Here is a 111,712-nt window from a genome sequence, read left to right as displayed (position 1 = left end):
ACAGCAGCAATTACGAGGAGAATGTGGATGATCCCTCCTGCAATCTTAAAAATGAAGCCAAGCAGCCACAGCACCAAAAGTGCCCCTATGATAAATTTCAGCATCATTATCTTCCTTTCTATTCATGGTAGCATTCAAATACCCTTTGATACTTTAGCATAAACACACGTGTTATCAGCTTGGATCCGCTTCATCCAGAACTAATGCAGTCACATTGGTATATTCGCCTTTCTGCCTTTCCTGTGCGGAAGCATCCTGGTTCAGTTCGTCACTGTCATCAATGCCCGGCGCCATAGTCGGTTCTTTTTTATCCTCAGGCAAATTAATCACTCCCTTTTTAATGTTACTATCTCCTTTCAGAGAAATCATATTCCCGGTTTAGCAGGGTGCGGAAAGGGAAAAAAACCATTAAGAAAGTGAAAGGAGTTTTTTATATGATTAAAGAATATGCAGTTGTACCAAATAAGGATGAAAACCTCTGGCTGGTCAAGCTGGAAGATGCAGCACCTGCAGCACAATTCGGCAGCAGAACGGCAGCAGTGGAAGAAGCTGAAAAGATGGCTAAAGAAAATAAGCCGAGCAAGGTGACCGTAATGGACGATAATCATGAGGTCATCGACGAAAAATTATTTCAATAAAGTAAAAGCCCGGCCTATTATGGCGGGGCTTATTTTTTGCTGTTTAAATCCTCTTCAATCAGCGACTTTAGAAGTATCCTGTAAGAGCTGCAAAGTTCTTCCCCTTCTGTGTCCCCAGCTGCCCAGCAGTATTCCCTGAAAGTGTCCATTTCCGTAAAGATCAAGTATAGCAGCCCTTCGTCAAGCTTTAGATTCATTTTCAGACCAGATGCATCTTTCCACGGCAGCTGCATCAAAAGCTGCTGATAAAGATCATGAAAAATGCTGTACTCCCTTTTCAGCTGCTCCCTCTCACCTATTAGAATATCATCCCTGGTTTGAATCACTTCCCCCCTCCAGTGGATATTGAAGGTGCAAAATGCCAGCCAAAAAGATCTTTCTTCAGGCGCAATCATGATGGTTCCTGCAATGTCAGCCTGACTGCCTTCATCAAATGAAAATATTTCCATATCCGCCTCCCGATCTGTTCTTCCCTGAATGGGTCACCTGCCTATTATTTGCAGCTTTTCTGCAATCATTACATAGGATAACCTAAAATCAGAAAGGAGCTGTGCCCTATCAGCAACCATGCTAATTCAGGAATTTCGCCCATCATATTTACTGAGAATTTGGAAGTGTCTGCCCGCGGGAATCAGGTGATCTACAAAAACAGTCTATTCAGAGAGGCTGTCTCACGGTCAATCGAATCTTTTAAGGCCGATTTGCTTGCTGCAGCAGACCGGCATTCTGAGGACCTGGCCGGGCTGGAGGAAGTTTATTTAAAACAGCTGAAAGAATGTATGCTAAAGCAGGAAGAAGCTGGCTTGAGAATCCTTCAGCGGCTCGAAATGATGGAAAGTCACCACCTGCAGCTTACAGAAAGCGTGGAGCAGAAAAGTGCCCGGCAGGAGAAATGGAATGACCAGCAAATTATCCAGGAAGCGATGATGCTGGAACTCTCCCGAAAGATGGATAATCTGCTTCCGCCTGACGGCCTTTTAGAAGAACACGAAGAATTGAAGAATAAAGTGGATTCTCTCGGAGATCTGCATGAAATGACCCATCTGACCATTATGGAACGTCTGGATAAACAGGAGGATCTGCTTCAGAAACTGGGCAGGCACTACGAAGATCTGCGTTCTGGCATGCATGATCGATTTGCTGCTGTCAGCAATTTTCTTGAAGACCGCTTTTATCAGCTGACACAGCCTGTGCAGCGTTTCGTGATTAAAGATAAACAAACGCAAAAAGAGGAAGATGAAAGAACAATAGTATAAAAAAGAAAGAGGCCGAATGGTGTCTCCGGCCTCTTTCTTACATTACATATATCAATCAAGTATCCTGACCGTCAATGTCTGTCTGCCAAACTTGATTGCTTCTTCTTTAGTCGGGATAAATACATCAATTTTATTGCCTTTAATGCTGCCCCCTGTATCTCCGGCAATCGCATTGCCATATCCTTCGACATATACCTTGGAACCTAAAGGAATGACATTGGGATCTACCGATATGACTTTCTGATCTGGATTTGCATTTAAATCAATTCCAGTAGATGTTACGCCGGAACAGCCTTCACAGCTGGCAGTATAGGCGGTTGCAGTAACGGTGATTTCCTTGCCGACCTCTTCCTGCGCTACTGGTGCACTGGCTTCAGGAGCAGGCTGGGTGCTTACAGTACCTTCGCTTTCAGCAGGCTTAGACTCAGCAGGGGCTGTTTTTTCAGGAGCAGGAGACTTTTCAGCAGCTTGTACGGCCTGCTGTTTTTCAGTCTGTTCCTGCCCTTTAGGCGCTGGTGCTGCCGGTTTTTCCTTTATGCTTCCTTTCGGATGGATGACAAGGGCCTGTTCAGGGTAGATCAAGTCTGACGACAGATTGTTCCAGTGCATTAAATCACTGACGGAAACGCCATGATTCCTGCTTATAGCCCATAGCGTATCCCCGGATTTAATTATGTATTTTTTTTCTGGAAAAATAGAAAGAGTGGTTTCTGCTCTGATCATGTCTGAAGACAAATCATTCCACTGCTTAATATCATTTACTGTTACTTCATATTTTTGGGAAAGCCCCCAAAGGGTATCTCCCTTTTCTACGGAAATTTCATCTGCTTGTACATTGGCTCCGGCTGCTCCGGCCACGGCTGCTGCAGCCACTAATGATAAAATTTGTTTTTTCATCTGATTACCTCCTGATAGCTATTTCTCGCTAACGGAATCTATCATAGCATGAAATATTCTGAGAAAAAGAACAGGCAGATAATAAATCCTTTACGTTCATGACAAGCATTTAACAGCCATATTTCGCTTCTCGAATTTTTACCTAAATTTTGTATCGGGTGGAAAAATCTAAAAAAATTGCAGTTTATCCTTCACAAATAAATCAACTGAAGGTATACTGTACTATAACAGAAACAATATAAATTAGTTGTATTATAAAAGGAGGGATTATCATGATTAAGAACCCAGTTGAATTTTTCAGGAACCTTCCGAAGAAGGAATGCCCGGAATGCGGCGAACATATGGAAGAACAGGCAGAAGCCTATTTGCTGGAATGCGACAGATGCCTGGCTAAAAAACATGAGTAGTAATCGGAAACGGGCTTAGCCCGTTTTTTTATGTACAAAGATTAAAAATATTTAGATAAAGGATAGGAAAATGCCTTCCGATGAAGTATAATTTCTTTAGGGTTTCGAAACATCTTCCCGTTTTATATAAAGGAGGCTTTTTATAAATGACTGAAAAAACACTTGTCAAAAGACTAGCACGCTCAGAGGTCCCTGAGGCTATTACATGGAATTTAAATGATTTGTTCTCTTCGGAAGAAAACTGGAAGAGTGAGCTTGAAAGCCTGGAGGCTGACCTGTCCCGGTTTGATTCATATAAAGGCAGGCTTGCCAGCGGCTCTGCTGTCCTGAAGGAATGCCTGCTGGCACAGGAAGCTTACTCCATCAGGATGGTCCAGGCCGGAACCTATGCTTCCCTGCGCCAATCTGAAGATGGATCAGATCCTGACAATCAGTCCAACGCATCGCTGGCAGCGTCACTCCGGGCAAAAGTGAACTCCGCCCTTTCTTTCATTGAGTCCGAGATCCTGGCTTTTGAAGATGGGCTGCTTGAGAGATACATAAAAGAACAGCCAGAGCTGGAAGCCTTCAGAAAAAATCTTGAAGAGCTTCTTGAAACAAAAAAACATAAGCTCAGCCCAGAGACTGAAGAAGTCCTTGCCTCACTTGGCGAGGTACATGCCTCTCCATATCAGGTTTATCAAAACAGCAAGCTGGCAGATATGCAGTTCGCTTCATTTAAGGACAAGGAGGGCAATGTACTGCCAAACTCTTTTGCCCTGTTTGAAGACCGTTATGAATTTTCGCCTGATACACATACAAGAAGAGCTGCTTATGAATCTTTCACTGATACACTGAAGCAGTATAAAAACACGTTTGCTGCCGCTTATTCAGCAGAAGTGAAACGGCAGGTCGTTCTGTCCCGGGCGAGAAAGTATGAATCTGCAACAGAAATGCTGCTGGAGCCTCAGCAGGTTACAGAGGAAATGTACCACAATCAGCTTGATATCATCGGAGAAGAATTGGCCCCTATTATGCGCAAGTATGCTGAACTGAAGAAGACGGTACTCGGATTTGATAGGATGACATTTGCTGACCTTAAGGCGCCGCTTGACCCGGAATTCAACCCGGCCACCACCTATGAGTCTGCCAGTGAAGTCATCCTGGAAGCTCTTCAGGTGATGGGGCCAGAATATACAGAAATCATGAAAAAAGGCCTTGAAGACAGATGGGTGGACCTTGCAGATAATATCGGCAAATCGACAGGTGCGTTCTGTTCAAGCCCGTACGGCTCGCACCCGTATATTCTGATCACATGGACAGATACAATGCGCGGTGCATTCGTGCTTGCCCATGAATTGGGCCATGCCGGCCATTTCTACCTGGCAAATAAAAATCAGCGTATTATGAATACCCGTCCTTCCACTTATTTTGTAGAAGCGCCATCGACGATCAATGAGCTTCTGCTGGGGCAGCATCTACTGGAAGGCACCGAAGATCCGCGGATGAAGCGCTGGGTCATCCTTCAGCTACTTGGAACCTATTATCATAACTTTGTTACACATCTCCTGGAAGGCAGATACCAGAGAAGAGTCTACGCTTTGGCGGAGCAAGGGGTTCCCCTGACGGCTGCTTTATTATCCAGGGAGAAGAAACAGGTGCTTGAAGACTTCTGGGGCAGTTCAGTTGAAATCGATGAAGGGGCAAGCCTGACATGGATGAGGCAGCCTCATTACTACATGGGTCTGTACCCGTATACTTACTCTGCGGGATTGACTGTATCAACTGCTGTTGCACAAAGGATCAAGGAAGAAGGACAGCCTGCCGTTGAACAGTGGATCGATGTACTGAAAGCCGGAGGAACGAAAAAGCCGCTGGAGCTTATCAAGGACGCGGGCGTTGATATGAGCAAGCCGGATTCGATCAGGAAAGCTGTTTCTTTTGTCGGTTCTCTTGTTGATGAACTGGCGGACAGCTATCAATAATGTAACAAAGGGTGAGCCTGATTCAGGCTCACCCTCTTTAGTCAAGAGATCTTAAAGCAGAAGTGCGGTCAATGAAAAGAAAACCATCGTACCGGTCGGAAATCTGTGAAGGAACGTAATTTCCATTGAGTTCAAATTCCGGATTATATACGACTCCCACCGCTCTGTGTCCAATCGTTTCTTGAAAAAGGCTGCGATTTTCGCTGCTGAAGAGAATCAGCTTATTATGTGCACCAGCCCGGTGCAGCAAATCCTCCCAGCTACCTTCTGCTGCAGGAGGCAGAAGCATCACTTCCCTTCTCTCTCCCCAGCTGCGTCCGGCAATCACAGTCCCGTCGTATGTTCCCAGACCGAGCGCAAATACTTTGCCGGCATACCTCTCCCTGAGAATCTGGCCGACATTCGTCATCCCATGCATTTCCATATCAGTTGCTCTTGCATCACCGATATGCGTATTATGCTCCCAGATGACGATCTTTGTAGCTTCACCATAGTATCTAATGATTTCCTCAATTGCGCTGACCATATGTCTGTCCCTAATGTTCCAGTCCTCAGCGCCGCCTTTTACCATTGACCGGTAATAACTTTCTGCATGAAGGGCAACAAGGCTGTTGACTGAAAGGTTAAGCGCCGTTTCATTTTGGGGAGGGTATTTTGCCAAGTCTCTCCGGATATTTAGCAGCAGCTCCATTACTTCTTCCTCGCACGATTCTCCATAAAAGCCCGATGACACCGCATAGTCCTCAGGATTCCTGTAATAAGGCTCAAAGCATGAAAAAGCTTTTTTGGCAGCTTCTGCATCATTGGAGCTGTCTTTTTCAAGATGCTGGATGATTTCCTCCATGGACTCCCATAAACTGTAGACATCCAAACCGTAAAAGCCAATCATATCTTTTTTTGCCTGCTCATTATAATCCCTGAGCCATACGATAAAGTCCTGGATCTCACGATTGGCCCACATCCACTCCGGCCATCTGTTAAATGCTGCTTTCAGTACATCCTGTGGCAGGCGCTGATTATACGACTTAATATAGCTGTTAACCTCAAAACATGAGGGCCAGTCCCCTTCAACACAAACGGCCTTGAAGCCATATTGTCCGATAAGCTTCTTCGTCAGCTCTGCCCTCCAGGTATAAAATTCAGATGTTCCATGGGACGCTTCCCCAAGGAGGACGAACTGGGAGCTGCCGGCAGCTTCTGCTGCTGCATCCAAGTCATTAAAATCATCAATCCTAATGCTGTGATTCTGGATATCTGAGATTATTCTTTCTGCATTATTTTTAAACATTCCCTGCCTCCTTTTTTTCTATCTGTTATGCGTATTCCCGGCTGCTCAGATCCTAAAGCCTCTGCTTTAATTTGGTCTTAATGCATAGTGGAGATACATCAGGAAAAACTTTTAAATAGATGGTTCGAAAAAAGGAGGGGATATACTTGCAGGAGAAAGAAACAGAAGACCCTAAGAATTTTGCACCTTCTGAGCCTGAAATGACAATAGACACTGATGCTCGCGGGATAAACGAAAGAAATACGCCCGGAGACTCTGTCAATGAGCATGAATCACTGGAAACAGCCAATAGCATCATAGCTGCAGGCGAAATTGGACAGCAAAACGAGAACTTATAAAGGAGAATGCCAATATGGATATGATCAATCCTAAAGAAGTAAAAGCCGGGGACGAGGTATTTGTTATATATAACAACCCCCATACCCCTACCGTCTCAAATATCCGGGCAGCAGAAATCGTCCAGCATCCCAAAGATCCCAACGCGTATGCCCTGTTCCTAAACGAAACCTTTCACGTAATCGAGGACGACGACGCCCTGTTCACCTCACAAGCCGCCGCAGAAAAAGCATTTGAAGAACATTATGAATAGAAAAGCGGAGGCGGCTTGCCCAGAGCCGACAAGCATAAGACGCGCAAGGATAAAAGGCGTTCTTTGCCTTTAATCCTTGCGTGGCTTATGACTCGAGGCTCTAGCCGCCGGAGCTGGACAAATAGAAAAGCGGAAGCGGCTGTTCGGATTAAGGAACGCAGGCTAAAGACGCCACGTCCTGTGGCAACGCCTGCATGACCCGCGTCCTGCGGGCCCAGCATAAGACGCTTTGGAATTGGAGGCGTTCTTTGCCTTCGGTTCCAAAGTAGCTTATGACTCGAGGCTCTAGCCGGCGGAGCTGGACAATAGAAAAGCGGAAATGCCTTGTTCCAGGAACACGGCATAAATACTCTGCGTTATGCCAACAAAAAGAAGCCTGACAAAGGTTCAGGCTTCTTCCCATTAATCGTGCAGCATCAAATCTTTGGAAGCTCTCTTATTTCAGCAGTCATACCTGTTCCGCAAAGGGGGCATAATAAGTCATCGGATGCGAAATCTTTCCTCATCCACCCATTGCAGGATTCACCGGCGCAGGAGTATACTTCAGTATCCATTAAGATATCTTCTGGCTTTTCTTCTTGTGCTCTCTTGTTGAAAAAAATAGGAACCGCCTCCTTTTTTTCTAGTATGTGCAGGTTCTGCCTTTTTAACCTGTTAAATAAAAAGAACTGGAGGGAATATGCTTGGAGTCTAATAAAAGGTATACTGCTGCAGGAACTGATATTGAAGAAGTAAAGAAAAAAAATGCAGCTTCGGGACTGTCGTACAACGAAGTCAAAAGGCAGCTGGCAGAAATGCATCAGAACAGGAAAAAATAACAGCCGCATTTGACGGCTGTTATTTTTTAATCCAGCATCCATGGCCATATGAAGGCGGTCTGGCTCTTGGAATAATGGAAGATAGGTGTTTCTGCGGCTGCACCTTCAAGCTCCGGCGGTAAAAAGGAATTCTCTGCTGCCCTGCCCTCCGCCTGCATCAATCTCCACTTTTTATGATGGATATCCGTCCTTAAATATCGCCCCCCTATTCTATTGAATAAACAATATCTCTCAGTCAGCCACTCATCAAGTGACCCTTTTTCAGCTGTGTATGTTTGTCCGCAGGTGCTTAAGCTGCATTTGTATTTACGATGGCTGCTTTTCCTGGCAGCTTTTATGGTTAAGCTTTCATTATTTCTTTCTTTTTTCAAATCAGCCCAAAAATATGGGAGGAAATAAGCAAGTCTCGGACCAACTGTATTGAGCAGGGAATTCGTATCAAGGCTGAAAAAATAGACTCCCTGTTTTCCATTTCTCTTCACATAGGTACGGACGTTCATTTCATGGACTTTTTCTTTTAGCGAAAATCTCGGGGTGATTATCAAGCCTGCTTCCTTCAGAGAAAAAAAAACTACACTGATCCATGCCTGGCCTCCGTAAATATCTATTTCCATACCATCAGGCACAGAGCTTCTGATGGAAGAAGCCTCCACTGGCCAATGGACAAACACCACATCAGTCCAAGTCTGCGTCATTAGCCAGGGTAACTTTGGAAGAGGGTAGGGTCTATGGCTGATTACATTGAATACGCTCATTTTGATCCTCCTGCTGCTTTTTCATATTTTTCCCGGCTGCAGGAAAAAACCCGGAGCTGGATACCCCGGGCCATGACTCTTTCTTTATTGATTTTTTAAGTCTTCCGGCAGCGTATTATGAAGGCTTTTAGGAGCCGGGTTCAGAAATGGCTTCTCGGCATTCGGTTTAGGATCAGCAACATATTCATATTCTCCCTGGCCATCAAGTGCAGGTCCGCTTGCCCACCGTCCTGCGCCGCTTTCCTGGCCTTCAGAAAGATTATATAGTTTATAAGCAATATCCTTTTTCTCAAGTTCGCGAGGGAATGTGCTTGGTGTAATGATGCCTTCTTTTTCCTCAAGTTCAGCGATTGCTGCCATCCATTGATTCTGATGGTAAGAATCGCGGGCAATGAGGGTAGAAAGCAAATCTTTAACTCCAGCATCATCAGACATTTCATACAGGCGTACGGCCTGCAGGCGCCCCTGGGATTCTGCATTCAGGTTGGCCCTGAAGTCAGCCAGAAGGTTGCCGCTTGCAATGGTATAGCTGCCCATCCAAGGGTTGCCGACACTGTCGCTCGGGCGGGCACCAAGTCCGCTTACAATCGCGTGCTGCGGATTCATCCCGCCGAGGACTGCACCAATGACAGGATCTTTTGCTGCATCTTCCTGGTCCTTGACAGGTGCGTTATCTAGCAGGCGGGCAACCATGGTAGCAAGCATTTCAACATGTCCGATTTCTTCTGTACCTATATCCAAAAGCAGGTCCCGGTACTTTTCGTTGCCGCGTGTAGCCCATCCCTGAAACATATATTGCATGGCAACGGTCATTTCTCCATACTGCCCGCCGATCAGCTCTTGCAGCTTCTTGGCAAACAAGGGATCCGGACGTTCCGGCCTTGCTTCGAATTGCAGTTCTTTTACATGATAAAACATAAAATTCCTCCTCGACAGGTGTTTTTTAGTCTGGCTGGATAAGCCTTCCTAGAATAAGTACCCCTGGTGGAAAAACGTAAACTATAGAGGAAACAGGGAAAGATTTTACCGGTAAAGTTAAATTATTCCAGTGTTAATAATGATTTTGTCATGTGACATAAGTCCTTCAATAGGTCTATGTTCTTAATCGAGAAGGTCCCACCTTTTACCCTTTTTATGCCAAATGTATTGTTTTTTGAGAAGCGAAAGCATACAATCCATTGCGGCAACGAAAAAGGAAAAAGGAGATTAAGAATTGAAATATACACAAAATGAAAAGCTGAGCATCTATAATGGCCTGGCTTCTACTATTTCTACGAATGCGGTCAACGGCTACATCCCCCTACTGGCCATCAGTGTTCTTGAGGCAACAAATCAGCAGATGGGACTGATAAGTTCCCTTCCTTCTATCATCGGCCTTCTGGCCATCATTCCTGGAGCAGTTTGGATCAATCGTTCACGGAGCAAAAAAAGGGTGGCTGTTGCTTCTACATTTGCGACAAGATTTCTTTTTATGCTGATTTTATTTGTACCTTTCCTGCCAAAGGAATATGCGCCATGGTTTCTTGTTGGGCTTATTGGTCTGCTCAATTTCCCGGGAGCTGTTTCCGGACTGTCCTGGCAGTCCATGATCGGAGATCTGGTCCCTGAAAAAAGACGCGGTGAATTCTTTAGCACACGCAACCGCCTTAATACAATTGCTGCCATGTTTATAACTTTCGGGACAGGATTTTTCCTGCAGCAGTATGACCAAGGTTCCCCTTTTCCGTATCAATTTCTCTTTGTGCTCGGCTTCCTCTTTGCGCTGCTTGAAGTTTATTACCTTTTTAAGCATAAAGAAAGCCCGGTGATAAAAGAAAAGCCGGAAGAGGGCATCAAGACAAAGAAACTATCATTAGCTGTTTTCAGGCACAAGCCATTCCTTACATTTGTTGTCTGCGGACTTTTATTTAATTTTGGTGCCCAGATGGCATGGTCCATTTTCAGCATATATCAAATAAAGGAAGCAGGAGCTACTGCCCTGTGGCTTTCCCTGTTTTCTGTAACCAACCAGCTGGCCCAGATTGTCAGCATTAAATGGTGGGCTAAAGCGGCGGACAGGAAAGGCAACAGCTTTATCCTATTCATTGCAGCAGCTGGCATGGCAACGGCCCCGCTCCTTACAGTCGCTTCATCCAATCTTGTTTACCTGACGCTAATCAATCTATGGATCGGCCTTTTTGTTTCGGGGACTAATCTGCTGCTGTTCAATCAGCTTCTTAATGCTTCGCCGGAAAAAAACCGGACCAGCTATATAGCCAACTATAACTTTTTGTCATCCCTTGTCGGTTTTATCGCCCCGCAATTCGGAGTGTTCCTGCTTGATCATTTCGGTATGTTATCGGCTATGAGCATAACTTCTGCTGTTCGTTTTGCAGCAGCGCTTTCCTTCCTGTTTGCGGCTCTAACATTAGAAAGAAAAAAGATGGCTGCGGCGATTTAAGAGCAGGATATCCTGCTCTGTTTATCTTTAGACGGTTTTTGTGTCATTGCTGCTAATGATTAGATCATTTTTGTGAAACCAAGTTTTACAGACCTGTAAACACACTATTAGTCACGAGGATTATCCAGCTAAATGGTCCCATCACAATATGAAGCAGTAAAGCCATAGGAAAGTCGTTTTATTTCCGCCTATTAAAGGGATTGACATTTCCTGTGTTGAATAAATATTGATAACGCTTACAAACCGGGGTGGTATTGTTGCTTGAAACCGAAATAAAAGCAGATGAGATTAAGGAGGAAACCTCTCTCCTTCCCTCTTACAGGAGGGATATGCGCGAGTATACGGAAAAGCAGGCCGGCAGATTCATTAAGATGAACACTGTAAAGGATTGGTCCTTGCTCTCGTGGAAAGACATCGGGAAGCCGTACGAAGTGACATCATTTGCAAAAGAAAAGCATGACTGGGAAAGGGAGCATGAAAAGGAACTTCCCGTCCATACATCCTGGGAAATGTTCAACCGTTCCTTTCATCAGTGGTTTGTTAAGGATGTCCCAGCCGAAATGGACAGGTCTAAGAAGGAATTCTTGAAAAATGCAGCTATGATGAAGCCCCGTGCAGCGAAATCAGCTTTGGGCGAGCTGGTAAGGCTGTCACTATGGAATTATGTTCACAGGATTCAGGATGGGATTTGGGATCCGCGCGGAAAAAGAGGCCTATTTGCCAACTTGGACCTTGAAAAACCCCGTATCCTGTTTTTAGGTGCTGCAGAAGGATATGAAGCAATGCAGCTGTCTGCCATGTATCCAGGCGGAGAAGCAGTACTGGTGGATTATGATCCGTTTTGCAGGGATGCACGCTTTGAAGAATTTCCGGAATCATATCCCTTCCTTGGCCAAAATAAACAAACAGGGGGCAGAAAAGCTTTTTACAAAAATGATTTCCAAATTGACTATGTAGTGGAGGATATCAGGAATCTGCCTTATGGGAAGGAATTTGATATTGTCTTGAGCGTGGGGCTGCTGGAGCATTTCCCTGACAAATTAAAGCCCGAGGTGGTCGATTGGCACAGAAGTTTTGTGAAACCATCAGGGTATATCATTATGACGACTCCAAGAGCACAGCTCAGGTCCAAGCTTTATTATGAAATAATGGCCGATGTTATGAACCACACGTACCGGGAGCTTATGACAGTCGAACAGATGGGGCTTTATATGTATGAAAACGGACTGGAAATTCTTCAGCACGGAATTATAAAAGTGCACAATGGCATTGTAGCAAGAGCAAGATAAAGTGACAGAATCAAGCTGCATAGCGCAGCTTGATTCAAGTCAATTCTTATAGTCTGCCCTTTTGCCCACTTCAGGTTCTCCGCCGGTTTGATTGCCTGTTGTAGCGGTATAGCCGACTTGGTAGGATGAATTGCGCTGTTTCTTTAACGCATCCGGCATTTTGTATTGTGACATGTCATCCTGTGCTTCTTTTGGCATGATGAATCCCTCCTTGAGGCTGTCATTATATTGTTTTCTTTTTCAGGATTTTAATTCAGGGAGATCATCCATGCGAGCAAGAATGGTTTAGGGGGAAAACGCAAAAAGGAATCTGCCTGAAAACAGATTCCTTTTGCTCAAATGCAGAAAGGATTAGAAGCCTCCCCCAACATAAGCAGCGCCAACAATAATCAAAAGGATGAAAAGCACGACGATAAGGGCAAACCCGCCGCCGTAGCCGTATCCAGCTCCACCGCTCATTCATTGCACCCCCTTTATGCACGACCTAGGGTATTGTATGAGAAGGATGACTGTTTTGAATGGGCTAATAGTATCTTTGTGCTTAATTGAGCTCTTACCATAGAAATGGGACAAAAGCTAAAGCAGCAATTGCTCCGAACGCAATGCCGATGCCAAAGCCTCCCCAGCCCCAGCCCCAGCCGTAAGGATACGCAAATCCATCAAACTCTCCATAGCCGTGGCCGCCGTAATTCCTGCCGCCTGCAGGTCTGATAAAAACCTTTGAAGGTGTAACACGTTCAATAACTCCCACATGCTCTCTTCCATGCACAGTCCGGATCCGCACCATTCGGCCCATGCCGCCTCTGCACTGATTGTAATAGCTTCTTGACATTTCAATCACCTCCGATATGTTGTCCGCTAACATCATATGCAGGAGGGCCTGTCAGCTAATGGACAAACGTCCGGGGACAAGTGCGGATATTCCTAAAGCTGGACCAGTATATGTTGCGAAAAAAAGTGCGGAGCAATTTCTGCCCCGCATTTTTATACGGCATTCCTATCCAAATATTTTTTTGTCAAAAGCAGGCTGGCAATTAAGATTAGCTCAAACAGATTCGTAACTGCAGCACTGCCTGGATCAAATGGTACAGCACTTCCTGCAGCCATAATAGCAATTCCGGCAAACATCCAGAACCAGCCTGTTTTTTTCCAGACAATAACTCCGGATATCAAGAGAAAGACCGATACACCGATCACCATTATTGGAGGACCGTGAGCATGCAATGGTGCATATTTCAGCACCCCGTATTCAGTTACTGCCTCAAGCTGAAGATTCCTGATGGCAAAGAATTCTATAGACATTAATACAATGGTTATGATCCAGGCAATCCCCAGGCTTTTCTTTTGATCAAGCACCCTTGCACCCGATTCTTTTGCAGCATACCAGGCAAAGAGAACGAGGAGAGGTGTTGCGGCGGCATGTAAAATAAATCGCATTCTATTGAGAGACAGAAGCATGTCAGATTCTCCGGCTATCCGTCCTGCTGCAAGGATGCTATTATCATAGATCAGGCCGGCAATCACAACTAGCAGCACATCTCCGTATGTGGGCCTTCCCTTTTTAAATAAAAGAAAAATTCCCCAAACCAGCAGCAGAGTGTAAATGATAGCATAAATACCGAAAAAATAAGGATCCATCCAATCCCCCCTTTGTTTTTTCTTCTGTTTCCCTGAACCTGCTCAGACTAACCATATTTAATTTTCCGCAAAAGCGAATATGGAAAATAGAATCCATGTATTAATTTTCTAAACAATTTTATTAAACAAAATACTGGACTGTAAACGGATTCATGTTAAAATGAAACAGGTAAATTAGTTGGATGTCTGACGTCTGTTCTCATACAACATTTGGAAGACGTTTATGAAGATTTTTATAAGCTAGAGATTACTATTAGTTGTTAAGGGGTGGAACTGATGAATTTACTTTGGGGACTATTTGGGATTGCAGTCGTTCTTGGAATCGCACTTCTCTTCTCTTCAAACAGAAAAGCGATCAATCTAAGGACGATAGCTGGCGGACTTGCCATACAGCTTATCTTTGCTTTTGCTGTTTTAAAATGGAATGCGGGGAAAAAAGCACTAGAGATGCTCACTGAAACGGTGAACAATATCGTAGGCTATGCGAACGAAGGAATCAACTTCCTGTTTGGCGGCCTGTTTGCCGATGGAACGAATATTGGGATGGTATTTGCCTTTCAGGTTCTGCCGACTGTCATATTCTTCTCATCTTTAATCTCTGTTCTTTATTACATTGGTGTCATGCAGTGGGTTATCAAGATTATCGGCGGAGGACTTTCAAAACTGCTGGGGACAAGCAAGGCAGAATCCATTTCTGCAGCAGCAAATATTTTTGTGGGCCAGACAGAAGCTCCTCTCATCGTCCGTCCATTCATCAGTAAGATGACCCGGTCGGAATTATTCGCTGTCATGACGGGCGGACTTGCTTCAGTTGCAGGTTCAGTCCTTATCGGTTACTCCCTGCTGGGGGTGCCGCTGGAATATCTCCTTGCTGCCAGCTTCATGGCTGCTCCTGCAGGCCTGGTATTAGCAAAGATCATGATTCCGGAAACAGAACAATCACAGACAGATAAAGAGATTACTATTGAGAAAGATACAGAATCTGTCAATGTAGTAGATGCAGCCGCAAAAGGCGCCAGTGTCGGCCTTCAGCTTGCATTGAATATCGGTGCCATGCTTTTGGCGTTCATAGCGCTTGTTGCTATGATTAACGGATTGATCGGCTTTGCCGGCGGGCTATTCGGTGCAGACAATCTGTCTCTTGAAATGATTCTCGGCTATGTATTCTCGCCAATTGCATTTGCGGTGGGTGTTCCGTGGTCAGAAGCGGTTCAGGCTGGGGGATATATCGGTCAAAAGCTTGTTCTGAATGAATTTGTGGCCTATTCTTCCTTTGCCCCTGAAATCGGGAATCTGTCTGAAAAAACTTCAGCCATCATCAGCTTCGCTCTATGCGGATTTGCCAATATTTCATCCATGGCCATCCTTCTTGGCGGTCTTGGAAACCTGGCTCCCGACCGGAGAGGCGATATCGCTAAACTCGGATTCAAAGCAGTCGTAGCGGGTGCGCTGGCTTCATTGCTGAGCGCAGCAATTGCAGGAATGCTTTTGTAAGTATGCAAAAAGGAAAGAAGCCTTCGCTTCTTTCCTTTCTTTTTATATGTTAATCATCAGCATCTGCACTTAAACCTTTTACATGCTTCTTACCCATCTGCTTCAGAACTTTCCGATTCTCTTTTGTATCAAATATGATGGAAAAATCATATTCTTCCGGATATAGCTCCTCTGCCTTAATATACAGCTTGAGTCTTTTAGAGTTGATCTCCTTTTTCTCTCCTTTAATTTGCACAATATATTGATCCCGGCTGTCAGGTCCTTTATAGATAATCCCCAGTTCACCTGTACTTGTATAGAGTACATTGTCACCTGTTTTAAAGGCGGCAGGCTTTTCTATTTTTGCTGTCTTCTCTCTTTTCTTTTCGTGCTTCTGAACAAATATTTGCCTCTCCATCTTTTTCTTTGCTGTATCATCTGAAAGTTCCTGTGGATAGCTCTTCTCTATCCCGTATGAATAGTAATGGGCCCTTTCAATCAGCTTCGGATGGATTCCAAGCTTTAAAGCGATGGCAAATGCCTGGCTTTCTCCTGACTCTCCTATTTTCAGCCTGTATGTTGGCTTTAAGGTGGCAAGATCAAATTCCATGCTTCCATTTATAAAGCCTTCATGATGCTCTGCAAAAGATTTGATCTCTTTATAGTGCGTTGTTGCCAGGATAGCAGCTCCTTTCCTGTGCAGCTGCTCCAGAATAGCTGCTGCCAGCCCCATTCCCTCCCCCGGGTCAGTGCCTGAGCCAAGTTCATCCAGAAGCACCAGGGAGTCAGCAGTGGATTCTTCTAAGATTTCGCCTATATTTTTTATCCGGGAGCTGAAGGTGCTTAAGTTTTCTTCAATGCTTTGGCCGTCCCCTATATCAACCAGGATCTTCTGGAATATGCCCATTGAGCTTCCCTGGGAAACCGGGAGAAGCAGACCGCATTGAGCCATCAGGACGAGCAGGCCGACCGTTTTGATGGCAACTGTTTTGCCTCCTGTATTCGGTCCCGTTATCACAAGGGCTGTAGTTCCGCTCTGTCCAAGCTCTATAGTTAGAGGGACTGCTGAGCTCCCCAGCGAAGGATGTCTGGCATCAAGGAGGCGGAAAGACTGATCATCCTGAAAACAAACTGGGATGCCCTCAATCGCCAGCCCGTATTTTCCCTTTGCAAAAACGATATCATAATGGATCATTGTCTCGGCCGCCAGCTTGATTTCTTCATGCTTATCTTCCGCCAGCCCTGTCAAGTACAAGAGAATGTTCAGGATTTCCGACTCTTCATCTGAATGCAGCCAATTCAGCTGGTCCTGGTGTGCTCCGATTTCTTCAGGTTCAATAAAAAGGGTTGAACCTGAAGCACTTCTGTCCAGTACTGACCCTTTGATCTTATACCTGTATTCCTTCTTTACCGGCACCACATACCGGCCATTCCTCTGGCTGACTACCCCCTCCTGCAAAACCTCTTTATATTTAGCTGATTTCAGGATCTGGTTCAATTTTTCCTTAAGCCTTTCTTCCTGGATAGCAATCTGTTTGCGGATCTTCAGGAGGTCCTTGCTGGCATGGTCATCTATCCCCCCATTCCGGATGCAGCGCATTAGTTCTTCTGCAAGGAAAGGCAGATCGTCAACAGAGAGTATATAGGAAGATATTCTTGGAGCAAGGTTAGACTTGTCTTTCATATACTTCTTAAGCTTCTTGCAGGATTGCAGAAATTCATATAGCCTGCTAAGCTGTTCTACCCGCAGCACAATTCCTTTGTGGAATGATGACAGCAGGGCTTCAACCCCTTTCATACTGCCGATGGGGACACTGCTTCCGGTTTTAAGAATTGCAGCTGCCTCAGCAGTTTCGTCTGCCAGTGCTTCGATCTGGCCTTTTAGAAAGGATGGCTCCATGCTGAGTATCTTTTTTCTTCCTCCTTCCGTCAAAGCGAATTGAGCCGCATTTTCTTTTACCACATGGAAATCTAAAGACTCATAAGTGTGTGAATTCAATTTTTTTCCTCCTTTTTATCAATACAAAAAGCCGCAATGAACTATATCATTGCGGCTCCCAAAAATAGGATTCAGCATATATCAGTATTCAAAAAAGCTGTGCTCAAAGAACACAGCTTTCCACTGATAGAAAATGCTGCAGGCTATGACCGAGTTCTTAACTCTATTCCATGGGCACACTTAAATAAAAGTTCCCTTCCTTAATCTTTTAAGAAAGAGCCCCGGAATGACCGTATTTGATTAACGGTTTAGTTAAGAACGGCACCTAACATACAACATACCCCTTTTGCTGAACAAATTATTTAATACAATATAATCATATACAAGGGAGGCCACAGAAGTAAATAGAATTTTTCTTTTTATCAGAAATTTGAAGGGATAGACAAAAAGCGCAGAAGAATATTGTCGAAAACTATCTGAAAATTTGTTCTCTTTTTATTTGAATAATAGAATCTGTAAATGCTAACATAGTTTATGGAAGCGCTATCAAAATAGGCTTTTGGCTACATAAATTAATTTCAGGGAGGAATTGCAATGACCCAATTAACAATTAATTTGAAGGAAAAAGTAGAAAAGTTCCTGGCCGGAAAGAAAAAGCTTTTCATTAATGGAGAATTCGTGGAAAGCGCCTCTCAGAAAACATTTGAAAGCTATAACCCTGCTACCGGTGAAGTTCTGGCGACCCTGTATGAAGCAGGTCCTGAAGACATTGATAGAGCCGTGCTCGCTGCAAGGAAGGCATTTGATGAAGGAAAATGGTCCAAGATGGGCAGCGCTAAAAGAAGCAGATTAATGTATAAACTCGCAGATTTAATGGAAGAACACAAAGAAGAGCTGGCACAGCTTGAAACCCTGGACAACGGTAAGCCAATCAGGGAAACCTCTGCAGCTGATATCCCGCTTGCTGTTGAGCATATGCGCTACTATGCGGGCTGGACGACAAAAATCGTCGGACAGACAATTCCGGTAAACGGCCCATTCTTTAACTATACACGCCACGAGGCTGTTGGAGTGGTCGGCCAGATCATCCCTTGGAACTTCCCTCTCCTCATGGCAATGTGGAAGCTTGGGGCGGCACTCGCCACAGGATGTACGGTTGTTCTCAAGCCGGCGGAGCAGACACCTCTCTCCGCTCTGTATCTGGCAGAATTAATCCAGGAAGCGGGCTTCCCTGAAGGAGTCGTGAATATCGTCCCCGGCTTTGGTGAAACAGCAGGCCAGCCGCTTGTGGATCATCCTCTGGTCGATAAGATCGCGTTCACCGGTTCTACAGAGGTCGGAAAAATGATCATGCAAAGGGCTTCCAAGACACTGAAACGTGTCACGCTGGAACTTGGCGGGAAGTCGCCGAATATCATCCTTCCTGATGCCGACATGACAAAGGCCATCCCAGGCGCATTGAACGGAGTCATGTTCAACCAGGGCCAGGTATGCTGTGCAGGATCGCGTGTGTTCATCCAGAAAAAGCAGTTTGATAATGTAGTGTCCGATATGGTCGATCATGCCAAGAAGATCAAGCAGGGTGCCGGCCTGCATGCTGATACGCAGATAGGCCCTCTCGTTTCAACAGAACAGCAGAACAGGGTCCTTGGATATATTGAAAAAGGCGTCAGCGAAGGAGCGGAACTGCTTGTCGGCGGAAATAAGCCATATGAAGAAGGTTATTTTGTCTCCCCTACTATCTTTGCCGATGTACGTGATGAGATGACGATTGCCAAAGAAGAAATCTTTGGTCCTGTCATCTCGGCGATGCCGTATGAAGATCTTGATGAACTGATTGCCAGGGCAAATAACAGCGAATACGGCCTGGCGGCGGGCGTCTGGACGAAGGACGTCTCCAAAGCCCATTATATCGCCAGTCAGCTCAGGGCAGGAACTGTTTGGGTCAACTGCTATAATGCCTTTGACGCAGCCTCCCCATTCGGCGGCTATAAACAGTCTGGCATGGGCCGGGAAATGGGATCCTACGCTTTGAATAATTATACAGAAGTGAAGAGCGTCTGGATCGGAATGAACTGATCCAATCATTAAAAGAGGGGCCCGCGGGCTCCTTTTTTTCTTTTATAACTCTACTTGAGAAATTATCGAATCACCCAGATAGTGCTGTCCATATGCCACGGAGCCGGATGAATATTTTTTTGCTCCTGCTTTTAAAATTTCACATAATATCCATGTCATTTTTTCCTTCTCTTCCCTATTCTTAAGTGGGAGGGAACGAAATGAAGAAACTTTATTGGATCAGCTCTATCCTTATTATTGCCGGGATTTCTGCAGGGATTGCTTTTTTTGTCATCAGGGATCATTCAGCAGAAATTCCTGAAGATCTATCATTGATTAATGAAAATGGTGAAACCTATGATTTCAGCGAGCGTGGACAGACCTTAACATTAGTTGAATTTATCTATACCCATTGTCCTGATATCTGTCCCACAACAACACAAAAAATGAATATGCTCAGAAGCGATCTGGAGAAAGATCATGTTTTTGGCAATAAAGTAAAATTCATGACAGTAACCATTGACCCTTATCGCGACACACCTGAAGTGCTGAGTAAGTATATGGACACTTTTGAAATTAATAAAGACGGGAACTGGGTGTTCCTGACTGGAGATCGAGACAGCATGAAAGAAGACCAGCAGGAAATACAGGAGCTCGCCAATGCCTTCCAGTTTCAGTACCGTGATCCCGGGGATGGCTTCTATGTGCACAGCACCTATGTTTATCTCCTGGATAAAGACAATAAATATATTAAAAAGTTCCCAATGGGTGAAAGTTTTGATAGAAAAGAAGTATATAAGAAGATTTTGAAGGAGCTGTAAATCCAGGGTTCCCACGGCCTGGATTTTTTCTTAAGCACGAAAAAGGCTGACTGCCGGAGAGGCAGGTCAGCCTTTTGTATGTATATTCATTCGTATGTTTCTTATGTTCTTCAGGCTGCACAACAGGAGACAGCTGTATATGTGCTTGTCTCCTGTACCTCTCTAGTCTCAGTTCGTGGAGGAAGATATCTTTCCGGCCTGGTTAATGTGCAGCAGGTAGTCAGATTTTGGCTTAGTGAAGCTTATCTTTATGCCGGATTTTTTCAAACGGTTAACTAAATCGACGAGCTGCTTTTTAGCCATGTCAAAAAACTCCTTTGTTTTGCCTGTATGTTTTCATTTTACATGAAAAATATGAAAAAACTATGACATTCGGCAAATTAAATGTGAATAATTTTTGATAATTTTATTTATAAAAAATTGGCACGCATTCTGAGTCAGCTGATTTACTCTATCTATTTCCCATTTCTTCTCAGCTGAAACTTTTTCTCTTGCCTTTCTTCTTATTCTGCCTTTTTCTTTTCATAGGCACCTGTTGGAAAGATTCGCTCTTGGACGCTGAAAGTGTTATAATTCTTACGATATTGTTTTTTTTGGAGGAATCAAACCTATATGATAACTGTCAGCAACGTAGGTCTTCGTTATGGCGACAGGAAGCTGTTCGAAGATGTTAATATTAAATTCAATCCCGGTAACTGCTATGGCCTTATCGGCGCCAATGGTGCCGGGAAGTCGACATTCCTGAAAATCCTCTCTGGAGAAATCGAGTCCCAGACGGGTAATGTATCACTTGGCCCAGGAGAACGTCTTGCAGTATTAAAGCAGAACCACTATGAGTATGAGGAGCATGAGGTACTTACGACGGTCATCATGGGCCATGCCCGCCTATACCAGGTTATGCAGGAAAAAGACGCCATCTATATGAAAGCTGATTTCTCTGATGAAGATGGAATGAAGGCAGCTGAGCTGGAAGGTGAATTTGCTGAACTGAACGGCTGGGAAGCTGAATCTGAAGCGGCCATCCTGCTTAAAGGCCTTGGAATTGGCGAAGAGCTCCATAATAAAAAGATGGAAGATCTTACAGGATCAGATAAAGTAAAAGTCCTGCTTGCACAGGCTCTATTTGGCAAGCCTGATGTTCTTCTGCTAGATGAGCCTACAAACCACTTGGATATCAAAGCAATCCGCTGGCTTGAGGAGTTCCTGATCAACTTCGAAAACACAGTCATTGTCGTTTCCCATGACAGGCACTTCCTTAATAAAGTTTGTACGCATATTGCCGATCTTGATTTCGGAAAAATCCAGGTTTATGTCGGGAACTATGATTTCTGGTATGAATCAAGCCAGCTGGCTTCCAGGATGGCATCTGATGCAAATAAGAAAAAAGAAGAAAAAATCAAAGAGCTGCAAAGCTTTATTGCCCGTTTTAGTGCAAATGCATCAAAATCCAAGCAGGCAACTTCCCGGAAAAAGCTGCTCGATAAGATCTCCCTTGATGATATCAAGCCTTCTTCCCGCCGTTATCCTTATGTTGGATTCACGCCGGAGCGCGAGATCGGAAATGATCTTTTAAGGGTAGACAGTATCAGCAAGACGATCGACGGTGTCAAGGTGCTCGACAATGTCAGCTTCATTATGAATAAAGACGATAAAATTGCACTTGTCGGTACAGATGAAATTGCAAAAACGGCATTGTTCAAAATCCTTACCGGAGAAATGGAACCGGACAGCGGTTCATTTAAATGGGGCATCACGACTTCACAGGCGTATTTCCCTAAAGACAACTCGCAGTATTTTGAAAACAGCGAACTTAACCTTGTTGACTGGCTGCGCCAATTCTCCCCTCAGGATGAGAGTGAAAGCTTCCTGCGCGGATTCCTTGGCAGAATGCTGTTCTCAGGCGAAGAAGTGCTGAAAAAAGCCAGCGTGCTTTCTGGTGGAGAAAAAGTCCGCTGCATGCTTTCAAAGATGATGCTGAGCGGTGCGAATGTGCTTCTTCTTGATGAGCCGACAAACCATTTGGATCTTGAATCTATCACAGCATTGAATAACGGATTGACCAGCTACAAAGGTTCCATGATCTTCGCTTCTCATGACCATCAGTTCATCCAGACCATTGCAAACCGGATCATTGAAATCACTCCGAACGGCACTGTTGATAAGCAAATGACTTATGATGAATACTTGGAAAACACAGACCTGCAAAAACAGGTAGCTGAAATGTATAAATAAAAGTGAACCAGGAAAGCACTGCTTTCCTGGTTTTTCTTATTCCTGATCAAGTTCCGGTTTAGTATCAGGCTAAGATTTTCAGGGGTCAGACATCTTGTTTTTTTGTCTTTTTTCTTGCTGAATCAGTTTTGAACCTGCCTGTTTCATTATTGGTCGTGCCCTGTCCCTCAACTTCAGGCGAGCTTAAGCCGGTTTTGGAAGGATCTTTTTTATGTTTGGCCATCTTAAACACCTCCGTTTATTACTTTTAACTCCCAAGCCACATCTCATTCATGGGAATAAGACCACGCTCTTTCAGGCATCATAACATTCAGAGGAGGTGTAAGTTATGGCGAAACGTATTGCGGTAGAACAATCTCTTACCAATATCCAGGAGGCACTCCGTGCGAAAGGTTATGATGTAATTGACATGAAAACTCAGGAGGATGCCCAGAATTGCTCCTGCTGTGTAGTGACAGGACTGGACTCCAATGTTATGGGGATGCAGGATACTTTCACACAATCTTCAGTCATCGAGGCAAACGGGTTATCGGCAGATGAAGTTTGCCAGCAGGTTGAATCAAGGCTTCAATAAATGGCGCAGAAGACTAAAGGTTACTCTTTAGTCTTTTCTTTTATAAAAAGGCATTGAATCAGCTGATTCAATGCCTTTGTTTGATTCTGCGGTATAGTTTCCGTGACATAATGTAAAGAGAAGCCAGTAAAAGCACAAATACCATGTAAAAGACCCCTGACTTAACCGGTGTCTCCTCCATTTCCTGTGCCTGGACCGCTTCAGAAGGACCTGCAGCTTTTACGGCCTCCGGCTCGAGGGGGAAGATTTGAATCAGTTTTCCGCTTCCATCAACGATTTTCAAAAGGCCTTCTTCTGTGACGATTTTTTCAAAATGATTCAGCGGTAATGTGACAAAGCGGTCTTTTCCGCTAAAATAAATCTGGTCCCCTTTTTGAAAGGAAGTTTCTTTGCTGATCACAGAAGACTTGAAACGGCTGAAGCCGTAGTCAAATAAGGTTTTTGTATCATTATAGATATCCCTCTTGAAATCTGCTTTCATGACGATGGCAGTCAGCTGGATTTTTCCGTTTTCTCCGGAAGTGGCCAGCGTCTGCTTGCTTTCGTTCACAAACCCTGTCTTTCCGCCGGTTATCCCGGTATATGGCACTTCCCCTTTTAGCATCCGATGGTGGGTAAATATCGTTGTATCCCAGCTTTCTCCATCCCATGCGAGCTCTTTTGTCCCGTAAATCGTTCTGAAGGTATTGTTTTTCAAGGCATAGCTGGTAATAAGAGCCATGTCTTCAGCTGTCGTATAATGCCTTTCATCAAACAAGCCGTGCGGATTTGTAAAATGGGTATTATGGACATGCACTTCTTTTTCCAGGAATGTGTTCAAATTTCTCTCATACTCTTCTATATTTCCGTCAATATGCTCGGCAATAGCTGCAGCAGCATCATTCCCTGAGTTTATCAGCATCCCCTCGATCAGATGCCTGAGCGTTGTCTTCTCGCCTTCTTCTAAATAAACCTTAGTCCCTTCTGTTTCAACAGCACTCCTGCTGACAGTCACCATGTCATCCAGATTTCCTTTTTTTATAGCATAAATAGCGGTGGCAATCTTTGTCAGGCTGGCTGGATACATCCGGTCAGATCCATTTTTGCTGTATAAAATAGCATTTGATTGCGAATCAATTAAAACCGCAGCCTCACTCACTATGGCAGGTTCTTTTTCTTCTTTTGCGACAGCGCTCTGTCCGGCGTGTACAGTAAGCATGAAAACCATTAAAGCGGATAAAAATTTCTTCATCTGTCAATCTCCATTTGCTGATTTTGATAGTGCTAAATTCCCTAATTTTGATTGTACCAAAATATTTTGCGGCAAATGGGCTTGTTTATGAATTGTTACAAAAATGAAAAATAACAGGTTTGGTGAATGTTGAGGCTGGGTATATAGCCGGCCAAATTGAAAAGCCATCTATTAAGATGGCTTCAAACAGTGTGCTTTTTTAAAAGCTGCATATTTAGTTTAAAAACACTTTTTATCCAGGGCTGCAAAGGTCTAGCTTCCCCCGCAGCCGCCTCCTCCTCCGCAGCTTGAGCAGTTGGATCCGCCCGAACAGTTCGCCCCCCCTGAACAGCTGCCGGAATCTGAATCATGATCAGTGCTGCAGGCAAAACCGGAACAAGAGGTCGCACCCGCATACCCGCTCTTCATCATTTCTACAGGAAGCACCTCTTCAATATGTGATGAATAATCATCATGCTCATATATCGAGAAAAATACGGCTGCCGGAAGAAGCATGCTCATATCATGTGAAGAAGAAATCCGCGTGAATGGCTTTTTTTCATTTTTGCTGAAAGTCATTTCTGCTTCCCTGATATCATTTTTGAGCTGCCGGATCAGATAAAGCTGAATTTCTCTTGCAGCTTCTCCATTCCTGAAATACTTTGCTAGAAGCTCTCCTTCAGATTTGGTTCTGAAATCATGCAAAATGCCCTGCTCAATCGGTGTTCTCAAAAATTCTCCCCAAATCAAGCGGCTGTTTCTTGCCGGAGAAAAGACCTGAAGGTAGACCCAGTCGAAAAAGGCTCTTTCCCCTGGGATGGGAACTATCTCCATATTGGGTGTGTGGTGCAAAAAGCTGTTGTAGAACTTTTTCGAGAAATCTTCATAATCTCTTGTGAACATAAGCATCTCATGCCAGACTGCATCCACTTTCCCGCTGAACATCGGCACCGATTTTAAGATGCTGCTTAGCACAAAGAATCTTTTAAGCTCAAAGAATACCCAGTCAAAATGCTTTTCCGACCAGGAAGGATGCTCTTTCAGCATTCTATTTTTTATATTGGACTGAAATCCGTCAGACATTGCTTTTTCTAAATGCTGTGCAAGCGGTTTGGCCGCATCTTTTTCGATGCCAAGCCCTTCAGGCAATTCATCCGCATACAGCCTCGGACGCCTTTTTCCTTTATTGCCGCTGATGATAGAAACCGCCATACCAAAGATGAATACGAAAACGATGATAAATACAATGAAACCTGCCATTCTCCCCCTCCTTATGACTGATACTACCATTATATTCTGTCATGCATGTTTTTTACAGGAAAAAACCGCCATATTATCAATGGCGGTTTCCCTTGCTGGAATTCAGTTTTGCTTCAAGGAAGAAATCTTTTAAATAATCGATGAAATTTTCGTCTCTGGCCAGCCAGGCGGAATGGTTCCTTTTGAGGTCATGTTCCGCAGCCGTAAAGCTGTCATATTCTTCCCCTGCTGTTCGGCCATTCACATCAATTTTCCATGAGTCGTTGTCCTTGAAGATGAGGAAATGATCTCCCTTTCTGTTCTCATAAAGAGAGCCTGAGCCGGATTCTTTGTGATTATGTTCATTTTTATAGGCGTCACCCTTAATGGGGTCTTCTGAAAAAACGTCTTTCACAAAAAGGGAAAATGCCTCTTCAGTCATGCTGCTGCCTGATGCTTTGGCATGCCCGCCGCCTCCGAACCTTCCTGCTATTTCTGAAACATCGATATGATCATGGATGGTCCTGTAGCTTATCCTTTTTCCGCCTATGCTGAGCAGGGCAATATAGTCCAGGTGAGGGAATTCCTTTCCAAGCTCATTGCCAAGCTCGGAGTGGTAAGACTCTGCGTGGACAATTCCCGCACAATGCTCCCCTATAAAAGCCTGGACGATTTCCCGCTTTTTTCTTCTCATATAACGTTCAATCTTGTCTTCTTCCATTTCGAGAAGTTTTTTCTCAAATTCATCAAACTCGAATGACGCGCTATCTTTCAGCCGGTCGAGCATCTTCTCTTCAAATTCTTCAATGGAAAGAAGGAAAAAGAGATCATTCAGCTGTTTTGCCTTCATGTTCCCGTTCTGGTCCCATTCCCATGTATCATATTGCCTGACGAGCTCTACAAATTCTTTAAGCGCTTCTGTTGGGGTTATGTGGTCTTTCTTGATCAGATAATCGAAAAACAGGGACGTTGCAGAAGCAAGCCGTCCGTCATCATATTCCACGGTTACACTCGCCCAGCTGCTGCTGTTCAGATGCAGAGCGGATTTATGGTGATCGATCAGCTGCACGGAGCCTCCCTCCTTCTGCAGCTGGCTTAGCCGCTGTTCATTTTCTTCATTAACAGATAAATCTGTGATCAGCAGTATATCCTGTTTCTTTTCTTTGTTTTTCAGCCGGTCCAAATGACGGCTTATCTGTATATCCAATCCGGAGACCGAATTATAGCGGACCTCTGCCTTGTCACCATATGCAAGCTTTGCTAATATTCCGCAGCCTATCCCATCAAGATCATTATGTGTAAATAATCGGTACATACTACACCTCGCCAAAAATGTTGTCCTGAATAGTGTGGTGAAACTTTCCTGTTTTATGCCTTTTACCCAGCTGGAACAAAAATTAAAAATATTTTGTGGAATAAGACAAGTTCCCCCGCCCCCCTGGCATATCTTTAATATAGATCAATTCAAAGGGGGATCTGTATATGCCATTTTTAGTTTTAAAAAGAAGTACCGTTATTTTCGCACTGGTTCTGCTGGCAGCTGTCGTGTCGGCAACAGGCTGGTTTTTGCTGGGCAAGGACAGCATAAGTGTATTCAGCCAGGATAAAGCAGCGGCGGCTCCAAGAGAAATACACATGGTCACAGGCGAATTCAAGGCTACGCTGCCTGATGGAAAGGAACTTGAAGCATACCGCTGGGATCCTGGAACGATTTTCATCAAGGAAGGCGAAGAAGTCGTTTTAAAGATTTCCGGCATCAACGGCATGGAACATCCGTTCATCATTGAAGGAACTGATATAAAAGGGATCGTGAAAAAAGGCGGTGAAACATCAGTGCCGGTCAAGATTGATAAAGAAGGCATTTACCGCCTGGTCTGCCTTACCCATCCTGATAGAGACAGCAACGGGCCGATGATCGGGTATATTGTTGTGGATTGAAAGGAACCACCGCACCTTTTGATGGCGGGTGGACAGATTCGGGAATAGAATACGCCGGCATTGTGTTTTTTCTGCTTGAAAGGAAGAATAAAGAAGTGCCTATTAGATTAAACAAAACGGCGTTTTTTGAGGAGACTAGTGTGGAATAAAGAATCTAAGACCGGAGGGCTTCACGGATTCTTTCTGAGACCTTCTGGCAAGCATTTTACGTTACAGAGTGCTTCATATCATCCAGATGAGACACTTTGGCAAGTATTATACAAATTAGCGAGATCCAGTACAGTCGACTAAGACCCTCTGGCAAGCAATTTTCAAATCAGAGGGTACTAGTTCACCCGACTAAGACCCTCTGGCTAGCATTTTACAAATCAGAGGGCACTAGTACAGCCGACTAAGACCCCCTGGCAAGCATTTTTCAAATCAGAAGGTACTAGTTCAGCCGACTAAGACCCTCTGGCTAGCAATTTTCAAATCAGAGGGCACTAGTACAGCCGACTAAGACCCTCTGGCTAACATTTTTCAAATCAGAGAGTACTAGTTCAGCCGACTAAGACCCCCTGGCTAGCAATTCTCAAATCAGAGGTTACTAGTTCAGCCGACTAAGACCCTCAGGCTAGCAATTCTCAAATCAGAGGGCACTAGTACAGCCGACTAAGACCCTCAGGCTAGCAATTTTCAAATCAGAGGGTACTAGTTCACCCGACTAAGACCCCCCGCAAACACTCCACAATTCAGAGGGCTTTTGATCAGCCGACTGAGACACTCGCCCTATACAGTCCAGTTTGCCCGAGCAAAATTTCAACTCAATGAATAAACCTCTGTTCTGTTCCCCGATTAAATAAAAAGAGGATTCCAGCGCATCAGGCTGGAACCCTCTTTTTCCAAGATACATTTGCTGTTCAGTATAGCCAATGCCTTCCTATCGCCCAATAAACATCTGTGTCCAGTAATGCCCGTAGCTGCCTCCTTTGGCATATCCGACGCCGATTTCGGTGAAGCTGCTGCTGAGGATGTTTTTGCGGTGGCCTTCACTGTTCATCCAGGCGGTGACTGCAGCCTGTGGTGTGGATTGTCCGGCAGCGATATTTTCCCCTGCTGTCCTGTAGGAAATTCCAAAGCTCTTCATCATATCAAATGGTGTACCATAGGTTGGAGAGTTGTGATCAAAATAGTTTTTGTTGATCATATCCTGGGATTTGTACCTTGCAGTCCTTGAGAGCTCCCAGTTGGACTTAAGTGGCTTCAGGCCGTATTTCGCCCTTTCTTTGTTTACCAGCTGGACTACCTGTTCTTCGGCAGATTGTTCGGCTGCTGCTGAAGGAATGGTGATCCTCTGGCCCGGATAAATGAAATGAGGGTTTGTGATATGGGAATTCAGATTGATGATTTCTGTAATGCCCGCCTGATACTGCTGGGCTATTTTCCACATCGTATCCCCTTTTTGTACTGTATGTACGGTTGAAGCGTCCGCTGTTAAGCGCGTTCCAAAGACAAAGGTGACGGAAAGCAATAAAATGATAGAATATTTCAGTAATGTTTTCATACTGCTATTTAACCAGATAGATAGTCTCAGAGCCAGCGGTAATTCCTGGCCATTTTTGCGGGATTTGCCCTCTCTGATGAAACCTGGAAGTGGAGTCAAATATTCATAAATGTTTCACAAAGCTGCACTCAAAGGCCTTCTTGCACTCCATCAATTCCTATATAATGGAAATGAGGTGAGAACTATGTTGTTGTCCATTAAAAGGTATGATAAAGCTACTTTTGCAGTACTTGCAGGCATGGTAATCGCAGCAAATTGCCTGCTTTATCGGACATCTTATTTAGCTCCTGTCCCTAAGGGAGTTTATTGGGGCACTTTGGCGGATTTGTATATTGTCCTGCCGGCTTTGGTTTATTTTCTCCTTTTAAGGAGAAAACACTCTATTCTATATTTAAGCCCCGTCCTTTTTGCCGCTTATGTACTCTCACAAGTGATTATCCCTGACGGGCACCTGCAATCAGCCAATATGCTGCAGTTTATGCTTATTCTCGGGGAGATCTTTATCTTCTCGGCTGCAATACTGGGAAACAAACAAAAAATATGGCAATTTTATAAAGAACTTAATAGGCGGAACACCCATGATTCTTTTCTGAAATACAATTTGGACAAAGCAGCCGGAAAGTATTTTTCTGATTCAGCGGCTCTCAGGCTTTTAATGTCTGAAATCGCCCTTTTCCACTATTCCTTATTTTCTTGGAAAAGAAAGCCTCTGACAGACACTGGCACTGTATTTACCTATCATAAAAAGAAAAGCTCAACGGCCGTTTACATCATGCTGATTCATGCAACAGTTCTTGAATCGGTTGGACTGCACTTCTTTCTGCATCAATGGAATGCGGTTATTTCTTATATTCTTCTTATATTGAATGTGTATGCAGTTTTATATTTCATCGGAGAGCTGCATGCAATGCGGCTGACCCCTTATCTATTGACACAAGAAGTCCTTTTGCTGCAAACAGGGCTTTCCAAAAGCATGGAAGTGAAGCTCAGCAATATTGAAAGCATATCTTTCTACGAAGGTCCCGAAAAGTTTACAAAAAAAGAACTGCAAACTCTCTATGATGCAAGGGCCATCGACTTTATGCAGGAAAAGCCTCAGATTGAAATCAGGCTTAAAGAGCCGGGAAAAGTACTGATGCCTTTCGGAATAGTCCAGCAGGCTGACCGGATTGTTCTGGACGCTGATGAACCGCAGGCATTCGCTGAAGAACTTAAATCCAGACTTCCAAAGTAAGAAAAGCCGTCCACTGATTGGACGGCTTTTCTTAGTATTTACTGGCTCTGTCCGGCGTTTCTGCCATAGGTCCGTTTTTTATTTTTTCCACCAGCTGTCAAACATGGAAGCAGGCAGCTGTCTTTTATGTTCGGTGATCAGGTATCTCTTTTCGATCTTTTCGGCAGATTCAGGTGAAACCTCTTTTCCTTCCAGGTAATCATCCAGCTCATCATAGCTGATCCCCAGCTCAGTCTCATCCGCCTGTCCCGGCTTATTATCTAGAAGGTCGGCGGTAGGGGTCTTGAGATAGAGGCGTTCTTCTGCACCCATTTCCTTCAGGAGCGCCTTACCCTGGCGTTTCGTGAGACCTGTTAGAGGAAGTATGTCTGCTCCGCCGTCGCCATATTTCGTAAAGAAGCCGGTAACTGCCTCTGCTGCATGGTCTGTGCCGATGACAAGAAGTCCTTCCTGGCCGCCAATAGCATACTGGGCAATCATGCGCATCCTGGCTTTTACATTACCCTTATGATAATCAGACAAAGGCTCGCCTTTTGTGATGGTGTCAAATTCTTCTTTAACGGCATCTACAGCATTTTTTACATTAAAAGAGTATTCAGTGTCGGCTTTGATGAATGAAAGAGCAAGCTGTGCGTCATCCTCATCCTGCTGCACTCCATACGGAAGGCGGACGGCTATGAAGCGCACTTCATGCCCTTCACTCCTCAATTCCTCCACTGCCATCTGGGCCAGCCTGCCGGCAAGGGTTGAATCCTGTCCGCCGCTGATTCCGAGCACATAGCCTTTTGCCTGAGAGGCCACCAGGTAATCTTTCAAAAATTGGACTCTATTTCTGATTTCTTCAGAAGGATTAATTTCTGGCTTTATATTTAACTCTTCCATAATTCTTTTTTGCAGATTCATTTTGTTTCTCCTCCTCTATTGATTCCGTTTCACCTTTTCTCTAACTTGCTCAATATTGCGCATTTTGTTTTCCCAGCATAATGTGCTCAAATCAACCGGATATTCCTCAGGATTGAGGGAGCGCTTGTATTCATCCCAGAGCACATGCAGATTGCTCTTTGCAAAAGCTTGTATCTTGTTGAGCTCAGGGGTTTCATATACAAGCTTCCCATCACGGAAAATATCATGATGCAGCTCCTGTGCCTTAAAGCTGGTGATGAATTTGCTGATAAAGGTATGGACCGGATGGAACATTTTCAGCCTTTCTTCTTCTTCGGGCCGTTCATTCTCCATAGCAATATAGTCGCCCTCTGATTTTTGATTAGCCGTATTGATGATCCTGTAAACCTTTTTCAGGCCAGGGGTTGTGACCTTTTCAGGATTGCCGCTGATTTTGATGGTGTCTTTCATGTTACCTTCTTCATCCTCAATGGACACAAGCTTATAAACGGCACCCAGGGCTGGCTGCTCATAAGCCGTGATAAGCTTTGTCCCGATGCCCCATGTGTCTATTTTTGCACCCTGGGCTTTCAGGTTCATGATGGTGTATTCATCAAGGTCATTTGATGCTACTATCTTTGCATTCGGGAACCCGGCTTCATCCAGCATCCTTCTGGCTTCTTTTGAAAGATAGGCAAGGTCGCCGCTGTCCAGCCTTATCCCTATAAAGTTGATTTTATCGCCAAGTTCCTTCGCTACCTTAATGGCGTTTGGAACCCCGGATTTCAGGGTGTCATAAGTATCTACCAGGAATACACAGTCTTTATGCCGGCGTGCATATTTGTGAAATGCAGTATATTCATCCCGGTAAGCCTGTACAAGCGCATGTGCATGTGTACCGGAAACAGGAATGCCGAACAGCTTCCCGGCCCGCACATTGGAGGTTGCGTTGAAGCCTCCTATATAGGCCGCTCTTGTTCCCCAGATGGCAGCATCCATTTCCTGTGCTCTTCTCGTTCCGAATTCCATCGCAGTTTCCTCGCCGACCACCTGCTTGATGCGGGAAGCCTTGGTTGCAATAAGGGTCTGGTAATTAATAATATTCAAAAGCGCCGTTTCGACCAATTGCGCCTGGGCAAGCGGAGCTTCAATCCTCATGATCGGCTCGTTTCCGAAAACAAGTTCACCTTCTGCCATTGAACGGACAGATCCGGTGAATCGCAGTTCTGCCAGATACTCAAGGAAATCTTCTTTATAGTGAAGCTCATCCCTTAAATAATCGATATCTGTTTCAGTAAAACGGAAATTTTCGAGATAGCCTATTACCCGTTCAAGGCCGGCAAAAATACCATAGCCGTTTCCAAACGGTAGCTTCCGGAAAAATAGCTCAAACACCGCTTTACGGTTATGAACGCCATCCTCCCAGTATGTTTCGGCCATATTGATTTGATATAAGTCAGTATGAAGAGTCAAACTGTCGTCCAGATACTTTCCTTTCATGTCCTACCTCCAATGATTACTCTATTACCAAAGCATTCAGGCTGCCTTTGAAATGCTCCAGTGCCCAGCTGTGTCCTGCCTGGTTAAAGCTTGCGACCGCCTTCTCATGCACGATGATTTTATACCCTTTATTATAAGCATCCACAGCTGTATGAAGAACACAGATATCGGTACAGACCCCTGCCAGATGGAGCTCTTCAATCCCCCGCTCCCTCAGCTTAAGTTCAAGATCAGTTCCTGCAAAGGCACTATAGCGCGTTTTGTCCATCCAGTGGACATTTTCCTTACTCTGGTGCTGCATAAACACATTTTTCAGGCTGCCATATAAATCCCGCCCTTTAGTACCTTCTATGTTATGGGGCGGATAAAGCTCTGTTTCAGGATGAAAAGGATCATTTTCTTTGTGGAGATCAATGGCAAAAACGGTATAATGCCCTTCCTTTATGAAAGTCTCAGTAAGGTTTGTTATGTATTCTTCGATTTCCTGGGCAGGCTTGCCGCACGGCAGGGCTCCGATTACAAAATCATAAGTGTAATCAATATTGATTAATGCTTTTTTCATACAGAATTCCTCCCTTGCTCTTTAAGAATAAATCTATTATAAGCCAATTCATGGAAGGAATCATCCCGGAGCTTTCTCCAAAATGGTTCATCTTTTACGATGATACCCCAACTTCAAGCTATTTACTCTTATAAAGCCCTGCAACCGGCTCAGAATCTTTGACAGCCCAAGCACACTCCCGGGCCTGAGAATATCATGTAACGATGAAAGGAGTGTGACAGATGATTAATTGGAAGCAGTTCTTTGCTGTATTGATCCCGGTCCTTCTGATAGCGGCCATTCCTTTTATTATTTTCCACTGGGGTCCTTCAAAGGGAGATGACAGCGGCGGAAATGAGACCGATCCCGAATCGGTGGTGTGGGGAGTCGATTCCGCCAGCCTGACGACAGAGGAACTATTTTCCTGTGTTAGAGATAACTTTGGGAACCCTCAGATCTGGGGAAGATATCTGGGAACTAAAGAAGGAGTTTCACAAGGACTGACAAAAGAGGAAGCGGCCTTTCTGCAATCCAATAATGCCGGAATCCTGCTGATCAATAACCAATTCACAGATGCTACAGGCATGGAAAATGGAACAGAAATAGGGAATCTGGGGATTCAGCTTGCCAGTGAGCTGGGGGTTCCGGATGGTACAGCCATTTTTGCTGATATAGAACCTGACTATCCGGTTGACTCTGACTTTATTAGAGGCTATTACGGCGCTATGAGTGAATCTCCATATGAGGCAGGGATTTATGGTGTTTTTTCCAGCAACAGCACTCTGTATGCCGCTTATAATAATGCTGCCGCAGACTCAGCGGGATTGAAGGAGAATGTAATTATTTGGACAGCTTATCCTCAAGCTGGGATTTCCACTGAAAGCGAGGCACCTGCCTACAGTCCGGAAGCACCGGAAGGGTCAGCTGTGTTGGGCTGGCAATATGGACTAGATGCCGAAGCCTGCAATATTGATACCAATCTATTTAAGGGGCGTATGATTGAATATATATGGAAGTAGAACCGTCAGTCCGGCTTCATGAAGCCGGACTTTACTTTTAAGTAAACTTATATATTTTTTGGTTGACATTAAATTCTGAAAGGTTTACATTTTAATTGTTAACATACATAAGATTATAGTTTACTGAAAAGGAGAATCATGATGACGAAAGATCAACTTAAACTTAGGTCAATGATTGTGACTGCATTATTTGCAGCGATCATCGGGGTGCTGGCACAGATTACTGTCCCGCTGCCTCTCGTGCCAATTACCGGCCAGACGCTGGCAGTCGGACTGGCAGCTACCATACTTGGCTCCCGTTACGGAACTTTATCGGTTATTCTTTATCTGATTATCGGCGCTGCCGGTGTTCCTGTTTTTGCTGAATTTTCAGGAGGCATTTCAAAGCTGGCCGGTCCAACGGGAGGGTATCTTGTCGGCTTTATTCCTGCCGCTTTTATCACCGGGCTGTATATTGAAAAAACGGGTTTTACCTTCAAGCATGCTTTAGTGGCCAACATAATCGGGATGTTCGTTACCCTCATTTTTGGAACTGCCTGGCTTAAGATTGCAGCAGGGCTTGGATGGGGTGCTGCAATAGCAGGAGGATTTACGCCTTTCCTTGCTGTAGGAGTCATAAAAGCGGCCCTGGCAGCCTGGGCCGGGATCATTGTAAGGCGAAGGCTTGTGAGTGCAAGGCTCCTCTTCACGTCAGGACCCGCAGTAAAAGAGTCTGCATAATATAATAAAAATTGAGGGCTGTCCATTATGAGGGCAGCCATTTTATTTTCCCAGTATTTTCTTTACAATAAACGGTGTTCCTAGAAGGACTGGGAATAGATAATAGCTGAGCCTGTACAAAAACAGGATGAGCATGGCAGCTTCACCTGCAACCCCCTCCCTCTGCATCATTAAGAGGAAGATCAGATCAAAAGATCCTGCTCCGCCCGGAATCATGCTGATAATTCCAGTACACAGCGCGATGATGACAATTGGGAACAGCTGAAAAAAGGATATGTTCACCCCGATTGTATGGGATATCCCCCATATGCATAGGACGATGAACAGCCATTCAAAGATTGAAATGGCAACCAGCTCAGATACAAAGCCTTTCCGGTTTCCGGGAATATCCCAAAAAGGCTTCCGGTGCCAGTAAAGTGCCAAAAAAAGCGGGTTATAAAGTGCAATCGCCCATAAGGGCACACTCTCCCAGCCATCCAGGGGCCCTGCAGAATTGGTTAGGACAGCAATTGCAAAAAGAGAAAGACCGGTTAAAAAGAAGAACGAGAGCTTGGCAGCCGTCAAGACCAGCGGACTGTCCTTCGGCAGATATTTCTTATAGAAATATGTCCTGAGGGTGGCACCCGCTATGCCTCCCAGACCCACGATATTGGAATACGCGTTAGCTGAAAGTGAATAAAAGAATAATTTTGTTTTCGGTATATGGACAGAAAACATCTGAAGCAGTACAACATCGTAAAAGTACATTGGAGAAAGGGCGGCGATTCCAAGAGCAAATATATAGAGCAAATCCAGGAATGAAAGACTGCGGGCCAATCCGGCAGAAGCATCCCAGTCCAATTTGGAGAGCATGCCTTTAGCCTCATATCCTAAGACAATGAAAAATAATGCTGGCAGGGCAAGTTTCAGTAGAAAGATATATTTATTTTTTATTGCCACCCTTTTCCTCCTCTCTGTTAATCTGCTATAACTTATCCTATTCATTCTTTCGTTTAAAAAGAATCTGCAGCCTGCTGAATCAGTTGGGCCGCCGCCGGGCAACATTGCCTTTAGTGCTGAAATAGCATATAATGACAGTATTGGCCTACTAATGTATGGGGTGAATGAATGTTTGATTTTTTAATGGATTTTACAAATATTCCGGCTGAATATACTTTGTATGCGAGCTTCATGCTTGGCCTTACAGTAAAGTTCTTATGGGCATGGAATATTGAATACTCTTTCATGGAATCTACCTGCAAGCCAGCCGAGCTGGGCGCCGGTTCTGGAAGCCTTAAGCTTTACGAAGCATGCGGCAGGCCCTTCAGCCCGCTTCTCCGCTGGATTGCCAAATATATACGCGCCAAGGAAGGATCGGGCAGCGACTCCGAGGATGCAGACTCCTCCATTTTGCTTAAATTTGCTATCTAAAATTTAAACTAATGGAGGAATTAAATTGAAATTGAAAAAAAATCCTGCTGCATTTCTTGTTCTATCTTTGACAGCTATCCTTCTTTCCGCATGCCAGGCATCACAGCCCGGCCAGCAGAGTGGTGGCTTTTTCAACACCTATCTGGTCCAGCCTTTTGCAAGTGCCATCCATATGGTCGCTGAATTATTTAATGGCAATTTCGGTTTATCCATCATCCTTATTACGCTGATCATCCGCCTGGCCCTTATGCCGCTTATGCTTAAGCAGTACAAAAGGCAGCAGGATATGAAAGGCAAAATGGATGTGCTGAAGCCGGAAATGGACAAGATCCAGGCCCAGTTGAAAAAGACGAAAGATCAAAAAGAACAGCAAAAGCTGCAGCAGGAAATGTTTGCCCTTTACCGCAAGCATGGAGTCAACCCGCTCAATATGGGCTGTCTTCCTATCCTGATTCAAATGCCTATTCTGATGGGCTTTTACTATGCCATCAGAAGTTCTCATGAAATTGCTACCCATTCTTTTCTATGGTTCAACCTTGGACAGCCTGATCTGCTCATAACAGCTGCAGCAGGCATAGTCTACTATCTGCAGTTTAAAGTGACTCAGGCCAATATGCCGGTCCAGCAGCAGAACCAGATGAAGTTCATGGGACTGCTCTCGCCGGTCATGATTGTGGTCTTCTCCTTCAGCGCTCCAGCAGCCCTGCCATTATACTGGACTGTAGGAGGAACATTCCTTATCGTGCAGACCCTTATCGGACGCAGGCTTTATCAGACGGCTCCTGCAGCCAAAGAAGCGGAAATATCTAAGTAATATTGAAAGAAGCATGAGGGAAACCTTCATGCTTCTTTTTTGTATAAATGGCATGGAACTCTGAAATAATGAAGAATAGAAAGGATGTGGGATTTTGATCAGCAAAAGACTATTTCTAACGGGATTTGCAGCCCTCTCTGTTCTCCCCGGCTGCGGAATTAATGAAAAAGATACATATGATGATACTGCTATCAGGGATATGGGAAGCAAGCAGACTGAAAATCTCATCAGCAGCCCGAAGGAAGACAGTGAAACAAACACAAAGCTGACAGATCCAACAAGGACATCTTATGAAGGGAAAAATGAAGCGCCCAGGCTGATCCTGGATGAAAATGCTTCTAATAGGATCAGCAGTATGGACATGGTTAATGATGCTGTCGTGATTAAAACGAATAACCGCACGTTTGTTGCGGTAAAGCCAGGTAATGATTACCAGCTTGCCGAAAACTCCAGACAGGAAATCAAACAGGCAATGCAGGGAGAAAACTCTGCAAGAACGGTTTATTTAACAGAGGATGCAGAGTTTTATAAGCACGTAAAATCCTATCAGGATGCAATCATTGCCGGAAAACCGGTTGATCAGCTATACCAGGAGTTTATAATGCTTGCAGAAAAAACATTTCCAAGTCTTAAATAGGATAGATATGCACCATTTTCTGTATGAGCCTTTCTTTTACTTCCGGCCATTCTTCTTTTAAGATGCTGTAAAATACAGTATTCCTGGCGTATCCATTTGCTATGATCCTGTCTTTCCGAAGAATGCCCTCTTTAACTGCACCGAGCCTTTCAATTGCCTTCTGGGATCTGACATTCCTGCTGTCCGTTTTTAGCTGGACCCTGTTCATATCCCATTGTTCAAAAGCGTGCCTAAGAAGGAGAAACTTGCATTCCGTATTCACAGATGTCCTCCAGACATCTGGCGTATACCATGTTGAGCCGATTTCAAGCGTTTTATTTTCCGGCAGGATGTCCAGAAACCTGGTGCTGCCCACAAGCCTGCCGGATTCCCTCAGGGCCACCGAAAAAGCCAGGTGTTTCCCTTCCTTCTCCAAATCCGCCGCTTTCTGGATATCTGCCTCCATTTCATCAAGGCTAAAGATTTTTGACGCCGTATATTCCCAGATCTCCTTATAATCAGCAGCCTCCCACAGCAAACTGCTTTGTTCTTCATGCATTGGGCTCAGCCTGACGGTCTTTCCTTCAAGGATGGGCGGTTCTATCCATAATGCCATAAAAGTTCTCCTCCTGTTCTGCTAAGAAAAACTATATTCGACAATGGTTGAGAAAAATCCTTTTTCAAAAATAAAAAGCCCCAGGCATATGCCTGGAGCTCTCTTCTTAAGCTTCCTGAAAGTAATCTTTATAAAAACCGCTCACTTTTCCGGAATTGTCTACGACAAAATAAAACTCTTCTGTCTCATTTTTTACTTCATACTCTTTGCCCTCAGTAAGCGCCCTGTTCACAATATACTTGGCTGCATTCGTATGGACGCATTTTACTGTTTTTAATGTTGGCCGTTCATGCCAGTCTAAATGGATCATCTTTTGCCACTCCTTCAGCTTTTTCACCTTTTAGTATAAAGAATCGGGAGCCTATATAGCAACTGGATTTTCCTCTTCATCCGGTTTTGGCTGGATATTAGTAATGATGTTATCAATATATTCTTCATCGAAAGTGTACATTTCACCTGTCACTATATTCTTGCATGTTACATATGTTTTTTGGCAAATATTATCTAGCCGGATGAATTCTAAGTATTGATAAAGCTTTTTCTTATAGATTACTTCAATCAGCAAGCCATTATCCATAATCATATTCATATGCTGACCCTCTTTCTGAGATGATGGCAAAGGTTATTTACCACCTTGGGAGCCAGTATTAAACCTATGGATAGGCTTTAGCAGAAATTTTTATTCCTTTTGGCCAGCTAAAGGGCTTTGGGAACGGAGCGCAGCGATCTTTCCTTCTAGCTTCTTGAAATATTCCCCGCTTAGCCTCCCCTTTGCACCCCGAAGGATCTCTGCAGCATAATGGTCAGGAGGTGCAAGCTCATCCCGTTTATTATAAACATGAAAGGAAAGGACATTTTTATGCAAAATGCCTTCTGATTTGATATCAACGAAAACGGGCCTGTACAGTCCTCCATGAAAACCTTCACGGATGAACAGGTATTCGACTGCATCATATGGCAATCGGTAAAGGATCCCCTCAGTCAATCCGCCATCCTCAATGATATCTCCCCTGCCCCCGTCCGGCCTCTCCAGAAGATATTTCATTGAGTAGCCTTCTAAGGTGCCTGATCCAATAATCTGCTGAAAAAAATGATCCACCTTTGCCAGTCTGAAGCGTTCATCGTCCATACAGGAGCCGTAAGCAAAATATAATACGTCTGCAGGGCGTTCTTCCATAAATCTGTAAAGTTTCCAATCGCCATGAAGGATAGGTTTCGCCAAAAGATCATCTCTGTTGGATATATAAACAAAACCGCTGAGGGAGCCGGCATCCGTATGGATGTCCTGCTCCACCCTGTCATAGAGATTATCCTTCCGGCCAGGAATATAATCCTCCAATTCATCAAGGTCCTTGAATTGATCCAAGTGCACTTCATATAATTCCCCGTATACTTTCTGATTGGCTGAAGCCTTCATGGAAGGATAGCCCAGCCCTGTGTCATACAGTTCCCCGTAAACCCATGCCTGCTCTGCCAGGCACCTGCCGGTTTCCAGCAGATAGTGATTCTCTTCATGCTTTCTCAATGTACCGTACACAAACAGCTTTACGTAAGACAATGTCAAACCTCCATATTGATATAAAATGAAATGTTGATTCCCGTCATTCCTGCCTTACGCCTATTATACAGAATATAGAAAGCAGGGGCTAATGAAGACCCTGCTTTACCTGGCTACAGATTAAGCTGGCTGCAATGGCATGCCGGCCTATTCTTAAATAGTGAAAAGTGGCAGTAAAAAGGATATTTTTCCTTTTTTTCCTTTTCTAAAAACACTATACTTGCCAATTCCTTTCCCCTGTATTGACTGAGCTTCTCAATTACATAAGTATCTTCATACATCATGCTGCGCCTCCCGCTTTTTGATATTCTCATTATAATCTGCAGAGCATTCTGCAGCATTGGCGGGAAGGAGGAACAGTATTCAGACTTTTGATTGAAAAAGGAAGTATCTTATTTATGCCGTAACAGGGCTCCTTGTTCTTTTTCTGCAATCTCTCTTGCTTTTTCCCTTAATTTAAACTTTTGGATTTTCCCGGAGGCTGTCATCGGATATTCTTTGACAAACTCAAAATACCGGGGAATTTTGTGCCTGGATATTTTTCCCCGGCAGAATGACCTGAGTTCCTCTTTCCCGGCGGTTTCCCCTTCCTTCAGGATGATCCATGCCATCAGCTCTTCCCCGAAAACCGGGTCAGGAACCCCGGTGACCTGCACGTCCAGTACCTTGGGATGGGTATATAGGAATTCTTCAATTTCACGGGGATATATATTTTCTCCTCCCCTGATCACCATATCCTTCAGGCGGCCGGTGATGCTGCAATAGCCGTTCTCATCCATAACAGCAAGGTCCCCTGTATGAAGCCACCCTTCACTGTCAATGGCCTCTTTTGTTGCATCAGGGTTGTTGTAGTAGCCTTTCATGACATGATAGCCCCTTGTACATAGTTCCCCTTGGGTCCCCCGGGGAACTTCATGTGAAGTCCCGGGAGTTACAATCTTGACTTCGACATGCGGCAGCGCCTTCCCAACTGACTCTACACGAAGTTCTATGGGGTCGTCTGTCCTTGTCTGTGTGATGACTGGGGATGATTCTGTCTGTCCGTAAGCAATCGTAATTTCAGCCGCTCCCATTTTCTCAATGACAGCTTTCATCACCTCAATCGGGCAGTTGGAGCCGGCCATGATCCCTGTCCTCAGTGAAGAAAGATCATATCCGCCAAAGGATGGGTCGTTAAGCTCGGCAATGAACATCGTCGGTACACCATGAAGGCCGGTGCACTTTTCGTTTTGGACAGTCAGCAGCACCTCTTTCGGGCTGAATTCCCGGACAGGGAGCATAGTAGCTCCGACAGAGACACAGGCGAGGGTGCCAAGCACACATCCAAAGCAGTGGAAAAAAGGGACAGGAATGCATAGACGGTCCTCTTTTCCCAGTTCCATGCAGCCTGCGATATGGTAGGCGTTATTGATGATGTTAGCATGTGTCAGCATTACGCCTTTAGGGAAACCGGTTGTCCCTGAAGTATATTGCATGTTAATGACATCATCTGGGTCCAGTAATTCCATCCGGCGGTCGAGATCTCTGTCTTTTACTTCTTCTGATAATTGAAGGATATCTTCCCAGCAGTAGGCTCCAGGATATCTGTTTTTACTCATGACTATAATATTCTTCAAAAAGGGAAGCTTCTTGCTCTTCAGCTTGCCGGGCTCAGATTTCCTCAGCTCAGGTACAATTTCATAAAGCATGTCTATGTAAGAAGAACCCCGGTAATTCTCCTGAAGGATCAAAGTGGAAGACTCTGACTGCTTAAGCAGATACTCCAGCTCTGAAGCCTGGTAATTCGTGTTCACTGTGACAAGGACAGCACCCATCTTGCCTGTGGCAAATTGGCAGGCAAGCCATTCTGGTGTATTTGCCGCCCAAACAGCAAGGTTTTCTCCTTTTTCAATGCCCAGTTTCATTAAGCCTTTTGCAGCCTTCCGGCAATATTGGTCAAACTCATGGTATGTCATCCGCAGCCCTTCTGTATGATAAACTACAGCTTCATGCCCCGGATGCAGCCGTGATTTCTCTTCCAATAATTTTCCGACTGTTGTATTAAGCAATCCCTGCATATTCCCCACTCCTTCTAATGTGTTGAAAAGGCTTACAAATATGTTATCATATTTTACAGAATATTCAATTATTAAGAGAGGGAAATAACCCTGCATCCCCGGCAGGGCTTATCAATAATTATGGCTTGCTGCAGGAAAACAGCAGGAATAATGGTATCCTTCTTCTTCGTTCATACTCCGATTTATCCATAAATAATCCTTCCTGAGGAACTGCTTCTTTCAAGCTTTCAACAGTCAGTCCTGCCTGCTGGAGGAGTCCAAAATAGTTCTCAACCGTTCTGTGGTATTTTACTACTAAGCTCCCCATCCATGGCTCCTCCCTTTTTCCAGTCAGAAAATAGTCGTCAACGATCCATTCCTTTCTTTTTCCATCACTGCCCGTGCTTTTGAATGAAGAAGTCAAAAGGGGGTGCTGCAGGCTGATGACTAGCCTGCCCCCAGGCTTCAGGGCTGAGCGGATGTGGGATAAAACCGGGCCAAGGTCTTCTATGTAATGAAGGACCAGCCTGGATAAGACCAAATCATATTTTTCCTGCTCCCACTCATAATCTTCTATCCTGCTATGAATCACTGTTCCATTGGAGTTCCCCAGCCGCTTTTGTGCAAGTCTGGCCATATTTTGCGACCCTTCGATTCCAGTATAAGAAGCACATCCCGCTTCCAGCAGGCTGGCAGCATATGAGCCATCACCGCACCCAATTTCGAGTATTTCCTTGCCTGAGGGGCTGCCGGCCAAAGAATAAAAGGCAGGCTCTTCCATTGTATGATTCGGACTCTCTGCCCGATATCTCCTGGAAAGATAGCTGCTGAAAAACCCTTCCTCATCATAAGCTTCCGGTCCCTTAAATGGCATCATTCCACCTCTTTCTTCATAAATTCAAATCTTTTGAATTTTATCACAAAAAACCAAAACAAAAAAGGCGCCTTAGCGCCTGCCTACTCTTTTGCACGATTATGAATGGCCTTAAGGTAAAATGTTCTTTCCCGGGGACCATCGAATTCACAGAAATAGATGCCCTGCCATACACCAAGCAGCAGACTGCCGCCGGTAACGATGACATGCTGTGAAGCTCCCATGCAGGAAGCTTTCAGATGGGCGGCCGTATTCCCTTCCTCATGCCGGTCCTTTAAATGATTCCATGGAAAGGTTTCATCGAGACGGTTGATCATATCAATTTTTACATCTGGATCTGCATTTTCATTAATTGTCAGTCCTGCCGTTGTATGAGGGCAATATATAAGGATTGCTCCTTCAGTGAGTTCCTGATCTGAGGCAAATTCCCTTACAGTATCAGTAATTTCTGCTAATTCATCCCGCATCGAGGTAGTTATCGAGTATTTTTTCAGCACAAGCATCCTCCTTTGTTTTTATTGATAGATACCGCCATAAATATGGATCCGGTTCTCTTTCAGGGACGGGCTGTAAGTGACTTGCCAAATCGTTTCCCCAAACTCTGAGAAGATGTTTTCGGTTTCTTCGCTGTATGGTTCACTAAAATCTATCCGGCACCCTCCTGCCTGAACAATTAACGATTCACCCGCAGTCTTTTGCTTAACTGGGGAGGTGCCTCCCAAAAGCTTCGCCCAGGATTCTGCTGTTTCGCTCTTATTCTCAGTCAATATCTTAATGGTCTTAACCGCATGTGACTCCTGGCTGGGCAATAAGATGCCCGTATTTCTTAAATCATTAAACCTTTCTTTATCCTTCTGTTCCCACTCGATGAAAAAAGGATATGGAAGGCGGCCTCCCCCTTCAGCAAAAAGCATTTTCCATTTAATCAATTTACCATCTTTCCTTGTTCTTCTTCCTTTATGGATGACTGTTTTGATGCCATTACTGGCCATTTGCTCCTGCAGCTTGCCGATATGTTCGGTCCTGAAGCAAAGCTGGCCGATTCTTTCTCCTCTTTTTACCCCTTTTATGAGCTGCTGAATCAATGGATTATCAGAAGAAGCAGCAATCTCCACCTCCTCCACTGCCAGGAATTCTATGTATGAAGAATTGAAGTAAATGACACTGTTATAGGTTCCCCAGAGCGGATGCCGGCCGCCCATATATCCCTTCAGTCCCTCTTGGTTCAATTTATCAATCGCTTCAGCGGGGTGCCTGTCAATAAAGTGCACAATATGATCAAGCTTCAAATTCATTTATTTGGCCTCCTTTTTCTTTTTGCAGCCATTTTACTGTAAAGTCAACAATATCCCTTTGACTCATCATCAGACAGTCTGCCTGCCCCAGCTTCCCTTTCATGACAGAATGCTCTTTTTCAAAAGCCCGTCCTATTTCAGGGAAGCGGTCTGAATCAACCTCTGCCTCTGTATAAGTCTTCCAGATCCTTTTCCCGCCCTCCATCATGGCAGAACTTTGCTTATAGGTTTTCAGGCCGCCTGCTCTGTACTCTCCCAAATGCATGCTTGTGCTGTTGTCGTAACCCACTCCGATCAGGAGTACCATGCTGCCGGAATCATAAAGCTTAGCCAGCGGAGATTCTTCCCCGAATGGTAAATCGGTGGAATGAGTCTGTGTCATTTCCTCTGCCAGGCGGCCGATGGCTGAAAATGAAACGGTAGGATGTCCGCTCCTTCTAGCGTCCGGAAAAGTCCTGAACAGCTCAGCGACCCTGCCCATTCCTCTTGTAGGAGTAGTCGTGGGATCATAAGCCGGCATGCCTTTCCTGATACCATCCCACCATTCTTCAGGTACAGCAGGATTCTGCCAATATTTTGGATCACTGTTTCCCAGTGACTGAGACGGCATCACAATTGTGCCTTGTTCGCCGACGGCGCTAAGTAATGCCTGAATGACTGCCTGTTCTGCACCGCATACCCAGCCGATTGAACTGAGGCTTGAATGTACAATTAAAGTCATTCCTTCACGCACACCGAGACTTTCAAGATCTTTCCTGAGCGTCTCTGCTGTTATCAGGCTTGTGCTTCTGCTTACTGCTTTTTCTTCACTCATTATGCTTTCACTACTTTCCTGTCATTGTATGTCTCTCACAGTCTATTTTACTTTTTTTTAATAACCAGAGTCTATCTTCCGCCAGCTGTAAATTTCTATTCATACCCTAAATCGACAGAAATAATCGATTTGAGGTAGGTTGCTTAAAATAGGTACTTTAGGACCGATTGTAAATTTTTTTACCTTATTGCTTTTCAAAATGAGCACAATCATTTACAATAAATGAATAGTAAGAATATTCAATTCTTTTTCTGGGAGGAATGCAAAATGAAAATTATGAGTAATGAACAACTTGTCGTCTCGTATCGTGATGCATTGAAAACTGGTATGGAAAAAGAATGGATCAACATACTTAAAGGTGAAATTCAGCGAAGAGGACTAAGGCCATTTAAAAATTAATGAAGCATTTTACCCGTTTAGAATATTCTAAACGGGTTTTTTAGTATTAACCCTTATGAATTTTTTTAACTGTGCAAGGACTCATGTTCAGCTGCTGCTTCTTTTTCCGCCGCAGCAACCCTCAATTATCTTTTGATATTCTTCTTCACTGATAATCCCCGCTTTTTTCATTAAAGCTGAATAGCAGTATATTTTCTTCTGAATTCGTCCCACTTTTCTCACTCCTGCTTTTTATATAGCTTATTCAAAAACGAGAAAAGGTTTCCTTCGGGAAACTTTTTTAGACGCACAAAAAAGCAGAGCCTGTTAAGGCTCTGCTTCCTATCTATTAAGCTTCAAAAAGCAATGATTCCGGATCTTCGATCAGCTCTTTTACGCGCTTCAGGAAGGTAACTGCTTCTTTTCCGTCAACGATGCGGTGGTCGTATGATAATGCTATATACATCATTGGGCGGTTTTCCATCTTCTCGGCATCAATGGCAACCGGGCGCAGCTGGATGCTGTGCATTCCCAGGATGCCTACCTGAGGGCCATTCAGGATCGGTGTTGACAGCAGTGAACCGAATACTCCGCCATTTGTGATTGTGAATGTTCCTCCCTGCAGGTCATTCAGTGAGAGTTTATTGTTTCTTGCTTTGTCAGCAAGATCCATGATGTCGCCTTCTATTTCAGCAAAGTTCTTCCGGTCCGCGTCACGTACGACAGGAACGACGAGGCCTTCTTTTGCAGAAACAGCGATGCCGATATCATAGAATTTCTTGAGTACCAGCTCGTCACCCTGTATTTCCGCATTCAACAAAGGATTCTTCTTCAGGGCAGCAACAACTGCTTTTGTGAAGAATGACATAAAGCCCAGCTTAACGTCATTTTCTTCAAAGAACTTGTCTTTGCGGCGCTTGCGCAGGTTCATTACATTGGTCATATCAACTTCATTGAACGTTGTCAGCATGGCAGCATTCTGCTGAACCTCAACAAGGCGATTGGCAATCGTCTGTCTGCGGCGGGACATGCGGACGCGTTCGACAGGCTTGCTGTCCTGTGCCGGCTGTGCAGCAGGTCCTGGTGATGCAGCTGCTGGCTTTGATTCTTGCTTTGCTGCCTGTGGATTGTATCCGGAAACATCCTGTGCCCTTACGCGGCCAAGAGGATCGGCTGTCGGCACCTGGCTGAGATCAATGCCTTTTTCCCGGGCCATCTTGCGTGCTGCAGGAGATGCGATCGGACGCTGCTTCTTTTCCTGTTCTTCTTCTGTCTGCGGCTTAGCTTCGTTTGTTACAGGCTCTTTCGGAGCAGCCGGCGGCTCAGATGCCTGAGGCGCTTTCTCAGCTGGTGCTTCTTCAGCAGGAGCACTGCCTTCTGTCGCTTCCGTATCAACTGTCGCAATCGTTTCGCCAACCTGGACAGTGTCACCTTCTTGTGCGCCGAGATCCTTGATGACTCCGCTGTATTCAGAGATGATTTCAACATTGACCTTGTCGGTTTCCAGCTCTACGACATAATCCCCTTTATTGACAAAGTCGCCCGGCTGTTTCAGCCATTGAGCCACCGTACCTTCTGTAATTGATTCCGCCAATTCTGGAACTTTAATTTCTGCCACTTTAAAATCCTCCCTCTTCCGTACGTGTTAAGACTTCATTAATGATGCGCGCTTGTTCTTTTTTGTGGACGTTCGGGTCACCCTCTGCCGGGCTTGAACGGCGGCGTCTTCCGGTATAGGAAACTTTTGCACCGGCTGGAGCCAATTCGGAAAGGCGCGGTTCTACAAAATTCCATGCTCCCATATTCTTCGGCTCTTCCTGAACCCATACGATTTCCTCAACGTTTGGATACTGTTCAAGGATGCTTCTGATTTTCTTCATCGGGAACGGGTAAATTTCTTCGACCCTTAAAATATGAAGCCAGTCAAGGTTAGCTGCATCCTCAATATTCTCATGAAGGTCGATCATGATCTTTCCTGTACCAAATACAATCCTTTTCACCTGATCTTTTGCCTGTCCCAATCCAGGCTGTTCAATGATCGGCTGGAAGGCTCCTTCGCTGAGCTCCAGCCCGTTGGAAGCAACATTCGGGTTGCGCAGCAGGCTCTTAGGCGACATGAGGACAAGAGGCCTTACTTCTTCCCTGTTCAGGATGGCAGCCTGTCTCCTCAGAATATGGAAGTACTGTGCAGATGAAGTCAGGTTGGCAACTGTCCAGTTGTTTTCAGCTGCTAAAGTCAGGAATCTTTCAACCCTGCCGCTCGAGTGCTCTGGCCCCTGGCCTTCATAACCATGAGGCAGAAGCATGACAAGACCGGATTTCTGTCCCCATTTCGCTCTTCCAGCTGATATGAATTGGTCGAACATGACTTGTGCAGCATTGGAGAAGTCACCGTATTGTGCTTCCCACAGCACTAAAGTTTCAGGTGCGAATACATTGTAGCCGTATTCAAAGCCGACAACAGCCATTTCTGACAGCGGGCTGTTATGGACTGCAAATGAAGCTTTAGAAGAAGAAAGCATATGCAATGGTGAATAAGCTTTTCCTGAACTGCTGTCATGAAGGACAACATTTCTCTGGGCAAAGGTTCCGCGTTCTGAATCCTGCCCGGACAGGCGGATTGGCGTACCATCCTTCAGGATGGAGGCGAATGCCAATGTTTCTGCAAGGCCCCAGTCAATTTTTCCGTTGCCTTCGAGCGCTTCAGTCCTGCGCTTCAGGATTTTGTCCAGTTTATTGAAGACCTTGAAATCTTCAGGCCATGTCAGAAGCTCTTCATTGATTTGCTTTAATGTCTTCAGTTCAACAGCTGTGGCTAATTCAGGAATACCTTTTTCAACCGTTTCAGGCGGATTGGTTTCCTCAACTTCCTTTTTCTTATCTGGAACTTTATTATAGGCCTCTTTCAGCTTATCAAGAACCTCAGCATCCATTCCTTCCAGGCTTTCCCTGGAAAGAGTGCCGTTTGCAACCAGCTGTTCACTGTATAGTGATTTAATGGTTGGGCGCTTATGTATAACATTGTACATAAGCGGATTTGTCGTCATCGGCTCATCCATTTCGTTGTGTCCGAAACGTCGGTAGCCGATCAGATCAATCAGAAAATCTTTATTGAATTTCGCCCTGTATTCACAGGCGAGCTGGGCGGCAGCTACCACAGCTTCAGGATCGTCAGCATTTACATGCAGGATCGGAATTTCATAGCCCTTGGCAAGATCGCTTGCATACCGGGTAGATCTGGAATCCTGGGATTCTGTTGTAAATCCGATCGTATTATTTGCAATGATATGAATGGTTCCGCCAGTACGGTAACCAGTAAGCTGGCTGAGATTCAATGTTTCTGCCACAGTTCCCTGTCCCGGGAAAGCTGCGTCACCATGAATAAGGATTGCCATAGCCGAGCTTGGATCTTCCTTCGGATAGCCGGAAGCGCTTCTGTCATCCTGGGCTGCCCGTGTGAAGCCTTCAACTACCGCGCCGACGAATTCAAGGTGGCTCGGGTTATTAGCAAGCGTCAGTCTTGCTTTAGTCGTGTTTTCCTTCTTGATCTGCCTGTCCAATCCCAGGTGATATTTTACGTCGCCTGTCCAGCCGTAGTTAATGCCGATAGAACCTTCAGAAGGCACAAGCTCTTTATTCGGCGCATGCTGGAATTCAGCGAAGATCATTTCATACGGCTTACCAAGCACATGGGCAAGCACGTTCAGGCGGCCCCGGTGAGCCATTCCGATATTGATCGTCTTCGCGCCGTCGACAACAGATTCTGCAACCAGCTCGTCCAATAGCGGCACAAGCGTATCAAGTCCTTCGATTGAAAAGCGTTTTTGCCCGACAAATGTGCGATGAAGGAATTTTTCAAACTCCTCAACCTCCATCAGCCTTTTCAGGACTCCCACCTTCTTTTCATTTGAAGGTTCGGCAAGCAGTGTGCCTGTTTCCACCTTGTTCCGAAGCCAATTCTTTTCGTTCACATCGTATACATGATGAAACTCATAAGCTATTGTTTGGGTATATACATTCTTAAGATGCTCTATTGCTTCAAATCCATTGCGTACATGTGAAGGGGCATCTGAACAAATGATCGATGCCGGCACCTGCTCCAGATCATTCCGGGTCAATCCATATTGCTCCAGCGCAAGGATGTCTTTCTCCGGCTTATTGTTTTTTAATGGGTAGATATCAGCCGAGATATGGCCGTACGCCCTGATATTATCCGCAAGGCGGATAGCTGCCAGCGTTTTTTCCAGCTGTCCGGGAGCAGCAGCCTGGACAGGCTTATCATTTTCAAAGGTGTCAATCTGAGTTTGTTCAGGAGATCCCCACTTTTCAAAGTACTCTCTCATTTCAGCGTCTACTGATTGAGGGTCCTCCAGGAATCTTTCATATAATTCAATAACATAGCCAAGGTTTGGTCCATGAAACCCCTGTAAAGGTCCCTCGCCGTTGGATGGCGTTTTCATGAAAATTACCTCCGAGTGTTTTTTTAAGAAAACATTTAGTTTCCGGCATTTTATCCCGTAAATTTTTACCCTAATATATGAAATAGTAACGCAAAATTGTATGAATAATAATTTTATTCAGAGGATAAAACGTTTTCAATGACATTTTACCACGCAAATCCCTATCGTACAAAGGATTTAAACTGAAAATTAGAAGAAAAATGTAATTTTTTTTCATCACCTTAAAATCTATATTAAAAAAATGATTTTTCTATTTTTTTTCGCTCCATTATGAATATAGTAATGTTATAATAGGTAGATATCTAACTTTAGGACTGTAAAGGATTAAGGGATTCTTGTGAATAAACAGCGATTATTATTCTAATAGTAAAAAATAAAACCGGGAAAGATTCCCGGTTTTATTTTTTTCCTATGTTTCAACTTAGTAATCTAATACAATGCCTGACCCGGCGTTTTTATGTGCAGTCCCCCATTATATTCTTTCTATATTAATGCCCAGCTGTTTTGTTTTCCTGCTCTTTATGCTGTGCAGACATTCTTGTCTTCTGTCCAAAGGAAAGTCATAAGGACCCTTGACCAGGGTGTCCGCATGCTGGAATGGAATATGGCCTGCCTCTTCGATCAGCTCTCCGTCTTGAATGCATTCATACAATAAGCAGCGATTTTTCATATGTTTTTGCATGGACTCACCTTCACTTTCCTTTTCTTGCTTCTATTCTAAAGCAAAAGAGCTGAATTTTCACAAAAATAAATTCCCATTTTTTCTTTTCTTCCGCATAAATTTCTCCCGGCTGTACAAAAAATATAACGATACTTTCCAAGGAGGAATGAAAATGAATATTGGCAGGGCAAAAGAAATTCTTATGTCTGCTGATCCTATTAAAGTCAGCTATGAAGGTGAATCTGTAATCATACAGCATGTGGATGAAAGGACAAGGACAGCGAGGATATATTCCAGGGCTGAACCTGAAAAGGAATTGGATGTATCTGTCCTGAATCTGATCGAGGGTTGAGATCATATTTTTAAAATATTATGAAAGTTCATTGACTTTTACTGGTTTAATATTGTAAAGTATAGAAAATTCAATAACTGTATTTCTTATCAAGAGAGGCAGAGGGTATGGCCCTGTGAAGCCTCAGCAACCTTCAATGGATAATATTGAAAAGGTGCTAATTCCTGCAGGTCCTTTATGGGCTTGAAAGATAAGAAGAATGACAAGTGCTGCATCCAAAAAGTCTTCTTCTTATAGAAGACTTTTTTTATTTTCCATGGAGCATGAAAGCATTGTGCAAAAAAGGAGTGAACATATTGGTGAAAACAGAAACATTATTGGCGCAGCTTGGCAATCGAAGCGATCAGCATACAGGAACCGTCAACCCTCCGGTTTATTTTTCTACAGCTTACCGACATGAAGGAATCGGCAAGTCCAACGGCTATGATTATGTCCGGACGGGAAATCCAACTAGGGAAATACTTGAGCAGGCAATTGCCAGCCTTGAAGGAGCTGATCAGGGTTATGCCTGCAGTTCGGGCATGAGCGCCATCTCCGTTGTTTTATCTCTATTCCGTTCAGGTGATGAGCTGGTGGTGTCAAAGGATCTTTATGGAGGCACCTACAGGCTGCTTGAGCAGGGTTTTGCCAAATGGGGGCTGGTTACAAAATACGCAGATACCTCTGATATCCATGCGGTAAGCAGGCAAATCTCGCCTCATACGAAAGCAATATTCCTGGAAACGCCGACCAACCCGCTCATGCAGCAGGCTGATATTGAGGCTATGGCTGCAATCGCCCGCCAGCATGGAATTCTACTGATCGTCGATAATACCTTTTTTACGCCGGTCCTTCAGCAGCCAATCAGACTGGGGGCCGATATCGTCATACACAGTGCTACAAAATATCTGGGCGGCCATAACGATGTGCTCGCAGGCCTTATTGCGGCACGAGGAGAGAAGTTATGTGCCTCCCTTGCCCATCACCATAATGCTGCAGGAGCAGTGTTAAGCCCATTTGATTCCTGGCTCCTGATGAGAGGGATGAAGACCCTTGCCCTCCGGATGAAGAAGCATGAAAGCAATGCTCGTAAACTGGCTGAATACTTGAACAGCCATGAATATGTAGAGGAAGTGCTGTATCCCGGAAAAGGCGGAATGCTCTCCTTCAGAATCCTTGAAGAAAATTGGGCAGATCTATTCCTGCAGAAGCTGAACCTTATTACTTTCGCCGAAAGTCTTGGCGGAACTGAAAGCTTTATTACTTATCCTGCCACACAGACACATGCTGACATCCCGGGAGAGACCCGATTAGCCAATGGAATCTGCGGCAAGCTCCTTAGATTTTCTGTTGGCATCGAAGATCCGGAAGATTTGATGAAAGATTTGGAACAGGCCTTCAGTGGCTGTGTGGAAGGGGAGAATGCAAAATGAACGAAGACTGTTATAGATTCGAAACAAAGCTATTGCACAATAAACATAAAACAGACCCGGTTACAGGGGCTGTAAGCGTCCCGATTCATCATGCCTCCACCTTTCATCAAAAGGATCTTGAGTCTTTTGGCAAATATGACTACTCAAGAAGCCTAAACCCGACAAGAGAGGCGCTTGAAGAAGTAATTGCAGGACTTGAAGGCGGAACCAGAGGATTTGCGTTTTCTTCCGGTATGGCGGCCATCTCCACTTGCTTTCTTCTTCTTTCCCAGGGAGACCATGTCGTCATTTCAGAGGATGTATACGGAGGCACCTACAGGATGGTCACAGAGGTCCTCTCGCGCTACGGAATTGATTACACCTTCGCAGATATGACTAATTTAGAAGAAGTAAAAGAGGCTGCCCTTCCACATACAAAACTATTCTATGTTGAAACACCTTCCAATCCCCTCTTGAAGGTTGCCGATATTAAAAGCATTGCTGAGATTGCCAGGGAAAAAGATGCTTATACGTTCGTTGACAATACTTTCATGACCCCCCAACTGCAAAAGCCGCTGGACCTTGGGGCAGATATTGTCCTTCACAGTGCGACGAAATTTATCTCCGGACACAGTGATGTCGTTGCCGGCCTTTGTGCAGTAAAAGATCCAGTGCTGGCTGAGAAAGTGGCCTTTCTGCAGAATTCCTTTGGTGCTGTCCTTGGTGTGCAGGATTGCTGGCTGGTGCTGAGGGGTTTGAAAACCCTTCATGTCAGACTGCAGCAGTCCATGATAACAGCAGAGAAAATTGCTCTTTTCCTTGAGAATCACCCACTTGTGAAAAAAGTGCATTACCCTGGGCTTGAGAGCCATCCGCAGTTTAAGCTGCAGAGAGAACAGGCTGCCGGGCCGGGAGCTGTGCTGTCTTTTGAGCTTGAAGACGAAGATGCGCTGCGGAAATTCTCTGATGCTCTGGAAATCCCGGTTTTTGCAGTAAGCCTGGGCGCTGTCGAGTCGATACTCTCCTGGCCAGCCCGGATGTCTCATGCCTCCATGCCTGCACCCGAAAGAAGCAGGCGCGGAATATCCGACTCCCTTCTCCGCCTTTCTGCAGGCCTCGAAAATCCGGATGATTTAATACACGATTTCAGCAGAGCACTTTCTGCCGCAGAGAGAACATGCCATACAGCGAGGGTAAAACTATGAGTCTGCTGGATAAAATGGAAAAAGAGATCATCATAGCAGATGGAGCGATGGGCACTCTCCTCTATTCCTATGGTACAGATTTCTGCTTTGAAGAACTTAATGTATCACAGCCAGGCCATATTCAAAATATCCACCAAGCTTATATAGATGCAGGTGCAACTTTGATCCAGACCAATACCTATGCAGCCAATTATCTCAAGCTGCAGCGCTACGGACTGGAGGACCATGTAAAGGAAATAAACAGTGCCGCTGTCACTGTTGCGAGGAAGGCTGCGGGAAATCATGCCTTTGTGGCCGGAACAATTGGCGGAAACCGCGGGATCAAACCCCACTCAATATCTATAGAAGAAATAAAAAGGAGCTTCAGGGAGCAGCTCTACTGCTTGCTGATGGAAGGGGTGGATGCGATCCTTCTTGAGACCTATTATGATCTCAAAGAACTGGAAACTGTCCTTTCGATCGCGAGGAAAGAAACAGCCCTCCCTCTCATTGCCCAAGTGTCACTGCAGGAGACGGGTATTATGCAGGATCACACTCCCATAAGCGAAGCGCTGTCCAGGCTGGATGCGCTCGGCGCGGATATCGTCGGGCTCAATTGCCGGCTTGGCCCCCATCATATGCTGCTGACGCTTGAGGAGGTGCCCCTGCCACAGAAGGCTTACCTGTCCGCATATCCGAATGCCAGCCTGCCTGCATACACGGATGGAAAATTCCATTACGAAGGCGATGCAGAATATTTCAGGCAGTCTGCCAAAGCTTTCAGGAACCAGGGAGTAAGGCTGCTTGGAGGATGCTGCGGCACCACTCCTGCTCACATCCGTGCATTTTCAGATGAATTAAAAGGATCTCCTCCTTTAGAGAAAAAGGAAGTCAGGGAACCAAAGGCTAAAATTCGGATTATGCCAAAAGAGGCCCAAAGGGATCTTCCCCCGCTCCAGGATCTTGTGAAAAAGAGACAGTCAGTCATCGTTGAATTGGATCCGCCAAGGAAATTGGAAACGGATAAATTTTTTGCCGGGGCCAAGGCTCTTCAAGACGCAGGCATTGACGCAATTACACTTGCCGATAATTCGCTTGCATCCCCCCGGATCTCAAATGAAGCACTCGGCTATTTGGCAAAGAACAGGCTGGGGCTTCGACCGCTCATTCACCTGACGTGCAGGGACAGGAATATCATTGGGCTGCAATCCCATTTAATGGGCCTTCATACACTGGGACTCCATGACATTCTTGCCATTACCGGAGATCCTGCAAGGGTCGGCGATTTTCCCGGCGCTTCTTCCGTATATGATATGTCCTCCTTCGAGCTGATTCAGATGATCAAGCAGCTGAATGAAGGCCGCTCGATTTCAGGCAAGGATCTTGGACAAAAAGCTGCATTTTCTGTTGCTGCTGCCTTTAACCCAAATGTCCGTTCTCTTGAGAAGGCAGTTCAGAGGCTCGAAAAAAAGGCGGAGTGCGGAGCGGATTATTTTATTACCCAGCCTGTATTTTCGGAAGAGAAGCTTATGGAAATATATGAGGCTACCAAACATATGGAACAGCCGATCTATATCGGCCTCATGCCTCTGACGAGCAGCAGGAATGCTGATTTCCTTCATAATGAGGTGCCGGGCATCAAAATATCTGACAAAATCAGGGAACGTATGAACAGCCTGAAAGATGACCCCCTCCAGTCAGTCCGCGAAGGGATCAGCATAAGCAAAGAGCTGATTGATGCAGCAGCAGAGCTGTTCAATGGCATCTATTTAATCACCCCGTTTATGAAGTATGAACTGACAGCGGAGCTTGCCGCATATGCGCGCAGCGAGAAGCTGAAAACAGCCAGGAGGAGCAGGAATGCCAAAGATTTCTCTATCTGAAAGAATGAATAATAAAATCCTGATCATGGATGGCGCCATGGGAACGATGCTGCAGAGAGCTGATCTTTCTGCTGAAGATTTTGGCGGCGAACAGTATGATGGCTGCAATGAATACTTGAATCTTACAGCACCGGGGGTTATTAAAGAAATCCACCTTGCCTATCTTAAGGCCGGTGCCGATATAATTGAAACCAATACTTTCGGGGCCACAAGCATTGTCCTTGATGAATACAGCCTTAAAGAAAAAGCCTATGAAATCAACAGAACTGCTTCTTTGATTGCAAGGAAAGCGGCTGATCAGATCAGCACTCCTTCATGGCCGCGTTTTGTTGCCGGATCTATGGGACCTACTACAAAAACACTTAGTGTCACAGGAGGAACGACATTTGAAGAGCTGGCATTGTCATATGAGGAACAAGCCTGCGGATTAATTGATGGCAAAGCGGACCTCCTCCTTCTTGAGACCAGCCAGGATATGCTCAACGTGAAAGCAGGATATATCGGGATACAAAATGCCTTCAAAAAAACCGGCATCACTCTCCCCCTTATTGTTTCAGGTACAATTGAACCTATGGGGACGACACTCGCGGGCCAGCCAATTGAAGCTTTTTATATTTCCCTAGAGCATATGAAACCGCTGGCTGTCGGCCTTAATTGCGCTACAGGACCTGAATTTATGCAGGAGCATATCAGGTCATTATCTTCGCTTGCAGATGCTGCTGTCAGCTGTTATCCAAACGCCGGGCTGCCTGATGAAGAAGGGCGCTACCACGAAACACCTGAATCGCTCGCAGAAAAGCTTGCAGGGTTTGCCTCACAGGGCTGGCTGAACATCGTCGGCGGGTGCTGCGGAACTACACCGGAGCATATCAAGGCAATTGCAGATAAAATGGAACATTTTGCACCGCGGAAAATCTCTGCAGCATCTGCCCATAAAGTATCAGGCATTGAGCCGCTCATCTATGATGACCCAACCCTCCGCCCCATCATGGTCGGCGAGCGGACAAATGTCATAGGATCCAGGAAGTTCAAAAGACTGATTGCCGAGGGAAAGTTTGAAGAAGCGTCAGAAGTCGCGAGGGCACAGGTCAAGAATGGCGCCCATGTTATTGATATATGCCTTGCCGACCCTGATCGGGATGAACTGGAAGATATGGAAAATTTCATTAAAGAAGTAACTAAAAAAGTAAAAGCACCGATTGTAATAGATTCTACAGATGAGAAAGTTATAGAAAAAGCCCTTATTTACCTGCAGGGAAAATCCGTGATCAACTCTATCAATCTGGAGGATGGCGAAGAAAGATTTGAGGCTATTGCCCCTCTTATACGCCTGTACGGGGCAGCAGTGGTAGTCGGAACCATAGATGAGAAAGGCATGGGAGTGAGTGCAGATAGAAAGCTTGAAATTGCTTCCCGCTCCTATACCCTTCTGGTTGAAAAATATGGGATTCCTCCTGAGGACATCATTTTTGACCCGCTCGTCTTCCCGGTTGGGACAGGTGATGAACAATACATCGGTTCGGCAGAAGCGACTGTTGAGGGTATCCGCCTGATAAAAGAACGCTTTCCAAAGACACAAACGATTCTTGGCATCAGCAATGTTTCTTTTGGCCTGCCTCCGGTTGGAAGGGAGATTCTTAATTCCGTCTTCCTCTATCACTGTACCCAGGCGGGATTGGACTATGCAATTGTGAATACAGAAAAACTTGAGCGGTTTGCCAGTATAGCAAGTGAAGAAATTGCTTTGGCAGAAAAGCTGTTATTTGAAACTACGGATGAAACACTCGCACAGTTCACAGAATTTTACCGGGGCAAGAAAAAGGAAGAAAAAAGCCTTCTTCCTGATATGAGCCTGGCTGAACGCCTTGCCTATTATATAAAAGAAGGTACAAAAGAAGGCCTCTTGGAAGACCTTAAAGCAGCCTTACTGGAGTACAGTTCCCCTCTTGAAATCATAAATGGACCCTTGATGGATGGGATGAAAGAGGTCGGCCGACTGTTCAACGACAACCAGCTGATTGTCGCCGAAGTGCTGCAGAGTGCAGAAGTGATGAAGGCCTCTGTTTCCTATCTTGAGCCATTTATGGAGAAAGGAACTTCATCAGGCAAAGGGAAAATCATTCTTGCCACTGTAAAAGGAGATGTTCATGATATAGGCAAAAACCTTGTTGATATCATTCTCAGTAATAATGGGTACGAAGTAATCGACCTTGGCATCAAAGTATCACCTTCTGAGCTAGTTGAAGCAGTAAAAAAGGAAAAGCCCAATATGGTCGGACTCTCTGGCCTGCTTGTTAAATCCGCACAGCAGATGGTCATCACCGCTTCTGATATGAAACAGGCAGGCATTGATATCCCTATTCTCGTCGGCGGTGCCGCACTATCAAGGAAATTCACAGATACGAAAATATCGAGAGAATACAATGGCCTCGTGATGTATGCCAAAGATGCGATGAATGGATTATCAATAGCCGATCAGCTCCGTGATGAGCCGGAATACAACAGGCTCCTTGCCGAGCAAGAGGCAAAGCGGTCCCTCCCCCTCCCTTCTGCTTTAACAGAAAGAAAAACAGGAGCTCTTGCTGCACTTAAGGTGAGGCCTTCAGTCCGGTCTGATGTACCGGTTTTTGTTCCGCAGGATTTGGAGCGGCATGTCCTAAGATCCTATACACTTGGGCATATTGAGCCTTATATTAACCGGCAGATGCTTTTAGGGCATCATTTGGGGCTTAAGGGCAATATCAGCCGTCTCATTGAGTCAGGTGATGAGAAGGCATTGAAATTGAATGATACTGTAGATTCCCTTATCGTGCAGGCGAAAACTGAGGGCTGGATCATGCCTAGTGCTGTCTATCAATTTTTTCCTGCTCTATCTGACGGGAACAAGGTCATCATCTATGATAAGGACGACCACAGCAGGATATTAGAGGTATTTGATTTTCCAAGACAGCAGACTGAGCCATTTTTGTGCCTTGCCGATTATTTGAAGCCTGCTGGTGGCGGGGAAATGGATTATGTCGCCTTTTTCTCTGTTACTGCAGGCAATGCTGTAAGGGAGACTGCCGAAATACTTAAAAAGGAAGGCCGCTTTCTTGAAAATCATGCCCTGCAGGCTTTGGCGCTTGAAACGGCAGAAGGTTTTGCTGAACTTGTCCACAGGCAAATACGTGATCGCTGGGGCTTCCCTGATCCTGTAGACTTTACTATGAAAGAGAGGTTTTCAGCAAAATATCAGGGACAGCGCTTTTCATTCGGCTATCCCGCCTGCCCGGAGCTTGAAGATCAGCGCAAGCTTTTTGATCTGATCAAGCCGGAGGAAATTTGCATAGACCTGACAGAAGGATTTATGATGGAGCCGGAAGCTTCGGTTTCAGCCATGGTTTTTGCCCATCCGGAAGCACGCTATTTTAATGTATTGAAAAACTGATATGGAGGCCTGCCAGTAACGGCAGGCTTTTTCGCTGTGCAGGCATTTAAAATTTTTAATCTTGTGTAATTAATGTTTGATTGACATACAGGAGCTGCGATGCTGTATTTTTTGTAAGGCTCTATTCGCATTGATTGTTGCTTTTTCGCAATCGTTATTTAAGATCAATCCCCGCCCATCCATTAAAGAACGGAGCCTTCCCGGACCTGAATGGTAGATTCAGTGACAGGCTGAAATATAAGCGGAGAAATTCCCCCTGAGCTTGAAAAGCCTTTAAAAACAGTTTAAAAAGAGGGAGAAATTCCGACTAACGACTCCAAAAACAGGAAAATGGGCTACTTTGCTCTTCTTGAACGGAATTTCTCCGCTTATTTCAAGGTTTGCTGTTCCCTCAATCATTAAAATAGACAATCTTTACGAAAAGAGCTCTAACGGGGGTGTATTTTTTACAAAAAAAGTAAATTATATAATGACTTCTTCTATTGAGGTGCAGAAAATGAATATTACTTTATCCATTATCCTGGCTGTTTGCGCCGGCTATTTGAAAGCATGGAAAAACTGGCGTGTCTTTCACCCTACCATGCTTTATACCTCTGTATTGGTGTTATTGTATAATTTTATCTGCAAAGATCATCTTTTGTGGAAGCACAGAAGCATTCCATTAGAATCACATTTTGCTGGCGAGCTGTTTCATGCATTCGCCATACTTCCGACCATAACAGTATTATACTTGACATTCTATCCGGAGAAGCATGGCCGGCTTCGGTATATTATCCTTTGGAGTGTCCTTTCCTTTGCAGCTGAATTCCCCTTTGCTGCAACAGGGATGATTGTTTTTGAGAATGGCTATCAATATTGGATGGAGCTTCTTTTTTACCCGGTGATGTACATCATGATCAGGCTTCATCATATTCGGCCATTAGTGTCCTACGGCCTGTCAGCTGTGATCATCCTTTTGATGGTCTGGCTTTTTAAAGTGCCGGTCCAGCTTGCCTTTTAAATCAGGTGGCTATCTTGTACAATAGTCAGTATACTCATTTGTTTCTGACTACTTAGAGAAAGCTGGTGCAAATATGCATTATCATACATATGCTGCAGGCGACAGCTGCATCATCCTTGAATTTGGCAGCAGCATCGAACCGGGAAGCAATCAAAAGGTCAGGAAAGCGGCTTCCCTTTTATCCAAAAAACCTTTCAGGGGCATGATTGAATGCGTTCCTGCCTTTCATACACTGGCTGTTCATTATGATCCTTGTGCCGTCGGAACTTTATCTCCCTTTGAAGCAGCCTCATCCTTGATTGCTGAAATGCTTGCAGAGAAAATACAATTGGATGTCCACTCTCCGCGGCTCTTGGATATCCCCGTCTGCTATGAAGGAGCCCACGCCCCGGACCTGCCTTTTGTAGCCCGTTCAAATGGATTATCGGAGAAAGAAGTTATAGAGATACATAGTAAAAGAGACTATGAGATTTACTTTCTTGGCTTCTCACCCGGCTTCCCTTTCCTGGGCGGGATGGATCCGCGCATAGCGGCTCCGCGCAAAACTTCCCCAAGATTGAAGATTCCCTCCGGCTCGGTGGGCATTGCCGGCGGGCAGACAGGGATATATCCTTCGGAAACCCCTGGAGGCTGGCAGATTATCGGAAGAACACCGATAGCGTTATTCGATCCAAAAAGGGAAGAACCCAGCTATCTAAAGCCCGGAGACCGTTTGCGTTTCATTCCGATCAAAGAAGCAGAATTTCAGTCAGGGGGCGGCAGCCTATGGGAATAAAAGTTCTGAAGCCGGGACTGATGACAACTGTCCAGGATGCAGGGAGGAAAGGATACCAAAATCTCGGCGTATCGCCTTCAGGTGCGATGGATCTTTTCTCTTACACGCTTGCCAATCTGGCAGCAGGCAATTTCAATGATGAAGCAGCTCTTGAAATTACCTTGATTGGCCCCCGGCTGCTTTTCGAAAAAGATATCATCTTCAGCTTCTTTGGCGCTGAAACAGAAGCAAAGCTGAGCGGCAGCAATATTCAAGGCGGAAAGCCGATCGCTGCGAAAAAAGGAGATGTTCTTTCTTTTGGCAGGATGAAGGCAGGGTGCCGTACATATCTGGCCTTCCATGGCGGCATCTTGGTGCCTCGCCAGATGGGAAGCAGGAGCACATATCTGAAAGCAGGATTCGGCGGCCTGGATGGCAGGATTTTAGAAAAGAACGATGTCCTCCCCATCAGACAAACCTCCTGCAGATTCAGCAGAAGCTGGAGCTTCTCCCCCTCGCTCGCCTCTTATCTTCATCAGGATCAGATCAGGGTGATGCCCGGCAGGCAGTCTGAATGGTTTTCTTCTGATGCTATAAACCAATTTTCAGAACAGGAATTTACGATTTCTCCAGATTCTGACAGGATGGGATACAGGCTGAAGGGCCCTTCACTAGCAAAGGCAAGGGAAATTGAAATGATAACTGAACCAGTATCATTTGGAACAGTGCAGGTGCCTGCTGACGGCAATCCGATCATTCTGATGGCTGAAAGGCAGACAACAGGCGGGTACCCGAAAATCGCTCAAGTCCTGTCGGCAGACCTTCCTATCCTGGCACAGAAAAAACCGGGAGATAAGATCAGGTTTGCGCCTGCCTCCTTGGCTGAGGCACAACTGGCATATTTGGAACATGTAAAAACAATAGGATCCCTTACAAAAACCGTCAATGAAAAATGGCAGAAAGAGGTGCACATTGTTGAAGAAAATTGACTTGAACTGTGATCTTGGCGAAAGCTTTGGAAGCTTCAAGATCGGATCTGATGAGGAAATCATGGCTTATATCACATCCGCGAATATTGCCTGCGGGTTCCATGCCGGAGATCCAGGGACAATGCGCAGAACAGTGAAGCTTGCCCTTCAGCATGGGACTGCCATTGGTGCACACCCGGGTTTGCCTGACCTCCAGGGGTTTGGCCGCAGAAAAATGGAAATTAGTCCGGAAGAAGCCTTCGACCTTGTCCTGTATCAAATTGGCGCACTCTCAGCTTTTGTGAAAGCAGAAGGCGGAAGGCTCAGCCATGTAAAGCCACATGGGGCGCTCTATAATATGTGTGCGGGAGATAAACGGCTTGCAGAGGCGGTAGCAAGGGCTGTCCAGAGTGCGGATGAGGAACTCGTGCTCTTTGGGCTCCATAACAGTGAAAGCACCTCGGCAGCGGAAAGGATTGGAATCAGAGCTGCGCAGGAGGTGTTTGCGGACAGAAGATATGAAGATGACGGTACGCTTGTTTCGAGATCAAGCAGTGATGCCCTGATCACTACTGCGGAAGAAGCAGTCGGCCAGGTACTGAGAATGGTTCTTGAAAACAAAACTGTCAGCCGGAACGGAAAAGAGATCATGATTAAAGCAGACACCATATGCCTCCACGGCGATGGTCTCCAAGCGCTCGAGTTTGCGGCGACGCTTGATGCCGCCTTAAAGGACAGAGGCGTTGAGGTTGCTTCATTCACATAAAAAGGGGGTCTCCCCCCTTTTTTCACCCTTCAGCATTGTGCTCTTCCCTGGATCTTTCTTCTTCTTCATCAACAAGAATATATGCAATCTGTTCTTCCATTACATGATGGAGGGCATCAAGCTCTTCCTCGCTCATCAGCTTCTTTTCATCCTTCATCTTTCTTCCTCCTTTTCGATAGGCATATGACAGGGCGCAGCCCTATTGTACTTTCTCCTTATTTTTCCCTAATTAAACTTAAGCTGAAACTCTCATCCTCTTCTTATTCTTCCAGATAACGAAGCTCCGTTATTAAAAATGTCCCTTTTTCCCCCTCCTATGCAATAAGAGGTTTTCTTCGCTCCGTCATGTGCTATGTAGTAAGTAAGCTCGAAAACGTTATCCAGCAGAGAGCCAGTAAAAAAAAATCGGGGAAGTGTTAAGATGCAAAGCGTCTATAAATGCAAAAATTTTACTAAGACCGGAAAAGTCCTTCTTCCAAGTCCCTGGAGAAAAAAATTCGACCTTCTTCCAGGCCGGCTTGCCGACCTGGAGTTTGAAGATGAAGACAAGAAGATCTTAATCAGAAAAGCAGATCCGAAGAGTACTGAAAATAAAAGGCTTGTTTCTGATAATGGTTCCATCCATATACCAATGGAGCTGAGAAATCTGCTCGACCTAAAGGATCAGGAGGAATACTGCCTCTTCATTGATGAACAGGCCAAGCAATTCATTTTGCAGATCATGCCGGGCAAGACGGGTTAGCCCCCTTTTCTCCCGAAAAACAATGTAGGCAGCACCTGCATCAGGTCTGAAGCAATCTGTTTTTCTATTTTCCACCGCTTTCCTGGATAGCGCATTCCTGCCGGCAGCAACCTAAGATCAGGAGGTGGAAGCATGGACCCCATTAAGCCGGGAAGTGAAAAAATGCCAGATTTCAGGGAGCTGGATGACAGGCTCATTGCAGAGCATTCTTCGGTGCCTTTCCTCGTCATCAAGACCAATCTGGATCCTGAGAACTCAACAATAGAAAATCCATATTACAAAAATGAAAAACTGACAGACCGGATTGCCTTTGAGAGTTATTTTGATGAAGAGCAGCAGTAAGAAAAGCCCTGGATAACCAGGGCTTTTCTGCTTTTACAGCTTCAAAAGCCTGTCAGTAATATTCATAGCCGCAGCTGCCATGGTCCCCATACAGCATTGAGATCATCTTTTCTGAATCCTCTTCTGATACCTGCCGGTAATCATGGGCAAAAGCCTTGAATGTGTCGCAGAATCCTACATTATTTTCGCCTACACTCTCAGCCCAGCTGGAAAAATTACGGTAATCTTCAAGCGGATCATAAGATTCGAATTCGGCCACTTTATCATTGGATCCCAGTGTGGTGACTTCAATCCCTTTATAAGAATTAGGATCATGTTCTTCATACTTCACGCATGCATAGAAAATCATGCAGTCCAGCCCCTTTTTAATCTCTAGTTTGGGCCGGACAGGACATTTTATGCATTCCCGTCGACATATTTGCCATGGTCCGGTACAGCCAGATCGCCAAAATGATCGGCAAGCTTCTGCAGACCCTCTGCCAATTCCGGGCCGGACATCGGACGGCCATGCCCTGTTCCAGCGGCCGAAGGGTTCAAAGCAGCCAGCTTGATGACAGATTCTTCTGCGGCTTTCCAGTCGGTAGTCAGGTAACGGGGCGGCCCGTTCACTTCTTCTTCCTGGACAAGAACTTTATAAAGGGAATCCTGCCTCACCGTCACAAAAGCATCCCCTGCAATGAGCAGGCTGTCATCTTCTCTGAACAGGGATACATGGCCAGGAGAATGTCCTGGTGTATGGATCCATTTCCAGCCCGGCAATGGAGGAACAAAACCATTAGAAGGAAGCGGATGGATATATTCACTAATATCAATCCCTTCATGCGGAAAGAGCGGTGACATCTTGGCAATCATCCCGCCCTCGACACTGGCATCAGGCTTAGGATAATCTTTCTCCCCTGTCAGATATGGAAGTTCAAGCTCATGTGCATAAACTGGCACTTTCCAGGTTTTAAGCAGTCCGATTATCCCTCCAATATGATCAAAATGCCCATGGGTCAGGACGATTGCTTTCGGTGCGGCTCCCACGCCATAGAGATCTTCTGCTGCTTCAATAATTTTATCAGCTGATTTTGGCATGCCTGCATCTATCAGCACCCAGTCACCTGAGCCATCGCTTAGCTCAGCATAAAAGACATTAACAATTTGAATCGGCAGGCAATGGACATCAGGGGTGATATTTTTCATATCTCCGCTTGTTGCAGAAGCAACCGGGAGAAAACGGTTGGATGATGAACTTTCTTTCATGAAATCAGCTCCTCTGCTAGTCTGTCTATCTTTACCCTTCTGAAGCCGAATTAGTCGCTCATACGCACTGTTTCAGGCGAAAAAAAAAGCACCCTGCCAGGATGCTCAGCCAGCCTGATTAATAGGCCTTGCCCGCAGCAATGCGGTATTGCCTGATGAAGTCCTCAGGGCTGATATAAACTTTATAGGGATAAAGGCCATGGTTTGTATGCAAGTATAAAAACCCGAAAGAAGACTGTTCCCGGTAGGAGACATCATAGATATCAGCCAGCCGGAACTCGCGGTCTTCTGCAACGACCCGGTCATCATAAAGGTGGAGGTGATATTCCGTTTCAATCACTTTTTGTACATTCCACTCCACTTTTCTGCTGTATATTCGATAAGGATGCGAACAGCGGTGTGCCAAATCGGTCAGTTTCCCTCCTTTATTAATATAGAGACAGGATTGCCTGGAACCCGGTTATGTATCATGGTAAATGAAGCTGCCCCGCTATTTCAACTAAAATGCGGCCCGGCTCAATGCCGGGCCTTGCCCTGCTAACGCCTGCTCTTGCTTTTTCGGTAGACGAGAAAGGCGACCACAATTGCCGCAATAATAATCAGCGGCAAGAATGAAAGCACAGTCTGCCAAAACGGATGTGTAGAGTCCATAAAATAATTCCTCCCTGTCCTTTTTATAGGTTTTACCCTATCCTGATAAGAAAATTCCATTACCGCCAAAACTTTATGATTGTGATTTTAAATAAATAGGATTATCATTTTCACTATAACTAAAACGTTCTGCTGGGGAGGCGATGAGTTTGGGGCAGAGAAACTGAAAATCGGAGAGATTGCAAAAAGGGCGAATGTAACGAAGCGGACGGTAGATTATTACACACAAATCGGCCTTATTAAAGCAAGACGGTCTGCTTCCAACTACCGCTACTATGATGCAGAAGCTCTTGACACCCTTAAATATATCGAACAGTGCAAAAGGAACAGCTTTTCACTGGAAGAAATAAAGAACAGGCTAAAGGAAAAAGAATCAGATCTTATCGATTATGAAACACTTAAAGTAAAGATATCCGGTTTGGATAAGGAGCTTTCCGAGCTGCTCCAAAATCTGGAGGATAAAGGACTGAAGAAGGAAGCTCTTAAAAAGCACCTTTCTGCTGAAAGCATATCCCTCATGCAGACCATTCTCCTGTTATTGATGTAGCCCTCCTGCCGGAACTTACAGTAGACTTTTTTACTCATCCAGGAGGTGTAAGCCTTACTCTGTAAGGCGATTCGTTGGACATATTTATCAATTTGGTATTAGTTGCACTTTTAATTGCTTTAACCGCTTTTTTTGTGTCAGCAGAATTTGCAATTGTCAAAGTCAGAAGTTCGAGGATTGACCAGCTGATTGAAGAAAATAAACCTGGGGCCCAGGCGGCCAGGCATGTGATTACCCATATGGATGAATATCTTTCTGCCTGCCAGCTGGGTATCACCATCACAGCGCTGGGTCTTGGCTGGCTTGGAGAGCCCACTGTCGAGAAGCTGCTTCATCCCCTTTTTGAAAGTTTGGAGCTTAATCCATCGCTAACCCATCTTTTATCTTTCGGAATTGCCTTTGCTTCCATTACTTTTCTGCATGTAGTGGTCGGCGAATTGGCTCCAAAGACCATGGCCATTCAGCTATCAGAAAGAATTACCCTGTTGTTTGCAAAGCCGCTGATTTTGTTTTATAAGCTGATGTTCCCTTTCATTTGGGCGCTCAATGGTTCAGCCAGGATCCTTACCGGCCTGTTCGGGCTTAAGCCTGCATCAGAAAATGAACTGGCCCATTCAGAAGAAGAGCTCCGGATCATTCTTTCCGAAAGCTATGAGAGCGGAGAAATCAATAAATCAGAGCTGACCTATGTAAATAACATCTTTGAATTTGATAACAGGCTTGCCAAGGAAATCATGGTGCCGCGGACTGAAATCGTCAGCCTTTCCATCGATGACAGCGTGGAGGATATCCTCGGTACCATCCGCGAGGAAAAGTACACACGCTATCCGGTCATAAATGGAGATAAAGATAATATTGAAGGAATCGTCAACATCAAGGACATCCTGACTGCCACTGTAAAAAGGGAAACGCTGACAGGTTCACCCATCACAGCTTTCATGAAGCCTGCCATCAGGGTCATTGAGACAATACCGATTCATGATCTTCTCCTTAAAATGCAAAAGGAGCGCACCCATATGGCCCTGCTGCTGGATGAATATGGAGGGACAGCGGGGCTTGTGACAGTAGAAGATATCATAGAAGAAATTGTCGGTGAAATCCGTGATGAATTTGATGCAGATGAAATCTCCGACATCCGCAAATTGGCTGAGGGGCATTATATCATCAGCGGAAAGGTTCTTATTGAAGATGTCAATGATCTCCTTGGCACAAACCTGCCTGAAGAGGATGTTGACACATTTGGCGGCTGGTTCCTTTCCCAGCGGTATGATGTCGTTCAGGGGGAAGAAATCATCGAGGAAAACTATTCCTTTACAGTCAAAGAACTGGAAGGCCATCATATTGTTTTTATAGAGGTCAGGAAACTGGCTGAAGAAGAAAGCCCTGAGTAAGGGCTTTTTTTTTTGACTCCAACACTGCCCTCCTTACTCTTTTGCTGCCCGATAGGTGCATAAGCTTGTGACCAGCCCTACTGTCAGGACCGTGATAAGGGACAGCATGAAAGTATCGCCTGAAACCAGCAGGCCTCCGATTGATATGACAAGGCAATCAATCAATAAAATCACTATTCCCACATTTATTCCTGAAAGGTCTGCGATAAATTGCGCCAGCAGGTCTGTTCCCCCGGTGCTGGTGCCATAGCGGAGCATTAAGCCTATGCCGAGGCCGACCAGCGCCCCGCCGGCTATAGAGCCGATTGCAGGGTCGATATATGGAAGTGACCGGCTGACCGGGTTCATGATATCGATTAAAATGGAAGACAACAGCAAACCGTGCAGGCTGTTGAAAAAATAACCTCTATCCTTGAACCAGGCAAGAGCAAATATCGGAATGCTCATCAGCAGGATGGACAATCCTGCTTCAAATCCCCATAAGTAGTTGCAGATCAAACCCAGCCCGATGACACCGCCGTCGAGAACCTTGTTAGGGATTAGAAAACCGTTTATTCCCAAAGATAGAAGTAGGCATCCAGTAAGGACGATAGCCGTTTTTTTAAAAATCATGATTGAACACTCCTGGCTGCTGCATGTCCTCTAGTATATGAAGCCAGTCCCCGGGATAGTATGAGCTTTTTTCATAACTGTCCTGGTTTAGGTGAATAGTAAGGAAAGTAACCTAATCTTAGGAGGATATTATGGTAAAGCAAACGCCAGATATGCCGGCATATGTTGGAAGCGAATATGACCGGCTGAAAAAAGTGGTTCTATGTGAACCGGAGCATATGACAATCAAAGATGTGATCAACGAGACCCAGCGCCATTTTCTGAAAGAAGGCATTGATATTGACAAGGCATTGGAGCAGCACCGCAATTTTGTCAAAACACTAGAGCAATACGGTGTGGAAGTTTCCCTCCTCCCGGCCAGGGGCAAATATCCTGAACAGGTATTCACGAGGGATATCGGTTTTACGCTTGGCCAAACGGTGTTTGTGGCCGAAATGGCAAGCAGGATCAGGCAGGGAGAAGAGGATGTGTTCAAGGAATGGCTGGAGAAGGAGAGAATTTCCTATTTCAACCTGATAGGAGAAAAAATTGAAGGCGGAGATATCGTCATAGACCGCGACACTGTTTATGTTGGCTTGAGTGACAGGACAAATGAGAAAGCCGCTGCCCATTTGAAATCACTTCTGCCTGATCATGAGGTAATTACGGTCCCTTTTACAGATAAATTCCTTCATCTGGATTGTGTCTTCAATGTCATATCTGAAGACGAAGCCTTGATTTTCCCAGGAGAAATTGAGCCGAAAGCACTGGAATACATCAAATCCAGGTATCACCTGATAGAAGTAACCAAAGAAGAACAATTTTCCCTGGGCACGAATGTATTATGCATCGGGGACAAAAAGATCTTCAGTCTGACGGTAAATGAAAATGTCAACAGCCAGCTGAAAGAAAGAGGCTTCGAGGTGATCGAAGTGGATATAACGGAAATCATTAAGTCCGGGGGAGCCTTCCGCTGCTGCACCCTTCCTGTGTTGAGAGAAAGTCCCGGAATCTGAGGATAAAAATGATCATCAAGCCTCCCTTCCTTTCATAAGATTTATATATGACTGGTTGGGAGGCATAATCTGTGATAAATCTTTTACCTGCAATCATCCCTATACTATTATTGCTTATGATCATTGAAGAGGGATCCATATTTGGAATTTGCCGCTATATGAATGGACCAGGTAAATTCGAGAAATCATTGGCCGCCGGACTGAAACAGGCAAAGCAGAAGTTTTCAGAAAAAAATTAGCTCCGCGGACCAGGAACCCATTGTTTGAGTGACCTGGATATTATAAAATAAATACATTCCATAAAGACAGGAGTGTAGATTAAATGGCTAAATCCAAAGCGAAGAAGCTGCGCGCTAAAATGGTGCGTGAAGGAAAAAGAAATCCGGAAAGCAAAAGAAGCCCTTATGCATTGATTGATATGTCTGAGAGAAGGACAAAAACAAAGAAAGATCTTTTATACAAATCCAAACATAAGGGCCAATCTGGGTCTTTTTATTTTGCACTTCGAATGGTGATGTCCGCCTAAAATACATAGCCTGGCAATTATCAGGAAAATTATCCTAACTTCTGTTATACTTTTTACAGGAAGAAAGCGAAAGCGAAAGGTGAATTCTGTGACAAAAAAAAATATCCAATTCTGGTCCCTTCAGATCCTTCTGATTGTGGCCATCATTTACGTATCATCCAAAATCTCCTTTTTATTTGAACCAATCGGAATCTTTGTGTCTACCTTGTTTTTCCCGATTATCATCTCAGGCTTCCTTTATTTTCTGCTTAACCCGGTCGTCAATTTCCTCCAGGCAAGAAAACTGCCGAGGACCCTTGCCATCATAATCATCTACCTGATTATCATCGGGCTTATCGTCCTGGTGATCGGCAGCCTTGTTCCTATCATTTCAAAGCAGGTTACAGCATTATTCAATGATCTGCCGACATATGCACAAAGAACAAGAATCTACATAGAAAATCTTTCAAGCTCGCAGCAGTTCAAATGGGTTATGAACCAGGACTATGTCCCGATTGAAAATCTGGAAAGGTCATTGATGGAGTTTGCCAACACAATCCCTGACAGGGTGACAAATGGAATTTCCAATGTATTCAGCCTTGTCGCCAATATTACAGTCACGATTGTAACGGTTCCCTTCCTGCTCTTTTATATGTTCAAGGATGGCGGAAGATTTCCGGCTGCCATATCCAAATTCCTCCCTCTTTCTTATCGGAGTGAAGGTTTAAAGACACTGAAGGAGACAGGTGAAACCCTGGCAGCTTACATACAGGGACAGGTGACCGTGGCTTTATTCGTCGGGACTCTGGCCTTCATCGGCTATATGATCATTGACCTGCCATATGCCCTCGTTCTGGCGCTGATTGTCGCTGTTACGAATATCATTCCTTACGTCGGTCCATTTCTCGGCGGGGCGCCTGCTGTATTGATCGCACTGTTCGATTCCCCGGCCAAGGCCATCCTGGCGATTATCGTCATTGCCGTTGCCCAGCAGGTTGAAGGGAATATCCTATCTCCTCTGATACTCGGCAAAAGACTTGATACACATCCTGCTACCATTATCATTCTGCTGCTTGTGGCAGGAAACCTTGCAGGAATTCTGGGCATGATCCTTGCAATTCCTACGTATGCGGTTGTAAAAACAATTGTCATGAACTTTGTCCGGTTCCTTCGGGCAAAAAGAGAAAGTGTTGTCTCGGGCTCAGATACTGCCCTATAAAAAAGGAAGCAAACTCAGTTGAGTTTGCTTCCTTTTTATGGTGTTCTTAGCTATTTTCCTTTTTTACAAGTCTATCCCGCTTTTTTTGTCATATTCCATCAGCCAGGCATCTCTCCATTCACCTTCATGGTATTCGTTTTTCGGGAGAAGCTTTCTTTTTTGCAATCCGCAGCTCTCATAACAGGCAATGGCCCTTTCATTCCATGTCTGGGGATCCATGACTACCAGGTCTGCTCCCTTTTCTTTTATTAAATAGCTGATCATTGACTGAACGAGCAGCTTCCCGATTCCTTTTCCCCAGCATTTTGATTCCCCGATGAACTGGTCTGTACCATAGACAGAAATACCCGGAAGGTATCCGTATTTCTCCCTTTCTTCTTCTTCCAGCGGATAAAACTGAATATATCCCAGTTCTGTTTCTTCCCATTCAAAAATACAGGCTGCCACATGCCGGTCCCGATTATAGAAATGCTCATCTACCATTTGCAGTGAATGAGGATTGTCTCTGCCTTCGTAATATTCCAGTACTGACGGATCCTGCAGCCAGCGTACAAGGTGGAATTTATCCCTTTCTTCCAGTTCTCTTACTTTCAGGCTGCCATTTTCAAATAATACACTCATTATAAGCCTCCACATTAATATTCACTCTATTATAAGAATTCTATAATCTTCTGTTCTTTCCTGTATGAACTCAGTTTTTTCTGTCAATAGTGGTAGAAAACACAGGAACGGGGTTCATAGATGAAGAAAGGCATTTATTTTATCAATGAAAAACTGGCAGCCGGAGATTATGCGCCTGAAATTGTACAGGAAATCCAAAAGAAGGCAGCGCAAAATTATATGAAATTAAACGGGATATCTCCTGTCAAGCTGAACCGCTGGCAGATTAATGAGCATTATGAAAACCTGCATGCCCTTTATTATGACTTAAAGGAAGGCAGAACGATGCTGGACTGCCTCGTATGTTATAATGAACGATCTGCTTCTGACTTCGCTGCTGCCTATCCAGCCAGATGGCTGCTGCTGAAAAGTTTTTTCCATGAAATATGCTTTTCAGAGGATCGGCTGCTGCCTGCAGCAGAGTAGATCAGAACAGAAAACCTCACATATGCGTTTTTAATATAGCGAAATAGGAAATATACATATTATAAAAACGAAATAGGAGGTCTGTCATGAAAAAATCGAAGTTATTGAAACCAATAGCAGCCGCCCTTCTGATGCTGCCGCTTGCTGCCTGCGGGAATGATGAGAATGAAGTCCAGGATCCGCCCCCTAGTGCACCTAGCCAGGAAGATGATTTGAATACAGATAATAAACAGCCGGTTGAGGATTTCTCCCGCATCAATTTTACAGATTTTGAGCTTGATGCTGAGTATCCGGATATGAAATCGTATGAAGTTGATTACGAATATGATCGAAATAATACGATGGAAGCTGAGATCAAAGATGGTTTAAATGATGAAGAATTAAACGGAGATGAAGCGCTGGACAAGCTGCTGGAAGCATTCAAGCAATTTACTTTTGATGAAGAGTCTTCTGAGGATGAGGTACTGGTACAGGTAATACAAGGCCTTGATCTTAACGAAGACTATGAAAATATTGAAGTTGAAGTAACTTTTACGGATGGTACAGAAAAAACTTATTCAAAATAAACGAAATCTGAAGGGACAGCTGGACTTAGCCCTTCAGATTTTTTACTGTGTTCCTGAATGGGAAATAAAAGGCTCTGCTGCTGAAAGCGGTATTTGCGGTCCTCCTTCTATAATCTGAACAGTTATCCTCCGCTTAACTTTCTGGCATGATTCTTTGTGTTTAAGGCACAATAACAGAATCACGGGAAGGCGGTGAGCCATGTTGAAAAAAGAATCCATTTTTATTACCGTGTTTGTTTTATTAACCATGCTCCTCTGTGTTCCTTCAGGCTCAGCTGTATTCAGCGAACACCATCCCAACATGCAGCTCAGGATCATGGAGACGACGGACCTTCACTCTTACATATTGAATTACGAATATAAAAGCGGAAAAAAAGTGAAGAGCTTCGGATTTGTAAAAACCGTTAGCTTAATCAAAAAAGCGCGCCTGGAGAGACATAATACCCTTCTTTTTGACAATGGCGATCTAATCCAGGGAAGTGCTCTGGGAGATTATATTCATGAGCATCCCGGCCTGCCTCACCCTATTATCAGCATTATGAACGAGCTGCAGTATGATGCCGCGGCACCCGGCAATCATGAATTCAATTACGGGCTGGGCTATCTTAATAAAAAGCTGAAAGAGGCAGCCTTTCCTTATGTTAACAGCAATCTCTTTATCCAGGGTACAGAATCATTCCAGGAAGAGCTTCCCTATTTCTCCCCTTATGTGATTCTTCATCGGAACTTTACGGCAAATGATGGCAGAAAATATCCTGTCAAAATTGGTGTGATTGGTTTCATTACACCTGTTGTCCTGAAATGGGATGAAGAACATTTAAAAGGAAAGCTCAGCAATAAATCAATGGTCGAGTCAGCTGAGCATTATATTCCGATTATGAGGGAAAAAGGCGCAGATGTCATAATAGCACTGGCACATGCTGGTCTCGAAGCTGATGAACAGGTTAAGGATAAAAGCAGGAATTCAGTGCTCGGGCTGAGCAAGGTGCCTGGAATTGATGCCATTATGTTCGGCCATACCCACCAGGTCTTTCCGTCTCCTAAACTCAGGGACAGCAGCGGTCTGATCGATTCGGAAGCAGGCACAATCAATGGAATTCCGGCTGTACAGGCAGGTTCTTGGGGAAGCCATTTAGGGATTATAGATTTCAGCCTGGCTCTTGATGAAGGAAAGTGGAAAGTTGTATCAGCAGATTCCGAAGTCCGCCCCGTCTTTCTGCCTGATACACCGGGCCTTTCAGGCGGCATTGAAAACGATCAGAGAGCAGAACAGCTCGCAGAGGAGATTCATACTAAAACGAAAAAGCATAAATGAGTGAACTGCAGGTAATTTTACTTTACTTCCAATCTCTGCTATTTTATACTAAAATGTATGAAATTAGACCTATTTCGATAGTAGGGGTGACTATTTATGCTGAAAGACAGCGAATATTTGCTTTTTATTAGGGAAATTGGCAGATTGATCACTGACTTTGAAAAATGCAAAGAGCCTGATATCCAGCAGAAAATCCTCCAGGATATAAAACTGCTGGGGTTTGCTCTCCAATAGTATAAGGTTAAAGATCTGCATTAGACTTTAAGACAACTAATGAAATTAGAAATCCCCTTCAGGCAAACAGAAGTTGTGATTGGGGGGAAACCCTCTGCTTCTGTTTTTCAATGAGCAAGTGGGCTTTGGCGGCCCTGACTAAGACCGTCTGATTCACTTTTCTGTAGCTAGATGGTGTTAGTCGCTCTGACTAAGACCCTCTGATTTGCTTTTCTGTGGACAAGAGGGTATTAGTCGCTCTGACTAAGACCTTCTGATTCACTTTTCTGTGGCTAGATGGTGTTATTTGCTCTGACTAAGACCGTCTGATTCGCTTTTCTGTGGACAGACGGTTTTAGTCGCTCTGACTAAGACCCTCTGATTCGCTTTTCTGTGGACAAGAGGGTATTAGTCGCTCTGACTAAGACCCTCTGATTTACTTTTCTGTGGCTAGATGGTGTTAGTCGCTCTAACTAAGACCGTCTGATTCGCTTTTCTGCGGCTAGAGGGTATTAGTCGCTCTGACTAAGACCTCTGAATCGCTTTTCTGCAGCCAGAGGGTGTTAGTCGCTCTGACTAAGACCGTCTGATTCACTTTTCTGTGGCTAGATGGTGTTATTTGCTCTGACTAAGACCGTCTGATTCGCTTTTCTGTGGACAGACGGTTTTAGTCGCTCTGACTAAGACCCTCTGATTCGCTTTTCTGTGGACAAGAGGGTATTAGTCGCTCTGACTAACACCCTCTGATTTACTTTTCTGTGGCTAGATGGTGTTAGTCGCTCTAACTAAGACCGTCTGATTCGCTTTTCTGCGGCTAGAGGATATTAGTCGCTCTGACTAAGACCTCTGAATCGCTTTTCTGCAGCCAGAGGGTGTTAGTCGCTCTGACTAACACCCTCTGATTACTTGTCTCCGGACTGTTTTGAGTTTACCCCCTCTCTTTTTGTTCTTCCCTCCTCTTTTCATATACCTGCAGATTCATATAGATGGTATTCAGAACTGGCACTGGTAAACGGTGTTCAGCCGCTGCATCCAGGAGATATTTAAAGAAGTGGGCTGACTCGGTCTGCAAGCCTTTTTCCATGTCTCGCTGCATGGAAGATTTCATATGATATCCGACTGCATTTATTTTCTTAATGATATTTTCTTTTGCATCATCCGGAAGATTCGCTCCCAAGCTTTTCATGACAGGAAGGATTTCCAGAGCAAGCCCCTCTATGATGCTTCTCCCCTCTGCTGTATCCCTTATAGGACCGACTGGCGAACGTGTCAGCGTTGTAAGCCCGGACATCATGCTGATAAAAAGATACTTGCTCCACATTTCACTCACGATCTCACTGCTGTACCGGAAAGAAGCCTTTGTTCCGGCAAGTGCTTCACGTATTCGGGAAATCCGCCCGGTCTCCCTCCCGTCAATTTCGCCAAAAACAACCTCCTGTATATCGCTTTTCTGAACAATTTCTCCTTTTTCATCCAATGTTGATTCTATGAAGCAAAGACCTCCAAGGAGCCTCTCCTTTCCAAAGGCCCTTTCAAGCGTGTCGATATGTGCAATGCCATTCAGCAGCGGAAGGATGCATGTACCTTCTCCAGCAAAAGGCTTAATATTTCCGATGGCTTCCTCAAGGTGATAGGCTTTCACAGAAAGCAAGATCAAATCAAAGTTTTCTTCTGAAGGAAGCCCTGTTCTCAGAAGCTTTGGTTTCAACATCGCATCTCCATGTACGCTGTTGATGACCAGGCCGTTCTGCTGAAGCTGATCGTATTTCTTTTCCCTTACTAGAAAGGTAACATCTTCTCCTTTTTCAAGGAGCCTGCCTCCGAAATACCCTCCTACTGCTCCTGCCCCTGCAATCAATATACGCATATTCTTACCTTCCTTTCTCAGAAAACGGCTGCAAAACTAAATCCTGCATCATTCCGTTTATTTCCAGCATTATTTTTAATTTTAGCACAGCATCTAAGCAGAAGAGCCCGGAAATGCTCATCCAGGCTCTTACGCATAATTGATCTTAAGCAACTCTTCCTGTGATATCTTCTTCGAGTGCGATATTGTTCTTTCTTGCCCTTCCTGCAGCGTTATAGAAAAGAACAGTGATAATAACCGTAGCAATCGCAGCCCCTAAATACGATATATTCATTGAAAGGCCAAATCCGATTTTTGCGTTCAGGATATAAGTGACGGTGGCCATTGTCATGAAGATGCCCGGTATCATGGCAATCCAATAATTTTTTCTGGCAATGAAAAGGTACATGCTTGCTACCCAAAGGGCGATGACAGCAGTAGACTGGTTTGCCCAGGAGAAGTATCTCCAAAGAATCTCAAAGTCAATCTTTGTCAGTGCAAATGATATTACAAACAGCGGCAGGGCGATAACCAGGCGGTTGCCCAGCTTCTGCTGGCCGAAGCGGATATAGTCGGCAATGATCATCCTTGCACTCCGGAAAGCAGTGTCGCCTGATGTGATCGGCAGGACTATCACTCCGAGCACAGCAAGTGTTCCGCCGACAGCACCAAGAGTCAGTTTTGAAGCTTCACTTACTACTGCGGCAGGCCCGCCTGCTGCAAGCAGTTCATTCAAGCCTGCAGAGCCATTGAAAAGGCTCATTGCAGCTGCAGCCCAAATCATGGCAATAACGCCTTCTGCAATCATCATGCCATAGAAAATCTTTCTGCCTTGGTCCTCATTTTCTGTTGTCCTCGAAATGATTGGGGTCTGGGTCGCATGGAATCCGGATAAAGCCCCGCAGGAAATTGTCAGGAACAGAAGCGGGAAGATCGGTGCATTATCAGGATGCATGTTTGTCAGATTGATTTCAGGGATAGGCGCACCGCTGATGATGAGCGAAGCCCCTACTCCAAGCGCACTGATCAAAAGCAATGCTCCAAAGATGGGATAAAAGCGTCCAATGATTTTGTCAATCGGCAATAGTGTCGCCAGTATATAGTAGATAAAGATGGCACCAAGAATCAGGCCCATGCTCATCCACCCGTTCATCAAATTGTGAAGAAGCCCTGCCGGGGAAGTAACAAATACAGTTCCCACAAGAAGCAGCAGCAGAATGGCAAATGCATTCACAACATGCTTCATAAAGCTGCCGAGAAATTTTCCGGCCAGTTCCGGCAAGTGTGCACCCCTGTTGCGGATGGAAATCATACCTGTCAGATAATCATGGACAGCACCGGCGAAAATGCAGCCGAGCACAATCCACAGGAAAGCAATTGGTCCATATAATGCACCCATGATAGGTCCAAAGATCGGACCAACACCTGCTATATTCAGCAGCTGGATGAGAGAGTTTTTTTTCGTATTCATCGGCAGATAATCAACGCCGTCTTTGTGCGTATAAGCTGGAGTCTGCCTCTCCTTTTTAACGCCGAATACTTTTTCTACAAATTTTCCATAAGTGAAATACCCTGCTATAAGTAAAATGATGCCTGCTATAAAAGAATACAATTGAAATGCCTCCTTTTGTAATCGCTTACAGAAAGTATAAGGCACCTGGAGGAAAATGTGGCGGAATTGTGGCCAACATGTCAATAATCTGTCTTAAGATGCTGAAATAGAGAGGTGAAATGCAGGCACAATACTCCTGCCTGCATCACTAAATTTCCAGCCTGCTCCTTAATCCTTTGGCATAATTCCGGCTGACAGATAATATTTCTTCAGACCCCTCCACTTCAAGCTGGTAAGCGCCGTTAAACCATGGAGTCAACCTTGATACATAGGGCAGATGGACGATTGTGCTTTTATGTATGCGGAAAAAAGGAAATTGCTGCAGCCTGCTTTCAAGCTCCTTTAAAGGAGTTTTAACAGAATAGCTTCCGTTTTTCGCAACAATCCTTGAAACTTTATCATCACGAGAAATATATAGGATGGACAATGGGTCTATATAAGAGATATTGCCATCTTCCTCCACTGCCAGTTTCCCCGGGTTCACGGCTGCGGCTGTGCTGTCGCCTTCTTCTGCAAAAATCTTTCTGAGTCTTGATACAGTTTCTTTAACCAGCTCTTCGTCAAAGGGCTTCAGCAGATAATCAACCGCTTCATAGCGGAAAGCTTCTGCCGCAAACTGCGGGTAAGCTGTCGCAAAGATGATTTTTGGCACTTTTTTTAAATCATTCAGCGATCGGGCGGCTTCCATGCCATTCATTTTTGGCATTTCAATATCCAAAAATACAGCATCCGGCTGCAGCTGCAGACACTGGATGACTGCCTGTTCACCAGATTCTGCTTCCCCTATTACCTGAAGGTCTCCATATTCGTTCAGCAGGTGAACAAGCTCCTGCCTGCTGTATGGCTCATCGTCCGCAATCAGTATGCTGATTTTTCTTTCCATGCTATTCTTCTCCTTTGTCCGGCAGCACGAATGAGACTGTCGTCCCTTCATTCAGCCTGCTGTCAAAATGAAGTCCGGCTCTTTCCCCAAAGAGCATCGCCAGCCTCCTGTTTACATTATAAATTCCAAGTCCTGTCCCAGTCAGGGAAGGTACGATGCCCCTTGCCAGCTGGTGAAGGCGTTCTGTTTCGATACCTGCTCCATTGTCAGAAACGGAAACTTTTGTCCCTTCTTTTTTAACAGCAGCAGAAATAATGATCCTGCAGTCAGCTTCCTTATCCTTGATGCCATGCTTGACTGCATTCTCTACTAGCGGCTGGAGTGTCAGCGGCGGAATTTGAGCAGAAAGTGCTTCCTCTTCTATCCGGAATTCAGTTTTAAGCCTGTCAGAAAATCTTGCTTCCTCTATTTCCAAGTAGGCTTGTACATGCTTTAATTCTTCCTTCAATGTTGTACGTTCCAAAGTTGTACCCGTAAGATTCTGCCTCAGGAAATGGGAAAGCGACAAGAGCAGCTTGCGGGCTTTCTTTGGATCAATGCGAATCAGGGAAACAATTACATTCAAAGTATTAAACAAAAAGTGCGGGCTGATTTGTGCCTGCAGTGCCTTGATTTCTGCATCCTTCGCAAGCTGGTATGCTTTCTCTCCCCTTGCAGCATCGAGCTGATTGCTAAGGAGCATGCTCAGACCGGAAATTAATTCAATGACTACATTGGTAATTTCTTTTTCTGACTTAAAATAGAATTTCAAGGTGCCGATGGTCTGTCCCCTTTCCTTCAGCGGAGCAATGGCGGCAGCACCAAGCGGGCATGACGGACTGCTGCAGCTGATATCATTCCTGCCGGCAATGATCAAGGCTCCTTGGCCAAGAACCTTTCTGGTTATATCTGTTTGAATCAGATGTCCTGATTTGTGATGGTCATCAGCCACACCAATATGAGACAGGATGCGTTCATCATCTGTAATCGACACGGCGCTTGCATTGACTTCGTGGTAAAGGATGCGGCATACCTCTTCTGCCGCATCGCTGGTCATCCCTTTTCGCAGATGCTTCAAAGTCTGGCGTGCCAGGCGCAGGGATTTCTGCGCCTGGATGGCTGCAGCTTTTTCCTCTTCATTGACCACGCTTTTGATGATCAGCAGGAAAATGGCACAGCCGACTCCATTGGCGAGAATCATGGGCAGACCGATGGTTTCGACCAAAGCTGAAGCTTTGCTATAAGGCCTTGAGAGAAGAAGGATGATAAGCATCTGCACACTTTCGGCCAGGGCTCCGATAAAAAACGCTGTCGACAGCTTCACATGCCTGTTTCTCTTATGCAGGATGCTTGCAATGATCCCAGCAAAGATTGAAGCCAAGCCGCAGGAAAAAGCTGTAAAGCCGCCCAATGTAAAACGGTGGACTCCTGCCACCAATCCGGCGCCAATCCCTACCCTGTACCCTCCGAATAGTCCGGCAAGAACCACGCCGATCACCCTGGAGTTTGCAATGGCTTCATCTGAAGATAGCTCTGACGCCCAGCGGCTGAACTGCAGGGTATCCGTGTCAAAACTGACACCGGTATAGGTGCCGAATATACCGAAGAATCCAAAAAAAAGAACAGCGACCCACCGCTGTTTTGCCGTCAATGATTCCTGGTATATCATTTCGCGGAAAAAACGGAATCTGGTCAAAATGAAGGCAATGGTAACAATCAGGCCAAGCCTCTCGAGCATTGTCAGCAGCAGCTCGAACATACGGACACCTTCTTCCTACCAGTTAATTGCCCCTATTTTACTATAATTTCTGAAGCTTTACTATTATCCAGAAAAAGAGAACATAAAAAAGCACCTGCCGGAAAGGCAGGTGCTTCACTATTCAGGCTAATATTAAAAGCGCAACCATGACAACAGATGGGAGGCCGTAGTAAAGAGCATTTTTGAATAAGATCTCATTAGTATCCTGGTTCTCCCACCCTTTGTATTCTGGACGTCTGCGGGTATACCACTCGCCATATGTCTGCATGATTATCACCCTTTCTTTTATTAGTTCTATACCCGTGCAGGCAGAAAAGTACACATTTGGATTACAAGAAACGGATTAGATAATTTTCAAGCCCGGCTGGAAAAAGTACTTCCCTCTCATCAATAAAAGAAATAACTGGTATCCATTTTGCTTCCGACTTTCTCCCATTTTCGTTCACTGGAATGGACTCTTTTTCGTATAGTGACTCATTCACAAGCTCGGCCTTATAAAGCTGTGTCAATTCATGTCTCGTGATTCCATTAATAGAGTAAATGTTTTCTATGCAGGCAATATAATTCACTATATTGATCTCTGCTCCTATCTCTTCCATGAACTCTCTTTTCAAAGCATCTATCGAGGTTTCCCCAAGTTCTATTGTTCCTCCGAGCGGGCGGTAAAAGACTCCCTCACCCTTTGAATGCTTCCCGCTGAGCTTTTCCGCCAGGATGCGGCCGTCCTTATAAATAATGCCCAATGTATTTGCTCTTGGCCTGTCCACCATCATTCGAACTCCTTTAGTAAACTAAATATAATTTCAGTTGACATATAGTCGTTTTCCATCTTATTCTTATTTTAGTATAAAACAATTCTGGGAGGCATAATTCATGAAAAAGAAATTGACGCCGCTACATCTTTCATTGGCCGGTATGTTTACTGCCCTGATGGCAATTGGAGCAAATATCACATCATTCGTCCCATTCATGGTTATCGGAGGGGTCCCTATTACCCTGCAAACATTCATCGCGATCCTCTCTGGCGCCATCCTTGGCAGCAGGCTGTCAGCCATCGCCATGACTGTATATGCCTTGGTTGGCATCGCTGGTGTCCCTGTGTTTGCAAAATTCGGCTCCGGCTTTGCGACTGTCATCAGCCCGACATTCGGCTTCATCCTTACATATATTCTTGCAGCTTATGCAACAGGGAAGATAATTGAAAAGAATTCAAGCAAAGCATCTTATATCACAGCTGCGCTTACGGGACTGGCCATCAATTATATATTAGGGACAAACTATATGTATCTAGCCTATAAACTATGGTTTGCAGCACCGGAAGGCTTCACTTATGCGATGGCATGGATCTGGATGCTGGTTCCGCTGCCTAAGGATATCATACTTTCCGTACTGGCCGGCCTTCTTGCACTAAGACTGAATCGGAATGCGCTTTCTGGCAGCCGTTTGAATAAACTGAAACAGTCAGCATGATGCCATAAAGATTCTGTCATGATGGGCAGAATCTTTTTACTTTCAGCAGGTGCTGGAATTGTTTGTCCTTCCCGGCAGTCCGGCTGCATATACTATAGCAAACTGCTTTTGGGAGGTACTTATGTTTCAGCTTTTGGAAAAAACCATAATCATGATGGCTTCACTGAGGATTTTTTCGGGAAGCCTTGAAATTTTGGCTGCATTTCTGATCATTAAATACAATGATATTGAAAAAGCACTCGTATTGAACAGCTCTCTCGCCCTCGTTGGCCCGCTCATCCTGATTGCAACAACCACTATAGGGCTCATTGGCCTTGCCGATAAGGTTTCATTTACCAAGATGCTCTGGGTATTTGCCGGTGTCGGCTGCATTTTGTATGGAGTGAAGAGCTGAGCGCAGCCAAGGCTCCATAAACTAAGCTTATATATGGATTGTAGGCTTATTAAAAGCTTAATTAGTTAATTTTCATTTTTCCTATCCCTTAGCTTTCAGCTGGAGTGGTGCCGTTGATTTCCGTGCACTTCGCTTTCTGCGGGGAGGCGCTGCTTTACCGAAGGACTCTGCGTGCCTTTCACTCCAATCAGCAGGGGTTTAATAATTTTTTGGGTTTTTGATGAGGCTCTATAGGAGCTGCAAAGACTAAAAGCATTTTTATTTCAAGCAACGGCTTTACCTCTGGAGAAAAAGTATATCCAATTAATGTTATCCAACATGGAAAAGGACCTGCCCGCTCATTACCGCGGCCGGTCCTTTTGTTATTATTCAGCAGCTGCAAGTGCAGCATTGATATCAATCAGGCCATTGCCGAAGTAAGCATCCCTGCCTTCTTCCCCAATATCCCTCGCTGTACCTTTTATAATATTCATGACCTCTCTATTGGACAAATCAGGATTGACTGAAAGAATGAGCCCTGCAAGTCCTGCGACATGCGGGCTTGCCATGGATGTGCCTGAAAGGGCTGCATACTGATTTTTAAAATAGGTGCTTGGAATATACACACCTGGTGCGGTCACATCAATATAATAACCATAATTAGAAAAATCAGCTTTTTCACCCGTATAGCTTACAGCCGATACACTGAGCACTTCCGGAAAGGCAGCCGGAAATGATGGCTGTTCAGAGTTGTCATTCCCTGCAGCTGAAATGAGGACCGCTCCTTTGTCATAAGCATACCGGATCGCTTCCTCCAGGAAAGCAGACGGCTGGTAGTTGCCAAGGCTCAGATTGATCACATCTGCTCCGTGATCCGCTGCCCAGATAATGCCCTTGGCGATATCGAATGTATAACCGTAGCCCTTGCTGCCCATTGCCTTAACCGGCATGATCCGATTATTCCAGGTTATGCCTGCAATACCTTCCCCATTGTTTGTTTCAGAAGCTATAATGCCTGCAACGTGAGTTCCATGGCCATTGTCGTCGTCAAAATCGCTGCTGTTCTGCATAACATTATAGCCCTTCATCAATCGTCTCCTGAGATCAGGATGATCTATATCCACCCCTGTATCGACAACGGCAATAATGATATCTTCATCACCCTTTGAGATATCCCAGGCTTTCTCAATATCGATGGCAGGCAGGTTCCATTGGTACTTTTCTCTATAAAGCAGGTCATTCGGAAGCTGAGTTTGATTTTGCATCAGGATGAAGTTAGGCTCTGCATAGGCGACATCAGTCCGTTCCCTGAAAAACTGCAGAAGGTCTGCGGTTGTCATACTGTCAGACTGAAAAACAAATATGGAATCCATGTGCCGGAAGAATTCTGCATCAAGTCCGGCTGCCAGACTGTCAAGCTCATCATCATCAGGAGGAGAGGAAAATTTAACAGTAGCTTCATGCTCTTTATAGTGGCTTTTATCCTTCAGGTTATGATGGATGATCTTCACATCGTCATCCCTGTTCAGGATTGTTTTAATTCTTTCGCCCTGTTCTATTGCATTGATTCTCAGCAGGCGGCTTGAGCTTTGTTCTAAAGATTGTGTACGACCGGAGAGCTCCCCTTCATCTTTCCTTTCCTGGTTGTTGCCCGGCAGCTGGAATAACATCATAACAGCCGCAAACAACGCTGCAGCACTGATGAGGGCTGTGATTATTCTTTTCATTAAAGTGCACCTCGGGTTGTCAGTTTTCTCTTAGCGTGCTCATGAATGCTGCTAATCATGATGGTAAACATTCACATCGGACACAGCCTTAAGTTTGAATACAGGGAGTATACAAAAGCATCTTTTATAAAAAGCTAACAAAAAATCAACATCAAAGGAGACTGGAATGATCATTCGTATCTGGCTGATTTACTTATGGGATTTCCTTGATCCTGTCTATTATTGCTGTACAAGGTTGTTTCATTTAAAGCTGGAGGAAAAGTACAGCGTATTCCGGGTCAGAAAGACGAAATATCGAGGTCCCGATATCATCCTCTCAGACGGCTCCTCCCTCAAAAAAAATGATATTGTCATCAAAATCCATCTTCATAATTCGAGGCTTCTCAAGCAGCTTGTCCACATTAAAAGCCCGGTATCCAGAGGCAGAGCTTTAATCAGAATTGTCGGCGAATCCATGCCCTGTCTGGCTCTGCATCTTGAAAAGCATCCTGACAGCGACTTAATCAAGGGTGTCATAGGCATCACCATGATTAACAAAGGCTACCAGATTCTTGGCTTTGAACGTCATCCTTTGACACACAGGGGGTATATTCTCCTTAAGCAGCTGATGCAGGCACCGATTTATTTTTTGTCCCAGCCTAAAGCTAAATGGAAGGACTTAAAGGATGCAGCTCCTGCGTATCTCGTCATGACAAAGCAGCAGCTCGCAGCAAAATATCGTCAGTCCCTTTTACAGCAATAATAGCTGACTATTTTAGATCCTGCATTTACAGCTTTCTGCTGCATAGAAAAGGCACACTTCTTTTGGAAGTGTGCCTCATTATTATCTAATCCCTTTTCCATGTGGTGATGTTGTCAGTTTCAAGGATTCCCATCCTGACATCCCCGACATCCGGATCTTTGAAGAGCTTATCCCGGACCCTGTAGATGATATCATCTGCTATGGCCAGGGAAAGGCCGGCTTTCAGCTCAATATAGCTTTCAATATGATACTTCCTTCCTTCCTGGAGGATGCGCATATCTTTAATATCAACCACGTCCGGATCTGATAGGATGGTATCTGCCACCCGGTCTTCAATTTCCTTTGGTGCCGCAACACCAATCAGTCCAAGAGTATTTTCATATCCAATTTTGATGGCAATTCCCACCAGCAGGAATCCAATCAGGATTGTCCCTACCCCATCCAGGAAATAGAAGCCTGTCAAATGGGCAAGGATGATTGAAATAAGTGCCAGCAGAGCCCCGAAGGTCGCGATGATATCTTCATAAAAGACAAGTCTTGTAGGCGGTGCAGCAAGGCGGACATTCTTAAATGAAGTCGTAAATACGCTGAATCCCTTTGCCCCGCTTTTTGTTTCATGGGCAATCTCTTTCATTGCCTTGACAAGGACCCCCCCATCTGTCAAGATGGCAAGAATCATGATAATGATGTTCAGCCACAAATCAGAAGACTCATGGGGATGGACAATAAGGTCCCATCCTTTATGAATGGTTTCGTATGCCATAATGGAAATCACAATAACCGCGATCAAAACGAATAAATTGACCACACGGCCAAATCCGCTTGGAAATCTTTTTGTTGCTTCTTTCTCGGATATGGCGCTTCCGAAGAAGACGAATCCCTGGTTCAATGCATCCGCAACCGAATGAAGGGTCGTAGCAAACATGGCACCGCTGCCGCTTATTGCTGCTGCGACTCCTTTGGCGATGGCTAAAGCCGTATTCCCTACAGCTGCAATCCCTGAAGACTTATTCCCTCTTTTTAAAAACGCAAGCAGTGACATCACCCTCTATCTTTGTAGTCTTTGTTTTAATATTTATTTACCATGATAGAGCGAAAACCAAACCTCTCAAATAAAAGGGTGGCAATCATTAATTGATGATGCCGTTACCCGAAATAAGGATGCGGACCTCCGGTTTTACATCCACCTTTGCATAATAATCACTCCCCTTTATGTTTTCCCATATATCCGGGTGAAAAGCGATTAATTCTCTTCCAACTCCCAGTAAGTCAGCTTTTTCCTCTTTAAGAATACTGAAAACCCCCTTTGCATCATCAGACATTTTTTGCGAAATTTCCCTGGCAAGCTCCTTGGCAATCTTTTTTTCGTGCAGATGATCGAGGGGATATTCCTCAATATTAATGTCAATCGACAGAACTGCCTTGAATACTGCCCTGCCGTAGCTATAGGTATAATGAAGGTCTCTTTTAACTTTGTTGACAGCAAAAGTGACCGTTTCGCCTTTTGACAGTTTATAAGCGAACCTGCATTCTTTGTTCATCTTGTCCATGAACAGCATCAAAAGACTGCTTTGCTCAGGGGTTATGACCTTTCCGGTAAATATCCTGTCATGAAACAGTGCGCTCCCGCTGACTTCAATCTTTTTATTCTCATCATTATTTTTAATAAAAGGAACCATAAAGTCTTTGCCCTCGTCGAAGAGGATGGTACAAATATTCTGCACTGTCAGCTCCTGGATTTCGGTGCTTTTTTCACTGTTAAGAAGCAATTCATACAAAAACTCCCCAAGCAAGGGTTCATTTTTATGATTCTCCGCCAGCAGAGCACCTGCACTTCCGTCAGCTACTGCCACTTTAGCAATGATGGGCGTCCGCGGAATACGGTAGACGATATCAAGGACTGTATAGATATCCCTTTTAGCCAGCTCTTCTCCAAGGATCAGCACTTTGCTTTTGGAAGGGTCAAATTCCCCCGCAAGTGACCGGTTGATTGTAAGCCTTGTATCCCGTATATTCAAGCCCTCTCCCTTTGAAATTTCATTGGTGGCCTCCTGCTGGGGATTAGGAACCTTGGTTGTATTGCGGATGATTGAAGTAGTTTCGTATTTACCGTCCTCAGTCAGATCAAAGGCGGAAATATAAACAAGGCGGGAATTTTTCAATAGCCTTTCATCCCAGCAGCCGCCTAGAATCAGCACTATGATAAGCAGCCATGCCAGCTTAATGGTCCTCAAAGGCCCGCACCCCCTTTCTTTAAAAATGCTGCTGCGATATACAAGACTAAAGGAAGGGCAGAACTGAAAATAAGCCCGGCAAAGGACACCGCCCTGCCAATGCTGGTTATCTCCATTTCCCCTTGCGGAATAAAGGTTAGGATGAAAATGATGCCTGTAGCAGCAAGGACGGCTCTTCTGTGCTTGATTTTAAGCAGCTTGGAGAGGCCCATTCCTGCCAGGTATGTATAGCTGATAATCGTTGTTGCAGCTGCCGTCATCCAAACGGTTATAAAGACGAGATCAAGCCTTTCTATGATCTTGAAGGTGATGGCTTTAAGCATGTACAGGACAGGTTCCGGGATGAGTACGATCTCCTTCGGGCTGAACATGATAATGCTTGCCATAAACAGATATAAATAAAATACACTGATCACTATCTGGGCCAAAAAGGCTCCCTTTACTGCCCCCTTTTTTTCCGGCTCCCTGACGAATGCCAGGAAAAACAGTGCCGTTTCTACGCCGAGAAAACCATATACTGCTTCTTTTGCCCCCCTTAAAATCGGGAGAACTCCTTGTGAGGCAACAGGGAACATATATCGATAATCAATTTCAGGCTCCTTAAAAATGAATAGAGAAAGGATGAAAAGAAAGACAATGAATACCGAAGTGAATGAAAACAGAGAGACGATGCTGCTAAAGGAGCCGCTGCAGGCAGAAACGGCTATGAACATCAAAAGAAGAATAAGAAGCCAGCGAGGTGTATCAAGCAAAACCCACCGGCCGATGATATCGGCAAAGTTCAGATAAACCAGCAGAGCTGTAGATACAAAATAGCATATATAGCCGAGATTGATCAGAGCCCCGCCCCATTTTCCAAACACCTTCCCTGAGAAATCAAACAGTGTCTGATGGGGGAAGCGCCTGCAAAGCAGCCAATAGAAATATATCAAGGAGAAAATAGCAGCGGCTGCCAGCAATAAAGATATCCAGCCGTCATTTTTTGCGGCCATATAAAGTGAATATGGCATGGACAGTATGCCTGCCCCTATTTGGGTCTGCAGCAGGAGGAAAAATAAATCCTGCTGGTCAATACGTGTCTTCACTTTCATTTCTTTTCCACCCCCTCGAGCTCCCCTGTTTAGTTAAAGAAGCTGCCATTGAATCCTTCGGCCTTTTCTTCATAAGCCATACAGGGACCCTTATGAATGTGTCTTTCAGCTCCTTCAGCCTGAGAGGTGCAAAAGGACTGAAATACGGAACACCAAATGATTTAAGCTGAGCTAGATGGATCACCAGCAGAAGCAGGCCGAACACAATGCCGATGAAGCCGAATATGCTTGCCAGAAGCATAAGCGGGAACCCGATAAACCGGAGGGTATTGCTCATTTCAATAGATGGAATGACAAAGGATGCAATTGCGGTCAAGGCCACTACTATGATCATGACATTGGAAACGAGGCCGGCTTCCACCACTGCAGTCCCAATAACAAGCCCTCCGACTATGCCAATGGTTTGTGCAATCGGCTGCGGCAGCCGTACTGCCGCTTCCCTCAGCAGTTCAAGGGCCAGCTGCATGAACATTGCTTCTATGACTGGAGGCACCGGCACAAAATTCAATGACGCCTGAAGTGTGTAAACAAGTTCAATTGGAACGATTTCATGATGATAGGAAACAACCGCCACATAGAAAGCAGGCAATATCAGCGACAAGATAAATGAGATAAGCCGCAGAAACCGGAAAAAGGAGCCCAGGTACCAGCGGTTGTTATAATCTTCCGGAGATTGAAAGAAAGCAAAAAATGTCACTGGCATGATCATCACAGAAGGGCTGCCATCCGTAATGAGCACAGCCCTTCCTTCCATCAAATGTGCAGCAGCTCTGTCCGGCCTTTCTGTATTCAATATCTGTGGAAACGGAGAAAAAGGATGGTCCTCGATGCAATCCTGGATAAATCCTGGACTCTGAATGCTGTCCATGGAAATGCTGGCAAGCCTTTTTGTAATCTCGGTTATCAGTTTTCCGGAGGTGAGGTTTTCTATGTAAATAAGTGCAGAAGCGGTATTGGTCGCTTTGCCGATCGTTATATATTTTACTTTTAAATTGGGATTCTCGATGCGCTTCCTGATCAAAAGGAGGTTCTTGCCGATGTTCTCAATGAATCCTTCGTGAGAGCCCTGGATAATATGTTCATCGGCCGGGTCAGAAATTTCTCTGGAAAGGCTGGAAGCTGCAGAAAGAAGCACACCCTCGGAAGAATCATGCTCCATGGCAAAGCAATATCCTGTCAGAATCCCTTTCAGTGCATCACTCAGGATAGAAGTGCGTTGAACCTCCTGTGTTTGCGCCTGTTTCTCTATGAGATTTCCTGCTGATAGTGAAAGCGGCTTGATGATTCTTTCCTCAAGCCTGGCATCATCAACCATGCTGGAAAGAAAAAAGAGATAAAGAGTCCTTCCCTCTGCTTCAATGATCCTTTCCTTGAAGTCATCAGAGCCTTCCATCTTCTTCCTGACATGATCAGCGGATACCAGCTCTTCAGGCATTTCTTCAGGCTTCCATTGATACTTTTTTTCAGTAGTGTTTTTCTTTTTAAAAGCCATTGCTTACACCCCGGTTATGCTCTTTCTTTCAGTGCTGGATGTTTTTATTATGCAGTTTTGCCGGTAATTTACTCGTGTACTTTTTCCTTAACAAAAAAAAGAATGGGAATTCCCATTCTTTTTTCAGTCAAGCCTTGATAAGGCTTTGCGGGCAAGCAGCGATATGGTCATATCATCCATTGGAGGATTATGAAGGCCTGCCCTGATATCCAGATAATATTGCTGCAGAGGATTCTGTTCAGAAAGGCTTCTTGCGCCAACGACCCGAATTGCAAGGTCAGCAACTGTTAATGCTGCATTTGTAACAGCCAGCTTTACAGCACCGAGAAGAGGCTGCATGGACTCTCTTTCATTTTCTGCGGCCCTGTCCCATCTGTCTGCCGCTGCATAAAGAAACTCTCTTGCCCGCATCAGTTCAAGCTCGATCTCCCCTATTTTCTGCTGGACAGAAGGGATATCGCTGATGGTTCCCTGGATGCTATTGGGAGAATAACTTTTAGCAAAGCCAGCCGCATAATCCTGGGCTGCTTGTGCAATGCCAAGATATACCGCTGGAATATGAAGAAGCCAGCCATTCGCCTTTTTGTCCTGCCCCAATATTTCAGCCAGGAATGTCTTATCAATGGAAACCTCATCAAGCACAAGATCATGGCTGCCGGTGCCTCTCATACTGACACTGTCCCATGTCTCCTCGATCGACAAACCTTCAGCCTCTCTGGGAACAAGGAAATTTCCTGTCTTGTCTTCACTTGGAATGAAGGCGCTGACAATAAAATAATCCAGAGCCGGAGCCATCGTTGTAAAGGTCTTTCTGCCGCTGATCACCCAGCTTCCACCCTTGAGGACTGCTGTAGTCTGGGGCCGTCCGCCCCGTGTCGGGCTGCCTGTCTGCCTTTCCGTTGCGGCACTGTTTATCAGCTTCCCGTCCAGGATTTCACGGCAAAGAAAGGAAAAAAGTTCGTCATCCCACTTCCTTTTCTCTCCCAGATTTTTCGTTATCCCCATATGCCATCCGATTGCAAGTGCAGTAGAACCATCTCCTTCTGCGAGCTTTTCCTGCAGCCTGATCATTTCTAGCAATGAGATACCCTTTCCGCCCCGGTCTGCCGGAACAGTAAGGGATGTGTAGCCGGAAGCTTTCAGGTCTAAAATATTTCTATGTGGGAAGCTCCCTCTATTTTCCTTTGATCGGCTCCGCTCCTTGAAGATGGCGGACAGCTCTTTCATCTGTTCGTATCTGTCTGCTTCACCCGCAGCTTTGATAAAATCGCGCACATTACTCCTCCTTAACTTTTCCATACAAAATCTCGTTACTACTATTATTAATCAGATGGGGTTAGTGTGCAATTATTGTGAATTAAAATTGGGGGCAGGATGTGCTTGGTGCCACTATTGTGATATGAAATAAAAAATAGTGGTCAAAGCCGGTGGAGGTAAAACCACTACCGTGAAGAAAAACGAAAATAGTGGCTTCAGCCGGTAGCGCTGAGACCAATATTTTGAAGAAAAATGAAAATAGTGGCTCCAGCCACAGGAGCTGGGACCACTATCGTGAAGAAAAACGAAAATAGTGGCTCCAGCCACAGGAGCTGGGACCACTATCCTGAAGAAAAATGAAAATAGTGGCTCCAGCCGGAGGAGCTGGGACCACTATCCTGAAAAAAATAAAAATAGTGGCTCCAGCCACAGGAGCTGGGACCACTATCCTGAAAAAAATAAAAATAGTGGCTCCAGCCACAGGAGCTGGGACCACTATCCTGAAGAAAAACGAAAATAGTGGCTCCAGCCACAGGAGCTGGGACCACTATCCTGAAGAAAAATGGAAATAGTGGCTCCAGCCGGAGGAACTGGAACCACTTTCCTGAAGAAAAATGAAAATAGTGACTCCAGTAAGATGTGCAGGAATCAACCACAATTTATTAAAAAAGAAACTCGATACCTCCGCTTCACTGACTGCTAATGCTTCGGATATTTACTCACCACATGAATCGCATTGATGATTCTTTTATTGATCCATTTCCGGTTTTCCTCTGTGTTCAGCTGTTCAAATACCATTTTCCTGCCTTCTTCTGTAGTTACATAATGGTTTGGCAGATTATTGAGGCTGATGGCGATAATATCGGCGCGGCACTTCATACATTGGCAGAAGGTTTGATAATCCGGGCTCAGCATAAGGACTTTTACGAGTGTTGCGACAATTTCTTCCATAACATTAACGTATTCCGGTTGTTTCAATCAATCTCCCGCCTTTTACAAGATGTCTGGTGGAACGGTAATTAAGTAAATAACGAATAAGGGCATAGACTGCACTCTTTTTTTCAATACTAATACACAATGATGACAGGCTAACTAATTATAAAGGAAGTGAGCGGTTTGAAAAAGTCGATACTGATTATATTATTGTTAAGTTTCCCTGCTCTGCTTTCCCCTTCTGCTGCAAATATCCGGCATATCTCAGCTGCACAGCAGACGCCAGCATATGCCAAATGGGGAAAGCTAGCGATGACCAATACAAAAATAAAGTATCCCGGAGCAAGAATCCTTGATTATCTTCATGTAGGCAGAACAACACAGGGATCCAACTGTACAGAAACCTTCAAACTTTGGCTTGCCAGGGACAATCGGGAATTCGGTGTCTTTGTCCGTATAACTTTTGACGAAAAAACAGAAAAAATCCGAGCAATTACCTATCAGGAGACGCCAAGATAGATAGGAGAAAAAATGCTGATAAGCATTAATTTATACCTATATGGCCCGAAAAGCAAGAAGCACGAAGAAAAAATCCGGGAAAAGTTCTCCGGGATTTTTCTTCGTGCATTTTTTCTTTATAATGATATAAAAAGGAGGCTGAATCAATGGCAGAAGAAGAAAAGACACAGCCGCACATTATGAAGGATCTGGATGAAGAAACCTTATTCATTGTATCGCAGACATTTAAAGCATTATCCGATCCGACCAGGCTCAGAATCCTGAACCTGCTTTTTCAAGGGGAGCACTCAGTGAACGAAATTGCTGAAAAACTTACTCTGCTTCAATCGACGGTTTCCCATCAGCTGCGGTTTTTAAAAAATCTCAGGCTGGTTAAATTCAGGCGTGAGGGCACTACCTTATATTATTCCCATGATGACGAACATGTGATGGGGATCCTCCTGCAAACCATCGAGCATGCCAGCCACCATTAATTGCATGTGCCATGCGCACTTGGGCAGCCTTTTTCATATCTTTCCACCTGGATGGTGCTGTGGTCGATTCCGTACTGGTTATGAAGGGCAGTCTGTGCTTCCCTAAGGACTTCATCGTGACGGCCTTCCTCTGTAATTGCGATATGGCAGCTGAGCATCGGCACTCCTGATGTGATCGACCAGATATGGAGATCGTGAATTTCTTTTACAGATGCGATGCCTTCCAGAGAGCTGCGGATGCTGGAGGCGTCAATCTGTTCAGGTGCTCCTTCCATCAATATATGGAAGGAATCCTTTGTAACTCTCCATCCGCTGATAATGATCAGGATGGCAACGATGACGCTTGCAATCGGATCTGCAATGCCCCAATTAAAGAAATAAATCAGCAAAGCTGCGGTGATGGCACCTACAGAGCCCAGCATATCGCCAAGTACATGGAGAAAGGCGCTTCTTACATTCAGGTTCTCATCTTTGTCGCCCTTCATCAGTATCCAGGCCGCAATGATGTTGACAATAAGGCCGAGAACCGAGATAGCAAGCATCCCCATGCTTTGGACTGCCGGCGGGTCCATAATCCTTTGGACGGCCTCATAAAAGATGTAAATGGAAATCGCGATCAGCGTCAGGCCATTCAATGCAGCTGCAATGATTTCAAATCTCTTATAGCCATAAGATTTTGCTGCAGTTGCCTGCTTTTCTCCAAGCTTTATAGCAAAAAAGCTCAGTCCCAGGGCGACAGCGTCGCTGAGCATATGGCCGGCATCTGATAAAAGAGCTAGGCTGTTTGTCAGGATGCCCCCTATAACTTCAACGACCATAAAAGAAGCGATGATGATAAATGAAAGAAAGAGCGCCCGTTTGTTGCTTGAATGTCCGTGAGAATGTCCGTGTCCATGATTATGATGGTGTCCCATTTCATTCCCTCCTTATATGAGTATATGTACATATATTATGCTATAAGTATGAAGGATGTTCAAATATTTTCTGGAGCTATCATTTATTTTCCCTGCTTTTTTCCGCATTTAAACCGTTTTATCTTCTGTTTCAAAAACCAGGACTAAATGAACTCATAAAAAGACGCCCTATTCCAGGCGCCCAGTCAGCTGTATATTCCAGGTAATAGATTATATTTGCCTGCTCTCCAAAGCCGTACCGTTCCCCTCATATTTGAGGGATCCTGTATACTCCACAATATCAGCAATGGCATTTTCACCTATCACAATATGATTTCCCCTTACCATCTTCACATTCGTATTTTCGAGATGTATATCTTCACCTTCTATCAAAGCTGCTTCAAGCCGGGAAGGAAAAAAAGATTGGAGCAGCCCTCTGAGCGGATTGTCTTTCTTTTGCCTGATTAGAATGCTTTTTCCTCTCATCTCTTGCACTTTGCACTCGCCCATGATAAAAGACTCTATGCTCTCTGCCGCCAAATGGCTGCCGATTATAAATTGGCCTTTTGATTTAAATTCCTCTGTTTCCACACCGCCGCCTGCAGTAAGCCTGCCATTAACAATAATTTTTCTGGATGCGAGCCTTCCGCCGATTCTTCCTTTTCCATTTACCTTAATTTCGTCCGCAACAGCCACATCGCCGGAAAAGCCTGCGCTCCCGTCGATAGACAGCGCTGCCCCTGAGAAGCTTCCGGCAATCGACGCATTTCCATTGATTTTAGCTTTTTCAAAAGATAGCAGGTCTCCGTTGAATTGTCCTGAACCATTGCAATCAAATATGCGGCATTCAATATTGCCATTGACAGTGCCTTTTCCGTTGATGCTTACCTTATCAAAGCTCCCGCCGTCCGAAGACCCAACCCCATTTATGGACAGCTTCCCTGCTCCTTGTAAAATCATTATGATCTCCTTTTAGAGTAGATTTTTGTATATCATATCATAATGATGGAATATTCATTATAACATTTTGAATATTTTAATATTTAATGAAACATTTTCAGCTCTTTCATCGTATAGATGACGAGGTGATAGTTATGAGCAGGAATACGATTGTCTTTATAGCTGCTTTAGCAGCTGAAGCTTTGGCCGCATGGGGAGTGGCAGCATATTTTTCTGTAAGGTTTATTGAAGTGCTCTTCTTTATTGGTGCCGCATTTGCTGCAGTCACTTTTATTTTTTCAACAAGCGGCGGTTCGCCCCAGAGGCACATCAACAGCATGGTGGGCGCCCAAACGGGGATCATCCAGAAAGATGAACCCTTCTTCTTCAGAAAAGGCCCGGTCTTTTTTGCATCTCTCGTCCTTGCTGTCATCGGCTTGATCTTCTTCGTCCTTCTTATTGCAGGAATCATTCCGCCAGCCTAGAAGAGTTCAGAGCATCGGGCGCGCCTAACGGCTTGCCTCTTGCTGCATAAAAAAATGCACCTCAGGCTTAAAAGCAGGGTGCATTTTCTAATTATAATTCAGGTTTCATGCTCAGCCCCATTTTCGCCAGGGCATTTTTCAATGTGCTATGTGTGTTGATTTTGCTGAAGTCGATTCCAAGCTGGATAGATGTCATGGCAACTTCCGGGCGGATGCCTGAGATGGTGGTCTTGATGCCTAGCAAGTCCAGCGTCTGGACGATATGATAGATTTGCTGCGCTACCATTGTATCAACGATCGGTACACCGGACAGATCGATAAACAAATAGGAAAGCTTAGCTTCTGTGCACTGAAGGGGCACGCTCTCTAATATTGCTTTGGCTCTTTCTGTATCAATATCGCCTATCAAAGGAAGAACGCCAATGGATCCGATGATCGGGATAATCGGTGCACCAAGCTGATGAATGAGATCCTGCTGTGCTCTCAGCCTGTTTCTGGTAATTTTGTAATACTGTTCAGCAAATTTCTGTGTGAGAATGTCAAAAGCTGAATGAATGACCAGACTCCACTGGAGGATATCCTCCTTGACAATCTCATCGTTCTTTTTCGCAAATTCCTCCACAAATTCCCAGTATGTATCTCTCACCTTGCCTAAAGCTGATATTACCTCATAGATCGGAGTATCGGTATCTGCCCTGCTTTCAGCAACTGTGCTCGCCCATTCCTGGACCAATTTTTCGAATAAAGACCGGTCATCCAAAAGAATGGTCGAAACGGTCTTATTAGTGAAGGCATTTTGCTCACGGAGCATTCTTTCAATCTTTATATCCGCTTCTGCTGAATAAATCGATCCTTTATCTTTTGCCCTGGTGCTCAGCCATTTGTCAGTAATTCTCTGAGAATTATTGCTGAGATATTCAAATAACATTTGGTTTTTCTGCATAATCAGCCTTCCCTTTATCTGGACTATTCTATATGAATATTATCATTATCTGCCTTTTGTATGATAAAGGTTTGCTTTTAAACAGTCAAATATTTGCAATGGGCATCATGCTGATACAGCCAGATTTTTTCCCTTCCCCTGTTAAATTTTGCTGGACATTTATGCTGCCCGTGAATATAATAATCTTTAAATCATTGGCAGATATTAACTCTTATACAAAGGCATTGAAGAGAAAAAGTAAAACAGATCCGTTTTTCCCAGAGAGCTTCGGCAGGTGAAAAGAAGCAAAAGCGGCTGTTTGAACAATGGTCTCCGAGCCCCGTACTGAACGCGATCTTCGCCAGTAGGCTGCGGCAAGTAGTGGTACTTGTTATCAAACCCACAGTATAAGGGCATCTATATGCCCCGTACTTGCAGAGGCCGAAAGGCGAATAAAGGTGGTACCGCGGGCAAGCCCCGTCCTTTTCTATATGTATAGAAAAGGACGGGGCTTTTTTATTTTATCCTAAGATCTGCCAATGGAAAAATGAGGAGGAGATTGAACATGGCAATTTTTATTGGCGGGGCATGGCCCTACGCAAACGGTTCCCTTCATCTTGGGCACATTGCAAGTCTGCTGCCCGGAGATATCCTTGCAAGATATTACAGAATGAAGGGCGAAGAAGTCCTGTATGTTTCCGGGAGCGACTGCAACGGAACACCCATAGCGATCAGGGCAAAACATGAAGGCAAATCAGCGAAAGAAATTGCTGACCGCTATCACAGGGATTTCGCAGCAAGCTTTGAACAGCTGGGTTTTACTTATGATTTATATACAAGGACAGATGCCCCGCATCATCATCAGACTGTACAGGAAGTATTTCTGTCGCTCTTGGAAAATGGCCATCTTGTTCCAAGAACGATAGAACAAACTTATTGCCGGACATGTGTCCAGTTTCTGCCTGACAGGTATGTAGAGGGAGTCTGCCCTTCCTGCGGCAGCCAAGCACGCGGGGATCAATGCGATGCCTGCTCAGCCATCCTTGAGCCGGCCGACCTTCTGGATAAATCCTGTAAAATATGCGGGACACCGCCGGAAATGAAAGAAACTGATCATTATTATTTCAGGCTGAGCCATTTTCAGAAGCAGCTTGAAGAGCTGTCCGAGGAGGCACGCTCCCGCCATTTGTGGAGGGACAACAGCAGCAGCCTGACAAGAAGATATTTAACTGAGGGGCTTCTGGACCGGGCTGCAACTAGGGATTTGGATGTTGGGGTGCCAGTCCCTATTGAAGGAATGGAGAAGAAAAAAATTTATGTATGGATTGAAGCGGTGATTGGCTATCTTTCTGCCAGCAGGGAATGGGCCCGCCAGCACGGCAAGGATGGCAGCAGGTTCTGGGGTAGTGATGTTATATCCTATTATGTGCATGGGAAAGACAATATCCCTTTCCATACCATCATCTGGCCAGCTATTCAAATGGGGATAGGGCTGCCTGGGGAACCAGCGCGGATGGTTTCCGGCGAATATCTTACACTAGAGAAAAAGAAGCTTTCAACAAGCAGGAATTATGCAGTCTGGGTCCCTGACATACTTGAAAGATATGAACCGGATTCAATCCGGTATTTCCTTGCTGTCAATGCTCCTGAGAACAGGGATGCTGACTTTTCCTGGCGGGAATTCGTTTACAGCCATAACAGTGAGCTGCTTGGGGCATATGGCAATCTGGTCAACAGAACTTTTAAGTTTATCGAAAAATATTATGACAGCATGATACCGGATGGAAAATTAAGTGAAGCTGTACAGGAGGATATTAAGCATTTATATGAGAAAACCGGAGAAAAGATCGAAGGCGCAAAGCTAAAAGAAGCGCTTGAGGATATTTTCGCCTTTGTACGCTCGGCCAATAAATATTTTGACAGTGAACAGCCTTGGAAAACGATTAAAAGCGACCCGCAAAAATGTGCAGATGCATTGCAGACCTGTGTGTACATCATCAAAAATCTGGCAAGGCTTCTGAACCCCTTCCTCCCTTTCTCCAGCAGGAAGATAAATAACATGCTGCAGGTGAATGCGCATACGCTGGAATGGAAAGAGGTTCGGGCTGCAGAGAAAAGGCTCGGCACTATCGCCCCCCTTTTCAGCCGCTTAGAAGAAGGAAGGATCCCAGAGGAGCTGGATAGGCTGGAAGCAGCCCGTAGGAAATAGCTGCTGAAGAAGGTGCCTTATTTCATGAATACAGAGGTGGCTGAAAGCCACCTTTTATCGTATAAGCATTCTGTTTTTTCTATGCTCCTTTCGTGCCCCTGCTGAAGCAAACAGCCTGATTTCTTCCTCAGAATGAGGCAGCACCCCGGATACTGGAATGGGCTTGCCGTTTTCATCCACGGCAACCATGGTTAAAAAGGATTCGGTCGTCAGCGTTCGAATCCCTGTTAAAAGATTGGCTGCATGCACTTTCACATAGACTTCCATGGAGGTTCTCCCTGTTGAGGCAACAAAGGCTTCAAGAGTAAGGGCGTCACCGACTGAAGCTGAAGACAGGAAATCCACAGAGTCGATCGAAGCTGTAACTACCATGCTGCCGGAATGCTTCATTGCAGTAATGGCAGCAATTTCATCAATATAGGATAGCACTTTGCCGCCGAAAATTGTCTGAAGATGGTTTGTATCCGGCGGAAGCACCAGCCTGGTCTGAATGGTGCGGGAACGGTCTGCTGGATAAGCTTTTTTCATAGGTTTCACTCCTCGGGCTTATTGTATGAAAAAAATAAAAGGCATCCTTCATAGAGGATGCCTGCACATAAAAAATTTAACAAATAACAAAACTTTGCCATATTAAAAGCGCATCACTCTCCTATCACCCGTAGGACGGTTGTGTACTTCTTTATGGCAGGTCTCCTGGCTCAGCATCACAGACTCCTTCCGCCTTCCCGTCCGCTAAGGAACAGTGGCATCGAGGGAGGAGCCTCCGCATTACAGTGGCGGGACCGCGCCGGAATTCAACCGGCTTCCCTTTTAAGCTTGCAGCATGCTGCAAAGCACCATAAAGCATTTATTCAATTAAAGAAATCATATCATATTCTATCATTATCGGATATAGATTTCGGAGAACATTAAAAATGGGATTCAATCTTTTCAAGATCAAGTATCAGGGAATTGATCTCCTCGGAAGAGATGCGCAGCGGCATCTGGTCATTCAAGGTGATGACCTGGCCTCCCTCTTCGTCCCTATGCCTGTAGAGGTAGTCAAGAAGCTGGATAGCCTGATCCTTGGTCAAAATGGACTGAGTCTTAAAGTGTTTGATCATGCTGATGGAAAAATGTTCTGCCTGATCATCATATTCCCCTGAAATGATGTTTCCGCTGATATAATACATGACTGCCTCCTCCTGTTTTTAAGACTAGGATCCCCTGACAGGACGGAAATCATGCTAGAATGCAAAAAAGCGGCCGGAGACTCCTCCAGCCGCTGCTATTATTTACTATGCATTTTGAATTCCAAAAACAGTTCATTATAATGTGCGAGCATTTTTTTCCCAAGGTTCTCGTACACTTCCAGCTTTTCGGTCATTTCCGGGTCCGGATAGAAGCGCTTGTCACTGACAATTTCCTCCGGCAGGTAATTCAGCGCCTCTTTATTCGGCGTCGAATAGCCTACATATTCGGTATTCTGGGCAGCGACTTCCGGATCAAGCATGAAGTTCATGAACTGGTGGGCGGCATCCACGTTTTTTGCCGTTTTTGGAATGACCATATTATCAAACCACAGGTTCGTCCCTTCCTCAGGGAGAACATACTCAATATTGTCCTTTTTCCACATCAGCTCTGAAGCAGTTCCTGACCAGACAACACCTATGGCTGCTTCATCGTTTTCAAGCAGCATCCGGATTTCATCCCCGACAATGGCTTTGATATTCGGAGTAAGGGTATCAAGCTTTTCCTTCGCTTCCCTCAGATGCTTCTTATTTTGATCATTAAGGGAATAATTGAGGGAATTCAAGCCCATTCCCATAACTTCCCTTGCACCATCAATTAGGAGAATCTGGTTTCGCAGATCTTCATCCCAAAGGTCATTCCAGCTTGTAATTTCTTTGTCCCCAAGCAGATCTGTGTTATAGGCTATGCCGACCGTCCCCCAGAAATAAGGGATAGAGTATTCATTTTTTGGATCGAATGCCAAGTCCATGAACCTCGGGTCGATATATTTCAAGTTTGGAATTTTTGAATGGTCTACCGGTAAAAGCAAATCTTCTTCTTTCATTTTTTCAATTGCATATTCAGACGGAACCGCTATATCGTAGGCTGTCCCGCCCTGTTCAATCTTGGTCATCATGGCTTCATTGCTGTCAAAGGTTTCATAAATCACCTTGATGCCTGTTTCTTTTTCAAAGCGGTCCACGAGTTCTGCATCGATATAGTCTCCCCAGTTAAAGACCGTCAGCGTATTTCCGCTGGAATAGCCTTGTGAGGAATTAAGCCGGGAGACTGCATACAGCAGAAGTGCAGAAATGACAGCAATGACCAGCAGGGCTTTACAGAGCTGTTTCATTTTTTGACCCCCATTCCAGTCGGCTTCGCATTTTTCTGGGTGATGAAATAATAGCCGATCACCAGTATAAGTGTGAACAGGAACAGCAGCGTGGAAAGTGCATTGATGTTCAGCGAAACCCCGCGCCGGGCCAGAGAGTAGATTTCAACCGATAAAGTGGTGAAGCCATTCCCTGTTACAAAGAAAGTAACTGCAAAATCATCAAGTGAATAGGTTAGGGCCATAAAAAAGCCCGCAAAAATGCCTGGTGTGATATATGGCAGAACGACCTTGGACAGAACATCAAAGCGGCTTGCCCCTAGATCCCTCGCAGCGTCCACAAGTGTAGGGCTCATTTCCTGGATTTTAGGCAGCACCATTATAACTACAATCGGAACGCAGAAAGCAATGTGAGAGAGCAGGACCGATGTAAATCCGAGCTTGATTCCGATCATCGTAAACAAAATCAGGAAGGAAGCACCGATGATAACATCGGGGCTGACGATCAGAATATTGTTCAAAGATAAGAGTGTGCTCTTGACCTGCCGCTTTCTTACATAAAAAATGGCAAGTGCACCGGCCACTCCGATGATCGTTGATATGGCAGCCGACAACAGGGCAATGATGATGGTGTTCAGCACTATTATCAATAGCCTTGCATCAGCAAAAAGCTCTTTATACCAGTCCAGCGTGAACCCTTCGAAATGTGACATTGTCCCGCCGCTGTTAAAAGAATAAAACATTAGATAAAATATTGGCGCATAAAGAACAAAAAATACAAGGATCAGATAAAGTGATGACCATTTAGATAATTTCCCCATGCTATGCCCCCCTCCTGCGATTTCCGGTCAGCAGCATGATGATCACCATCGTAAGGATCAGGAATACGGCAATGGTGGAGCCCATCCCCCAATCCTGAGTGACAAGGAAATGCTGTTCTATGGCCGTGCCCAGGGTGATGACCCTGTTCCCTGCAATCAGGCGGGTAAGCATGAAGAGGGAAAGTGCAGGGATGAATACAACCTGGCAGCCGGATTTGACGCCATCCAGCGTCAGCGGGAAAATAACCCGTGTAAAAGTAGTCCAGGGTGATGCCCCCAAATCATTGGATGCATCGATGAGCGATGAATTCAATTCGTTGAGCGAATTGAAAATCGGCAAAATCATAAAAGGCAGGAAGATGTATACCGATACAAAAACAAAACTGAAATCGGTAAACAGAATCTGCCTTGAACCTATTCCGATCACCTCAAGGAAGCTGTTGGCTGCCCCGTAAGTTCCAAAAATGCCGAGAAAAGCATAAGCCTTGAGCAGCAGATTGATCCAGGAAGGAATGATGATCATCAGAAGCCAGAGCTGCTTATGCCTGGTCTTCGTAAGAAGGTAGGCAGTCGGATAGGCAATCAGTAAAGAAAAGGCAGTGATCAGGAACGCATACCAGAAAGAGCTCAAAGTCATTTTCAGGTAAACGGGCGTGAAAAATTTCTGGTAGTTCCCGAATGTGAACTGCCCTTCTATATCAAAAAATGAATAATACAGCACCAAAAACAAAGGGGTCACGACAAATAAAACGATCCACAGCAAATATGGGATCAGATACAGGTTGCGTGTCTGATTAGTTCTCATGGCTTTCCTCTTGATAAGCCTCCAGCCTGCGGTCAAATTCTTCCTCAGATTCTCCCGGCCTCATGACATGGATGGCTTCCGGATCAAAATGAAGGCCTATTTCATCCCCTACTTTTGCCTTTCGTGTAGAATGGACAAGCCATTCATTCCCATCTTTATCAAAGCAGGAAATTTCATAATGAACTCCCCTGAATAGCTGTGAATCTACACGTACCTGAAGTTTGCCCTGCTCGCTCGGAGTAATTTCCATATCCTCCGGCCTGATGACCACTTCAACCCTTTCATTCAAATCGAAGCCGGCGTCTACACATTCAAATTTCCTGCCTGCAAATTCAACCTGATAATCGGTTAGCATGGTCCCTTCGACGATGTTGGACTCACCGATGAAGTCGGCCACAAACCGGTTGACAGGCTCATCATAAATATCAGTTGGCGTTCCGCTCTGCTCAATCCGGCCTTTGTTCAGCACAAAGATTTCATCAGAAAGAGCAAGCGCCTCTTCCTGGTCATGGGTGACAAATATAAACGTAATGCCAAGCCTTCTCTGAAGCTCCCGCAGCTCGTACTGCATTTCTGTACGCAGCTTCAGGTCCAGTGCAGAAAGGGGCTCATCCAGCAGGATGACTTCCGGTTTATTGACAATCGCCCTCGCAATCGCGACACGCTGCCTCTGCCCTCCTGACATCTCTTTGATTTCCCTCTGTTCATATCCTTCCAGGTTGACAAACTTGAGCGCCTCTTTCACCTGCTCATTGATTTCCTGGTTTTTCATTTTTTTGATGCGCAATCCGAATGCCACGTTTTCAAATACATTCAAATGCGGGAAAAGTGCATAGTCCTGGAACACGGTATTGACCTGCCTCCTGTTGGCAGGCACTTTATTGATTTTTTGTCCATTGAAGAAAATGGATCCTTCTGTCGGTTCGATGAAACCCGCAATCAGGCGCAGGATGGTCGTTTTTCCGCAGCCTGAAGGACCAAGGAGCGTGTAGAACTTTCCCCTTTCTATATCAAAGCTGACGGCGTCCAGAACCGGACTGTCATTGTCATATTGTTTTGTAACATCTTCAAAGCGGATAATAAACTTATCTGTCATTTCAATCTCCTTTACTATATTAATAGTCGATGTACCTCTAGAAGTTAAGCCTTGTAGGCCAGTTTATCACTTTAGTATAATAGCGTAACTTATTATATACCAAAATTTGTCGAATGAAAGCATTTTTCAGCAATTCTCTTCAATTTCCCTTTTTTAAAAACAAAAGCAGTCGCTTCTGGCCGATTCGCCAGAAGGGACTGCTTTGTGCACATGGTTATCAGTTCGCCAATTTATGCTCTTCCGCAGCGGAATATACCTGTTTCCTCTGTACCAGGCGCGGCGTTGCAGAAAGGAGGAGCCACAATACGGCTGTACATAAGACAGCTGACCCGAGCATCGTTATCCCATTAATCATGAGAGAATATACAAAAGGAGACATCCCTTCAGGTGCATAGCTTCCAAAGAAAATCATACCTGCAAGAAAGTGCCAGAAATATCTGCCCGCACTGCCAAGGAAAATGGCTGCAGCTGCCCATCCCAGAGCCTTACCCTTCTTGCCTTCAGCAAGGCTTTTTTGGAGGGCAAGAGCTAAGAAGCCGGCACAGCCAATAAAGGCGAAAGCAACGAAGTATTCAATGAAAGTCTGCAGGGGCGTCACTATCCAGGCGTCGCCCATGACAATCTGGAGAATCCCCCATAAGAATCCGGAAATGAAGCCCGCTTTCCAGCCCCATCGCAATGAAAGTATGAAGATGGGCACCATTGCAATGGAAATGGATATTGCAGGCGTTAGTTTAATAGAAGGAAGCAGATCAAGAATAACAGCGAATGCTGCAAAAAAAGATGCTTCAATCAAGGCAACCAGCCCTAATTTTTTCATAAAAAATTCTCCCCTTTTGTCCGAATTAACGCAAACCTCAAGGAAGAACTGATCAGGAAGCGGGCATACCTTCACCCATCCATCCACATCCCTGCGCTAGAATTATCTAACAGGTTCAAAGGGTCAGAACAAAAGTTCACTCTCAGCATTAAGCTCCCCTTGTGGTTACGTTATGTAATTAATACTATAATGCATTATATCTCATTCCATCAGGCAGGAAAAGAGCATATTCTGAAAAATCGTTTTGTCATGCCGGTCCTCCTTTCTCTTTTTCGAGCTTTTCATAAAGTTCAAGACTTTTGCTGCTGAGATACTCCAGCAGCTTAGGGTGCTGTCTGAAATAGTCGACAAATTCCCTTTGTTCTCTCTCCTGGAACTTAAGCACCTGTTCATAATGCTTGCTGCAATAATAAATCGTCCGGTCCCTGTTCCACTCCTTGAGGGGGATCAGGTCCCCCGCTGCCTGGCAATAAAGGCATTTTTTCATATGATCCTTCCTCTAAGTACAGATTAAGCTCCAGGCAGGAAAAGTTGTTTCCCGTCCATACTTTAGTATATTACAGAACGTATGTTCTATTCAATTCATCAGTTTTACTGGTTTTTATATGATCTAATCGGGTATTCAATTAATATATGAAGTATTCTTGTAATTGTTTAAATTTTCAAATAATCAGATTTTACATGCATACAGGAAGGAGGCTTTAAGATGAAGAATATCCTTGATATTAAAGGCGGGCTGAATCCATATTGGTTCAATAAAGTTATTTTCAAGGTTTATATCGCTGACGCAGTGGATGAGAAAACAGTGGAATTGGAAGGTCAGAAGCTTGTTGTGGTCAATGAAACTGAAAAATTGAAGCCCGGCGAGAAGCTCAAAGTCGAGTTTCTGAACATGTGGTTTGTCTATAGCCGGATACCACGCGCAGATCAGCCAGCCAAGCAGCCGCTTTAACTCAAAAGCCGCTTTTTTCTTCTCCTTCCTTCTTTTATTTTTATATTTCACTAGTGATGTTCTTCACTTTCTTTTATAATATGAAAATAAAAGAAAAAAGGAGATTTAACCTTGGATAAAGAAATCATTAAGTTTATCAGAAAGAATTATAATCTTTCACAGCGTGAATTCGCCAAAATGATTAATTGCAGCTTTTCACTGGTTGCTTTGATTGAAATCGGGAAACGCAATGTTTCAGACAATATAGAAAAAAAGATTAAAAATGCGTTCGGACTTGAAGCGCAGGATATTGAATCCATTACCAGCATCATTAAGGAAATCGGCCGCGGTATGCCTCCTTTCAGCTAAAAAGCCTGGATGGGAGGAAATACCTTTGCTTAGCCCTCCCCGCTTTGGCCGTTTTCCAGCTGGATTACTTGATACAGCGCAACAGATTTCCCTCTTTTAATAATATTCTACTAGTATTCAGATCCCCTTCAGATTTGATTTTCTCACCTTTCAGTTTTAATCTTGATTCTGAACCTGTCCCTTGCCAAGGAACATCCCTGATGCAGTCCTGACAGGAGAAATAAGGTGAAAATAGTTTGCCTCCCCAGGGGAAGAGATTAGGATTGGCTTCATTGTCCCATAAAGCCTTATTTTAATATATTCTGACTCTGTTCCTATCAGCGCATCCGCCAGATAACTCCCATTTATTACTGCTGAAGCTTCTGTTTCTCCTCTGATGCTCTGCAATTCCTGCACCTCCTCGATCATGCCCATTTCAGACACTGGGGAAGATATAGTGATGGAGTTTTCATCCTTGGCTTGGATGGAAACAAGAGAGCTTCTTTTTTCTCCAGCAAATATCATTGTCCGCTTGACACCTTGAAGAAGGTGCTTCCTATTGATGACTAACTCTGTTTTGCACCCTTCCGGCTTCAGTTTCTCAGAAGAGGGAAATCTGCCGGTCAAAAGCGAAGAGCAGAAACGGAATGTTGATGTGGCGAATACGGCCTGTGAATCAGATATATAAATGGCTGCTTCTCCACTTGGTGACTTGCCTATCAATTTGAGCAATTCTGCTGCATTTCTTGCCGGGAGAGTAAATGACTGGCTGAACCCAGCAGAGCCGTCAGCTTTCCACATGGCAAGCCGGCTTGAATCTGTCGCCGTGAATGTCAGCCCGTTTTCATCAAATGCCAGATTGATGCCTTCCAGGATTGGCCTTGAGCTTGTTTTGGCCGCAGATGCAGCTGTATTCCTCAATCCTGCTGCAAGATCAGATGCTTCCAATGGATATATATAAGGAAACTCTACATGTGCTCTATCAGGAAACTGGTCTAGCGGGAAACCCGCAATCGCTGCGGAAATCTGCTTGTCCATTGAATTAATCAGGATTTTATGTGAAGTGGAAGCTTTGATGCTTAAACGGCCAGGTATTTTCCTGATGACTTCAGAAAGCATTCTTCCATCAGCTGCCAGCTTTCCATATTCCAATATATCCAGGCCAGAATCCCTGCAGTTTATCAATGGGTGTTCAAAGATCACAGAGCGGTCCCCGTTTCCGGAAGAGACAGAAAGGCCTCCGCTGTGTGCTTCTATCATAACGAGTTTGCCAGCGGCACTATGGCTTCCCCCTGCGATTCTTGCCGCCTCACTGATGCTTTCAAAAATACTCTCACCATTTACTTTAAATTCCATCAGGTCCACCTCCTTTGATATGAGAATAGCTCTCTTTCACTGCTAAATCCGCCTGCCTCTTTTAGACATTTCTTTTTTCCGCAATAAATCTTCTGCAGCCGTAAGGCTCCGCGTCAGCCATTCAGGTGCATCCGGCTGTTCAAGGATTTCTCTGATGCTCATCCACATCACTTCCTCGTTTTCATCAGGACAAACTGGACTGGCTTCACCGCTTTTGTATTCACACAGAAAAACAATGTCAATCACATGATATCCGTCATCCGTAATGAAAGAACTGCTGCATACATACTCCATTCCATCTTTAATCAGTACACCTGTTTCCTCCAGGATTTCTCTTTTTACTGTTCTTTCCAAAACATCTGTGGAATGACCTTCCTTCTCCGCCTTGCCTCCGATCAGAGCCAGCATTCCCCCGGCATGGCTTTCCTGGCTGCTTCTTTTTCCGATCAGCCATTTACCTCCTCTGTGGACTGCTCCTTCAACATTTACTATGAACATCACTTTCACACCTCTGCTTTATGTTAAATTTTCTTTCAACACCGAAGCTGCTATATAGTTCTTCAACCGTCCGAATCAAATAAGTCGGCGATGCATCAGCAGATTGAAAGAATTCATCCTCGGTACCATATCCGTAAAGGACAGCAGCTGAATCAATGCCTGAGTGATTTGCGCCGATCACATCATATTTCCGGTCACCAATCATTAAAATATTTTTCTTTTCATATTCCCTGAAATGCAGAAGCACGGATGATATGATATCCTTTTTATCCGAATAGCTGCCATCAAGCGAAGCACCTTCTATGTAATCAAAAATATGTGAGATTTGAAAATGAGATAAAATTCTTTCAGCAAACGCTATAGGCTTTGAGGTGGCGACGCACAGTTTGCAGTCTTTTTCTTTTAATGATAAAAGCAATTCTGATATTCCGGGATATAATTCGTTTTCATATAATCCTTTTTCTGTGTATCTCTCCCTGTAAAACTGCACCGCTTCGTCTGCTTCCTCTCTGCTGAAAAGGCAATGTTCCTGAAAGGAATGGTGAAGAGGCGGGCCGATGAAAAGTTTGAGAATCTCCACGGGCGGAACAGGCCGCCCCATCTTTTCTAAAGCATACCTGATCGAGCGTGCTATTCCCGGATATGGATCTGAAAGGGTCCCATCAAGGTCAAAAATAATAAGCGAATATGGTTTCATGTAGTCCTCCTTTCCCTCACTTAATATTACCATAATTATCAAAACATTCAGGGAGTTATATAAGGGAAAAAAATAGACAGCTTATTAATGGAAGCTGCCTACCTTTTAAATACAATATATTTCTGTCCCAAATAATTCAACACTGTATATAATACAGTTCCCAACAGGACTGCCGCCGTTTCTGGATAGAATGCCAGATGATTGTCCAAAATCAATACCAGCTTCTTTGATAGGCTGTAGGAAATAAAATAGCAGCTTGCCGCAAGGCTCGCAAAGAGAAGACCGCTTTTTATAAAAGGCTGTGAGCTTTTAAATGTATAAGCTTTATTAAGAAAATAGCTTGTCACAGCACCAGCAGCATTTCCGAGGAGCGTGGAGAACCAGTACCCTGTCCCTGCCAACAGTAGAATATAAATGCTGCCTAGCCCGATCAGTGTATTGATTAGGCCGACAAGGAGGAACCGGACAAGTGTATCAGTTGGTTTCAGGAAGCTGGCGATACTTGATGCTGAATCCTTCATCCTGCTCCATCTCCCTGTTTTTCAGCTGAAGTGACGCAGGCAGTGTGTAGGTATCAATTTCGACTATGAATTTTGGCCGCCTTTTAGTTTCTTTGTAGATCTTCCCTATATATTCCCCGATCATTCCTATTGCGGTAAGCTGCACTCCGCCTATGAGCCAGATGGATGAAATGAGAGATGTCCAGCCGGCTTCAGTGCTGCCGGTAAACTTTAGAAAAAGAAAATAAGTCCCAAAAAGGATGCTGATTACAGAAGATACAAGACCTGCCATTAAAACGAGCCGGATCGGTGTCACCGAAAAGGAAGTCAATCCATCAAGGGCAAAGGATAGCATTTTTTTCAGCGGATACTTCGTCTCCCCGGCCATCCGCTCTTTCCGCTCATACATGACCTGGTCTGAGCGGAAGCCGATCAGGGGTATAATGCCTCTCAGGAACATATTTGCCTCCCCAAAATGTGCCAGCTCCTCGGCAGCGCGCCTGCTTAAGAGGCGGAAATCAGCATGATTATAGACCAGGCTGGCGCCAAGCTTTGCCATCAGTTTATAAAAACCCTGGGCAGTCGCCCGTTTGAAAAAAGTATCCTTTTCCCTTTTACTCCTAACTCCGTAGACTATATCACAGCCTTCATGATATTTAACCAGAAATTCCCTGATGGCACAGGGATCATCCTGAAGGTCTGCATCGATCGTGACAATGCAGTCCGAAGATTTCATGCTGGTGAAAATTCCTGCTAAAAGGGCATTTTGGTGCCCTGAGTTCCTGGACAGCTTAAGCCCTGTCACCCGTTCAGATTTCAGGCTTTCTTTATGGATGAGATTCCATGTCCTATCCCTGCTCCCGTCATCAACAAACAGAAGCTTGCTCGAGCTGGAAATCAGTCCTTCAGTTTCAAGGTCCTCCAGAAGCCTGCCAAGTTCCGCCATCGTATATGCCAGCATCTCTTCTTCGTTATAGCAGGGTACAACGATAGTTAATATAGTTTCAGTCATTCTGCTTCCTCCTAGATGTCTATATTGCCTTATACAAATAAATCTTCCAGGCAGCATCCCCGGATGTGAATTCTCTCTCCAGCTCCAGACCGTTTTCCATGCTGTTCATAATCGGCACGGCAGAAAAAAAATATTCACCTCCCATTTCTTTGAAAACAGCAGTATCCAATTTGAGATTTTTGAGCTTTTTATCAGAAGTTTTTTTGAACATATAATGCTTCCCCAGTTCTGCTGTAAAGATATAGCATCTCCCTCCCCATTCATCAAAATAGCGGCGAATGGTCTTATTTTTTGCCAATTCCTCCGCAATTATTTTCCTGAACTGGTGCTTATAGGTGAGCGGGTAGAAATTATTATACGTGTCCAGCGTATAAAAGCCGTTATACTGGGCAATTGCCGGATGGATGCCTATGCTTGCAACCCGGTAATCCTCCTTTGGCCTGTCTATGTAATTTCCTATTTCTTCGAATAAACTTTCTGCGTAGAATTCTTTCACCGAGGGCTTTCTGCTGTAAATAATTTCGTCATTGAAAGCTCCAAGCAAAAGAATCTGAGCGATAATGACGGCAAGGATGCTTTTTCTGCTTTTCGACGATGTCCAGACGATCCTTAAAGCGAGCGCAAATCCTATATATATGACAAGCGGCCGCAAAAAGTGAAACCTGGCAAAATTGAAGGTGTCCATAAAATGAAACCGCTCTGTCAATGGAAGCCATCCTTTATAAAACCAGAAAGCGTACCAGAAGGACAGAAGAAAATTAAAGGCAAACAAACATACGTAAATTCGCTCCTGCCTCCAGCTTTTATTCTTCCAGACAAGGAATAAAGCATAAAGGGTGACAGGCAGGATAATGAGCCCGTGAACTGTCATGACATGGGTATGGCCCAGAACAAAGTTTTTAAAGGCAAGCCTTACGCAATGGGCGAACGTAAGCCGTGCATGAAAATATTCATCACGGCTGTTGTCTTCTTCCAGAAAAAGAAATGAGTGGACAAGGCGGTATTCAACCAGCAGATATAAAAATGTCATGCCTGCAATAGCCGCAAGAAATCGCAGATTTGTGCCTTTTCCCCTGAAAAGGTCAACCAGCCATAATCCTCCCATTGCTGCAAGGAAGAAGAAAAATCCGAGAACAAAGCTGGAGTAAAAAGGAAGCAGGGTGAGGGCCAGATAGCTTTTCCAGTCTGACTTCCCCTTCCGTATATTCAAAAATGCCCATAAGGCAAGGGGCATACCGAGAGTGCTCAGCATTCCGGATGGCCAAAATGGAGTCAGCGCGAATGCAAGTGCTGCCCCCACCCTGATGGCTGACCATTCAGGTGATCTGATAAAATGAGTTTTCAGCAAAAGATACATGCCCATGAATGCAGCACATCTTGTAAGGAGCTGATTAAGGGCATAGGCTGTCATGGTCGGAAAAATAGAAAACAGCCAAACGATGCCGCTGAGTTCAGTGCCAAAGGCATTGCGCGGCAGGCCGTTGATGACCTGCGGGATGACAGCCTCTGCCGTTCCATAAGTCTGCCCGCTTTCTCTGAGGACTTTATACCATGCCAGGTTAGAATCCAGGTTGTCATGGACTCGTATATGCGCATCTTCCCCGAGAATGAATAAGGGACTTACATACAAGGCAATGGCAGCAAGCGCCATGATGATATTTTTTCGGTCTTTCAGGAATAGATTTCCGGTCAATTCATACACCCCGCCAACTCTTGCATTGGTATTAAATTGTGCGGGCATCAGGAGAACTATTCCTTTTTTTCCTGATTAAAAGGTGCATATCCCGTTTGTCCCTGTTCATATGTTCAGTTGAGTGCACTTAATTCAGCTAAAATTCTGCTGGGAGGTATCAAGCATGATCAGAAAAGCGGTCATTCCGGCGGCCGGTCTTGGCACCCGTTTTCTGCCCGCCACCAAAGCCCAGCCAAAGGAAATGCTGCCGGTTGCCGACAAGCCTGCCATCCAATACATCGTGGAGGAAGCCATTCTTTCCGGCATTGAGGATATTATCATCATTACGGGAAGAAACAAACGTGCAATTGAAGACCATTTCGATAAGTCTATCGAACTTGAACTGATACTGAAGAAAACCGGCAAAACCGAACTCTTAGAAAAAGTGGAAGCAGCTTCGAATCTTGCTTCAATCCATTATGTAAGGCAAAAGGAACCATTGGGACTCGGGCACGCAGTTCTTTGTGCAAAACAATTCATCGGGAATGAGCCTTTTGCTGTCCTCCTCGGTGATGACCTGGTTGATTCCGGTACCCCTGCTCTCTTGCAGATGATCAGCCAATTCAAAGAAACTGGAACGTGCATGATCGGTGCAAAGGAAGTTCCCTGGGAGGACGTTTCCAAATACGGGATCATCGACTATTCCTTCAAAGCAGGCAATCTTTGTAAAATCGAGCAGCTGGTCGAAAAGCCTTCGAAGGACTCTGCTCCGACCAATCAGGCTATCATCGGGCGCTATGTTCTTACACCAGAGATATTTACTGTACTGGAGTCCCTTCAGCCTGACTTTTCTGGAGAAATCCAGCTGACTGAAGCTCTTTCGCAGCTTCTGAAAAAAGGTCCCATGTATTCATATCTGATAGAAGGCAATCGCTATGATACCGGGGATAAATTCGGCTTTCTTCAGGCTTCAATCGAGTTTGCGCTTAAGAACGAAGAGATTAAAGAAAAGCTGGAGCGATATTTGTATAGTTTGCGGGAGAGAGAGAAGAGACCGGAGAGCTGAAAAATACACTCTTTGGTGGAGTGTCTCAGCATCTAAAAAAAATTGAAGCCAAACTGAGCGGCAAAATTAAAACTGGGAATTTAAGGGGAAAACTCGTTCTGGGAAAAAGTGAAGAGGACTTTCTAAAAACGGTAAGGCTTGAAAAAAGTTAATGACACATCAACGTGCAGCCGAGTCATGTATCCCCACAATGGATACATGATTTCTTTTATTCTTCCTAGTCATGTATCGCAGGAGCCTGATGGGATACATTAATTTCCTTTTTATCCCAACTCATGTCTTCCAGGAGCCTGATGGGATACATGATTTCTTTTTTTCTCCCTACTCATGTATTCCGGGAA

General features: G+C 44.8%; 123 protein-coding genes, 3 riboswitches and 1 other annotated feature (1 of these 127 cut by a window edge). Of the genes, 54 read left to right on the top strand and 69 right to left on the bottom strand.

Annotated features, from left to right (window positions below):
- Both Q9R36_RS00610 and Q9R36_RS00605 read right to left on the bottom strand, forming a co-directional pair.
- Positions 1–104: the 5' portion of a lmo0937 family membrane protein gene (locus Q9R36_RS00610; protein WP_022543853.1), read on the bottom strand. Its footprint begins 43 nt before the window's first position; only the first 104 of its 147 coding nucleotides appear in the window; the start codon lies at positions 102–104; its stop codon lies off the left edge, out of view.
- Between the two features lie 70 nt (positions 105–174).
- Complete coding sequence (locus Q9R36_RS00605; protein ID WP_022543854.1) at positions 175–321, bottom strand: hypothetical protein; 147 nt, start codon at positions 319–321, stop codon at positions 175–177.
- A 113-nt stretch (positions 322–434) separates the two neighbouring features.
- Here Q9R36_RS00605 and Q9R36_RS00600 point away from each other — a divergent pair, with 113 nt between their 5' ends.
- Entirely contained in the window at positions 435–638 is a 204-nt protein-coding gene (locus Q9R36_RS00600) for a DUF2188 domain-containing protein (RefSeq protein WP_022543855.1), read from the top strand.
- Positions 639–667: 29 nt separating this feature from the next.
- Here Q9R36_RS00600 and Q9R36_RS00595 read toward each other — a convergent pair whose 3' ends face one another.
- Positions 668–1,087 (bottom strand): hypothetical protein, encoded by a 420-nt coding sequence (locus Q9R36_RS00595; RefSeq protein ID WP_224950309.1) that lies wholly within the window; start codon positions 1,085–1,087, stop codon positions 668–670.
- A gap of 186 nt (positions 1,088–1,273) precedes the next feature.
- On the opposite strand from Q9R36_RS00595, the gene Q9R36_RS00590 reads away from it, so the two are divergent.
- Complete coding sequence (locus Q9R36_RS00590; RefSeq protein ID WP_142385213.1) at positions 1,274–1,894, top strand: hypothetical protein; 621 nt, start codon at positions 1,274–1,276, stop codon at positions 1,892–1,894.
- Positions 1,895–1,945: 51 nt separating this feature from the next.
- On the opposite strand, the gene Q9R36_RS00585 is transcribed toward Q9R36_RS00590, so the two are convergent.
- Complete coding sequence (locus Q9R36_RS00585) at positions 1,946–2,791, bottom strand: LysM peptidoglycan-binding domain-containing protein (RefSeq protein WP_009793831.1); 846 nt, start codon at positions 2,789–2,791, stop codon at positions 1,946–1,948.
- 272 nt (positions 2,792–3,063) lie between these two features.
- On the opposite strand from Q9R36_RS00585, the gene yhfH reads away from it, so the two are divergent.
- Positions 3,064–3,198, top strand: a complete 135-nt coding sequence (yhfH, locus tag Q9R36_RS00580) for a protein YhfH (protein WP_009793830.1) — start codon at positions 3,064–3,066, stop codon at positions 3,196–3,198.
- Positions 3,199–3,344: 146 nt separating this feature from the next.
- A complete protein-coding gene (gene pepF / locus Q9R36_RS00575) occupies positions 3,345–5,162 on the top strand; it encodes an oligoendopeptidase F (protein WP_311224379.1) in 1,818 nt (605 codons plus the stop codon).
- Between the two features lie 37 nt (positions 5,163–5,199).
- Here pepF and Q9R36_RS00570 read toward each other — a convergent pair whose 3' ends face one another.
- Positions 5,200–6,450, bottom strand: coding sequence for an erythromycin esterase family protein (locus Q9R36_RS00570; protein WP_148949470.1), 1,251 nt, complete (start codon positions 6,448–6,450; stop codon positions 5,200–5,202).
- 146 nt (positions 6,451–6,596) lie between these two features.
- Here Q9R36_RS00570 and Q9R36_RS00565 point away from each other — a divergent pair, with 146 nt between their 5' ends.
- Entirely contained in the window at positions 6,597–6,788 is a 192-nt protein-coding gene (locus Q9R36_RS00565) for a hypothetical protein (protein WP_022543856.1), read from the top strand.
- A 14-nt stretch (positions 6,789–6,802) separates the two neighbouring features.
- The gene (locus tag Q9R36_RS00560) at positions 6,803–7,039 is read left to right on the top strand and encodes a transcriptional regulator SplA domain-containing protein (protein ID WP_009793826.1); all 237 of its coding nucleotides are present in this window, start codon (positions 6,803–6,805) and stop codon (positions 7,037–7,039) included.
- A gap of 416 nt (positions 7,040–7,455) precedes the next feature.
- On the opposite strand, the gene Q9R36_RS00555 is transcribed toward Q9R36_RS00560, so the two are convergent.
- Positions 7,456–7,641: a cold-inducible protein YdjO-related protein gene (locus Q9R36_RS00555; protein WP_083783107.1), complete on the bottom strand. Its 186-nt coding sequence runs from the start codon at positions 7,639–7,641 to the stop codon at positions 7,456–7,458.
- A gap of 81 nt (positions 7,642–7,722) precedes the next feature.
- On the opposite strand from Q9R36_RS00555, the gene Q9R36_RS00550 reads away from it, so the two are divergent.
- On the top strand, positions 7,723–7,857 hold the full coding sequence (locus tag Q9R36_RS00550; protein ID WP_022543857.1) for a hypothetical protein: 135 nt from the start codon (positions 7,723–7,725) through the stop codon (positions 7,855–7,857).
- A gap of 26 nt (positions 7,858–7,883) precedes the next feature.
- On the opposite strand, the gene Q9R36_RS00545 is transcribed toward Q9R36_RS00550, so the two are convergent.
- Together Q9R36_RS00545 and Q9R36_RS00540 are read right to left on the bottom strand one after the other, a co-directional pair.
- The gene (locus tag Q9R36_RS00545; protein ID WP_022543858.1) at positions 7,884–8,612 is read right to left on the bottom strand and encodes a YqjF family protein; all 729 of its coding nucleotides are present in this window, start codon (positions 8,610–8,612) and stop codon (positions 7,884–7,886) included.
- Positions 8,613–8,696: 84 nt separating this feature from the next.
- A complete protein-coding gene (locus Q9R36_RS00540) occupies positions 8,697–9,530 on the bottom strand; it encodes a manganese catalase (RefSeq protein ID WP_129612199.1) in 834 nt (277 codons plus the stop codon).
- 295 nt (positions 9,531–9,825) lie between these two features.
- On the opposite strand from Q9R36_RS00540, the gene Q9R36_RS00535 reads away from it, so the two are divergent.
- Together Q9R36_RS00535 and Q9R36_RS00530 are read left to right on the top strand one after the other, a co-directional pair.
- On the top strand, positions 9,826–11,052 hold the full coding sequence (locus tag Q9R36_RS00535) for an MFS transporter (protein WP_311224378.1): 1,227 nt from the start codon (positions 9,826–9,828) through the stop codon (positions 11,050–11,052).
- A 257-nt stretch (positions 11,053–11,309) separates the two neighbouring features.
- Positions 11,310–12,341 carry a class I SAM-dependent methyltransferase gene (locus Q9R36_RS00530; RefSeq protein WP_009793821.1) on the top strand — a complete coding sequence of 344 codons (1,032 nt, stop codon included), beginning with the start codon at positions 11,310–11,312 and terminating at the stop codon, positions 12,339–12,341.
- A gap of 39 nt (positions 12,342–12,380) precedes the next feature.
- On the opposite strand, the gene Q9R36_RS00525 is transcribed toward Q9R36_RS00530, so the two are convergent.
- From Q9R36_RS00525 to Q9R36_RS00510, 4 genes are all read right to left on the bottom strand, one after another.
- A complete protein-coding gene (locus tag Q9R36_RS00525; RefSeq protein ID WP_009793820.1) occupies positions 12,381–12,539 on the bottom strand; it encodes a hypothetical protein in 159 nt (52 codons plus the stop codon).
- Between the two features lie 153 nt (positions 12,540–12,692).
- Positions 12,693–12,800 (bottom strand): YjcZ family sporulation protein, encoded by a 108-nt coding sequence (locus Q9R36_RS00520; protein WP_009793819.1) that lies wholly within the window; start codon positions 12,798–12,800, stop codon positions 12,693–12,695.
- A 94-nt stretch (positions 12,801–12,894) separates the two neighbouring features.
- On the bottom strand, positions 12,895–13,173 hold the full coding sequence (locus Q9R36_RS00515) for a hypothetical protein (protein ID WP_094769013.1): 279 nt from the start codon (positions 13,171–13,173) through the stop codon (positions 12,895–12,897).
- 152 nt (positions 13,174–13,325) lie between these two features.
- Positions 13,326–13,979: a hypothetical protein gene (locus tag Q9R36_RS00510; RefSeq protein WP_009793817.1), complete on the bottom strand. Its 654-nt coding sequence runs from the start codon at positions 13,977–13,979 to the stop codon at positions 13,326–13,328.
- 276 nt (positions 13,980–14,255) lie between these two features.
- On the opposite strand from Q9R36_RS00510, the gene Q9R36_RS00505 reads away from it, so the two are divergent.
- On the top strand, positions 14,256–15,473 hold the full coding sequence (locus tag Q9R36_RS00505; protein WP_009793816.1) for a NupC/NupG family nucleoside CNT transporter: 1,218 nt from the start codon (positions 14,256–14,258) through the stop codon (positions 15,471–15,473).
- 49 nt (positions 15,474–15,522) lie between these two features.
- Here Q9R36_RS00505 and Q9R36_RS00500 read toward each other — a convergent pair whose 3' ends face one another.
- Positions 15,523–17,451, bottom strand: a complete 1,929-nt coding sequence (locus Q9R36_RS00500) for an endonuclease MutS2 (protein ID WP_009793815.1) — start codon at positions 17,449–17,451, stop codon at positions 15,523–15,525.
- A 534-nt stretch (positions 17,452–17,985) separates the two neighbouring features.
- Between Q9R36_RS00500 and Q9R36_RS00495 the strand changes: the two genes are divergently transcribed.
- Together Q9R36_RS00495 and Q9R36_RS00490 are read left to right on the top strand one after the other, a co-directional pair.
- Complete coding sequence (locus Q9R36_RS00495; protein WP_009793813.1) at positions 17,986–19,470, top strand: aldehyde dehydrogenase family protein; 1,485 nt, start codon at positions 17,986–17,988, stop codon at positions 19,468–19,470.
- A gap of 200 nt (positions 19,471–19,670) precedes the next feature.
- A complete protein-coding gene (locus Q9R36_RS00490; RefSeq protein WP_009793812.1) occupies positions 19,671–20,270 on the top strand; it encodes an SCO family protein in 600 nt (199 codons plus the stop codon).
- 168 nt (positions 20,271–20,438) lie between these two features.
- On the opposite strand, the gene Q9R36_RS00485 is transcribed toward Q9R36_RS00490, so the two are convergent.
- Positions 20,439–20,573: a hypothetical protein gene (locus Q9R36_RS00485; RefSeq protein ID WP_009793811.1), complete on the bottom strand. Its 135-nt coding sequence runs from the start codon at positions 20,571–20,573 to the stop codon at positions 20,439–20,441.
- Between the two features lie 309 nt (positions 20,574–20,882).
- On the opposite strand from Q9R36_RS00485, the gene Q9R36_RS00480 reads away from it, so the two are divergent.
- Positions 20,883–22,502 carry an ABC-F family ATP-binding cassette domain-containing protein gene (locus tag Q9R36_RS00480; protein WP_094769009.1) on the top strand — a complete coding sequence of 540 codons (1,620 nt, stop codon included), beginning with the start codon at positions 20,883–20,885 and terminating at the stop codon, positions 22,500–22,502.
- Positions 22,503–22,587: 85 nt separating this feature from the next.
- Here the strand turns inward: Q9R36_RS00480 and Q9R36_RS00475 are convergent, their stop codons facing one another.
- Positions 22,588–22,725 (bottom strand): YuzL family protein, encoded by a 138-nt coding sequence (locus tag Q9R36_RS00475; RefSeq protein WP_101547764.1) that lies wholly within the window; start codon positions 22,723–22,725, stop codon positions 22,588–22,590.
- Positions 22,726–22,830: 105 nt separating this feature from the next.
- Between Q9R36_RS00475 and Q9R36_RS00470 the strand changes: the two genes are divergently transcribed.
- Positions 22,831–23,076: a YkuS family protein gene (locus Q9R36_RS00470; RefSeq protein ID WP_009793808.1), complete on the top strand. Its 246-nt coding sequence runs from the start codon at positions 22,831–22,833 to the stop codon at positions 23,074–23,076.
- 67 nt (positions 23,077–23,143) lie between these two features.
- Here the strand turns inward: Q9R36_RS00470 and Q9R36_RS00465 are convergent, their stop codons facing one another.
- The 3 genes from Q9R36_RS00465 to Q9R36_RS00455 form a co-directional block, all read right to left on the bottom strand.
- Positions 23,144–24,307, bottom strand: a complete 1,164-nt coding sequence (locus Q9R36_RS00465) for a D-alanyl-D-alanine carboxypeptidase family protein (RefSeq protein ID WP_311224377.1) — start codon at positions 24,305–24,307, stop codon at positions 23,144–23,146.
- Positions 24,308–24,559: 252 nt separating this feature from the next.
- On the bottom strand, positions 24,560–25,546 hold the full coding sequence (locus tag Q9R36_RS00460) for a glycine-rich domain-containing protein (protein WP_311224376.1): 987 nt from the start codon (positions 25,544–25,546) through the stop codon (positions 24,560–24,562).
- A 76-nt stretch (positions 25,547–25,622) separates the two neighbouring features.
- A complete protein-coding gene (locus Q9R36_RS00455; RefSeq protein ID WP_129612193.1) occupies positions 25,623–26,840 on the bottom strand; it encodes a DHH family phosphoesterase in 1,218 nt (405 codons plus the stop codon).
- Positions 26,841–27,007: 167 nt separating this feature from the next.
- On the opposite strand from Q9R36_RS00455, the gene Q9R36_RS00450 reads away from it, so the two are divergent.
- On the top strand, positions 27,008–27,463 hold the full coding sequence (locus tag Q9R36_RS00450; protein ID WP_094769005.1) for a cupredoxin domain-containing protein: 456 nt from the start codon (positions 27,008–27,010) through the stop codon (positions 27,461–27,463).
- Positions 27,464–28,382: 919 nt separating this feature from the next.
- On the opposite strand, the gene safA is transcribed toward Q9R36_RS00450, so the two are convergent.
- Positions 28,383–29,006, bottom strand: a complete 624-nt coding sequence (safA, locus tag Q9R36_RS00445; protein WP_009793802.1) for a SafA/ExsA family spore coat assembly protein — start codon at positions 29,004–29,006, stop codon at positions 28,383–28,385.
- Positions 29,007–29,190: 184 nt separating this feature from the next.
- Here safA and Q9R36_RS00440 point away from each other — a divergent pair, with 184 nt between their 5' ends.
- On the top strand, positions 29,191–30,240 hold the full coding sequence (locus tag Q9R36_RS00440) for a hypothetical protein (protein WP_311224375.1): 1,050 nt from the start codon (positions 29,191–29,193) through the stop codon (positions 30,238–30,240).
- 78 nt (positions 30,241–30,318) lie between these two features.
- Here Q9R36_RS00440 and nadE read toward each other — a convergent pair whose 3' ends face one another.
- Genes nadE through Q9R36_RS00425 form a run of 3 tightly spaced genes read right to left on the bottom strand, consistent with a single transcriptional unit; the run spans position 30,319 to position 33,184 of the window.
- Positions 30,319–31,143 carry an ammonia-dependent NAD(+) synthetase gene (gene nadE / locus Q9R36_RS00435; protein WP_009793800.1) on the bottom strand — a complete coding sequence of 275 codons (825 nt, stop codon included), beginning with the start codon at positions 31,141–31,143 and terminating at the stop codon, positions 30,319–30,321.
- Between the two features lie 15 nt (positions 31,144–31,158).
- Entirely contained in the window at positions 31,159–32,622 is a 1,464-nt protein-coding gene (locus tag Q9R36_RS00430; protein ID WP_009793799.1) for a nicotinate phosphoribosyltransferase, read from the bottom strand.
- A gap of 16 nt (positions 32,623–32,638) precedes the next feature.
- Positions 32,639–33,184: a cysteine hydrolase family protein gene (locus Q9R36_RS00425; RefSeq protein WP_009793798.1), complete on the bottom strand. Its 546-nt coding sequence runs from the start codon at positions 33,182–33,184 to the stop codon at positions 32,639–32,641.
- A gap of 221 nt (positions 33,185–33,405) precedes the next feature.
- Here Q9R36_RS00425 and Q9R36_RS00420 point away from each other — a divergent pair, with 221 nt between their 5' ends.
- Together Q9R36_RS00420 and Q9R36_RS00415 are read left to right on the top strand one after the other, a co-directional pair.
- A complete protein-coding gene (locus tag Q9R36_RS00420; protein WP_129612188.1) occupies positions 33,406–34,182 on the top strand; it encodes a glycoside hydrolase domain-containing protein in 777 nt (258 codons plus the stop codon).
- 141 nt (positions 34,183–34,323) lie between these two features.
- On the top strand, positions 34,324–34,902 hold the full coding sequence (locus Q9R36_RS00415; protein WP_311224629.1) for a biotin transporter BioY: 579 nt from the start codon (positions 34,324–34,326) through the stop codon (positions 34,900–34,902).
- A gap of 42 nt (positions 34,903–34,944) precedes the next feature.
- On the opposite strand, the gene Q9R36_RS00410 is transcribed toward Q9R36_RS00415, so the two are convergent.
- The gene (locus Q9R36_RS00410; protein ID WP_022543862.1) at positions 34,945–35,841 is read right to left on the bottom strand and encodes a lysylphosphatidylglycerol synthase domain-containing protein; all 897 of its coding nucleotides are present in this window, start codon (positions 35,839–35,841) and stop codon (positions 34,945–34,947) included.
- 168 nt (positions 35,842–36,009) lie between these two features.
- Here Q9R36_RS00410 and Q9R36_RS00405 point away from each other — a divergent pair, with 168 nt between their 5' ends.
- From Q9R36_RS00405 to Q9R36_RS00395, 3 genes are all read left to right on the top strand, one after another.
- Positions 36,010–36,312, top strand: a complete 303-nt coding sequence (locus Q9R36_RS00405; RefSeq protein ID WP_311224374.1) for a hypothetical protein — start codon at positions 36,010–36,012, stop codon at positions 36,310–36,312.
- A gap of 25 nt (positions 36,313–36,337) precedes the next feature.
- The gene (gene yidC / locus Q9R36_RS00400) at positions 36,338–37,126 is read left to right on the top strand and encodes a membrane protein insertase YidC (RefSeq protein WP_311224373.1); all 789 of its coding nucleotides are present in this window, start codon (positions 36,338–36,340) and stop codon (positions 37,124–37,126) included.
- A 94-nt stretch (positions 37,127–37,220) separates the two neighbouring features.
- Positions 37,221–37,763, top strand: coding sequence for a YhcN/YlaJ family sporulation lipoprotein (locus Q9R36_RS00395; protein WP_009793791.1), 543 nt, complete (start codon positions 37,221–37,223; stop codon positions 37,761–37,763).
- Here the strand turns inward: Q9R36_RS00395 and Q9R36_RS00390 are convergent.
- From Q9R36_RS00390 to Q9R36_RS00350, 9 genes are all read right to left on the bottom strand, one after another.
- Positions 37,756–38,358, bottom strand: coding sequence for a GNAT family N-acetyltransferase (locus Q9R36_RS00390; protein WP_009793790.1), 603 nt, complete (start codon positions 38,356–38,358; stop codon positions 37,756–37,758). The two genes, Q9R36_RS00395 and Q9R36_RS00390, sit on opposite strands and share 8 nt — an antisense overlap.
- A 106-nt stretch (positions 38,359–38,464) precedes the next feature.
- Positions 38,465–38,668 carry a DUF6501 family protein gene (locus Q9R36_RS00385; protein ID WP_009793789.1) on the bottom strand — a complete coding sequence of 68 codons (204 nt, stop codon included), beginning with the start codon at positions 38,666–38,668 and terminating at the stop codon, positions 38,465–38,467.
- Between the two features lie 51 nt (positions 38,669–38,719).
- Positions 38,720–38,977: a hypothetical protein gene (locus Q9R36_RS00380; protein WP_129612184.1), complete on the bottom strand. Its 258-nt coding sequence runs from the start codon at positions 38,975–38,977 to the stop codon at positions 38,720–38,722.
- A 60-nt stretch (positions 38,978–39,037) separates the two neighbouring features.
- Entirely contained in the window at positions 39,038–39,916 is an 879-nt protein-coding gene (locus Q9R36_RS00375) for a gamma-glutamylcyclotransferase (protein ID WP_094768999.1), read from the bottom strand.
- A gap of 392 nt (positions 39,917–40,308) precedes the next feature.
- Positions 40,309–41,964, bottom strand: coding sequence for an AMP-binding protein (locus Q9R36_RS00370; RefSeq protein ID WP_035402570.1), 1,656 nt, complete (start codon positions 41,962–41,964; stop codon positions 40,309–40,311).
- Positions 41,965–42,091: 127 nt separating this feature from the next.
- A complete protein-coding gene (locus Q9R36_RS00365) occupies positions 42,092–42,826 on the bottom strand; it encodes a class I SAM-dependent methyltransferase (RefSeq protein WP_180827257.1) in 735 nt (244 codons plus the stop codon).
- Positions 42,827–42,909: 83 nt separating this feature from the next.
- Entirely contained in the window at positions 42,910–43,323 is a 414-nt protein-coding gene (locus Q9R36_RS00360; protein ID WP_165352533.1) for a secondary thiamine-phosphate synthase enzyme YjbQ, read from the bottom strand.
- Positions 43,324–43,341: 18 nt separating this feature from the next.
- Positions 43,342–44,121: a VOC family protein gene (locus tag Q9R36_RS00355; protein WP_253616948.1), complete on the bottom strand. Its 780-nt coding sequence runs from the start codon at positions 44,119–44,121 to the stop codon at positions 43,342–43,344.
- Positions 44,105–44,935, bottom strand: coding sequence for an AAC(3) family N-acetyltransferase (locus tag Q9R36_RS00350; RefSeq protein WP_009793781.1), 831 nt, complete (start codon positions 44,933–44,935; stop codon positions 44,105–44,107). The genes Q9R36_RS00355 and Q9R36_RS00350 overlap by 17 nt, the downstream gene beginning before the upstream one ends.
- Before the next feature lie 267 nt (positions 44,936–45,202).
- Between Q9R36_RS00350 and sda the strand changes: the two genes are divergently transcribed.
- The gene (gene sda / locus Q9R36_RS00345; RefSeq protein WP_022543868.1) at positions 45,203–45,334 is read left to right on the top strand and encodes a sporulation histidine kinase inhibitor Sda; all 132 of its coding nucleotides are present in this window, start codon (positions 45,203–45,205) and stop codon (positions 45,332–45,334) included.
- 328 nt (positions 45,335–45,662) lie between these two features.
- On the opposite strand, the gene odhB is transcribed toward sda, so the two are convergent.
- Together odhB and sucA are read right to left on the bottom strand one after the other, a co-directional pair.
- Positions 45,663–46,931, bottom strand: coding sequence for a 2-oxoglutarate dehydrogenase complex dihydrolipoyllysine-residue succinyltransferase (gene odhB, locus Q9R36_RS00340; RefSeq protein ID WP_094768995.1), 1,269 nt, complete (start codon positions 46,929–46,931; stop codon positions 45,663–45,665).
- 1 nt (position 46,932) lies between these two features.
- Entirely contained in the window at positions 46,933–49,773 is a 2,841-nt protein-coding gene (sucA, locus tag Q9R36_RS00335; protein ID WP_009793777.1) for a 2-oxoglutarate dehydrogenase E1 component, read from the bottom strand.
- An 833-nt stretch (positions 49,774–50,606) separates the two neighbouring features.
- Between sucA and Q9R36_RS00330 the strand changes: the two genes are divergently transcribed.
- The 9 genes from Q9R36_RS00330 (at position 50,607) to Q9R36_RS00290 (ending at position 62,159) form a co-directional block, all read left to right on the top strand.
- On the top strand, positions 50,607–50,786 hold the full coding sequence (locus Q9R36_RS00330) for an H-type small acid-soluble spore protein (RefSeq protein WP_035402568.1): 180 nt from the start codon (positions 50,607–50,609) through the stop codon (positions 50,784–50,786).
- Between the two features lie 83 nt (positions 50,787–50,869).
- Positions 50,870–50,983: riboswitch (SAM riboswitch) on the top strand.
- Positions 50,984–51,049: 66 nt separating this feature from the next.
- The gene (locus Q9R36_RS00325) at positions 51,050–52,198 is read left to right on the top strand and encodes a methionine biosynthesis PLP-dependent protein (protein ID WP_396137100.1); all 1,149 of its coding nucleotides are present in this window, start codon (positions 51,050–51,052) and stop codon (positions 52,196–52,198) included.
- Positions 52,195–53,382 (top strand): cystathionine beta-lyase, encoded by a 1,188-nt coding sequence (gene metC / locus Q9R36_RS00320; protein ID WP_009793773.1) that lies wholly within the window; start codon positions 52,195–52,197, stop codon positions 53,380–53,382. The genes Q9R36_RS00325 and metC overlap by 4 nt, the downstream gene beginning before the upstream one ends.
- Positions 53,379–55,244 (top strand): bifunctional homocysteine S-methyltransferase/methylenetetrahydrofolate reductase, encoded by a 1,866-nt coding sequence (locus Q9R36_RS00315; protein ID WP_009793772.1) that lies wholly within the window; start codon positions 53,379–53,381, stop codon positions 55,242–55,244. Before metC ends, Q9R36_RS00315 begins: the two co-directional genes overlap by 4 nt.
- Positions 55,222–58,671 carry a methionine synthase gene (gene metH / locus Q9R36_RS00310; RefSeq protein ID WP_311224371.1) on the top strand — a complete coding sequence of 1,150 codons (3,450 nt, stop codon included), beginning with the start codon at positions 55,222–55,224 and terminating at the stop codon, positions 58,669–58,671. Before Q9R36_RS00315 ends, metH begins: the two co-directional genes overlap by 23 nt.
- 496 nt (positions 58,672–59,167) lie before the next feature.
- The gene (locus Q9R36_RS00305) at positions 59,168–59,671 is read left to right on the top strand and encodes a CBO0543 family protein (RefSeq protein ID WP_129612176.1); all 504 of its coding nucleotides are present in this window, start codon (positions 59,168–59,170) and stop codon (positions 59,669–59,671) included.
- A 73-nt stretch (positions 59,672–59,744) separates the two neighbouring features.
- Positions 59,745–60,446: a 5-oxoprolinase subunit PxpB gene (gene pxpB / locus Q9R36_RS00300; protein WP_224950331.1), complete on the top strand. Its 702-nt coding sequence runs from the start codon at positions 59,745–59,747 to the stop codon at positions 60,444–60,446.
- Positions 60,437–61,414, top strand: coding sequence for a 5-oxoprolinase subunit C family protein (locus tag Q9R36_RS00295; protein WP_311224370.1), 978 nt, complete (start codon positions 60,437–60,439; stop codon positions 61,412–61,414). The genes pxpB and Q9R36_RS00295 overlap by 10 nt, the downstream gene beginning before the upstream one ends.
- Positions 61,401–62,159 (top strand): LamB/YcsF family protein, encoded by a 759-nt coding sequence (locus tag Q9R36_RS00290; RefSeq protein WP_311224369.1) that lies wholly within the window; start codon positions 61,401–61,403, stop codon positions 62,157–62,159. The genes Q9R36_RS00295 and Q9R36_RS00290 overlap by 14 nt, the downstream gene beginning before the upstream one ends.
- 22 nt (positions 62,160–62,181) lie before the next feature.
- Here the strand turns inward: Q9R36_RS00290 and Q9R36_RS00285 are convergent, their stop codons facing one another.
- Positions 62,182–62,316: a hypothetical protein gene (locus Q9R36_RS00285; RefSeq protein ID WP_009793766.1), complete on the bottom strand. Its 135-nt coding sequence runs from the start codon at positions 62,314–62,316 to the stop codon at positions 62,182–62,184.
- 264 nt (positions 62,317–62,580) lie between these two features.
- Here Q9R36_RS00285 and Q9R36_RS00280 point away from each other — a divergent pair, with 264 nt between their 5' ends.
- Together Q9R36_RS00280 and Q9R36_RS00275 are read left to right on the top strand one after the other, a co-directional pair.
- Positions 62,581–62,901 carry an AbrB/MazE/SpoVT family DNA-binding domain-containing protein gene (locus tag Q9R36_RS00280; protein ID WP_009793765.1) on the top strand — a complete coding sequence of 107 codons (321 nt, stop codon included), beginning with the start codon at positions 62,581–62,583 and terminating at the stop codon, positions 62,899–62,901.
- A gap of 132 nt (positions 62,902–63,033) precedes the next feature.
- The gene (locus Q9R36_RS00275) at positions 63,034–63,243 is read left to right on the top strand and encodes a hypothetical protein (RefSeq protein ID WP_009793763.1); all 210 of its coding nucleotides are present in this window, start codon (positions 63,034–63,036) and stop codon (positions 63,241–63,243) included.
- A gap of 52 nt (positions 63,244–63,295) precedes the next feature.
- Here the strand turns inward: Q9R36_RS00275 and Q9R36_RS00270 are convergent, their stop codons facing one another.
- The 3 genes from Q9R36_RS00270 to Q9R36_RS00260 form a co-directional block, all read right to left on the bottom strand.
- Entirely contained in the window at positions 63,296–63,592 is a 297-nt protein-coding gene (locus Q9R36_RS00270) for a hypothetical protein (protein WP_009793762.1), read from the bottom strand.
- A gap of 47 nt (positions 63,593–63,639) precedes the next feature.
- Positions 63,640–64,488: an MBL fold metallo-hydrolase gene (locus tag Q9R36_RS00265; protein WP_094768988.1), complete on the bottom strand. Its 849-nt coding sequence runs from the start codon at positions 64,486–64,488 to the stop codon at positions 63,640–63,642.
- Positions 64,489–64,606: 118 nt separating this feature from the next.
- Entirely contained in the window at positions 64,607–64,894 is a 288-nt protein-coding gene (locus Q9R36_RS00260) for a hypothetical protein (RefSeq protein ID WP_022543871.1), read from the bottom strand.
- A gap of 336 nt (positions 64,895–65,230) precedes the next feature.
- Here Q9R36_RS00260 and Q9R36_RS26075 point away from each other — a divergent pair, with 336 nt between their 5' ends.
- A complete protein-coding gene (locus Q9R36_RS26075; RefSeq protein WP_083783103.1) occupies positions 65,231–65,686 on the top strand; it encodes a MerR family transcriptional regulator in 456 nt (151 codons plus the stop codon).
- Positions 65,687–65,760: 74 nt separating this feature from the next.
- Positions 65,761–67,077, top strand: coding sequence for a hemolysin family protein (locus tag Q9R36_RS00255; RefSeq protein ID WP_009793757.1), 1,317 nt, complete (start codon positions 65,761–65,763; stop codon positions 67,075–67,077).
- A 33-nt stretch (positions 67,078–67,110) separates the two neighbouring features.
- On the opposite strand, the gene Q9R36_RS00250 is transcribed toward Q9R36_RS00255, so the two are convergent.
- Positions 67,111–67,689 carry a YitT family protein gene (locus Q9R36_RS00250; RefSeq protein ID WP_187445378.1) on the bottom strand — a complete coding sequence of 193 codons (579 nt, stop codon included), beginning with the start codon at positions 67,687–67,689 and terminating at the stop codon, positions 67,111–67,113.
- Positions 67,690–67,820: 131 nt separating this feature from the next.
- Here Q9R36_RS00250 and Q9R36_RS00245 point away from each other — a divergent pair, with 131 nt between their 5' ends.
- From Q9R36_RS00245 to Q9R36_RS00230, 4 genes are all read left to right on the top strand, one after another.
- Positions 67,821–68,684 carry a dimethylarginine dimethylaminohydrolase family protein gene (locus Q9R36_RS00245; RefSeq protein WP_148949444.1) on the top strand — a complete coding sequence of 288 codons (864 nt, stop codon included), beginning with the start codon at positions 67,821–67,823 and terminating at the stop codon, positions 68,682–68,684.
- 71 nt (positions 68,685–68,755) lie between these two features.
- Positions 68,756–68,923, top strand: a complete 168-nt coding sequence (locus Q9R36_RS00240) for a hypothetical protein (RefSeq protein ID WP_022543874.1) — start codon at positions 68,756–68,758, stop codon at positions 68,921–68,923.
- 83 nt (positions 68,924–69,006) lie between these two features.
- Positions 69,007–69,210 carry a hypothetical protein gene (locus Q9R36_RS00235; protein ID WP_009793752.1) on the top strand — a complete coding sequence of 68 codons (204 nt, stop codon included), beginning with the start codon at positions 69,007–69,009 and terminating at the stop codon, positions 69,208–69,210.
- An 88-nt stretch (positions 69,211–69,298) separates the two neighbouring features.
- Entirely contained in the window at positions 69,299–70,408 is a 1,110-nt protein-coding gene (locus Q9R36_RS00230; protein WP_094768986.1) for an AI-2E family transporter, read from the top strand.
- A gap of 63 nt (positions 70,409–70,471) precedes the next feature.
- On the opposite strand, the gene Q9R36_RS00225 is transcribed toward Q9R36_RS00230, so the two are convergent.
- Complete coding sequence (locus Q9R36_RS00225) at positions 70,472–71,029, bottom strand: GNAT family N-acetyltransferase (protein ID WP_311224368.1); 558 nt, start codon at positions 71,027–71,029, stop codon at positions 70,472–70,474.
- Between the two features lie 120 nt (positions 71,030–71,149).
- Between Q9R36_RS00225 and Q9R36_RS00220 the strand changes: the two genes are divergently transcribed.
- The 4 genes from Q9R36_RS00220 to Q9R36_RS00205 all read left to right on the top strand — a co-directional run bounded on the left by Q9R36_RS00220 (position 71,150) and on the right by Q9R36_RS00205 (position 73,609).
- Complete coding sequence (locus Q9R36_RS00220; RefSeq protein ID WP_311224367.1) at positions 71,150–71,494, top strand: hypothetical protein; 345 nt, start codon at positions 71,150–71,152, stop codon at positions 71,492–71,494.
- A gap of 86 nt (positions 71,495–71,580) precedes the next feature.
- Complete coding sequence (locus Q9R36_RS00215) at positions 71,581–72,060, top strand: YusW family protein (RefSeq protein ID WP_009793748.1); 480 nt, start codon at positions 71,581–71,583, stop codon at positions 72,058–72,060.
- 199 nt (positions 72,061–72,259) lie between these two features.
- Complete coding sequence (locus Q9R36_RS00210; protein ID WP_311224366.1) at positions 72,260–73,375, top strand: metallophosphoesterase; 1,116 nt, start codon at positions 72,260–72,262, stop codon at positions 73,373–73,375.
- Between the two features lie 96 nt (positions 73,376–73,471).
- Entirely contained in the window at positions 73,472–73,609 is a 138-nt protein-coding gene (locus tag Q9R36_RS00205; protein ID WP_009793745.1) for a hypothetical protein, read from the top strand.
- A 907-nt stretch (positions 73,610–74,516) separates the two neighbouring features.
- Here Q9R36_RS00205 and Q9R36_RS00200 read toward each other — a convergent pair.
- The 5 genes from Q9R36_RS00200 to Q9R36_RS00180 form a co-directional block, all read right to left on the bottom strand.
- A complete protein-coding gene (locus Q9R36_RS00200) occupies positions 74,517–75,455 on the bottom strand; it encodes a ketopantoate reductase family protein (protein WP_311224365.1) in 939 nt (312 codons plus the stop codon).
- A 145-nt stretch (positions 75,456–75,600) separates the two neighbouring features.
- Entirely contained in the window at positions 75,601–77,046 is a 1,446-nt protein-coding gene (locus tag Q9R36_RS00195) for a carbon starvation CstA family protein (RefSeq protein WP_094768981.1), read from the bottom strand.
- Positions 77,047–77,194: 148 nt separating this feature from the next.
- The gene (locus Q9R36_RS00190) at positions 77,195–77,929 is read right to left on the bottom strand and encodes a LytR/AlgR family response regulator transcription factor (protein ID WP_094768980.1); all 735 of its coding nucleotides are present in this window, start codon (positions 77,927–77,929) and stop codon (positions 77,195–77,197) included.
- 1 nt (position 77,930) lies between these two features.
- The gene (locus tag Q9R36_RS00185; RefSeq protein WP_311224364.1) at positions 77,931–79,667 is read right to left on the bottom strand and encodes a LytS/YhcK type 5TM receptor domain-containing protein; all 1,737 of its coding nucleotides are present in this window, start codon (positions 79,665–79,667) and stop codon (positions 77,931–77,933) included.
- Between the two features lie 329 nt (positions 79,668–79,996).
- Entirely contained in the window at positions 79,997–80,440 is a 444-nt protein-coding gene (locus tag Q9R36_RS00180) for an NUDIX hydrolase (protein WP_311224363.1), read from the bottom strand.
- 100 nt (positions 80,441–80,540) lie between these two features.
- On the opposite strand from Q9R36_RS00180, the gene Q9R36_RS00175 reads away from it, so the two are divergent.
- Together Q9R36_RS00175 and Q9R36_RS00170 are read left to right on the top strand one after the other, a co-directional pair.
- Positions 80,541–81,137 carry a biotin transporter BioY gene (locus Q9R36_RS00175; protein WP_094768977.1) on the top strand — a complete coding sequence of 199 codons (597 nt, stop codon included), beginning with the start codon at positions 80,541–80,543 and terminating at the stop codon, positions 81,135–81,137.
- Between the two features lie 121 nt (positions 81,138–81,258).
- Complete coding sequence (locus tag Q9R36_RS00170) at positions 81,259–81,531, top strand: YqhV family protein (RefSeq protein ID WP_022543878.1); 273 nt, start codon at positions 81,259–81,261, stop codon at positions 81,529–81,531.
- Between the two features lie 365 nt (positions 81,532–81,896).
- Here the strand turns inward: Q9R36_RS00170 and Q9R36_RS00165 are convergent, their stop codons facing one another.
- Entirely contained in the window at positions 81,897–83,237 is a 1,341-nt protein-coding gene (locus tag Q9R36_RS00165; protein WP_101547787.1) for a S8 family peptidase, read from the bottom strand.
- 166 nt (positions 83,238–83,403) lie between these two features.
- Here Q9R36_RS00165 and Q9R36_RS00160 point away from each other — a divergent pair, with 166 nt between their 5' ends.
- Positions 83,404–83,979 carry a YkoP family protein gene (locus tag Q9R36_RS00160; RefSeq protein WP_101547788.1) on the top strand — a complete coding sequence of 192 codons (576 nt, stop codon included), beginning with the start codon at positions 83,404–83,406 and terminating at the stop codon, positions 83,977–83,979.
- Positions 83,980–84,064: 85 nt separating this feature from the next.
- Here Q9R36_RS00160 and Q9R36_RS00155 read toward each other — a convergent pair whose 3' ends face one another.
- The 5 genes from Q9R36_RS00155 to Q9R36_RS00135 all read right to left on the bottom strand — a co-directional run bounded on the left by Q9R36_RS00155 (position 84,065) and on the right by Q9R36_RS00135 (position 90,095).
- Entirely contained in the window at positions 84,065–85,021 is a 957-nt protein-coding gene (locus Q9R36_RS00155) for a cation diffusion facilitator family transporter (RefSeq protein ID WP_009793732.1), read from the bottom strand.
- Between the two features lie 88 nt (positions 85,022–85,109).
- Positions 85,110–86,213 carry a Ger(x)C family spore germination protein gene (locus Q9R36_RS00150; RefSeq protein ID WP_311224362.1) on the bottom strand — a complete coding sequence of 368 codons (1,104 nt, stop codon included), beginning with the start codon at positions 86,211–86,213 and terminating at the stop codon, positions 85,110–85,112.
- The gene (locus Q9R36_RS00145) at positions 86,210–87,304 is read right to left on the bottom strand and encodes a GerAB/ArcD/ProY family transporter (protein WP_009793730.1); all 1,095 of its coding nucleotides are present in this window, start codon (positions 87,302–87,304) and stop codon (positions 86,210–86,212) included. The genes Q9R36_RS00150 and Q9R36_RS00145 overlap by 4 nt, the downstream gene beginning before the upstream one ends.
- Positions 87,282–88,796: a spore germination protein gene (locus Q9R36_RS00140; protein WP_311224361.1), complete on the bottom strand. Its 1,515-nt coding sequence runs from the start codon at positions 88,794–88,796 to the stop codon at positions 87,282–87,284. Before Q9R36_RS00140 ends, Q9R36_RS00145 begins: the two co-directional genes overlap by 23 nt.
- A gap of 123 nt (positions 88,797–88,919) precedes the next feature.
- Positions 88,920–90,095, bottom strand: coding sequence for an acyl-CoA dehydrogenase family protein (locus tag Q9R36_RS00135; RefSeq protein ID WP_311224360.1), 1,176 nt, complete (start codon positions 90,093–90,095; stop codon positions 88,920–88,922).
- 314 nt (positions 90,096–90,409) lie between these two features.
- Here Q9R36_RS00135 and Q9R36_RS00130 point away from each other — a divergent pair, with 314 nt between their 5' ends.
- Complete coding sequence (locus Q9R36_RS00130) at positions 90,410–90,625, top strand: hypothetical protein (protein WP_009793727.1); 216 nt, start codon at positions 90,410–90,412, stop codon at positions 90,623–90,625.
- A 127-nt stretch (positions 90,626–90,752) separates the two neighbouring features.
- Here Q9R36_RS00130 and Q9R36_RS00125 read toward each other — a convergent pair whose 3' ends face one another.
- Positions 90,753–91,031, bottom strand: a complete 279-nt coding sequence (locus Q9R36_RS00125) for a late competence development ComFB family protein (protein WP_232217719.1) — start codon at positions 91,029–91,031, stop codon at positions 90,753–90,755.
- Positions 91,032–91,169: 138 nt separating this feature from the next.
- Between Q9R36_RS00125 and Q9R36_RS00120 the strand changes: the two genes are divergently transcribed.
- Together Q9R36_RS00120 and Q9R36_RS00115 are read left to right on the top strand one after the other, a co-directional pair.
- A complete protein-coding gene (locus Q9R36_RS00120) occupies positions 91,170–91,505 on the top strand; it encodes a YqzG/YhdC family protein (RefSeq protein ID WP_022543881.1) in 336 nt (111 codons plus the stop codon).
- Positions 91,506–91,684: 179 nt separating this feature from the next.
- The gene (locus tag Q9R36_RS00115; RefSeq protein ID WP_165352571.1) at positions 91,685–91,978 is read left to right on the top strand and encodes an ArsR/SmtB family transcription factor; all 294 of its coding nucleotides are present in this window, start codon (positions 91,685–91,687) and stop codon (positions 91,976–91,978) included.
- On the opposite strand, the gene Q9R36_RS00110 is transcribed toward Q9R36_RS00115, so the two are convergent.
- Complete coding sequence (locus tag Q9R36_RS00110; protein ID WP_009793721.1) at positions 91,975–92,892, bottom strand: cation diffusion facilitator family transporter; 918 nt, start codon at positions 92,890–92,892, stop codon at positions 91,975–91,977. The genes Q9R36_RS00115 and Q9R36_RS00110 overlap by 4 nt on opposite strands.
- Positions 92,893–93,102: 210 nt before the next feature.
- A complete protein-coding gene (locus tag Q9R36_RS00105) occupies positions 93,103–93,831 on the bottom strand; it encodes a polymer-forming cytoskeletal protein (RefSeq protein WP_311224359.1) in 729 nt (242 codons plus the stop codon).
- A gap of 134 nt (positions 93,832–93,965) precedes the next feature.
- Here Q9R36_RS00105 and Q9R36_RS00100 point away from each other — a divergent pair, with 134 nt between their 5' ends.
- A complete protein-coding gene (locus Q9R36_RS00100; RefSeq protein WP_009793719.1) occupies positions 93,966–94,295 on the top strand; it encodes a hypothetical protein in 330 nt (109 codons plus the stop codon).
- Between the two features lie 91 nt (positions 94,296–94,386).
- Here the strand turns inward: Q9R36_RS00100 and Q9R36_RS00095 are convergent, their stop codons facing one another.
- Positions 94,387–95,238, bottom strand: coding sequence for an STAS domain-containing protein (locus Q9R36_RS00095; protein ID WP_009793718.1), 852 nt, complete (start codon positions 95,236–95,238; stop codon positions 94,387–94,389).
- A gap of 215 nt (positions 95,239–95,453) precedes the next feature.
- Positions 95,454–95,705 (top strand) — a binding site (T-box leader).
- Between the two features lie 77 nt (positions 95,706–95,782).
- Between Q9R36_RS00095 and metG the strand changes: the two genes are divergently transcribed.
- Complete coding sequence (gene metG / locus Q9R36_RS00090) at positions 95,783–97,426, top strand: methionine--tRNA ligase (protein WP_009793716.1); 1,644 nt, start codon at positions 95,783–95,785, stop codon at positions 97,424–97,426.
- Positions 97,427–97,480: 54 nt separating this feature from the next.
- Here metG and Q9R36_RS00085 read toward each other — a convergent pair whose 3' ends face one another.
- The 8 genes from Q9R36_RS00085 to Q9R36_RS00050 form a co-directional block, all read right to left on the bottom strand.
- Positions 97,481–97,954: an acyl-CoA thioesterase gene (locus Q9R36_RS00085; RefSeq protein WP_009793715.1), complete on the bottom strand. Its 474-nt coding sequence runs from the start codon at positions 97,952–97,954 to the stop codon at positions 97,481–97,483.
- A gap of 138 nt (positions 97,955–98,092) precedes the next feature.
- Positions 98,093–98,282: riboswitch (cobalamin riboswitch) on the bottom strand.
- Positions 98,283–98,334: 52 nt separating this feature from the next.
- Positions 98,335–98,598, bottom strand: coding sequence for a hypothetical protein (locus Q9R36_RS00080; protein WP_148949432.1), 264 nt, complete (start codon positions 98,596–98,598; stop codon positions 98,335–98,337).
- Between the two features lie 98 nt (positions 98,599–98,696).
- Entirely contained in the window at positions 98,697–99,770 is a 1,074-nt protein-coding gene (locus Q9R36_RS00075) for an ABC transporter substrate-binding protein (RefSeq protein WP_311224358.1), read from the bottom strand.
- On the bottom strand, positions 99,767–100,570 hold the full coding sequence (locus Q9R36_RS00070; protein WP_009793711.1) for an ABC transporter permease: 804 nt from the start codon (positions 100,568–100,570) through the stop codon (positions 99,767–99,769). The genes Q9R36_RS00075 and Q9R36_RS00070 overlap by 4 nt, the downstream gene beginning before the upstream one ends.
- A 1-nt stretch (position 100,571) precedes the next feature.
- On the bottom strand, positions 100,572–101,375 hold the full coding sequence (locus tag Q9R36_RS00065) for an ABC transporter permease (RefSeq protein ID WP_009793710.1): 804 nt from the start codon (positions 101,373–101,375) through the stop codon (positions 100,572–100,574).
- Complete coding sequence (locus Q9R36_RS00060; protein WP_009793709.1) at positions 101,365–102,471, bottom strand: ABC transporter ATP-binding protein; 1,107 nt, start codon at positions 102,469–102,471, stop codon at positions 101,365–101,367. Before Q9R36_RS00060 ends, Q9R36_RS00065 begins: the two co-directional genes overlap by 11 nt.
- 217 nt (positions 102,472–102,688) lie before the next feature.
- Positions 102,689–103,291 carry an energy-coupled thiamine transporter ThiT gene (thiT, locus tag Q9R36_RS00055; RefSeq protein ID WP_311224357.1) on the bottom strand — a complete coding sequence of 201 codons (603 nt, stop codon included), beginning with the start codon at positions 103,289–103,291 and terminating at the stop codon, positions 102,689–102,691.
- Between the two features lie 71 nt (positions 103,292–103,362).
- Positions 103,363–103,461: riboswitch (TPP riboswitch) on the bottom strand.
- A gap of 77 nt (positions 103,462–103,538) precedes the next feature.
- Positions 103,539–103,778 (bottom strand): hypothetical protein, encoded by a 240-nt coding sequence (locus Q9R36_RS00050; RefSeq protein WP_009793707.1) that lies wholly within the window; start codon positions 103,776–103,778, stop codon positions 103,539–103,541.
- 219 nt (positions 103,779–103,997) lie between these two features.
- Between Q9R36_RS00050 and Q9R36_RS00045 the strand changes: the two genes are divergently transcribed.
- Both Q9R36_RS00045 and Q9R36_RS00040 read left to right on the top strand, forming a co-directional pair.
- The gene (locus Q9R36_RS00045; RefSeq protein WP_311224356.1) at positions 103,998–104,243 is read left to right on the top strand and encodes a hypothetical protein; all 246 of its coding nucleotides are present in this window, start codon (positions 103,998–104,000) and stop codon (positions 104,241–104,243) included.
- Positions 104,244–104,354: 111 nt separating this feature from the next.
- Complete coding sequence (locus Q9R36_RS00040) at positions 104,355–104,591, top strand: helix-turn-helix transcriptional regulator (RefSeq protein ID WP_009793705.1); 237 nt, start codon at positions 104,355–104,357, stop codon at positions 104,589–104,591.
- 156 nt (positions 104,592–104,747) lie between these two features.
- Here the strand turns inward: Q9R36_RS00040 and dnaN are convergent, their stop codons facing one another.
- From dnaN to Q9R36_RS00010, 6 genes are all read right to left on the bottom strand, one after another.
- The gene (gene dnaN, locus Q9R36_RS00035) at positions 104,748–105,926 is read right to left on the bottom strand and encodes a DNA polymerase III subunit beta (RefSeq protein ID WP_224950373.1); all 1,179 of its coding nucleotides are present in this window, start codon (positions 105,924–105,926) and stop codon (positions 104,748–104,750) included.
- 42 nt (positions 105,927–105,968) lie between these two features.
- Positions 105,969–106,424: an NUDIX hydrolase gene (locus Q9R36_RS00030; protein WP_224950375.1), complete on the bottom strand. Its 456-nt coding sequence runs from the start codon at positions 106,422–106,424 to the stop codon at positions 105,969–105,971.
- Positions 106,405–107,121, bottom strand: a complete 717-nt coding sequence (locus Q9R36_RS00025) for an HAD hydrolase-like protein (protein ID WP_148949429.1) — start codon at positions 107,119–107,121, stop codon at positions 106,405–106,407. The genes Q9R36_RS00030 and Q9R36_RS00025 overlap by 20 nt, the downstream gene beginning before the upstream one ends.
- Positions 107,122–107,219: 98 nt before the next feature.
- Positions 107,220–107,642: a GtrA family protein gene (locus Q9R36_RS00020; RefSeq protein ID WP_009793701.1), complete on the bottom strand. Its 423-nt coding sequence runs from the start codon at positions 107,640–107,642 to the stop codon at positions 107,220–107,222.
- The gene (locus tag Q9R36_RS00015; protein ID WP_022543885.1) at positions 107,596–108,633 is read right to left on the bottom strand and encodes a glycosyltransferase family 2 protein; all 1,038 of its coding nucleotides are present in this window, start codon (positions 108,631–108,633) and stop codon (positions 107,596–107,598) included. The genes Q9R36_RS00020 and Q9R36_RS00015 overlap by 47 nt, the downstream gene beginning before the upstream one ends.
- Positions 108,634–108,652: 19 nt before the next feature.
- Positions 108,653–110,284, bottom strand: coding sequence for a DUF6044 family protein (locus Q9R36_RS00010; protein WP_129612542.1), 1,632 nt, complete (start codon positions 110,282–110,284; stop codon positions 108,653–108,655).
- Positions 110,285–110,489: 205 nt separating this feature from the next.
- On the opposite strand from Q9R36_RS00010, the gene galU reads away from it, so the two are divergent.
- Positions 110,490–111,371: a UTP--glucose-1-phosphate uridylyltransferase GalU gene (gene galU / locus Q9R36_RS00005; RefSeq protein WP_311224355.1), complete on the top strand. Its 882-nt coding sequence runs from the start codon at positions 110,490–110,492 to the stop codon at positions 111,369–111,371.
- The last annotated feature ends 341 nt before the right edge of the window (positions 111,372–111,712 follow it).

It is taken from the genome of Bacillus sp. AG4(2022), assembly GCF_031844465.1.
Taxonomy (GTDB): domain Bacteria; phylum Bacillota; class Bacilli; order Bacillales; family Cytobacillaceae; genus Bacillus_AB; species Bacillus_AB infantis.
This window is presented reverse-complemented; position numbering and strand designations above follow the sequence as displayed.

Bases quoted from the DNA above. Each gene is read 5' to 3' on its own strand.
- Q9R36_RS00600 (WP_022543855.1), top strand. From the start codon at position 435: ATGATTAAAGAATATGCAGTTGTACCAAATAAGGATGAAAACCTCTGG.
- Q9R36_RS00130 (WP_009793727.1), top strand. From the start codon at position 90,410: ATGAAAATAGTGGCTCCAGCCGGAGGAGCTGGGACCACTATCCTGAAA.
- Q9R36_RS00075 (WP_311224358.1), bottom strand. From the start codon at position 99,770: ATGAAACAGCTCTGTAAAGCCCTGCTGGTCATTGCTGTCATTTCTGCA.
- Q9R36_RS00070 (WP_009793711.1), bottom strand. From the start codon at position 100,570: ATGGGGAAATTATCTAAATGGTCATCACTTTATCTGATCCTTGTATTT.
- Q9R36_RS00470 (WP_009793808.1), top strand. From the start codon at position 22,831: ATGGCGAAACGTATTGCGGTAGAACAATCTCTTACCAATATCCAGGAG.
- Q9R36_RS00490 (WP_009793812.1), top strand. From the start codon at position 19,671: ATGAAGAAACTTTATTGGATCAGCTCTATCCTTATTATTGCCGGGATT.
- Q9R36_RS00140 (WP_311224361.1), bottom strand. From the start codon at position 88,796: ATGGCTTTTAAAAAGAAAAACACTACTGAAAAAAAGTATCAATGGAAG.
- Q9R36_RS00355 (WP_253616948.1), bottom strand. From the start codon at position 44,121: ATGAATTTGAAGCTTGATCATATTGTGCACTTTATTGACAGGCACCCC.
- Q9R36_RS00065 (WP_009793710.1), bottom strand. From the start codon at position 101,375: ATGAGAACTAATCAGACACGCAACCTGTATCTGATCCCATATTTGCTG.
- Q9R36_RS00420 (WP_129612188.1), top strand. From the start codon at position 33,406: ATGATTAATTGGAAGCAGTTCTTTGCTGTATTGATCCCGGTCCTTCTG.
- Q9R36_RS00095 (WP_009793718.1), bottom strand. From the start codon at position 95,238: ATGCAGAAAAACCAAATGTTATTTGAATATCTCAGCAATAATTCTCAG.
- galU (WP_311224355.1), top strand. From the start codon at position 110,490: ATGATCAGAAAAGCGGTCATTCCGGCGGCCGGTCTTGGCACCCGTTTT.
- Q9R36_RS00170 (WP_022543878.1), top strand. From the start codon at position 81,259: ATGTTTCAGCTTTTGGAAAAAACCATAATCATGATGGCTTCACTGAGG.
- metH (WP_311224371.1), top strand. From the start codon at position 55,222: ATGCCAAAGATTTCTCTATCTGAAAGAATGAATAATAAAATCCTGATC.
- Q9R36_RS00275 (WP_009793763.1), top strand. From the start codon at position 63,034: ATGGACCCCATTAAGCCGGGAAGTGAAAAAATGCCAGATTTCAGGGAG.
- Q9R36_RS00215 (WP_009793748.1), top strand. From the start codon at position 71,581: ATGAAAAAATCGAAGTTATTGAAACCAATAGCAGCCGCCCTTCTGATG.
- Q9R36_RS00080 (WP_148949432.1), bottom strand. From the start codon at position 98,598: ATGTATTATATCAGCGGAAACATCATTTCAGGGGAATATGATGATCAG.
- Q9R36_RS00455 (WP_129612193.1), bottom strand. From the start codon at position 26,840: ATGTACCGATTATTTACACATAATGATCTTGATGGGATAGGCTGCGGA.
- Q9R36_RS00220 (WP_311224367.1), top strand. From the start codon at position 71,150: ATGAAGAAAGGCATTTATTTTATCAATGAAAAACTGGCAGCCGGAGAT.
- Q9R36_RS00465 (WP_311224377.1), bottom strand. From the start codon at position 24,307: ATGAAGAAATTTTTATCCGCTTTAATGGTTTTCATGCTTACTGTACAC.
- Q9R36_RS00385 (WP_009793789.1), bottom strand. From the start codon at position 38,668: ATGATCCATTTAGACTGGCATGAACGGCCAACATTAAAAACAGTAAAA.
- Q9R36_RS00210 (WP_311224366.1), top strand. From the start codon at position 72,260: ATGTTGAAAAAAGAATCCATTTTTATTACCGTGTTTGTTTTATTAACC.
- sucA (WP_009793777.1), bottom strand. From the start codon at position 49,773: ATGAAAACGCCATCCAACGGCGAGGGACCTTTACAGGGGTTTCATGGA.
- Q9R36_RS00510 (WP_009793817.1), bottom strand. From the start codon at position 13,979: ATGGATCCTTATTTTTTCGGTATTTATGCTATCATTTACACTCTGCTG.
- Q9R36_RS00105 (WP_311224359.1), bottom strand. From the start codon at position 93,831: ATGATTTTACAAGGAGCAGGGAAGCTGTCCATAAATGGGGTTGGGTCT.
- Q9R36_RS00595 (WP_224950309.1), bottom strand. From the start codon at position 1,087: ATGGAAATATTTTCATTTGATGAAGGCAGTCAGGCTGACATTGCAGGA.
- Q9R36_RS00390 (WP_009793790.1), bottom strand. From the start codon at position 38,358: ATGGCATTATGGATAGAACCGCCCATCCTTGAAGGAAAGACCGTCAGG.
- Q9R36_RS00010 (WP_129612542.1), bottom strand. From the start codon at position 110,284: ATGGCGCTTGCTGCCATTGCCTTGTATGTAAGTCCCTTATTCATTCTC.
- metC (WP_009793773.1), top strand. From the start codon at position 52,195: ATGAACGAAGACTGTTATAGATTCGAAACAAAGCTATTGCACAATAAA.
- Q9R36_RS00245 (WP_148949444.1), top strand. From the start codon at position 67,821: ATGGTAAAGCAAACGCCAGATATGCCGGCATATGTTGGAAGCGAATAT.
- Q9R36_RS00495 (WP_009793813.1), top strand. From the start codon at position 17,986: ATGACCCAATTAACAATTAATTTGAAGGAAAAAGTAGAAAAGTTCCTG.
- Q9R36_RS00015 (WP_022543885.1), bottom strand. From the start codon at position 108,633: ATGACTGAAACTATATTAACTATCGTTGTACCCTGCTATAACGAAGAA.
- Q9R36_RS00060 (WP_009793709.1), bottom strand. From the start codon at position 102,471: ATGACAGATAAGTTTATTATCCGCTTTGAAGATGTTACAAAACAATAT.
- Q9R36_RS00450 (WP_094769005.1), top strand. From the start codon at position 27,008: ATGCCATTTTTAGTTTTAAAAAGAAGTACCGTTATTTTCGCACTGGTT.
- Q9R36_RS00430 (WP_009793799.1), bottom strand. From the start codon at position 32,622: ATGAAAGGAAAGTATCTGGACGACAGTTTGACTCTTCATACTGACTTA.
- Q9R36_RS00440 (WP_311224375.1), top strand. From the start codon at position 29,191: ATGTTGTTGTCCATTAAAAGGTATGATAAAGCTACTTTTGCAGTACTT.
- Q9R36_RS00085 (WP_009793715.1), bottom strand. From the start codon at position 97,954: ATGAAAAAAGCTTATCCAGCAGACCGTTCCCGCACCATTCAGACCAGG.
- Q9R36_RS00050 (WP_009793707.1), bottom strand. From the start codon at position 103,778: ATGAAAAAATGCCTTTATTGCCAGGCAGCGGGGGACCTGATCCCCCTC.
- Q9R36_RS00415 (WP_311224629.1), top strand. From the start codon at position 34,324: ATGACGAAAGATCAACTTAAACTTAGGTCAATGATTGTGACTGCATTA.
- Q9R36_RS00025 (WP_148949429.1), bottom strand. From the start codon at position 107,121: ATGAAACCATATTCGCTTATTATTTTTGACCTTGATGGGACCCTTTCA.
- Q9R36_RS00525 (WP_009793820.1), bottom strand. From the start codon at position 12,539: ATGCCAAAAGAAGCACAGGATGACATGTCACAATACAAAATGCCGGAT.
- Q9R36_RS00165 (WP_101547787.1), bottom strand. From the start codon at position 83,237: ATGAAAAGAATAATCACAGCCCTCATCAGTGCTGCAGCGTTGTTTGCG.
- Q9R36_RS00265 (WP_094768988.1), bottom strand. From the start codon at position 64,488: ATGAAAGAAAGTTCATCATCCAACCGTTTTCTCCCGGTTGCTTCTGCA.
- Q9R36_RS00405 (WP_311224374.1), top strand. From the start codon at position 36,010: ATGTTTGATTTTTTAATGGATTTTACAAATATTCCGGCTGAATATACT.
- Q9R36_RS00365 (WP_180827257.1), bottom strand. From the start codon at position 42,826: ATGCCATTTAAGGGACCGGAAGCTTATGATGAGGAAGGGTTTTTCAGC.
- Q9R36_RS00295 (WP_311224370.1), top strand. From the start codon at position 60,437: ATGGGAATAAAAGTTCTGAAGCCGGGACTGATGACAACTGTCCAGGAT.
- Q9R36_RS00100 (WP_009793719.1), top strand. From the start codon at position 93,966: ATGAGCAGGAATACGATTGTCTTTATAGCTGCTTTAGCAGCTGAAGCT.
- metG (WP_009793716.1), top strand. From the start codon at position 95,783: ATGGCAATTTTTATTGGCGGGGCATGGCCCTACGCAAACGGTTCCCTT.
- Q9R36_RS00270 (WP_009793762.1), bottom strand. From the start codon at position 63,592: ATGATTTTCTATGCATGCGTGAAGTATGAAGAACATGATCCTAATTCT.
- Q9R36_RS00175 (WP_094768977.1), top strand. From the start codon at position 80,541: ATGAAAAAGAAATTGACGCCGCTACATCTTTCATTGGCCGGTATGTTT.
- Q9R36_RS00225 (WP_311224368.1), bottom strand. From the start codon at position 71,029: ATGAGTGTATTATTTGAAAATGGCAGCCTGAAAGTAAGAGAACTGGAA.
- thiT (WP_311224357.1), bottom strand. From the start codon at position 103,291: ATGAAAAAATTAGGGCTGGTTGCCTTGATTGAAGCATCTTTTTTTGCA.
- Q9R36_RS00480 (WP_094769009.1), top strand. From the start codon at position 20,883: ATGATAACTGTCAGCAACGTAGGTCTTCGTTATGGCGACAGGAAGCTG.
- Q9R36_RS00180 (WP_311224363.1), bottom strand. From the start codon at position 80,440: ATGATGGTGGACAGGCCAAGAGCAAATACATTGGGCATTATTTATAAG.
- Q9R36_RS00475 (WP_101547764.1), bottom strand. From the start codon at position 22,725: ATGGCCAAACATAAAAAAGATCCTTCCAAAACCGGCTTAAGCTCGCCT.
- Q9R36_RS00155 (WP_009793732.1), bottom strand. From the start codon at position 85,021: ATGTCACTGCTTGCGTTTTTAAAAAGAGGGAATAAGTCTTCAGGGATT.
- sda (WP_022543868.1), top strand. From the start codon at position 45,203: ATGAAAATTATGAGTAATGAACAACTTGTCGTCTCGTATCGTGATGCA.
- Q9R36_RS00325 (WP_396137100.1), top strand. From the start codon at position 51,050: ATGAAAGCATTGTGCAAAAAAGGAGTGAACATATTGGTGAAAACAGAA.
- Q9R36_RS00285 (WP_009793766.1), bottom strand. From the start codon at position 62,316: ATGAAGGATGAAAAGAAGCTGATGAGCGAGGAAGAGCTTGATGCCCTC.
- Q9R36_RS00200 (WP_311224365.1), bottom strand. From the start codon at position 75,455: ATGCGTATATTGATTGCAGGGGCAGGAGCAGTAGGAGGGTATTTCGGA.
- Q9R36_RS00020 (WP_009793701.1), bottom strand. From the start codon at position 107,642: ATGAAGGATTCAGCATCAAGTATCGCCAGCTTCCTGAAACCAACTGAT.
- Q9R36_RS00045 (WP_311224356.1), top strand. From the start codon at position 103,998: ATGAAGAATATCCTTGATATTAAAGGCGGGCTGAATCCATATTGGTTC.
- yhfH (WP_009793830.1), top strand. From the start codon at position 3,064: ATGATTAAGAACCCAGTTGAATTTTTCAGGAACCTTCCGAAGAAGGAA.
- Q9R36_RS00205 (WP_009793745.1), top strand. From the start codon at position 73,472: ATGCTGAAAGACAGCGAATATTTGCTTTTTATTAGGGAAATTGGCAGA.
- Q9R36_RS00570 (WP_148949470.1), bottom strand. From the start codon at position 6,450: ATGTTTAAAAATAATGCAGAAAGAATAATCTCAGATATCCAGAATCAC.
- Q9R36_RS00350 (WP_009793781.1), bottom strand. From the start codon at position 44,935: ATGAGTGAAGAAAAAGCAGTAAGCAGAAGCACAAGCCTGATAACAGCA.
- Q9R36_RS00030 (WP_224950375.1), bottom strand. From the start codon at position 106,424: ATGTTCATAGTAAATGTTGAAGGAGCAGTCCACAGAGGAGGTAAATGG.
- dnaN (WP_224950373.1), bottom strand. From the start codon at position 105,926: ATGGAATTTAAAGTAAATGGTGAGAGTATTTTTGAAAGCATCAGTGAG.
- pxpB (WP_224950331.1), top strand. From the start codon at position 59,745: ATGCATTATCATACATATGCTGCAGGCGACAGCTGCATCATCCTTGAA.
- Q9R36_RS00190 (WP_094768980.1), bottom strand. From the start codon at position 77,929: ATGGAAAGAAAAATCAGCATACTGATTGCGGACGATGAGCCATACAGC.
- Q9R36_RS00505 (WP_009793816.1), top strand. From the start codon at position 14,256: ATGAATTTACTTTGGGGACTATTTGGGATTGCAGTCGTTCTTGGAATC.
- pepF (WP_311224379.1), top strand. From the start codon at position 3,345: ATGACTGAAAAAACACTTGTCAAAAGACTAGCACGCTCAGAGGTCCCT.
- Q9R36_RS00460 (WP_311224376.1), bottom strand. From the start codon at position 25,546: ATGGCAGGTTTCATTGTATTTATCATCGTTTTCGTATTCATCTTTGGT.
- Q9R36_RS00330 (WP_035402568.1), top strand. From the start codon at position 50,607: ATGAATATTGGCAGGGCAAAAGAAATTCTTATGTCTGCTGATCCTATT.
- Q9R36_RS00540 (WP_129612199.1), bottom strand. From the start codon at position 9,530: ATGTTTTATCATGTAAAAGAACTGCAATTCGAAGCAAGGCCGGAACGT.
- Q9R36_RS00485 (WP_009793811.1), bottom strand. From the start codon at position 20,573: ATGGCTAAAAAGCAGCTCGTCGATTTAGTTAACCGTTTGAAAAAATCC.
- Q9R36_RS00560 (WP_009793826.1), top strand. From the start codon at position 6,803: ATGGATATGATCAATCCTAAAGAAGTAAAAGCCGGGGACGAGGTATTT.
- Q9R36_RS00110 (WP_009793721.1), bottom strand. From the start codon at position 92,892: ATGGGACACCATCATAATCATGGACACGGACATTCTCACGGACATTCA.
- Q9R36_RS00235 (WP_009793752.1), top strand. From the start codon at position 69,007: ATGGCTAAATCCAAAGCGAAGAAGCTGCGCGCTAAAATGGTGCGTGAA.
- Q9R36_RS00515 (WP_094769013.1), bottom strand. From the start codon at position 13,173: ATGTCAAGAAGCTATTACAATCAGTGCAGAGGCGGCATGGGCCGAATG.
- Q9R36_RS00185 (WP_311224364.1), bottom strand. From the start codon at position 79,667: ATGTTCGAGCTGCTGCTGACAATGCTCGAGAGGCTTGGCCTGATTGTT.
- Q9R36_RS00160 (WP_101547788.1), top strand. From the start codon at position 83,404: ATGATCATTCGTATCTGGCTGATTTACTTATGGGATTTCCTTGATCCT.
- Q9R36_RS00145 (WP_009793730.1), bottom strand. From the start codon at position 87,304: ATGAAAGTGAAGACACGTATTGACCAGCAGGATTTATTTTTCCTCCTG.
- Q9R36_RS00520 (WP_009793819.1), bottom strand. From the start codon at position 12,800: ATGAGCGGTGGAGCTGGATACGGCTACGGCGGCGGGTTTGCCCTTATC.
- Q9R36_RS00545 (WP_022543858.1), bottom strand. From the start codon at position 8,612: ATGAGCGTATTCAATGTAATCAGCCATAGACCCTACCCTCTTCCAAAG.
- Q9R36_RS00425 (WP_009793798.1), bottom strand. From the start codon at position 33,184: ATGAAAAAAGCATTAATCAATATTGATTACACTTATGATTTTGTAATC.
- Q9R36_RS00315 (WP_009793772.1), top strand. From the start codon at position 53,379: ATGAGTCTGCTGGATAAAATGGAAAAAGAGATCATCATAGCAGATGGA.
- Q9R36_RS00305 (WP_129612176.1), top strand. From the start codon at position 59,168: ATGAATATTACTTTATCCATTATCCTGGCTGTTTGCGCCGGCTATTTG.
- nadE (WP_009793800.1), bottom strand. From the start codon at position 31,143: ATGAATCTGCAAAAAAGAATTATGGAAGAGTTAAATATAAAGCCAGAA.
- Q9R36_RS00250 (WP_187445378.1), bottom strand. From the start codon at position 67,689: ATGATTTTTAAAAAAACGGCTATCGTCCTTACTGGATGCCTACTTCTA.
- Q9R36_RS00585 (WP_009793831.1), bottom strand. From the start codon at position 2,791: ATGAAAAAACAAATTTTATCATTAGTGGCTGCAGCAGCCGTGGCCGGA.
- Q9R36_RS00135 (WP_311224360.1), bottom strand. From the start codon at position 90,095: ATGGAAAAGTTAAGGAGGAGTAATGTGCGCGATTTTATCAAAGCTGCG.
- safA (WP_009793802.1), bottom strand. From the start codon at position 29,006: ATGAAAACATTACTGAAATATTCTATCATTTTATTGCTTTCCGTCACC.
- Q9R36_RS00280 (WP_009793765.1), top strand. From the start codon at position 62,581: ATGCAAAGCGTCTATAAATGCAAAAATTTTACTAAGACCGGAAAAGTC.
- Q9R36_RS00115 (WP_165352571.1), top strand. From the start codon at position 91,685: ATGAAGGATCTGGATGAAGAAACCTTATTCATTGTATCGCAGACATTT.